A 115,343-nucleotide genomic window follows, 5' to 3' on the forward strand; every position below is an offset into this window, starting at 1 on the left:
GCGGGGGGGCGCGCGGGGGCCGCCCCCCGCCCGGGGCCGGGCCGCCCCCCCCGCCCGCCCCCCCCCTCTCCCCATGTCCGCTCGGGCTCCCCGCGCGCCTCGCGCCGGGGGCGGAGCACGCTCGGACCCGACGGCACTCCCACTCCAGGCCCGCTCCCCTGGCCGAAGCCGGGAGTCCGCGCCCGGCAGCTCCGACCGCGAACGCGCCGGTCGGTCTTTTCCGGTTTCGGACGGCCGCCTCAGCCGCCCAGGTACTCCCCCGCCGCGTCGAGGAGCCAGGCCGCGAGGTAGGCCGCGAAGGACGAGCGTACGAAGACGTGGAACTCGTCGCCTCCGCGCGCGGCGAGGACGACCTGGGCTCGGGCGAGCATGGTCTGGGCGCAGCGGCCGGGGCCGAACACGCGAGGGTGCAGGTCGAGGGCGCAGCCGTGGGAGAGCAGGTCACGGGCCCTGGGACCGGCCACGAGCAGTACGGTCCGCTGGGCGGAGACGTCGGTGACGGCGGCGTGACCGGTTCCGGCCGCGGCTCGCAGCCGGGTCTCCAGACCCGTGTCGCCCGCGGGCCCGACGACGAGCCACTCGTCGGGACCGAGCCACAACACCAGGGTGTCGCTCCCGGCCGTACCGGACGGCGGCACATCGTGGCCGGTGCTCGCGAAGGTGCCCGGCTCGACGGGGAGCGGGACGCCGAGGGCGGCGAGGGCGCCGGCGACGCCGGTCGCGGTGCCGCTCCCCGGCTCCACCCGCAGGTCGATCTGGGTGAGGAACGGCAGCTCCGCGATACGAAGGTCCTGGTTCGACACCGGTTCCAGCCGGGCGAGCGGGCTCAACCGCCCGGTCGGTGGCTCAGCCATCGCGGCGCGCTCCCTCGGGGTCGTAGAGGACGTGGTGGGTGACGGTGACGGGCAGCAGCTCCCCTGCGACGGGCACGTACAGCCGCTCGCCGACGCGTTCGCGCCCGCCGCTGACGAGGGCGAGGGCGAAGGTCCTGCCGAGCGCGGCGCTGCGGTAGCTGGAGGTGACGTGGCCGAGCGTGGGGACCGGCGGCTCGGGCAGCCGGTCGAAGGCCACCAGGTGGGAGCCCTCGGGCAGCAGGAGGTCCGGGTCGAGCGGCAGCAGGCCGACCAGGTGCTTGCGGTCGGGCCTGGCGGTGTCGGCGCGGGAGAAGGAACGCTTCCCGAGGAAGTCGGCCTTCTTCTTGGACACCACCCACTCCATGCCGAGGTCGGCGGGGGTGACCGTGCCGTCGGTGTCCTGCCCCACGATGGGGTAGCCCTTCTCGGCCCGCAGCACGTGCATCGTCTCGGTCCCGTACGGGGTGACCGCCCCGGTGGCCTGGAGCGCCTCCCACAGGGCGAGCCCGTCCCAGGCGCTGACATTGATCTCGTACGCCAGCTCACCGGAGAAGCTGATCCGGCACACCCGCGCGTCCAGGCCCGCCACCCGGCCGTCACGCCACGTCATGAACGGGAAGCTCGCGTTGTCCACGGCGAGGTCGGGGGCGAGTGCTGCGAGCACCTCGCGGGAGCGCGGCCCGGCGAGCGCGACCGTCGCCCACTGCTCGGTGACCGAGGTGCAGTAGACCCGCAGCGACGGCCATTCCGTCTGCAGCCACTCCTCCATCCAGTCGAGGACGGCCGCGGCGTTGCCGGTGGTGGTCGTCACCAGGAAACGGTTCTCTGCCAGGCGGATCACCGTGCCGTCGTCGAAGACCATCCCGTCGGGGCGGCACATCACGCCGTAGCGGATCGAACCGACCTTGAGGGTGCTCATCAGGTTGGTGTAGAGCCGGTCGAGCAGCTGCGCGGCGTCCGGCCCCTGAATGTCGATCTTGCCGAGTGTGGAGGCGTCCATCGCCCCGGCCGCCTCCCGCACGGCCCGGCACTCGCGCAGGACGGCGGCCTCCATGTCCTCGCCCTCGCGGGGGTAGTACCAGGGCCGCTTCCACTGGCCGACGTTCTCGAACGGCGCTCCGTGGGCCACGTGCCACTCGTGCAGCGCGGTGACCCGGACGGGATCGTGCAGCGCTCCCCTGTCGCGCCCGGCGAGGGTCGCGAAGGAGACGGGCACGTAGGGCGCGCGGAAGGTGGTGGTGCCCAGCTCCGAGACGTCCACGCCCAGGAGGTGGGCGACGACACCGCTGGTGAGCACCCCTGAGGTCTTTCCCTGGTCGTGCGCGGTCCCCGCGGTGGTGTAACGCTTGACGTGCTCGACCGAACGGAGCCCGGCCCCGGTGGCGCGCATGATGTCGGCGACGGTGACGTCGCGCTGCAGGTCGACGAAGTGGGTCCGGTAGTCGTCGGCGGGGACGAGCCACACGTGCTCGGAAGGGGCTCCGCCCAGTGTCCCGTCGGCTGTCTCGTCGGCCGTCTCCCGGAGGTTCGAGACCGCCTGCGTGTCCCGCGCTCCCCCGGCCCCCGCGGCCTCCGTCGCCTCCCGGGCGGACGTGTGGGGGGCGGTCGGGAGGGCACCGAAACCGGCCGCCTCGGCGGCCCGCGCTCCGGCGGCGGCGCCGTCCTCCAGGCAGGAGGCGAGGGTGCGGAGCCCTCGGGCGGCCCCGGCGACCTCGACGGCCTGACGGCAGGTTCCGGGGACGAAGGAGCCGAGCGCCTCGTCGTAGCGAAGTGTCCCCGACGCCTGGCTGAACAGGTGGACGGCGGGGTTCCATCCGCCCGAGACGAGCAACAGGTCGGCTTCGATCTCGCGTCCGCCGGAGGTTTCCGCCTCGGACGCGTTCGTCCCGGAAGCGTTCGTCCCGGAAGCGGGCGCCTGTGAGGCGACACCTCCGGGCGCGGCGGACCCGGACGCGGTGATCCCAGAGTCGACGGCCTCTGACGTGTTCGTCCCGGCAGCGGCTCCGGAAGGCGTGCCGGCCTCGGCGGGTCTTTTCGAGACGGTCACGGAGGTGACGCCGTGTTCGCCGTTCACGCGGGTGACGACGTGACCGGTGAGCACCTCGGCACCTCCGAGGCCCCCGGCGAGGTCCCCCGCGTCGTCCGTGCCGTCCACGTCGTCCGGACCGCTCAAGTCATCCGGGCCGCCCCGCCCCGCCGCCCCGCCGGGGCCGTTCCGGCTCGGGTCGGCGGCGAGGCGCGTGTCCACGACGGCGGCGATCTCGACGCCCGCGGCGGCCAGGTCGCGGGCCGCGGCGTAGGCGCTGTCCCCGGTGGTGAAGACCACCGCGCGGCGGCCGGGCAGGACCCCGTACCGGTTGACGTAGGCGCGCGCCGAGCCGGCGAGCATCACACCCGGCAGGTCGTTGCCCGCGAAGGCGATCGAACGCTCGTGCGCGCCCGTGGCGAGCACGACGCGGCGGGCCCTGACGCGCCAGACGCGCGTCCGGGAGGAGGCGTTCTCCCCCCTGCGTTCCACGGCGACCAGGTAGTTGTCGTCGTAGTAGCCGAACACGCTGGTACGGGTGAGCACCCGCACCTCGGGACGGGCCTCCAGCTCGGCCAGCGCGGTGGCGGCCCAGGTCGCGCCCGGGAGGCCGTCGACGTTCTCGCCGGTGTCGGGCAGGCTTCCACCCGGCGAGGGACGGTCGTCGGCGAGGATCACCCGGGCGCCCGAGGTGGCCGCCGCGGTCGCCGCCGCGAGACCCGCCGGTCCCGCGCCGACCACCAGGACGTCGCAGTGCGCGTACACGCCGTCGTGGCGCGCCGGGTCGGGTTCGGCGGCGAGCCTGCCCCTGCCCGGCAGGCCGGTGGCCACCAGTCCCGCGTACAGCTCGACGACGGTGGCCTGGAGCATCGGCTCGGGGAAGGGGTGCTCGATCTGGACGACGGCGTTGGGTTCCTCGGTCCAGGCGGCGAAGATCCCGCGAGGGCGGCCGAGTGCGACGCTCGTCGCGACCGTACGGACGCCGTTGGCGAGCAGCGCGGCGGCGAGCGTGTCGCCCCGGTACCCCTCGTAGTCGCGGCCGTCGAACCGGAACGGCAGTGTCTCCCCGCGATGGCCCGCCCGGCGGAACGGCTGCTCGCTCACCGGCTCACCGGCCCCGGCTCGCCCACCCGGTAGACGGCGTGGAACTCGTTGGTGGCGGTGTCGCGGACCGCGTTGAACCAGCGGCGGCATCCGGCCACGTGGTACCAGCGCTCCGCGAAGGGCCCCTTGGGGTTGTCGCGGAAGAACAGGTATCTCGCCCACTCCTCGTCGGAGAGCGCGGCGGGGTCGTCGGGGTAGACGACGTGGGCCTGCCCGCCGTAGTGGAACTCGGCCTCGTCCCGTGGCCCGCACCACGGACAGGGGATCAGCAGCATTGGTCGGGCTCCTTCAGTGGGCCACCGCGGCGGCGCCGTGCTCGTCCACGAGCGCGCCGGTGGTGAATCGTTCGAGCGTGAAGGCGGCGTTGAGGGGGTGCGGCTCGTCGTGGGCGATCGTGTGCGCGTAGCACCATCCGACGCCCGGGGTGGCCTTGAAGCCGCCGGTCCCCCATCCGCAGTTGACGTAGAGGCGGTCGACGGGGGTGAGCCCGACGACGGGCGAGGCGTCGGGGGTGACGTCGACGATCCCTCCCCAGGTGCGCAGCACGTGGGCCCGCGCGAAGACGGGGAACAGCTCGAGCGCCGCCGCCATCTGCCGCTCGATGATGTGGAACGCGCCGCGCTGCCGGTAGGAGTTGTAGGCGTCGATGCCCGCCCCCATGACCAGCTCGCCCTTGTGCGCCTGGCTGACGTAGACGTGCACCGCGTTGGACATGACCACCGTGGGGTGTACGGGCTCCAGCAGCTCCGAGACCAGGGCCTGCAGCGGGTGGCTCTGCACCGGCAGCTCCACCCCCGCCATCCGGCCGACGACCGAGGAGTGTCCCGCCGCGCACATCGCGACCCTGCCCGCGGCGATGCGGCCCCTGGTGGTGCGTACGGCCTGCACGCGGCCGTCCACGACGTCGATGCCGGTGACCTCGCAGTGCTCGATCAGGTCGACGCCCATCGCGGCGGCGGCGCGGGCGAACCCCCAGGCCACGTAGTCGTGCTTGGCGATTCCCGCGCGCGGCTGGTAGGTGGCGCCGAGGACCGGGTAGCGGGTGCCGGGCGAGACGTCGACGATCGGGCAGACCTCCTTCACCTCCTCGGGGCCGAGCCATTCGGCGTCGACACCGTTGAGGCGGTTGGCGTTGACCCGGCGGACGCCCTCCCTGACGTCCTGCAGGCTGTGCGCGAGGTTGAGCACGCCGCGCTGGCTGAACAGGAGGGGATAGCCGAGGTCCTCCTCCAGCCCCTCCCACAGCTTCAGCGAGTGCTCGTAGATGCCCGCGCTCTCGTCCCACAAGTAGTTGGACCGGATGATGGTGGTGTTGCGGGCCATGTTGCCGCCGGCCAGCCAGCCCTTCTCCAGCACGGCCACGTTCGTGATCCCGTGGTTCCTGGCCAGGTAGTAGGCGGTGGCCAGGCCGTGGCCTCCGCCGCCGACGATCACCACGTCGTAGGAGGGCTTCGGCTCGGGAGCACTCCACAGCCGGTCGGGGTGCTCGGGGAGCTCCTCGGTGCTCATCGTTCTCCTTTCGGCGTGGAGTCCTCCGCCTTCATGCACGGCAAGGAAGTCGACGTCGTCCCTTCTCGGTCCCTCGGGCGAGGCCGCACGCGGGCGGGTTCGGGCCTCGCGGAGTTCACGGGCATCCCCTTCGTTCCCGGTGCCCGGTCAGCCACGCAGGCGCTCCATCGCCGGGTCGTACAGCGGCTCCTCGGCGACGACGGCGGGCACCCGCTCGTCGAAGTAGCCGATGTGCAGCTCTCTCCCCGGCACGGACAGCTCGGCGGGCAGCCAGGCGTAGGCGATGTTCTTGCCGATCGTGTGGCCGTAGGCGGCGCTGGTGACGTATCCGGCGCGGGACGCGCCGTCGTACACCGGCTCCTTGCCCATCACGACGGCGGCGGGGTCGTCGACGGTGAGGCAGGTCAGCCTGCGCCGGGGGGTCGTGCCGCGCTCGGCGAGGGCCGCGCGGCCGATGAAGTCGCCCCGGTCGGCCTTGCGCACGGCGAAACCGAGGCCCGCCTCGTACGGGTCGTGCTCGTAGGTCATGTCGGTGCCGAAGGAGCGGTAGCCCTTCTCCAGCCGCAGGCTGTTGAAGGCGCCGCGGCCCGCGGCGATGATCCCGTGCTCCTGGCCCGCCTCCCAGAGGGTGTCCCACAGCTTCGCGCCCATGTCGGCCGTCGTGTAGAGCTCCCAGCCCAGCTCCCCGATGTAGGAGAGCCGCAACGCGGTGACGGGCACGGCGCCGACGTACGCCCGCGCCGCGCGGAAGTAGCGGAAACCGCCGGGGCCGAAGGCGGGCCCGGCGAGCGGGGCGACGACCTCGCGGGCCAGGGGACCCCAGACGCCGACGCAGCAGGTTCCCGGCGTGATGTCGGTGACGGTGACCGACCCGTCGGCGGGCAGGTGACGCTGCAGCCAGTCGAGGTCGAGGTTGCCGTTGGCGCCGACCTGGAACAGGTCGCGGCCCAGCCGGGCGACGGTGATGTCGCTGCGGATGCCGCCGTCGTGGTCGAGCAGCAGGCAGTAGGTGACCGAGCCGACGGACTTGTCGACGTCGCCCGTGGAGATCCGCTGCAGGAAGGCGGCGGCACCGCGGCCCGCGACCTCGATCCGCTTGAGCGCGCTCATGTCGTAGAGGGCGACGGCCTCGCGTGAGACCTGGGCCTCCGCGCCGACGATCGGCGACCAGTGGCGGGCGGCCCACTCGTTGGGGCGGGGGATGTCACGGCCGTCGAGCAGGTGCGCGTTGGCTCCGTACCACTGGGGGCGCTCCCAGCCGACTGCCTCAAGGAAGTAGGCGTCCAGCTCGCGCTGGCGGGTGTGAAAGGGGCTGGTGCGCAGCGGGCGCAGGTTCTCCGCCGGTTGGAGCGGGTGGATGATGTCGTAGACCTCGACGAAGTTCTGGCAGTCGCGGGTGCGGACGTACTCGGGGGCGAGCTGGTGGGCCTCGAACCGGTTGACATCGCACTCGTGCAGGTCGAAGGAGGAACAGTGTCCGTCGGCCAGCCACTCGGCCATGGCGCGGCCCACTCCCGCCGAGTGGGTGACCCACACGGCCTCGGCCACCCAGAAGCCCTCCACCTCGCGTGACCGTCCGAGCAGCGGCATGTTGTCGGTGGTGAAGGAGAACAGGCCGTTGATGCCCGCTTCGAGCTCGGCCTTCCCCGTGTCGGGCAGCAGTGCCTTCGTCTCGGCCCAGGCGGGGGCGAAGTCGTCGCCGGTGAACGCCAGCACCGAGGGCATGACCTCGGCGTCGGCGAGCGGGAGGATCTCCTCGGCGGTGATCGGCATCGGGCGGTGGCCGTAGTAGCCGACGCCGAGCCGGTCGAAGCGCTCCCGGTAGTACAGGTCGGCGTCCTGGTGGCGCAGGATCGGCCGGACGGCCTCGCTATCCTGTCCGGCGAGCGCGGGGACGGGACCTGTCCAGGCGAACTGGTGGGCGAGGGGGGTGAGCGGCAGCGTCATGCCGACCATGCCCGCGACCTTGGGCCCCCAGATCCCGGCACAGCAGACCACGAGGTCGGCGGGGATCTCGCCCCGGTCGGTGACGACGGCCGCGACCCGGTCGTCCTCGACGCGGATGTCCAGCACCTCGTGCCGGTCGAGGACGCGGACACCGCGTTCCCGTGCGCGCGCGAGCTGGACCTCGACGGCGCGCACGGCTTTGGCCAGGCCGTCGGTGGGGACGAACAGCCCTCCGAGGATCCTGTCCCGGTCCAGCAGGGAGTGGCGCTCCACGCACTCCTCGGGGGTGAGCACGCTCGCCTCGATCCCCCAGGAGGTCGCCCAGCCGTGGCGCCGGTGCAGCTCGGCGAGCCGCTCGGGTGTGGTCGCCACCTCCAGGCCGCCCACCTGGAGGAAGCAGCCGAGGTCGACGAGCTTCTCGACGGTGTAGCGGGCGAGTTCCGCCATGGTCTTGGAGGGGTTGGTCTGGAAGACCAGGCCCGGCGCGTGGGAGGACGATCCCCCGGTGGCGGGCACGGTGCCCTGGTCGACGACGGTGATGTCGTCCCGGCCCCTGGCCGAGAGCTCGTCGGCGAGGGCCGCCCCGACGACCCCGGCTCCGATGATGACGACGCGTCGGCCCGCCATACCCACCTCCGTCGTTGCGCAGTCCGAAACGAAGTGCGCTTCCCGCAACAGATTGTCCTCCCACCGACAACACTGTCAAGGACGGGTGGACGATCGTCCGCGAGGGGGACGGCGGAGCGGTGCTCAGTCCTGGGCGGGCACCGGGTGGATGCCTCCGGCTACCGCTACCTCACCGTCGCGATGAAGAGCCCGTCACCCGGGGCTCGGGTGTGGGTCGCGCTCAACCGCCGGCAGCGCCGGGCGGGCGTGACCTCGCCGGTACCCGCCTGAGAACCGGTGCGGCGGGCGAGTGCGCGGGTTTGACGCCGTTTCCGGGACGAATGATGATCAATGCATGTTCACCCGCGCGGTCCTCGTCACGACAGGGTCATTGGTGCTGACGCTGGTGGGAGGCTGCGGCAACGTCCCGGCCCGCGAACATGTCCCCGCCTTCCCATCTGACGCTGCGGCAACGCGGCCGGCGGTCCCGCCCTCGCTGCCGCCGTCACCACCGCCGACCGCGTTGTCGCCGCCCCCCTCACCGGTGGGTGAACTCGCGAGATCGTCGCTGGCTCCCGCGCCGTCGCGGCCGGACCTCGCCTCGTCCCTGGCGGTGGCGATGGCGACCGCCGCTCCCCTGGCCGCGAGCGGGCCGCCGCGCTTCTTCGTCTCCGCGTGGACGCCGATCGCCCGCTTCCCCGAGCGGTCGAAGACCGCGATCCTCACGCCGGTGCCGCCCTCCGTACACGACGCCGGGACCGGGAGGTTCATCGCGGCCGTCCCGCTGCCGCCGGGGGTCGAGTCCTCGTGGAAGCTCGCGGCGGCGGCGCCGGACAACCGGACCTTCCTGCTCTCCGGCACCAGCGGGCGAGAGGGCGATGTGCGGTTCTTTCGGGTGCGTCTCGACGAGGAAGGGCGGCCCGGCACACCCGAGCCGGTGCCGGAGTCCGGCCAGGGCGTGTCCGGGGGGCTGCCGGTGCTCGCCATGAGCCATGACGGGACCAGGTTCGCCTTCGCCGACATGGTGGCCGGGGGGACCATCGTCCGCGTGGTGGAGATCGCCACCGGGGCGCGACGCGACTGGTTCAGCGGGGACATGCGGGTGAGCGGCCTGTCCTGGGCCCCGGACGGCCGGCGAATCGCCGTGGCGGCGCCCAACCGGGGCCTGGGCGTCCTGGACCTCGCCGCCCCCGGGTCGGACCTGGTCGCCGCCACCCGTCTCGTCAGGCCGATGAGAGGCCTACCGCCCGTGGAGTCGGTGGCCTACACCCCCGACGGTGGCTCTTTGGTCTACTCGGTCGGCCACGACATCGAGCGCGTTCCCGTCGACGGCGGGGATGCGGTGGTACTCGCCCGGCTGTCGCTTCCGAAGAGCACGTCACTCACCGTCCGGTTCGCGCTCGACGGGACCGGCCGGCACCTGCTCCATACGCACGACCGGCGACTCCACCGCGTCGACCTGCGCGACGGCTCCACCGGCTCGGTGCCGATCGGGACAGGCGACCTGCCGCCCAGCGGCCAGACACCCGACGCCGCCTGGTAGGGGCCGACTCATCGCCGTGAGGGTGGAGGCGGCCTCAGGTGATGGTCGCGCGGGAGCGACGGGGATCGCCGGACGGGTTGTTCCTCGCCGCCGAGGCGTGGCCATCCTGCCGTTGGATGTCAACTGCGGTATCGGCTCCCACCAGGCCGAACCCCTCCCTGCGGAGGGCCGCCCCCGGCCCAGGTCAGGCAGTGGACGGGCAGCTCAGGTCGTACCCCCGCAACGAGAGAAGGGCCCGCGGGGGAGACCGCGGGCCCTTCTCCTCAACCAGTGGTCAGCCCTTGTAACGAGGGGCCAGGCGGTCGCCCGGCAGGCAGAACTCGCCCGTGAAGAAGGTGCTCTCCGGGACGCAACGCCACATGCTGGGGTTGGTGTAGCTGGGGGCGAGGCGGTCGTCGATCGCCTGCTCCAGCGCGTAGCCGCCGGCCAGCAGCTTCGCCTCCGAGAAGGCGCCGCCGATCAGCGTCACACCGATGGGGTTGCGGCCCGACGAGCTCTGCTGCGCGCCATACCCGGCGGGGATGGTGAGCGCGGGGTAGCCGGCGCGGTCGGCGTAGCCGATCACGTTGCTGCCGCTCGGGACCAGGATCAGGTCGTACCCGCTCAGGACGGTGTCCAGGACGGCCTTGTTGGCGGCCTTGCCGGCCTCCAGGTCGGCCGTGTACTTGGCGTTCGTCGCGGGGTCGGACAGGTCGATCGCCTGGGCGGCCAGCAGTTGACCCTGCTGGTACTTCAGGCCCTCGACCGGGTTGGCGTTGTTGTAGTCGATGATGCTCCGCAGCGTCGTGCCGGGCTTGGCCGCGCCGAGGTAGGCGTTCAGGTCACGCTTGAACTCGGTGGCGACGACGCTGTCGGTCGCGGCCGGTGTGGCGATCGAGACCTGGGTGACGGTCGCGCCGAGGCCCTGGAGCTTGGCGATCGCCTCCTGGTAGGGGGCGCTCGTGCTGGACACCACGGCGATCTTCTTGCCCGCGAGGGCGTCGGCTTTGAGGTCCTTCGTGTAGTCGACCGGGCTCGCCGGGTCGGCGATCACGTTGAGGATCGTCGCGGCATCGCCGACGCTGCGGGTGATCGGGCCGGGGGCGTCCTGCGACCTGGCCACAGGGAGCACACCGGTCGTGCTGACCAGGCCGACGGTCGGCTTGAGTCCCACCACACCGGCCGCGTCGGCCGGGGCGAGGAGCTGCGCCGAGTCGAGTGAGGTCTCCATGCCGATCGTGATCGCGGCCAGACCCGAGGCGGTGGCCGCCGCGGCGCCGGCCGACGAACCCGCCGGGGTCTTGTCGGTGTCGTTCGGGAGCAGGACCTGGCCGCCGAGCGAGGAGTAGCCCTTCGGCAGGTTGGCGTCGAAGACGCCGTTCAGCTCGGTGACGTTGGTCTTGCCGAGCACGATCGCGCCGGCGGCCTTCAGCTTCGCCACGAGGGCGGAGTCGTTGGCCGGCTTGAGACCCTGGAGGGCGATCGAGCCGCCCGTGGTCGACAGCGACTTGGCGTCGATGGTGTCGTTGACCAGAACCGGCAGGCCCCAGAGGGCGGGACGCGGCGGGCGCTTGTCGTTCGGGCCGGTGGGCTTGCCGGTGCGGTGCTTCCCCCGCTCCTGGTCGAGCTTGCGGGCCTCCTTGATCGCGTCGGTGTTGATCTCACGGACGGCCTGGGTGGCCGGGCCCTCGGCGTTGGTCAGCGCGATGCGGTCGAGGTAGGCGCGGGTGAGCTCCTCGGCCGAGACCTCGTCCTTGTTCAGCTTCTGGATCAGGCTCTGCGCCGTCTCGGTCTCCAGCGAGAAACCGAGCGGCCGGGAGTCGTAGTGGGTCACCTTGAGGACGGCGTCGTAGTCGGGGTTGCAGGCGCCGCGCTCGGCGAACGGCGGAGCCGGGGTCGTCTTCGCGCAGCGGTACATGCTCGGGTTCACGAGGCTGGCCGGCCGGCGCAGCTTGGTGGCCTGCTCGATGACGTAGGCGACGCCGAGCAGGTTGAACTCGCTGTAGGCGTTGCCGTGGACCAGCACGTTCTGGGCGCGCCGATGGGTCGCGGTGTAGCCCATCGGGATCGTGATCGACGGGTAACCGGCCTGCGGGGCGCTCGGCGCGCCGCCCAGGATGGCGATCACCGGGTCGGCCGGTTGCGCCGGGTCCGAGTTGGTGTACGTCACCATGTCGTCGATGGCCTTGTGCCAGGCGGCCTTACGGATCGCGAGGTTCGTCCGGTACGCCTGCTCGTTGGCCCCACCCGGGGTCACGTCCGCCTGCGACGAGTTCAGGTGGTTGACGTTGCCGAACTTGAGCGCCTGGTGAGCTTCGGCCTGGTTGACCTGCACCTCTTCGACCAGCGATTTGATCGGCGCCTGCGGGCCGAGCCGCTCGTAGTAGGAGTCGATGCTCTTGTGCTGCTCATAGCCGCTGGGCAGCGCGGGCAGTGCGGGGATCGTCGCCTGCGGGCGGGGCACCAGGATGGCGCCGGCGGCGGTCAGGGCGTCGTACGCGATCTTGAGCGGACTGCCCTCGGTGAGGGTGCCGTTGTACCCGATCTTCTTGCCGCGCACGAAGTCGGGATCGATGGCCTTGGTGTAGTCGGGCAGCGTCGCGGGGAGCGGCGGGATGATGCCCTTGGCGATGTAGTCGTCGCCGAACATGGCCTTGTACCCGGCGTCGGCCACCGGGTCGGGCCCGGCGATCGAGGCCAGTGTGAGCGCGGCGTCGGAGACCGTTCGGACCATCGGGCCGGCGATGTCCTGCGAGGCCGAGATGGGCGCGATGCCGTAACCGGGCACGAGACCCACGGTCGGCCGCAGACCCACGAGCGACTGCGCGTTCGACGGCGAGATGATGGAACCGGAGGTCTCGGTCCCGATGCCCAGCGTCGACAGCGCCGCGGCCATGGCCGCGCCGGTGCCCGACGACGACCCGGAGGGGTTCTGGTCGGCGTCGATGCCGTTGATGACCTGGCCGCCGTAGTTGCCGAACCCGGAGGGCTGCGAGCCGAAGCTGTTGGCGTACTCCGACAGCCCCACCTTGCCGAGGATCACGACGCCGCGTTCCTTCAGCTTCTTGGTGATGCCGGCGTCGGAGGCCGGGAAGGACCGGCGCAGCGACCAGTTGTTCGCCGTCGTGGGCATGCCCTCGACGTCGATCAGATCCTTGAGCAGGATCGGCAGCCCCATGGCGGGGCCGAGCGACTTGCCCTTCTTACGCAGGCGGTCGTACGCCTCGGCCTCCTTCAACGCGTTGGGGTTGAGGTCCGTGACGGCGTTAAGGCCGGGCCCGCGCTTGTTCAGCGCGGTGATCCGGTCGATGTACGCCTTGGTCAGGTCGACCGAGGTCAGCTTGCCGGCGGCCATGAGGGAGACGGCCTCGGCGCCGGTCAACGTCTCAAGATCGAGTTTGACCTTGGCGTTGGCCTGCTGGGGTTGCACGGCTACGAGGGTGAGGGTGAGGGAGAGGGAGATGAGGGAGGCGAGGACCTTGCGCACCATGTGCTCCTTGAGGAACCCGGTAATGCGCGTGACGCTATAGACCAGCCGTTACGGCGATATGTCGTACATATTCCCTAGGAGAAACGTGCCGTACTGACTGGTTTATTACGGTTGTCCGCTACCTGGAACCTTCCATTAGCTGCGGGGAGGATCGTGGTCGAGCAGATCTCCAGCCGGGTTGACTACACCAGCCCCTGGATGACCATCCGCGAGGACGAAGCCGGGACCGAACTCGCGGAGGAGGCCGGACTGCGGGCCAGGAGTATGCGCTTCCTCGCGCGACTGGACGACTCCCACGGTCTGAGCACCCAGTCGATGCGCGTCTTCGTCGCGACGGGGCTGACAGGGGGCGAGCCGACCCACGAGGTCACCGAACAGGACATGCGCCAGAAGTGGGTGTCACGCGCGAATTTCGAGCAGATGATCCTGCGCGTCAAGATCACCGACGCCTCGTCCGTCGCCTCCTAACCCTTACGCCCCGTTCCGAAGATCAGGAACGGGGCGTTTTTGCTGGTGGGCACTACTGGGTTCGAACCAGTGACATCTCGCTTGTAAGGCGATCGCGCTCAGGAGGTGGGGAGCCAGGCCTTCACCTTGTCGGGGTTGTCGCCGACCCACTTCTCCGCGGCCTCCTCGGCCGTCATCTTGTCCTCGGAGATGTACTTGGCCACGAGGTTCTGGTCCTCGTTCGTCCAGGTGAAGTTCTTGATCAGGTCGTACGCCGGACTGCCGGAGTCGGCGAACTTCTTGCTCACGATCTTGTCGAGGTCGTAGAGCGGGTAGTCGCAGGCCACCTTCTCGGCGTCGGCGTCGCAGCCCTCGGTGTACTCGGGCAGCTTGACCTTGACGAGCTTGACCTCCGACAGGAACCACTGCGGCTCGTAGAAGTAGCCGAGCATCGGGGTCTTCTGCTTCTCCGCCTGCCTGAACCCGGTGATGAGCGCCGCCTCGCTGCCCGCGTAGACGACCTTGTAGTCCAGCTTCAGGTTCTTCACCAGGGCCGCGTCGTTGGTCACGAAGGACGGGTCGCCGTCGAGCAGCTGTCCCTTGCCCCCCGACTCGGAGGTCTTGAACAGGTCGGCGTACTTGTTGAGGTTCTTCCAGTCGGTGATGTCGGGGTACTTCTCGGCCATCCACGGCGGCACGTACCAGCCGATCACCCCCTTGTTACCCGTCGACCCCGCCGAGACGGCGACCTTCTGGTCGTCGATGTACTTCTTCTTCAGGTCGTCGTGGGCCCAGTTCTCCACGATCGCGTCGACCTGGCCGGTGGCGAAGCCCTGCCAGGCGACCTCCTCCTTGAGGTCCTTCTTCGTGACCGAGCAGCCGAGATCCTTCTCCGCCACGTGGGCGATGACCGCCGCGGTCGCCTCGTAGCCGACCCACGGGTTGATCGCGATGTTGACCGCGCCGCACGCCTTCCTGCCGTCCGCGCCCGAGGCGGCCGGAGCGGCTCCCGTGTCGCTCTCGCCGACCTTCGCCCCGCCGCACGCGGAGACGAGGAGGCCGGCCGCGACCAGGAGCGCCATCGCCCGCGGTCGCCCGATCCTCGAAACTGTCACCAGGTCCTCCTGTATTGGGTGTCGTGTGCCGTGTTCGTTCCGCCCGGCGGGTGTCCGGCCGTGCCCTGTCTCTCGGCTGTCTCTCGGCTGTCTCGTCTCTTCCCGCTCCTCACCGGACGCCGTGCGCCTCGGCGTCGGCCCGCCGTGCCGCCGCCCTGGTGATGCGCTCCAGCATGATCCCGAGTACGACGATCGCCACGCCCGCCGCGAGCCCCTTGCCCCGCAGCTGAAGCTGGGAGAAGCCCGCCACCACGTCGTAGCCGAGCGCTCCGGCGCCGACGAGACCGCCCACGACGACCATGGCGAGCACGTAGATGAGCCCCTGGCCGGCGGCGAGGGTGAGCGCGGCGCGCGCCATCGGCAGCTGCACCTTGGTGATGAGCTGCCAGGTGCTGGAACCCGCGGCCGTGGCGGCCTCCACCGCGCTCGGCGCCACGCCGCGGATGCCGTCCGCGGTGAGCTTGACCGCCACCGGCGCCGCGTAGACGACCGCGGCGATGATCGCGGTGATCCGGGTGGCGCCGAACAGGCCGAGGATCGGCACCAGGTAGACGAACGGCGGCATGGTCTGCCCCGCGTCGAGGACCGGCCGCACCAGCTGGTCGACGCGGTCGCTGCGTCCCATCCAGACGCCGAAAACCACCCCCAGGCCCATCACCAGGACGGTGGCCACCAGCGTGGAGGCGAGTGTCACCATGCTGTCCTGCCACAGGCCGAGCACGACGAGCAGGGCGACGCAGACCGCGGTGACGAGCACGACCCTGACATTCGTCAGGATCGCGGCGAACGCGATCAGCACCGCGCCGACCAGCCACCACGGCGAGTCGGTGAGCAGCGCCTCGAACGGGTTGAGCAGGCCGTAGGAGACCGCGTTCCTGAACGCGCCGGTGTAGACGGCGAGATTGTCCTGCGCCCACAGGGTGGCCGCGTCGACGCCCTGGCGGACGTACCGTCCGACGTTCGCCTCGCCGGGGAACTCCGCGGCCCACACGTAGACATGGGAGAGGTAGACCAGCACGCCGGTGACCGCGAGGACCGCGCCGATCTCCGTGCGGCGGCGGCCCGCCCCACGCGAGAGTCCGGCCCGGTTCCTGGCCTCGACGCGGCGACCCGCGGCGGAGGTGACCCGGTCGAGCACGATGGCCATCACGACGATCGCCAAACCCGCGTTGAAGGCGCCGCCGACGTCGAGGGTCTCCAGCGCCTTGACGACGGTCTTGCCCAGGCCGGGGGCGTCGATCAGCGCGGCGATGGTGACCATGCACAGCGCGGCCATGATGGTCTGGTTGACGCCGACGACGATGGTCCGCTTGGCCAGCGGGAGCCGTACCTTCCTCAGGGACTGCCAGGCGGTCGCGCCCAGGGAGGTGCTCGCCTCCAGCGTCGCGGGCCGCACCTCGCGGATGCCGTGCGCGGTGATGCGGATCGCGGGCGGGACGGCGTAGACGACGGTCGCCACGGTCGCGCTCGCCGGGCCGATGAGGAAGAACAGGGTGAGCGGCGCGAGGTAGACGAACGTCGGCATCGTCTGCATGAAGTCGAGCAGCGGGGTGACCAGGCGGTCGAACCGGTCGCTCACCCCGGCCCAGACACCGAGCGGGATGCCGATGAGCAGCGAGATCGCGACGGCGGCCAGGGTGAGGGCGAGGGTGTCCATGCTCTCCTCCCACAGCCCCAGCAGGCCGAAGGAGGCGAAGCCGATCGCGGTCAGCAGGGCGACCCTGAGGTTGCCCCACAGCAGCGCGACCGCCGTGGCGACCGCGACCACGCCCAGCCAGCCGACGACCGGCAGCGGGCGCCCGAAGGACGGCCGGCTGATCAGCGCCTGGACGAACGTGACGAACTCATCGAGGAAGAGCCGGATGTAGTTGATGAAGTACAGGAAGAACGGGTTCTCGTTCCTGCTGTTGTCGATGACCTCGCTCGCCTCGTTGACCCGTACGTGCAGCGGGGTCAACTCCGCGCCGCCGAGCTGGAAGGTGTCGCGGCCCTGGAGGAAGACCCAGAGCAGCACCCAGGCCGCGACGACGGCGGCGATCAGATAGCGGCGGGGCCAGGCGGGCAGGAGCCGCAGGCCACCGGCCGGGGTGGCCCTGACGGCCATCAGCCCTGCTCCCCTGACCTGCCCGGCCCGGCGACGGGCTCTGCGGACTCGGTGGAGGCTCTGTCCGGAGACCGCCCGGCGGCTCCGACGGCTCCGACGGCTTCGGCGGCTTCGGCGGGTTCGGCGGAGGTTCTGGCCGAAGACGGCCCGGCGGCTCCAGCAGGTTCTGCGAGTGTGGCCGGTTTGGCGGTGGTCCCCTCGGGAGACGGCTCGGCGAGCACGCCGAGGACCTCCTCGGCGGTGACGACCCCCAACAGCTCACCGTCCTCGACGACCTTGACCGGGCGCGTCGCGCGCAGGACCGTGTGCACGACGTCGCGTACGACGACGTCCGGCCCGGCCTCCGGACCGTCCAGCGGTTCGTCCGGCCGGGGCGGGCGCATGATCCAGCGGGTGGTGAGCACGTTCGAGCGGGGCACGTCCCTGACGAACTCGCGCACGTAGTCGTCCACGGGCGCCCCGACGACCTCGTCCGGCGTGCCCATCTGGACGAGCTCGCCGTCACGCATGATGAGGATGCGGTCGCCGAGCTTGAGCGCCTCGCTCAGGTCGTGCGTGATGAAGATCATCGTTTTCCCGACCTCGCGGTGCAGGCGGATGACCTCGTTCTGCATGTCCCGCCTGATCATCGGGTCGAGCGCGGAGAACGGCTCGTCGAAGAAGAGCACGTCCGGGTCCACCGCGAGGGCCCTGGCCAGCCCGACGCGCTGCTGCATGCCGCCTGAAAGCTGGTCGGGGTAGGAGTCCTCCGAGCCCGACAGGCCGACGAGCTCGACCATCTCCCTGGCCCGCTCGTAGCGGGCCTCCTTCCGCATGCCGCGGATCTCCAGCCCGTAGGCCACGTTGTCCAGCACCCGCCGGTGCGGCAGCAACCCGAAGTTCTGGAAGACCATCGCGAAGCGGTGGCGCCGCAGCTCGCGCAGCCGCCGGTCGCCCGCCTCGCGGATGTCCTCGCCGTCGAACAGCACCTGTCCCGCTGTCGGCTCGACGAGCCGGGTCAGGCAGCGGACGAGGGTGGACTTGCCGGAGCCGGACAGTCCCATCACGACGAAGACCTCCTGGGACCGCACGGTGAAGGAGACGTCGCGGACGGCGGTCACGCAGCCCGTCCTCGCCCTCAGCTCGCTTCGCGAGAGCTCCGCGAGCGGGGTCCCGACGACCCGGTCCGGGCGCGGGCCGAAGACCTTCCAGAGACCTCGCACGTCGAGGACGGCCCGGTCCTCGCGTCGCGTGGCGGCTTCCGGCCGCACCTGCTGGGTCGGTGACGTCATGGTCGTGACCACCTCACGGGTCGTCTGGGGACGAGGGTCGGTCCGTCAGCCGCGGAACCACCGCTGCGGGCGGGGGCGGACGTTCCGCCGCACGTGCTTGGTCTCCCGATACTCGGCCGGACCCGCCTGGCCCGGCTCGCGGCCTATCCCCGACCGCCTGGAACCGTCCCACTCCGCCCGGGGGGCGTAAGGGCTGTGGTCGTCGATCCGGACGGTCCCGCGCCGGAGCCGCCCGTTCACCTTCCAGCAGGCCCGCAGCAGCACGAACGGCCGTCCTTCCGTTACCGCATGATCCGCTGCGCATAACGCAGTTGCGTATGACGCATCGGAATGCTTAACGAGGAACAGAATCGTCCTTTTTCGCTCACGCAGTCAAGGGTTTGCGGTCTTCATTCCCGTACCAGCCCAATCGTGAGGAGACCTCGGCCGCGGCCGCCATCACCTGCTCGGCCACCGCGGGGAGGCGCTCGGACGGCAGCCGGAAGGTCGGACCGGACACGCTCATCGAGGCGACGACCGCACCCTCGACGTTGAAGATCGGCGCCGCCACCGCGGTCAGGCCGAGCTCCAGCTCGTCGACGGCGGTGGCGTAGCCGCGCCTGCGGACGGTGTCGAGTTCCTCGCGCAGCAGCCCGGCATCGGTGACGGTCAGGTCGGTGAACGGGCGCAGCGACCCGGCGGCGAGTCGCTCGAACCGCTCTTCAGGGGCGTGGGCGAGCAGTACCTTGCCGTTGGACGTCGCGTGCAGCGCCACCCGCCGCCCCGCCCAGTTGTAGGCCTGCAGGGCCGAGGGCCCCGCCATCTGGTCGACGTACAGGGCCTCGTCGCGATCGAGGATCGCCACGTTGACGGTCTCGCCGACCGCCGCCGCGAGCCGCTCTCCGCTCGCACGGCTCTCCCGCACCACGTCGAGCCGCACGGTCGCGGCGCCCGCGAGCCGGACGATCCCCACCCCCAGCCGGTACTTCCCCCGGTCGGCGGTCTGCTCGACGAGCTCGTGCAGCTCCAGCGTCATGACGAGACGGAACGCCGTGGAACGGTGCACCCCCAGCTCCGCGGCGATATCGCTGACGCCGAGGTCACCGTGGCGGGCGAGCAGCCGCAGGACGGACAGCGCGCGGTCGACGGACTGCACCGCAGCGCCATCTCTCTCCAGATCGTTGCTCATGACACAACTGTAAGCGGATCGCGCACAAGCACGGCCTACGGAAAGCCCCTCACCACCGTCCACGGGAGAAGGCCCCGACGACGGAGGTGGCCTCCGCCCATGCCGGAGACCGCGCGAGACGCGGCGGACGGACGGGCACGGTCAGCGGACGGGCACGGTCGGCGGGGGCGGCCGGCGCACGGCCGACGGGCGCACGGTCAGCGGGTGAATGGTCAGCGGGTGAACGGTCAGCGGGTGAACGACCGGCGGGCGCGGTCAGCGAGGGGAACCGTCGCGGTGCCGGTAGAAGTCGGCGTGCTCGGCGGCGAGCGGAGTGTTACCCAGGATCAGGTCGGCCGCCTTCTCCGCCACCATCATGACCGGCGCGTAGATGTTGCCGTTGGTCACGTACGGCATCACCGAGGCGTCCACCACGCGCAATCCGTCGAGGCCGTGGACCCGCATGGACAGCGGGTCCACCACGGACATGGGGTCGACGCCCATCCGCGCGGTGCACGAGGGGTGCAGCGCGGTCTCGCCGTCCCTCGCCACCCAGTCGAGGATCTCCTCGTCGGTCTCGACCCCGGGGCCCGGCGACAGCTCACCGGCGTTGAACGCGTCCATCGCGGGCTGGTTCAGGATGTCGCGGGCGACCCGGACGGCCTCCACCCACTCGCGCCGGTCCTGCTCGGTGGACAGGTAGTTGAAGCGCAGCGCCGGGTGGACGCGGGGATCGGTGCTCTTGATCTTCACCGAGCCGCGCGAGTCGGAGTACATCGGCCCGATGTGCACCTGGTAGCCGTGCCCGCCGGCGGGCGCAGAGCCGTCGTAGCGGACCGCGATGGGCAGGAAGTGGAACATCAGGTTGGGGTAGTCGACGTCGTCGTTGCTCCGGGTGAAGCCGCCCGCCTCGAAGTGGTTGGTCGCGCCGGGGCCGCTGCGCAGGAAGAGCCACCGCGCGCCGATGAGCGGCCGGTTGCGCCACTTCATCGCGGGCTGCATCGACACCGGCTGCTTGCAGCCGTACTGGATGTAGACCTCCAGGTGGTCCTGGAGGTTCTCGCCGACGCCCGGCAGGTCGTGCACGACGTCGACGCCGAGGGCGTCCAGCTCGGCGGCGTTGCCCACCCCGGAGAGCTGGAGCAGCTGCGGGGAGTTGATCGCGCCGCCGCACAGGATCACCTCGCCCGCGTGGACCGTCCGGCCGTCGTACTCGACGCCGACCGCGCGCCCGCCCTCGAAGAGGATCCGGGTGACGTGCGCCCGCGTCCTGACCTCCAGGTTGGGGCGGTTCATCACGGGGTGCAGGTAGGCGCGGGCGGCCGACAGGCGGCGTCCCCTGCTGATGTTGCGGTCGAAGCGGGCGAAGCCCTCCTGACGGTAGCCGTTGACGTCGTCGGTCAACGGGTATCCGGCCTGCTGCACCGCCTCGAAGAAGGCGCCGAACAGCGGGTTGCGCACCGGCCCGCGCTCCAGCACCAGGGGACCGCCCCTCCCCCGCCAGGAGTCGGCGGGGTCGGCGGCCAGGCAGTTCTCCATGCGCTTGAAGTAGGGCAGGCAGTGGGCGAAGTCCCAGGTCTTCATGCCCTCGTCGGCGCCCCAGCGCTCGTAGTCCATGGGGTTGCCGCGCTGGAAGATCATCCCATTGATGCTGCTGGAGCCGCCGAGCACCTTGCCCCTGGCGTGGTAGATCCGGCGGCCGTTCATGTGCGGCTCGGGCTCGGAGGTGTACTTCCAGTCGTAGAAGCGGTTCCCGATGGGAAAGGGCAGCGCGGCGGGCATGTGGATGAAGACGTCCCACGGATAGTCCGGGCGGCCCGCCTCCAGCACCAGCACCCGGTTGGCGGGGTCGGCCGACAGCCGGTTCGCGAGGGCGCTTCCCGCAGAACCGCCCCCGACGATGACGAAGTCGTACATGTCTGCCTCGCCTCGCTCAAGCTGGAGGTAATGCCGGAAATTGTAGCGAATGGCGCAATGGGCTGCACTATTCGCAACGGCGATTGTTCCCGCGATGGCATTCGTTGTCCCCAGCGCCTACAGTCCCTGGCTATGGGCAACGATCCCCTCGGCGGCCGTACCGCCGACAGCAGTGGCGGAGTCCAGTCCGTCGACCGGGCCATCGCCATCCTGGAGATCCTCTCCGAGCGCCGCGAGGCCGGGGTGAGCGAGATAGCCCAGGAGATATCGGTCCACAAGTCGACGGCGTTCCGGCTGCTGGGGGCGCTGGAGTCGCGCGGCCTGGTCGAGCAGGCCGAGGAGCGGGGAAAGTACCGCCTCAGTTTCGGGATCATCCGCCTCGCGGGCGGGGTCGCCTCCCGGCTCGACCTCACCCAGCAGAGCCGCCCCGTCTGCCGCCGCCTCGCCGAGGAGATCGGCGAGACGGTCAACATCGCCGTCCTGCGCTCCCACTACGCGATCAACCTCGACCAGGTACGCGGCCCGGCGGCGGTCACCACCCACAACTGGGTCGGCGAGCTCACCCCGCTGCACGCCACCTCCAGCGGCAAGATCCTGCTCGCCCACCTCGACGACCTGCACCGGGTCCAGCTGGTCACCGCGAGCGGGCTGAGGACGTACACCCCGAACACGATCACCTCGGCCGACGCGCTGGAGAAACAGCTTCTCCAGGCCCGCGAGCGGGGCTACGCCGTCACCGTCGAGGAGTACGAGATCGGCCTGAACGCCGTCGCCGCGCCCATCCGCTCCCACGACGGCGAGATCGTCGCCGCCGTCAGCGCGTCCGGCCCGGCCTACCGCTTCGGCGAGGAGCGGCTGCACGAGCTGGCGCCGGTCGTGATCGCCGGAGCCCTGGACATCAGTCACCGCCTCGGCCACACCGAACGAGCCTGAGCGCCACGGTCCTCGCCGCAACGCCCCCGGCCTCGTACATGGCGACCGGCAGCCCCGCGCCGATCGCGGATCGTGCGCCGGAAGCGCCGGAAGCGCCGCCCTCCGGCCCAAAAGCGTTCGCCTCGCGCTCCGTGGGCGGACTAGCGTTGGCCTCCCTCACGCGCGGGAGGACGCGCCCGCCCCGCGCCCGCGAGCAGGCGAATTGGAGAAGCCATATGACCGCTCAGCTCGTAGCGCTCTGCTTCGACGCGAACGACCCGCTCCGTCTCGCGCGCTTCTGGGCCGGAGTCCTGGGCTGGGAGACGGCCGACGACGCCCGCGACGGCGTCACCCTCCTGCCGAGCGACGACACCGGATTCCGGATCCGGTGTCTGCCGACCCCGGAGAAGAAGACCCGCCAGAATCAGATGCACTTCGATCTGACGAGCACCTCCCTTGAGGACCAGCGGCGCACGGTGGCCAGATCGCTCGAACTCGGCGCGCGGCACATCGACATCGGGCAACGCCCCGAGGAGGGGCATGTGGTGCTCGCCGACCCCGAGGGCAACGAGTTCTGCGTCATCGGGCCGGGCAACAACTTTCTCGCCGACTGCGGATTCGTCGGAGCGCTCGCGTGCGACGGCTCGCAGGAGGTCGGATACTTCTGGAGCGAGGCGCTGGGCTGGCCGCTGGTCTGGGACCAGGACCAGGAGACCGCGATCCGCTCGCCGCACGGCGGACCGAAGATCACGTGGGGCGGCCCCCCGGTGGCACCGAAGACCGGGAAGAACAGATTGCACTTCGACCTCGCCCCACCCGCGCACGGTGATCATCAGGCGGAGGTCGAGCGTCTCGTCTCCCTCGGCGCGACCCTGATCGAGAGCGGTCCGCGCGGGACCGGCCGGGTGCTGATGGCCGACCCCGACGGCAACGAGTTCAGCGTGTCGCCCCCGCCGACAGCGTGACCGGCCCCGGCGGATCGACGCCGAGCCGGCTGGGAGACCCAGGTCACGTTCGCCCGATGTCACAGGGAGCCGGGCTGCCTCGTCTTAGGGGGTGTAGCCATCGACGAACACGAAGGGGCACACCATGGACGCACGACTCGACTACTTCACCGACCCGACCGCAGGGAAGATCATCAAGCGCTTCATGGCGGCGGGCAAGGCGATCAAGGAATCACCGCTGCCGGCCGCCACACAGGAGCTGGTGGCGCTTCGCGTGAGCCAGATCAACGCCTGCGCCGTCTGCGTCGACATGCACACCAAGGAGGCCGCCGCCGCCGGCGAGACCTCGGTCCGGCTGAACCTGGTCGCGGCGTGGCGGGAGGCCACGGTCTTCACCGAGGCCGAACGTGCCGCGCTGGAGCTGGCGGAGGAGGGGACCCGGATCGCGGACGCGGCCGGTGGGGTCGGCGACGAGGTGTGGGCGCACGCCGCCAAGCACTACGACAGTGAGCAGCTCACCGCCCTGGTGCTCCTGATCTCCTTCATGAACGCGGCGAACCGAATGAACGTCATCAGCCGGCAGCCGGCCGGCGACTACGAGCCCGGCCGGTTCCACTGAGAGGGCGGGGATCAGGTGTGAGCGAGGTCGAGGAGTTCGAGGAGCTGCGGCCGCTGCTGTTCTCGATCGCCTACCGGATCCTGGGCAGTGTCGGCGAAGCCGAGGACGCGGTGCAGGAGACGTGGCTGCGCTTCGACGGCTCGGCGACCCGGCCAACGTCGGTCAAGGCCTTTCTGTCGGCCACGGTCACCCGGATCTCCATCGACGTACTGCGCTCGGCGCGGGTGCGGCGGGAGGAGTACGTCGGCCCGTGGTTCCCCGAGCCGCTGCTGAGCGATCCGTACCAGGATCCGGCGCGGGCGGCGGAGCTGGCCGACTCGGTGTCGATGGCGGCGTTGCTGCTGCTGGAGCGGCTCAGCCCGCTGGAGCGGGCGGTCTTCGTGCTGCGACAGGTGTTCGGCTTCGGGTTCGACGAGGTCGCCACGGCGGTGGGGCGTTCGGAGGCGGCGTGCCGGCAACTGCTGGTGCGGGCGCGGCGTCACATGGAGGCCGGGCGTCCACGTTTCGAGACGGTACGCGCGGAGTGGGAGGAACTGGCGTCACGGTTCTTCGACGCCTTCCACGAAGGTGACGTCGCCGGTCTGCGAGAGCTGCTCGCCGCCGACGTCTCGATGGTCGGCGACGGCGGCGGCAAGGCCCCTCAGCTGGCCAGGGCGGTCATCGGCGCCGAGTCCGTGGCCCGGCTGCTCGCCTCCCTCTCCATCAAGCTGGTCCGCATCGACGTGACGTTCGAGCCGCACGAGGTCAACGGCGGGCCGGGCGCGATCTTCCACGACCGGGACGGCAAGGTACTCTACGCCCTGGTGCTCGATGTGCTCGACGGGCGGATCCAGACGATCCGCACGGTGATCAACCCCGACAAACTCGGGCACGTGGGCCCGGTAGCGGATGCCTGGGCGATCACCCGCGAGATAAAACAGGCACGCCGACCCGAGGAATGATCGCGCCGGGGGCGGGGTCCTTCGGTCTGAAGGCCCCCGCCCCTCGGCTTGGGTGATCGGTGGCGGGCGGTGCGAACCATCCGCCACCAGCGATGCGGGCCGGCGCTCCGGCCTTCAGGCCGGGGAGCGCGTCAAGAGGCGTAGGTCTCGAACTCCGCGACCTGTGGCGTGGCGGTCGCCCCGGTGATCCTGAAGGTGATCTTGCTCAGCGAGGTGGCGGTGAAGGTGATGGTGCCCGCCCCGCTGCCGGACTTCAGCACGGCGCCGTTGGCGGCGTTGAGTACCTGCCAGGACCCGATGGCGCCCGTGGCGCCCGACGCCTCACGGATGATGATCCTGGAGATCGTCTTGGCGGAACTCCACTTAATCGAGATGTCACCGGTCGCCCCGGACGGCGACCAGTAGGTGCTCAGGTTGCCGTCGCGCACGTTGCCGTAGCTGGTCCCGCCGCCCTTGCTGGAGCCGTCGGAATCGGCCCCGATGCTGAGGTTGGTCCCGCCGGACGGAGGGGTCGACGGTGTGGGGGTGGGAGTGGGGCTGGTGGTCGGCGGCGGCGTCTGCGGTGAGCAGCTGCCGTTCGACACCTTTATCCCCTTGTTGGCACCGGCCGTCTGGCTGACGATGTTCGGCACGCAGCTCGCCCCGTCGAGGGTGTAGGAGTACAGGACGCTGACGGTGGTGTTGGACTGCGGGTTGGGACCCGCCGGGTTGTTGTCGCCGCTGCGGCTTGACCAGGTCACGTTGTCGAAGATGTTGCCCGCGACCTGCCAGTAACCGGCCTCGCTGGTGTAGAAGGTGCCCAGGACGTCCTTGGAGTTCCTGAAGTAGTTGTTCTCCACCTTCGCGCGGGCCCCGGCCCGGGAGTTGATGCCGGACTCCCGGAGGTTCACGTAGGAGTTGTTGTAGATGTGGGCCACGCCGCCACGCAGCAGGGGCGTGCGGGAGTCGATGTTCTCGTACAGGTTGTGGTGGAAGGTGATGAAGCCGTTCGATCGGTCGCTCTCGCTGGAGCCGATGAGCCCGCCGCGGCCGGAGTTGCGCAGGGTGCTGTAGGACAGGGTGACGTACTGGGTGTCGTCCTTCATGTCGAAGAGGCCGTCGAAGCCCTCCGACTCCCCGCCCGAGGCCTCCAGGGTGACGTGATCGACCCAGACGTTGCGGACGCCGCTCTCCATGCCGATGGCGTCACCGCCGTTGGACGTGGGCGAGCCCGACTTCTTCACGTTCCGGATGGTGACGTTCTGGATGATGATGTTGCGGGCCTCGCGGATGTGGATGCCCAGCTGGTCGAAGACGGCACCGTTGCCGACCCCGATGATCGTGACGTTGCTGATCTGCTTGAGCTCGATCACACCGGCGGCGGTGTTGCAGCTCCCGCCCGACACCTTGGTGGTGTTGCCGTGGTTGATGGTCCCCTCGACCTGGATGGTGATCGGGGTACTGCTGCTGGCCCGGCCGCACAGGGCCGCGTGGATCGCGGTCCCCGTGGTGGCCCGCACCGTCTGCCCGCCCGCGCCGCCGGTGGTCCCGCCGTTGGCGGTCGCGTAACCGGTGGCGCTGCCGACCGCCGCCGACGCCTGGAACGTCGGCAGAACCACACCGACCGCGGCCACGGTGGCCGCCGCGGCCAGCGCCGCCTGGAGTCGCAACGCGACTGCTCGTCTCATCTTCGTCTCACTTTCGTCGCTGGGGAGGGGGCCCGCGAATCCATGCAGGTCGAATCCGTGCAGGTCGAATCCATGCAGGTCGAATCCGTGCAGGTCGAATCCGTGCAGGTCGAATCCGTGCAGGTCGAATCCGTGCAGGTCGAATCCGTGCAGGTCGATACGGAAAGCGCTTTCCCATCGCTTGCACGATAACGTCGGCCGTCAAAAGGCGTCAATGGCGACGGTGAAACCTGCAACAAAGCTGCACACGCACCTGTGAGCTCCACGTAACGCGCCACCTCCACCCAGCGGCCGAGGACGACCATGAGGTTCCGGGGGCCGGCCGGGGATCGCGGACCCACCCCTCGAACGCCGAAGACCTCTATCTTTCCGAGGTCGAATGATCGGCACTCCCCGACGAATCCAGAGCGGTGGTTGTACGACCGGAATCGAGACACGAATCCCCTGCCGCATCCGGCCGCGCAGCGGGAAAGGCCCCGACGCACACTCCAGAAGTTCGAGCCTGACGTAAATCCCGGTTTCGTTCAAGAAAGAAACGGAGACGTTCGGTTTGTTCGGGCAGGCATCGGCCCGGACGTCTCCACCGGGAAGGATTTCATCCCGGAAAGGGCCGCCCCCTCCCCCTTTCGGCTTCGGCGATTCGATGGCGGAATCACGACGAGAGACGGGACTTCCCGACGAGGCGTCAGCCCTTGGCAGGGTGGCCGCTATACCGCGATACCATCCCCAGGTCAACCCACCTCATGCGCGTTTCTCGCGAACCCCGGCCATTGGATTGACAGAGATTCGAAAAAAGTCGCCGCGTCTCGATTATCGGCGAGCTCACAACGCTTTTATGGTCGACGACAAACTCTTGGCCCGTCGGCCCGAATTTTACGTGCAATAAAAAGTGTCATTAATATTGAAAGTCCGGTCACAGCGGCACACACTCGGCATTGAGAAGGCCCACCCCCCAGCTTTTGGAGCCTCAATGGACCGAGCCGTAACCGGAATTCACGGACGCAGAAAAACGACGCTCCGGCGCCTCGTATCCGCCGTCGTCGCGACCCTCGCCGTGGCATTCCTCTGTGTGCCGTCCGCCAGCGCCGTCTCGCTGCCGACACCGAAGGATCTGACCGCCTTCCTCGATCTCGAATGCTTCAAGACCGACCCGTACCAGCCGCCCCCCACCACGCTCACGCTGCGGCACCTCAACCCGGTGCTCGGCAACCTGCCCATCGAGACCGTCACCCTCGGCCAGCGTGAGCAGTTGTGCGTCCCGGTCGCCAAGAACAACCAGGCGCCGCCGTCGCCCGCGCTCGACTTCATCAGGTTCATCGACCTGGCCTGCTACAAGATCTCCGGCGTCACCGTGAACACGGGTCTCGTGCTCAGCCACCTCAACCCGTTGCTCCAGGGCCTGCCACGCACCCAGATCTCCATGACCACCCCGCAGCAGCTGTGCGTGCCGGTCATCAAGAACGACGCGGTCCCACCCGCGGAGATCCTGGCGTTCGTCCGCCACATCGACCTCAAGTGCTACGCCATCACCCCCAACGTCTCGCTGAACCAGCAACTAGCCCTGCGTCAGCTCAACCCCGTGCTGACCCCGATCATCCCCACACACGGCGTGCAGGTGCTCAACGCCCGCCAGCTGTGCGTCCCGGTGCAGAAAGCCGGCGACAACATCCCGGGCGAAGTACTCAACATCGTCCGATGGATCGACCTGGAGAAGTTCGACCTCGCCGCCCCGGCCCTGCCCACGGTCTCGTTGACCCTGCGGCACATCAACCCCGTCCTCGCCGGCCTCCCCGCCGAGAAGGCCGTACTCAGCGGCGCCAGCCAGATCGCCCTGCCCGTCGCCAAGAACGGCAACCTCCCACCGGGCTGACCCCCCTGACCCGCAATCCCTGACACGGAGCCCTTCCGCCTGCACCGGCGGAAGGGCTCCCCCGTTACCCGGCCCCCGACAAGGCAGGGCGCGCCGAAGCCGTTCACCGATCACCGATCACCCGGCACTTCGGCGAACGTGGCGCCGATCTCCGTCATCCGCTCGACCGCGTAGCCGGGGTCGATCAACGCCTCGGGGGTGTGCAGGCCCGGCGCCACGGCTTCGCCGCGCAGGCCGAGCAGTCGTTCGACACCGAGGGCGACGGCGAGCGCGGTCAGGTCGCGCTGTCCTTCCGGGTGGCGGAGGTGGCGTCTCCTCCTGAGCGGTGCACCCCGGTGATCCTCTCCTTCGAGATCGATCCCGACCACGCTGGAGGCGGGCTCACCTCGGTGCCTGTCCTCGGCGGACACACCGGCTGCGAACGCGAAGCGGACGTTCGGCGCTCCCGTCGCGAGGGCGAGGCTCGGAACATCGAGGGTGGCCGTGATCTGGCCGGGCAGGACGGCGCCGTCGGCGCCGGAGACCTCCACCCGCGCGTCGGGGCCGTCGACCCAGCTGAAGACGCCGTCGCGGCGGACGAGACCCGCCGAGGTGGCGGCCGTCAGGCGTTCCATGTCCGCCGCCGCCGCGGGCCCGCCGATGTCCGGTTCGTCCAGTACGGCACCGACCCTGATTGTGTCGATCCGGCCGAACTCCCTGGCGAGGTCCAGTGTCGCGAGGACGACGAGACCGGCGTACCAGTGGCTGGCCAGCAGGACCGACGCGGCGCCGGCCCGCTGCCCGCCCGCGACGACCTCGGGGGCGATGTCCGTCAGTCCGCTGGAGAGGCTGACGTACGGCAGCCCTCGGTCCTGGGCGTAGCGCAGTCCGTTCAGGTGGCTGTCCCACAGTGCCGCGACGACCGCCGAGTGCTCATGGCCTGCGGGGAGGCCGAGGTCGTCGCGTCGCAGATCGACGGTCACCGCCGTCGCGTCGCCGAGGTCGTCGGCGACACGCCTCGCGCGCTCCAGGTCGCGGCCCGCGATCGTGAGCGGCAGCGTCGGGTACCACCGGCGCAGGATGGCCGCGATCCCCGCGCCCGTCTGGCCGGATCCTCCCATGATCAGTACTGATTTCGCGTGCTCCATCGTGCTCTCCTCTCCCGTCTCCATTAACCTACATTTTGTAACCTACACTTTGTAGCCTAGGCTGGGCGGCAACGCAAGGGAGGACGATGGCCCCGGTATCGACCCGCCTGTCCAAGCAGGCCAGGCGGGAGCAGCTGCTCGACACGGCCCTGAAGATCGTGCGCGACCAGGGCGCCGACGGCCTCACCCTGCTCACCCTCGCCGAAGCCGCCGGAGTGAGCAGGCCGATCGTCTACGACCACTTCGGCACCCGCCCCGGCCTGCTGCTCGCGCTCTACCAGCGGCTCGACGAACGCCACAGGACCGCGTCGGAACAGGCGTTACGGGAGGCCGAGCCCACCCTTCGCGAGACGGCGCGCGTCCTGAGCGACGCGTACTTCGTGTGCTCCACCGACATGCCGGAGTGGAACGCCGTCTCCGCCGCACTGAGGGGAAACCCGCGGATGGAGGCGGTCGAGCGCGAGATGTTCGACAGCTTCACCGACCTGATGGCCTCGGCGTTGCTGCCGTACTCCGGCCTCACACCGGAGGCCCTTCGGCTGCGCTGCGTCGGCGCGCTGGGCGCGGCCGAGGCGATCGCCGCGGAGCTGAACCGAGGGCGGACCACCGTCTCCGACGCGGTCGCCGCGCTCACCGACCTGATCGTCGGCGGCATCGACACCGGGACCGGCCGATCGGCGACCGACGGTTCATCGCGGTAGCCCACGGCGCGGACAGGCTGGAATTCCGTCCGCCCGTTGAACGGCGCGTACGAAACCGGCCGATTCGCTTCCGCCCTACGGCCAGGCGGCCAACTGAAACCAGACCGACTTGCCGTACGGGTTGAGGGTCCAGCCCCAGTTGTGGGAGAGGTCCTGGACGATGGCGAGACCACGACCCGAGACCTCCAGGTCGTCGGCCCTCCTCAGGCGCGGGATCGCGATGCAGGCATCGTAGACGTCCACGGTCAGCAACTCCTTCTCCTTACCGACCGTGACACGGACAGGACTCATGGGAGAAACGTCCGACGAGCCGTACGCCAGCGCGTTGGTGACGAGTTCCGAGGCGAGGAGTTCGGCGATTTCCGGGATTTCTCCGGTCGCCTTCCAGTCGGTCGCGACATCGCGCACGAACCGGCGGGCGGACGCGACACTCGCCGGTTCGCGCGGTATCCACTTCTCCCCCAGCGGAGAAAGTCCGGGATTCATCGCGTAGCGATATTCGGTCAGCGCCGCACTCGCCTTGAGGACCTCTTCCATGATTTTCTCTCTCCGTCTCGGATTTCGTATGTTCAGCCTGCCGAGACGTGGCTACGCTTGGTAGCCGAACGGTTACCAAGGCGGCGAGCTGGAGTTCGTCGGCCTTTTGTTGAACTCCGACAAGGAGGGCATCATCTCCAATCTCTATACGCCTCAGGCGATCTGGGGCAGAGAGCTGCGCCACCACCGCAAGGCCGCGGGCCTCACCCAGAGCCAGCTCGCCGAGCGGATCCACTACAGCGAGTCCCTGATCAGCGGGATCGAGACGGGCCAGATCCCGTCCGGACCGGATTTCGCCGAACGCTGCGACGAACTCCTCGAAACAGGCGGCCTCCTGTCCCGCCTCCTCGACTGGCGCAAGGGCCAGGTCTTCCCCTCCTGGTTCGGGAAGTGGCACGAAAAAGAACAGGTCGCGGTCACCCTCCGGACCTATCAACCTCTGGTGATCCCCGGCCTGCTTCAGACGGAGGCATACGCCCGCGTAGTGCTGCGCGGAGACGAGGCGGCGGTAGAGGCTCGCATGCACCGCCAAGCCATCCTTGTCCGCGAGGACCCACAACCTCCGACCTATCGATGTGTAATCGATGAAGGAGTTCTTCATCGACCAATCGGTGACGCCAAGACAATGAAAGGCCAGCTAGAACACCTGATTTCAGTGATCAATCCACGACTGAGCGTTCAGGTTATCCCCCATGGCATGCATTCGGGCTTGATGGGCGGGTTCGTAATCGCGACTCTGGAAGGAGGAGACGACGTACTCTATGCAGAGACAGCCGTTCGAGGTCTCACCACAAGCGATCACGAAGATATCGCAGCGGCCGTGGAACGTTTCGAGGCCATCCGCACCGAAGCGCTACCACTAAACATGTCCATCGAACTCATACAAAGGACGGTAGAGGAAAAATGGACCTGAGCAACGCCACGTGGGTCAAATCAAGCCTCTCAGGAGACAACGGCGGCGACTGTGTCGAGGTCGCGAGGCTCGAAGACACCACCAACCACCCCCACCTGATCGCCCTGCGCGACTCCAAAGACCCCGACGGCCCCAAACTCCTCCTCACCCCCACCACATGGACCACCTTCCTCAACCACATAAAAACCGACAAACTCACCATCGGCTGAGACCATGCATCAGCCAGCGTCCGCCTCGCGATGGCAGCTCTGGGGATCTCATCCAGAAAGCGGTATCGGAAAAATGGACCTGAGCAACGCCACGTGGGTCAAATCAAGCCTCTCAGGAGACAACGGCGGAAACTGCGTCGAGGTCGCGAAGCTCAAGGACACCACCAACCACCCCCACCTGATCGCCGTACGCGACTCCAAAGACCCCAACGGCCCCAAACTCCTCCTCACCCCCACCACATGGACCACCTTCCTCAACCACCTGAAAGCCGACAGGCTCACCATCGGCTGAGGTCTCGCGTCAGGAGCGGTCCGGGGACGGGGAGCGGCGGAGGAGTCTGATGACGACGCTCTTGGAGGTGGGGGTGTTGGAGGTCTCCGCGACCGAGTCCAGGGGCACCAGGACGTTGGTCTCGGGGAAGTAGGCGGCGCAGCAGCCTCGGGCGGTGGGGTAGGCGACAGCGCGGAAGCCCTCGGCCCTGCGCTCGCCGTCGGGCCACTCGCTGACCAGGTCCACCATGTCGCCGTCGGCCAGGCCCCGCTCGGCGAGGTCGTCGGCGTGGACGAAGACGACCCGGCGGCCGTTGCGGATGCCCCGGTAGCGGTCGTCCATGCCGTAGATCGTGGTGTTGTACTGGTCGTGGCTGCGGACCGTCTGCAGCAGCAGCCGCCCCGGTGGGACCCGCAGCACCTCCAGGGGGTTGACGGTGAAGTTCGCCTTTCCCGTCGCGGTCGGGAAGCGGCGCTCGTCGCGGGGCGCGTTGGGCAGGGCGAAGCCGTCCGGGAGGCGGGCGCGGGCGTTGAAGTCCTCGAATCCGGGGATCACCCGGGAGATGTGGTGGCGGATCACGTCGTAGTCGGCCGCGAACCGCTCCCAGGGCACCTGCGGGTCGGCGCCGAACAGTTCCTTCGCCAGGCGGCAGACGATGTCGACCTCGGAGATCAGGTCGCCGGAGGCGGGCGGCAGGTTGCCCCGCGAGGCGTGGACGAGGCCCATGGAGTCCTCGACCGTGACGAAGCGGCCCGCGCCGCCGTCGGGGGCGGCGTCGCGTTCGGTGCGTCCCAGGGTGGGCAGGATGAGCGCCTCGCGCCCGCACACCGCGTGGGAGCGGTTGAGCTTGGTCGACACCTGCACGGTGAGCCGGGCGCGGCGCATCGCCTCCTCGGTCACCGCGGTGTCGGGGGTCGCGGCCACGAAGTTTCCGCCCATCGCGACGAAGACCTTCGCCTGCTCGGAGCGCAGGGCACGGATCGCCTCCACGGTGTCGAAGCCGTGCTCGCGGGGCGGCTCGAAGCCGAACTCGTCGCGCAGGGCGTCGAGGAACCACGCCGGGGGTTTCTCGTTGATGCCCATGGTGCGGTCGCCCTGGACGTTGGAATGGCCCCGGACCGGGCACACGCCCGCTCCTGGGCGGCCCACGTTGCCGCGCAGCAGCAGGAAGTTGACGACCTCCCTGATGGTGGCGACGGAGTTCTTGTGCTGGGTGAGCCCCATCGCCCAGCAGACGATGACCGACTTCGCGCCGAGCACCTCCCGTACGGCGTCCTCGACGGCCGGGCGGTCCAGCCCGGTCGCCTCCTCGACCTCGGCCCAGTCCAGGGAGCGCAGGTCCTCGGCCCACTTGTCGAAGCCGTGGGTGTGGGCCTCGACGAAGTCGCGGTCGACCACGGTGCCGGGGGCGGCGTCCTCGGCTTCGAGCAGGAGCAGCGACATCGCCTGGAAGAGCGCGAGGTCGCCGTTGAGGCGGATCTGCAGGAACCGGTCGGCCAGCGTGGTGCCCTTGCCCACCAGCCCGGAGGCCCGCTGCGGGTTCTTGAAGCGGAGCAGCCCGGCCTCGGGCAGCGGGTTGACCGCGATGATCCTGGCGCCGCCGCGCTTGGCCCGCTCCAGCGCCGACAGCATGCGCGGGTGGTTGGTGCCGGGGTTCTGGCCGACCACGAAGACGAGGTCGGCCCGGTGCAGGTCCTCCAGCGAGACCGTGCCCTTGCCGATGCCGAGGGTCTCGTTGAGCGCCGAGCCGCTGGACTCGTGGCACATGTTGGAGCAGTCGGGCAGGTTGTTGGTGCCGAACCTGCGCACCAGGAGCTGGTAGGCGAACGCGGCCTCGTTCGAGGTGCGGCCCGAGGTGTAGAAGAGCGCCTCGTCGGGGCTGTCGAGGGCACGCAGCTCGCGGGCGATGATGGCGAACGCGTCGTCCCAGGTCACCGGCACGTAGTGGTCGGAGCCCTGGGGGCGGTGCATCGGCTCGGTGAGCCGTCCCTGCTGGCCGAGCCAGTAGTCGGTGTGCCTGGCCAGGTCGTCCACGGTGTGGCGGGCGAAGAAGTCGCGGGTGACCCTGCGGACGGTGGCCTCCTCGGCGACCGCCTTGGCGCCGTTCTCGCAGAACTCCGCGGGGCTGCGGTGCCCGCCCTCGGGCCAGGCGCAGCCGGGACAGTCGAAGCCGTCCTTCTGGTTGATCACGGCGAGGGTGCGCAGGGTGCGGCCGACGCCCATCTGGGCGTTCGCGGCCCGCAGTGACCGGGTCACCCCTGGGATGCCGGCGGCCCACTCCTTGGGCGGGCCGACCTCGATGGCGTCCTCGTTGACGTCGTCGCGCGGAGCCTTTTTGGCCATCCTCGCGCCTCCTTCCGGCCGGTCATCCCGTCAAAGCGCACTATAGGCGCTCGCCCGGCCCTTGGCCGGGCCGGGTCCCCAGCCTGTCGAGCACCCAGTCGTGGAAGGCCCCGATGTGGTGCTCGCTGGGCACCAGGACCCCGCCTTGAGCGTACGCCCGGGAGTTCATCGCGGGCTGGCACCTCTCGCAGGCCTCGAAGTCCTGCACGTTGACGCGGTGGAAGAGCTCGACGGACGGGCCCAGGTCCCTGCCCGAGTCCACGACGTCGCCCACGAAGAGCCAGTCGCACTCCACGATCGTCCGGTCGGCCGCCAGCGGGAACATCCGGTGCAGGATCACGTGGTCGGGCACGAGGTTGACGAAGACCTGCGGTTTGATGGTGATCGCGTAGTAGCGGCGGTCCTGGTCCTCACCGATCCCCGGGATGCGGTCGACGCCCTCGGAGCCGTCGACGGTGAACCCCCGGATCTCCTCGCCGAACTCGGCCCCGTGCCCGACGAAGGACTGCGCGGCGTACCCGTCGGCGAACTCCGGCAGCACCTCGGTGAGCTCGGGGTGGATGGTGGCGCAGTGGTAGCACTCCATGAAGTTCTCGACGATGAGCTTCCAGTTCGCCTTCACGTCGTAGACGATCCTGCGGCCCACCCGGAGGTTGGCGATGTCGTAGTTCTCGATGGACCTCTCGTCGCCCAGCCGGTGCGTCGCCTCGGCGATCACGTCCGCCTCGAACGACGGCGGCTCGTCGGCCAGGCACACCCACACGTACCCGATCCACTCGCGCACGTGCACGTTGATCAGTCCGTACTCCACCCGGTCGATGTCGGGCATCCTGGTGAGGTTCGGCGCCGCGATCAGCTTGCCGTCGAGGTCGTAGGTCCACGCGTGGTACGGGCACTGGAAGGACCGTTTGACCTCGCCGGACTCCTCGGTGCGTATCCGGGCGCCCCGGTGGCGGCACACGTTGAGGAAGGCCCGGATCGAGCCGTCTCTGGCCCGGGTGACGAGGACGCTCTCGCGGCCCACCTGGACGGTCCTGAAGGCTCCGGGTTTGCCGAGGTCGGACGCGCGGGCGACGCAGAACCACATCGTCTCGAAGACGCGGGCCTGCTCTGCGGCGAAGATGTTCTCGTCGGTGTAGTAGCCGCCCGGCAGGGTGGCGATCACGCTGGGGGGCAGGCTTCTCGCGGTCACGATCGCTCCTCTTCACGCGGTGCTCGCGTCTTCACGGTGCTCGCTTTTTCTGCATGGCCCTCGGGGCGGCACCCTCGCCTACGCGGTGCTCGCGTTCTCACGCGGCGCCCCGGCCTACGCGTTCTCGCGCGATCTTTTACGCGGTGCTCGTGCGGACGCCGGGCGGCAGGTTCGGCGGCTCGGAGGAGGGGATGACGTAGACGGTGTCGTCCTCGACCACCACCCGGTGGGTGCGCAGGGGCAGCTTGGCGGGAGGAGAGTTCGGCCGTCCCGTCCGCAGGTCGAAACTCGACGAGTGCAGGGGGCACTCGATCTCGCAGCCCTCCAGCCACCCGTCGGACAGGGAGGCGTCCTGGTGGGTGCAGGTGTCGTCCACGGCGTAGAGCTCGCCGTCCTCGGTGTGGAAGACGGCGATCGGCGGGTCGACGTCGAGTCGGTGGGCCTCACCCGGTGGAAGAGCCGCGAGGGGACAGGCAGGGATCATCGCAACAAACCCCGGTTTCGTAAGGCGGAACAGGCAGCGCTATACGCAACAGCGTGACCTCAGGGAATCCCGATGTCAAGGGTCGTCCCAGGGCTTCGGCGGCCGGGTTCACCCTGGTGACCGGCACGTCACATCACCGTCACACGAAGGGCTCACGCGTAGGCGTCGAGGCCGAGTTTGATCGCGACGATCAGGCCGCAGGTGGCGGTGCCGAGCCGGAGCGCGCGGCCTGGCAGGCGGCGGGCGAGCGGCGGCCCGAGCAGGCCGCCCAGGAAGAATCCCAGCGCGAGCGGCGCCACCGCCGACCACTGCACCGGGCCGAAGAGGGCGAAGCCGATCGTGGCCACCGCGTTCGCCAGCGAGGACACGACGGACTTGATCGCGTTGACCCTGACCGGCGCCTGGTCGAGCACGGCCGAGAGCACCGCGAACATGAGGATCCCGCCCGCGGCACCGAAGTAGCCGATGTAGACCGCGACGACGAAGAGCGCGGCGCGCGCCGTCCATCCGTTCTCGTCCCCGGAGCCTCCCTCCGCCCTGGGCGGGCGGACCAGCAGCAGCGAGGCGACCGCGATCAGCCACGGTGCGATCGCCTCGAACGTGTCGGAAGGGGTCATCAGCAGCAGCGCCGACCCCACCGCCCCGCCGATCAGGGTCATCACGCCGAGCCGCAGGACCCTGCCGCCCTGCCCGGCGAGCTCGGGTCTCGAACCGAGCGCCGCACCCACGCCGTGGAAGGTGAGCGCCACCGTGTTCGTGACGTTCGCGGCCAGCGGCGGCAGGCCGAACGCGAGCAGCGCCGGGTAGGAGACGATCGACGCCAGGCTCACCACCGTGCCGACCACCCCGGCCAGCGTCCCGGCGCCCAACAGTCCCAGCATCTCGGCCATGTCCACGGGGTCACAGCCAATCACACGCCCACGCGCGACGTTCCCGGACCCCCCAGCCCCACCTCCTTGTCGGTCGGTACGGGGTCCGCGGGGAGCAGGACGGTGAACACCGCCCCGGCTCCCGGGTGCCCGTCCGCGGTGACGGTCCCGCCGTGGCCGTCCACCACCTCGCGCACGAGGGCGAGACCGAGACCCAGGCCCCCGCTGCGGGACCCGCCGACGAACCGGGTGAAGAGACGTTCGGCGTCGCGGGGGTCGAGGCCCGCGCCGTCGTCGCGGACGTCGAGCCTGACCGTCTCCGGGTCGCCGGAGAGGACCACCCAGATGTGGCCGCCCGCCCGGGTGTGGGTGAGCGCGTTGTCCAGGAGCGCGGAGATCACCCTGCGTAGCGCGGACTGCGCCCCGCGCACGACGTGGCCGCCCGGCCCCTGGCACCGTACCTCGATCGTCACGCCGCGCGCCTGGGCACGAGCCGTCTCGGCCAGGACGAGCTCCTCGGCCAGCGCGGCGAGGTCGACCGGACCGAACGGCTTGCGCAGCTGCCCGAACTGGGCCGTCAGCAGCAGGTCCTCGACCACGTCGCCCAGCTGCCGGGTGCCGTTCACCAGCTGGTCGACCTCGGCCGCGGCGAGGAGCGGGTCGGTCTCCCGCCGCAACCCGCGGGCGACGATCTGGGCGCGGACGTGCAGGCGGGTGAGCGGGGTACGCAGCTCGTGGCTGACGTCCGCGGCAAATTGGCGCTGGCGGGCCAGGGCCTCGCCCAGCGGCGCGATCGCCCTTCGGGCGACGACCTGACCGATCATCAACGCGGCCAGCAGGCCGGTGAGCTCGGCGACGGCGAGTGTGCGCAGCAACCGGCGCCGCTCCGCGGCCTGGTAGCGAAGGTCCATCGCCGCCTGGACCGTCACGTCACCACGCCGCTGGGTGCGGATGAGATAGGACTGCCCGGCGAGCTCGACCTGGGCGACCTGGGGCTCGCCTCCGGCCGCGACCCGGTGCAGCGCGGTGCGCACCGGCAGCACCGTCGGTGCGCCGGGAGAGCTCAGCACGGCGCCGTCCCGCAGTTCGAACAGCCAGACGCAGGGCGGGGGCTGCGACAGGGGGGCGCGCTGGGCCGCGACGGTGAGGTCACGCCGCGCGGAGTCCTCCTGGTCGCTCACGATGACGCAGTACGCCAGCCATCCGACGAGCACCAGCATCACGGAGATCGCGCCCGCCACCTGCGCGGTGATCCGGCGGCGGGCCCGGGCCAGCAGGTGGCGCTCCGGCTCGTGGGGCGGACGCCTTCTCACAGCCCGCCCAGGCGGTATCCCACACCTCGCACGGTGCGTACGACGTCCGCCCCCAGCTTGGCGCGCAGATAGTAGACGTAGGTGTCCACGATCGACTCCGTCCGGGCGCCGTCGAAGACGCGATGGCGCAGCGAGGCGCGCGTGTGCACCTGCCGCGGCCGGGTCGCCAGCGCGCACAGCAGCCGGCACTCCTGCCCCGACAGCGTCACCTGCCCACCGGTCGGCAGCTCCACGACGTGGGACTCGGGGTCCAGCCAGCCCGCGCCGAGCGGCAGCAGCCTGGCGTGGTCGAGGTTCCTGCGATGCAGCGCCCGCACCCTCGCCAGCAGCTCCTCGATCTCGAATGGTTTGACCAGGTAGTCCTCGGCGCCCGCGTCGAGCCCGGTGACCCGGTCGGCGACCGTGCCGAAGGCGCTCAGCACGAGCACCGGCACGGTGACGGCCCGCCGTCGCAGCCGGGTCAGCAACTCGATGCCGTCGACCGCCGGCAGGCCCCGGTCGACGACCATCACGTCGTAGGGGCGGCTCAGGCCCAGGTGCAGGCCGCGCTGTCCCTCCAAGGCCAGGTCGACCCTGTATCCCTGCTCGGTGAACAATCCGAACAGCATGGACCCGAGCTCGCGGTCGTCCTCGACGAGGAGCAACCGGCCAGCGGACGGGCTGGATATCGCCGATGTCGCAGCCACGAAGCAACCGTAGACATTCCTCCCACCGAATTACCAGTTTTCCCGAAATTGTTGAAACTTACATGACAATGTCCGCAGCGTGTTCAGATGATCACAAAGCGATATTTATCATGCATTTGGGGCATTCAACGCATCTGAGCTATTCGGACGGTCACGAGGAAAGAGATTTCTCGACCTGTTCCTCCGAGGAGCGCGGATCCCGGTCGGCGGGCACGGATCCGTGGGCGCGTTCGTGGCGCTCCGGCAGTGCCAGTTTGTACAGCGGCATGGCTCCCGCGGTGGTGACGATGGCCACCAGCACGAGAATGGCGAAGAGCTCCTCGGTGATCATGCCCTGTGCCAGGCCGATGTTGATGAAAATGAGGATCATCAGCCCTCGCGCGTTCATGAGCGCCCCCACCGCGTAGGACTCGCGCCAACCGAATCCCAGTGCCCTCATCGACAATGAGCAGCCGAAGTACTTCCCGCAGAAACCCGCGGCGAGGATCGCGGCGAACGCCAGGAGCATGGGACCGCCGGCGATGCCGTCGAGATGGGTGTTCAGCCCGGAGAAGGCGAAGAAGACCGGCAGCAGCAGCGTCGAGACGACGTCCATCATGCGGCCGTGCAGCGCCTGGCGGAACGCCGGGTCGCGGGGCATCGCCAGCCCGGCGATGAAACCGCCGAAGACCGCGTAGACCCCGATCCAGTCGGTGAGCCAGCCCGCGGTGAGCGGGACGATGACGACGACGTACATCGCGCCGGGGCCGATCCTTCCGGTCCGCGCGACGCCCTCGCCCAGGGGCCGCAGCAGCGGCGCGACCACCTTCAGCATCACCACCGCGAACAGCGCCGCCAGGGCGATGGTGCGCGCCGCGTCGCCGGTCCCCGCGTTGAGGTGCATCGCCGACAGCACGGCGAGGATGCACCAGGCGAGGGCGTCGTCGATAGAGGCCGCCACCAGGGTGAGCCTTCCGAGGGGGGAGTTCTCCAGCCCTCGCTCGTACAGGATCCTGGCCAGCATGGGGAACGCGGTCAGCGAGAGCGCTCCCCCGACGAACAGGGCGAACTCCCACCGGCTGACGTCGGGGCGCGAGAGCATCTCCCACAGGAGCAGGCCGACGCAGGAGCCGAGAATGAGGGCGGGGACGATGCCGGCGAGCGCCAGCGTCGCCGCCCGGCGGCCCTGACCTGGCTCCTCCGCGCCGTGCCCGAGCCCGGCCCCCACCAGGAACATGTACAGCGTCAGCCCGATGGTGCTCAACACGTACAGGACCGGCCTGACCTCGGCGGGGAACACGGCCGCCTGCGCCTCGGGAAACAACTGGCCGAACAGCGTCGGGCCGAGGAGGACACCGGCGACCATCTCGCCGAGGACGCGCGGCTGCATCATCATGAGCGCCAGCCGGCCGCATATCGCCGCGGCCACCAGGATGACGACCAGCGCGGGCAGGACCTTGAGGATCAGTTCGAGGTTCGGGTCACCGGCGGCGACCTGTGCCAGGGTGGGCATACCGTTTCTCCGCTCGTGGTCCGGGTGATCATCTGCTCTCTGCGGCGGCCAGGCGGTCGGCCTCCGCGAAGTGGCGCTCACACAGCCGTTGCTCGCGCGCGTCCCAGACCATGTAGGTGCCGAGGACGAGTTGCACCAGGCTGCGCCAGACGTCCTCCCAGCGGTCGCGGAACCGCACGAACACCAGCGTCGCCCGATGGGCCGCCCCCCTTCGGGCGCCCCTCGGAACGAGCAGGCACGGTCCCCGGTTCGGCATCGAGCGGGTGTGGGAGGCGGAGGTGTCGAGGGCGTACGCGCGCAGGACCTCCCGCACCGCGACCCGCATGGTGATCGGCGCCAGCCGCCAGGCGGGGCAGGGACGGTTCGCGGCGATGCCGAACGGGATGTGGTTGAGCTCCCGGACCGCGGGCCGGTCCGGGCGGGCACGGCCCGAGACGGGACAGCCGGGGGCCGGGAGGTCCGGGGCGGGGCCGCTCCCGTCCGAGTGGCCCGGCCGGTCGCCCCGCCCCGAGCGGTCCGGCCGGCCGCCTCGGCCCGGGCGGTCCGGTTCCGGAGGGACCTGGCCTGAGCGGTCCAGGTGCGAGTAGTTCGCGTGCGAGCGGTCCGTGGCGAAACGGCCGGGGTCGAAACGATCGGGATCGGAGAAGCCCTCGCGGTGGAAGGCGGGATAGTCGAAGCACAGTACCGAGCCGGTCGGGATCGTCGTGCCCTCGTCGAGGGAGATGTCGCCGGTGGTGACACGGTGGGCGACGCCGAAGAGCGGGTAGCGCCGCAGCGTCTCGGAGATGACGCGGTCGAGGTGGCGATCGTCGCCCACGAGCACCTCGGCCTGGATCTCCGGGTGCTGGGCGAGGACCATCAGCAGGTGGGCCGTCGCCTCCGACATCTGGACGACCGCGGTGTTGAAGAAGGTCCCCTGCAGATAGAGGGCCTGCTCCCTGGCCGACAGCCCCGCGGGGAGCCGGTCTCGCACCCGGGGCAGCAGGCCGGTGAGATACCGGGTCAGCCGGTCGCGCCGGTCCATGTGCCGCAGCCCGCAGCACTTGAGCGCGGTGACGACGTCGTCCGCGTTGGCCACGATCAGGTCGCGCGCCGTCGGCGGGCACGGCTCGCCGAAGACGAGTTCGTAGTAGAACTCCGCCCAGACCGGCATCATCAGGTCGCGCAGCCGGACCAGTCCACCCGCGTCCCGCAGCGTCCGGGCGACGCAGCGTCGGGTGAGCTCCTCGGCCGCCACGCGCGGCACGGAGAGGAAGCCGCGCGTGGCACGGGCGACCGCGTCGTAGCGCTCTCCCTCCTCGAGGTGTTCCTGGTGCAGCTCGGCGCCGGGCGAGAGCCAGTACCAGAACAGGTCCGACAGCGCGGCTCCCCTGCTGCGGCCGTTCGCGGCCGGGTGGGAGTAGATCTCCCTGAACCTCTCGACGCCGACCAGGTCCCCGGGGACGGTGATCCCCTCCTCCCCGTTGATCCGGGCGAAGACCCGCGTCCGCAACGCCACCACCTTGGCCGGGAGCCATCGGGGCAGGCTCAGCACGGCGACGGCACCGGCCGCGATCACCGCCGCCCTGACCGGCGCGGTCACCGGCATGACCGTCGCACCATGCCCGGATCGAGGTCGTGGACCGACGCGCAGCCGCACAGGGTGAGCGCGTGCTCCACCTCCGAGCGGAGGAGGTCGAGCACGCGGGTCACGCCGCGCTCGCCGTCCGCGGCCAGACCCCAGATCACCGGACGGCCGACCGCGACCGCGCCGGCGCCCAGCGCCATCGCCTTCAGCACGTCGGTGCCGCGCCGTACGCCTCCGTCCATCAGCACCGGGACGGCCCCGCCGACGGTGGCCACGATCTCGGGCAGCAGGTCGACGGCGGCCGGGATCGTGTCGAGCTGGCGGCCGCCGTGGTTGGACACCATCAGCCCCGAGACCCCGTGGTCGAGCGCGAGGCGCGCGTCGGCGGGGTGCGCGACCCCTTTGAGGACGATCGGGAGCGCCGTCATCTCCCTGAGCCGGTCGATGTGCTCCCAGGAGATCTCCGGCGACATGACGATCGGCCGTACCCGCCCGCCGTCGCGCAGGTTCTCGCAGGCCATCCCCTCCGGCAGGTCGTGGAAGCCGTGCTGCCGCTCCCGGTCCCGCAGGCCACGGGCCGGTGAGTCCACCGTGACGACCAGCGCCCGGCACCCGGCCGCCTCGGCGCGCCGCACGAGCGTCTCGGTGAAGGCCATGTCCGGCTGGACGTAGAGCTGGAACCACAGGGTGGCCTCCGGCGCCGCCGCGGCCACCTCTCCGACGGCGACGGTGGAGGCCATGCTCACGATCATGATCGTCCCGGTGCGGGCCGCCGCCCGCGCGGTGGCCCGCTCGCCCTCGGGGTCGGCGAGCCGGTGGAACGCGGTCGGCGCCACCAGCACGGGCATCGCCGCCCGGCCGCCGGGCAGGGTGACGTCGGTCCTGGGCCTCCCCGCGCCGCGCAGCACCCGAGGCACCAGGGAGAGCCTGTCGAAGGCGGCCTCGTTCGCCCGTACGGTGACCTCGTCCCCCGCGCCGCCCGCGAAGTAGTCGTAGTGCTCGGGGGCGAGGCGCGCACGGGCCGCGGCCTCGAACTCGCGCGGGGTCCACGGGGCCGCCGGGTCCGCCGGGTCCGCCGGGTCCGTCGGGGTCGTCGGGGTCGTCGGGGTCGTCGGGGTCGTCGGGGTCACAGTCGACCGTGTGCTCCCGTCCGCCAGGGGCGGGAGGCGCTCATCCGCCACGTCCGGCGCCCTCGCGTCCGCCGCGTGCGGGACCACGTCCGGCACGTGCGGGAAGGGATCATCCGCCACGTCCCTCCTCCCCACGCCCATCAGGTGCATCAGGTGCGGGACCATGTCCGGCGTCCTCACGTTCGTCACGCCGGTACCGAGGCGGTCTGGCGGGCGAAGAACGCGCGGAGCGGTTCGACATGGACCTCCCTGGAGGTCCACTCGTTCTCCAGGTTCTCGGTGACGTGGTGGACGGCCGGCGGCGCGCCGGCCCGGTGGTGGCGCACGACCGGGTGCAGATAGTGCCCCTCGGCGGCGCGCTCGGCGTCGTTCTGCCGGATCCGGCCCACCGCGATGTCGAAAGGGTCGACCTTGTCGTGCTCGGGCCCGTACTCCAAGGTGATCGTGAAGTGGCCGCCGTCGCCGATCGGCGGACCTTCCAGGTCGACCGGCAGCTCCTCCATGTAGCGCGCCCCGCCCTGGCCGTCGAGGACGATGACGTCGCCCAGCAGCCCGAACTGCTGCCACAGCGCCGAACTGCGGTTGACCCGTTCGAGCACCGCCTCCGCGAGCGCCTCCGGCTCGGCCGGGAGCTCACGGCCGGGCCACGGGGCATCGTGGTACCTGTTCTCCAGGACGCGGTGCAGTGCCCGGGTGCCGTACCGGAAGCCGTGGATGAACCCGCTGGTGCCGCGCTTGAAGTCGCGGGACTGCGTCAGGGTCCCCGCGAAGTAGAGGTCGGGCACGTTGACCGACTCGTAGGAGGGGGTGAGCGCGGGAAACCTGTCGTTGATCATCAGGTCCGGGCGGCACTCGTCGGAGAAGATCGAGGCGTCGATCCGGAAGCCGGTGCAGACGATGACCCTGTCGTACGGGATGTCCTTGGTGACCTCGTCGGCGCGGACGAAACTCACCGTCACCAGGTACGAGCCGTCGGCCTGGCGCTCGATCCGCTTGACGTCACCGTCCAGCAGCGCGTTCTGGGACTTGAGCTGGTAGGTGTCGAGGAAGTTGTTGTTGACCGCGCGCAGGTTCCCGACGAAATGGGTGCGCCACGCCATCCGGACGGAGTTCGGCCCGGAGACGTGGATCACCGCGGCCGTCTCGACCAGGCTGTCGGCCGTCTCGAACGCCGAGTTGCCCTTGCCGATGACGAGCACCCGCTGGTTTATGTATTCGGACGGGTCGGTGGAGACGGTGCCGTAGGGTTCGGCCGTCTCGATGCCCGGTATCGGCGGGATGTTGGAACGGCTGACCCCGGTCGCGACGACCAGCCGTCTGGCCTCGTAGGTCCGGCCGCGCTCGTCGGTCACCAGGAAGTGGCCGTTGCCGGAGGCGCGGGTGACCTGGGTGACGCGGGCGTCGTAGGTGACGCGCAGGTCGCAGGCGGCGGCGAAGTCGGCGAGATAGCGGACCATGTCGTCGGCGTGCGGGAAGTAGCGGTCGCTGTAGCGGGTGAACAGCAGGCCGGGGTCGTCCGACAGCAGCGAGTTCCAGTCCATCCGGAGGTTGAGCTCTGGATCGTCGGAACCGGTGTACTTCTTGTTGATCGAGATGAGCTGGCGGTGGCGCGGGAAGGTCTGGAAGAACGTGCCCGGCGTGGGGCCCGCCTCCAGGATCAGATAGTTCCGTCCCGCCTTGGCGAGAAGGTATCCCAGCTGCAGCCCCGCGGGTCCTGCACCGATCACCACGTAGTCCAGGGCATTGTCCGGCACGTACAACCTCCGTCACAGCGATCTGGTCGAACGGACGCCATCAGTGTTGGCGGGCAATTCTCAGAGAAGGATCAGAGAGCCCGCCGGTCGAGCAGGTCCAGCAGCGCGCGCTTGTCGGGCTTGCCGCTCGCGGCGACCGGGACGGAGGACAGCGTCGTGATCGTCCAGGGGACGCTGTTCTCGCCGAGTTCGTCGCCCACCAGCGCGGCCAGCGCGTCGCAGTCGGGGACCCGGCCCTCGGCCGGCACGATGAACGCGTGGACCGCCTCTCCCGTCACCTCGTCCGGGGCCCCGGCCACGTACGCCTCGGCGACGTCGGGGTGGCCGGCCAGCACCCGCTCGATGGGCCCCGCGTACACCACCATCGCGTTGACCAGGATCACGTCGCGGGTGCGGCCGACGAGGTGCAGGAAACCCCTCTCGTCCAGGTTGCCGAGGTCCCGGGTGCGCACCCAACCGTCCCGCAGGGTGTCTTCGGTCTCCTTCGGATCCTCCCAGTAACCCGACATCAGGTACGGGGTGCGCACGTAGATCTCACCGGTGCGCCCCGCGGCCACCTCACGGTCTTCCTCGTCGCGCACGCTGATCTCGACACCCGAGTACGGTCGGCCGACCGAGGGCAGGGCGTAGGCCGGGAACGCGGCGATGTCCGCGGGAGTGAGCACCGAGATCAGGCCCACCTCGGTCTGCCCGTACCCCTGGTAGACCACGGGCCCGAGCCGGTCCACCGCCTCCGCCAGCCGCCCGGGGCCGATCGGCGATCCGGCCACCATCAGCGCGCGCAGGGAGCCGACGTCGACCGGCTCGTCCCTGAGCAGGTCGAGCATCTGGTACAGCCGGGGCACGGTGATGATGGAGCCGGTGATCCGGTGGCGTTCGATCGCGTACGGGAACAGGGGCTTGCCGTCGTCCTCGGGGATCACCGCGGTGCCCCCGCCCAGCAGGCACAGCCCCAGGAAGTCCAGGACCACCATGCTGGAAATGGTGCCGAACAGCAGGTAGCGCTCGAAGGCTCCCGCGAGCTCGTTCGTGAGCGGGGACCACACGCGGGGCTGCCACGACCAGTGCTCGCCGAGCGCGCGGTAGGTGATCGCGCAGCCTTTGGGGCGGCCGGTGCTGCCGCTGGTGAAGCTCAGGGCGGCCACGTCGTCCGGACGCGCCGCGGCGACGAGGGGTCGCTTCTCGTCGGCGCCGGTGTCGGCGAGCAGGTCGATCGCCGCAAGGGGAGAGCGCCCGCCCGGCGCGGGGCACGGCCCGAGCGAGAGCAGCGTGATGGGGCCCGCGGCCCCGAGCAGATCCGGCGTCACGGTGGACCGGTCGACGAGGAGGGCGTCGACTCCCATCCCGAGCACATGGGCGAGCTGGGCCGCCGGGTAACCGGGCCGGACTCCCACCACCCGGCAGCCCAGGGTGTAGGCGGCGATGTGGGCGGCGAACGCCTCGGGGGTGACGCCCGTGCTGACGGCGACGGCCTTGCCCGGGCCCAGCCCGGCATCGAGCATCGCCCCCGCCAGCCGCCGGATGATCTCCAGCAGCTCACCTCGCGAAACGATCCTGTCCCCCTGCTCGAAGGCCGGGGCGCCGGGCGAGTTCCGCAGCGCTTCGAGAAGGGGGTACGGGAACGGCGGCTCGGCGGGAACACTCATGCTCGGCTCCTCTGGTCTCACGCGGGTCACCGCGGCGTCTTCTCGATTCCGGATCTCTCCGGGATCTTCGCCGGGGTTCTTCCGGGGGCGTTTCCCGGACCCTCGTGGGTCCCTGCGGTGGCTTTCCGCCCCCTGAGGCGGCATGCCGTCGTACGGTCGGCATGCCGCCCATCACGAAGCTAGACAGCGCAGATCAGAGAATCATCAGAGCCCTCGCCCGCCGGTCTCCGGTCTCCGGTCTCCGGTCTCCGGGCGGGCCCCGGAAATCCGGCGTCACGGAAACCCGGTAGGAATCGTGACCTCAAAGTGAATCTGACCGCGCCCGACCGATCGAATGACCGTCCATGGGGCACAGCCATCAGATGAGCAGCGGACGATCCGGGCACGACGCGGTGCGGGAGCGGCCTTCGCCGGTGAGAGCGCGGGCAGGCGCGGCGAGCGCGATCGGCACGGCGCTGCTGGGCGCGATGCTCGTCGCGCAGGTCGCCACGGGACTGCAGACCCGGCCGATCCTGCTGACCAGCGTCGTCGTCCTGCTGCTCGCGGCGAGCGCGCTCGCCTTCGCCTGCGCGACCCACTCCCCCGCCAGGGTCTTCGCGGCGTTCGCGGCCGTGGTCGCGACCGGGTACGCCGCCGAGTGGATCGGGATCAGGACGGGCGTGCCGTTCGGCGCCTACCACTACACCGACGTTCTCCAGCCCGCGCTCGGCGGGGTGCCGGTGATCGTGGCGGTGGCGTGGGGTGGCATGGGGCTCGCGGCCCACGCCGTGGCCGCCGCCATCGCGCCGGGGAGCAGGGCCGCGCGGATCGTCACGGGGGCGCTCGCCCTCACCGCCTGGGACCTGTTCCTGGACCCGCAGATGATGCGGCTGGACCTGTGGGTCTGGCATGACCCCGGTCCCTACCGGGACGTCCCCATCAGCAACTTCGTGGGCTGGTTCGTCGTCTCCCTGCTGGTCATGGCCCTGCTGGAGGGCGTACTCACCGAACCGGCGACGTGGAACGCCGGGCTGGTGTCGGTCTACACGGTGATGGCGGTCATGGAGACGATCGGCTTCGCGTTCGTCTTCGACCCGACGGACCCGCTGGTGGCCACGGCCGGTGGCCTCTCGATGGGCCTGTTCACCCTGCTCGCCTGGAGGCGCGGACGCCGCGGAAGGCCTGATTCCGAGGCGGGCCGGGCATGACACCGCACCCATCGACCCCATCGGATTCATCGGACTCGCCGGAAGGGGGCACGAATGCCTGAGACAACGGTGATAGGCGGCGGCGTCGGCGGCATGGTCTCCGCGCTGCTACTGGCCGAACAGGGGCATCGGGTGCGTCTGTACGAGCGGCTCCCCCGGCTGGGCGGCAAGCTCGCCGAGCACACCAGGGACGGCTTCACCTTCTCCATCGGCCCCTCCCTGCTCACCCTGCCCGGCGTCTTCACCGACCTCGGGCTGGAGCTCGACCTGGTGGAGCTCGACGAGCTGTGCCGCTACCGCTTCGCCGACGGCTCGACGCTGGCGGCGTACCGCGACCCGGCGCGGATGGCCGCCGAGGTCGACCGGCTCGCGCCCGGCGAGGGTCGCGCCTGGCTCGCCTTCCACGACTGGGCGCGAGGCTGCTTCGACGCCTCGCGTCGCACCTTCTTCACCGGACCGCTCACCCAACCACCTACCGAGGCCCGCCTGTCCGACCTGCTCGCGGTGGCACCCGGCCGGACCCTCGACGGCCTGGCCCGTCGTTTCTTCACCGACCCGCGCCTGCGCCAGTACGTCGGCCGTTACGCGACCTACGCGGGCTCCGACCCGTACCGTGCCCCGGCCGCGCTGGGGTGCGTCCCGGCGATCGAGCACGGCGAGGGCGGCTGGTACGTTCCCGGAGGGCTGCCCCGCATCGCCGACGCCCTGGTCCCGCTGCTGGAGAAGGCCGGGGTGGAGGTCGTCCTGGGCGCGGAGGTGACCCGGGTGCTCACCGACGGCGAACGGGTCACGGGGGTGCGGCTCGCCTCGGGCGAGCGTGAGCGCGCCGACATCGTGGTCGCCAACACCGACGCCGCCGCGCTGTACGGGCAACTGCTGCCCGACCGGCGGCGGCTGCGGCGCATCGCCGCGCTCGGCACCTCCTCCTCGGCGTTCCTGTTGCTGGCCGGGGTGGAGGGCAGGACAGAAGGGCTCGGCCACCACTCGATCGTCTTCTCCGGCGACTACGAGCGGGAGTTCGGTGACATCTTCCGGCGGCGCAGGCCACCGGAGGACCCGACCGTCTACATCGGCTGCTCGGTCGTGGACGACCCCTCGCAGGCCCCGCCGGGCACGGAGAACTGGGTCATGCTGGTCAACGTCCCCGCCCGCGACCCCGGCCGGTGGCCGATGTCCCCCGAGTCGTACCGGGACCTGGTGCTCGAACGCCTGGCGAGCAGGGGCCACGACCTGTCGGGACGGCTGCGTTTCGTGGACCTGTTCACCCCCGCCGACCTGCGCGACCGGTACGGCTCGTGGGGCGGCTCGATCTACGGCGGCGCCTACTCGGGCAGGCTCGCGCCCTTCCGCCGCCCGGGCAACCGAGGTCCCCGGCGCGGCCTGTACCTGGTGGGCGGCTCGGCGCATCCCGGCGGCGGGCTGCCGCTGGTCGCGATGGGCGCCCGCATCGTCGCCTCGCTCGTACGAAAGGACTTCCCCTCCGCCTCTCCCGAACGTCCCGGCGTGGAGGCCCGGCGATGAGAGTCCTCACCGCTCTGCAGGCCGCCGCCGCACTCGTCGTGGCGGTACGGCTGGCCAGAGGGCGGAAGCGCCTGCCCCCGCTCACCGTCACGCGAGACCGCCTGTCCGCGCCGACTCACGCCCAGGCGGCACGAGACCGCCTGCCTGGGCAGGCTCCCGCCCGGACGGCGCCGCCGCGCGTCTCGGTGGTGATCCCCGCCCGCGACGAGGAGGCCCGCATCGGCCCGTGCCTGTCGGCGCTGCTCGCCGATCCGGACGTCGCGGAGATCGTCGTCGTCGACGACGAGTCACGCGACGGCACCGCGTGCCTCGCGGCCGAACTCGGCGCGAAGGTCATCGCGGGAGCGCCGCTGCCCGAGGGCTGGGTGGGCAAGCAGTGGGCGCTGAAGCAGGGGGTCGAGGCCGCCGGAGGCGACGTCGTGGTGACCCTGGACGCCGACGCCAGACCCGCGCCGGGGCTCGTCGGCGCGCTCACCGCGGCCCTGGGAGAGTACGACCTGGTGAGCGCGGGACCCAGGTTCGTGTGCGAGGGAGTGGCCGAGCAGGCGCTGCACGCGTCGTTCCTCGCGACGCTCGTCTACCGTTTCGGCCCGATCGGTCCTTCGGCTCCCCCGGCCCCGCACCGCACGGTGGCCAACGGCCAGTGCACGGCCTTCCGTCGCACGGCGATGCTGGACGCCCGGGGATTCGCGCGGGTACGCGGGCACATGGCCGACGACGTGGCACTGGCCAGGACCCTCGCGGCGGACGGATGGTCCGTGGGATTCCTGGACGCCGGAGGGCTGCTGGAGGTCGACATGCACGATTCGGCCGGCGAGGTGTGGCGGGAGTGGGGGCGGTCGCTGTCGCTGCGCGACGTCACCGCGCCCGGCTGGCAGGCCGCCGACCTGGCCGTGGTCTGGCTCACCGCCGCGCTGCCCGTGCTGCGGCTGGTGACCGGCCGTCCCACCCGGCTCGACCTGGCCCTGCTGACCGTACGGTCGCTGCTCGCCGGTGCGCTGCGCGGCAGCTACACGCGGCCGGGTCCGGGCGTGCTGCTCTCCCCACTGCTCGACCCGCTGGCGGCCCTGCGGCTGACGCAGGCCACGCTGCGCCCGGTGCGCAGCTGGCGGGGCCGTACCTACCCGGCGACCACCACGGTCTCCCGCCTCGGCCAGGTCACGACGGGTACGCCGCCGGAGCAGGCCACGACGGGCGAACGTCCCGGACCGGACGCGACGACCATGCCGCCGGAGCGGGTCACGACGGCCACGCGTTCCCGGCCGGGTCCGACGGCCACGTGGCCGGGCCGGGTCACGAAGGGCGGGAACTCCGCGCCGCCTGACCGAAGCGCAGCCCGATGAGGCACATGAGCAACCCCGTCCCGGCCACGTACCCGATCGGCGCGAAGAGCAGTTGCAGCAGCGGAAGGCCGAAGACACCGACGCGCGCCCCGATCGCGAACGACCGCGTCGCCAGGGCGACCACGATCAGGGCGGCCACGCCGAGCAGGAAGCCCGGCGGGCAGATGACGGCGAAGCCGCCCGCGAAGGTGAGGATCGAGCGGCCGCCCCTGAACCCGGCGAAGACCGGCCAGGCGTGCCCGGCCATGGCCGCGGCCACCGCGAGATACACCGGCACCGTGCTGTCGCCGTTCACCCCGCCGGGCCAGGTGAGGTGCGTGCCACTGACCAACAGGGCGAGCAGGCCCGCGAGCGTGCCCTTGAGCATGTCGCCCGCGAAGACCGGTACGGCGGCCCGCCAGCCGAGCCGCTCCCTGACGTTCCAGAAGCCGGGGTTGCGGTCGCCGACCTCCCGGGGGTCGAACCCGTACGCGCGGGCGACCAGCACGGCGACCGGTACGGACCCGAGAAGGTAGCCGCCGATGACCGAGACGAGCAGAGGAACCATCGCTTCCTTCCACCTCACGAAATATGCGGATCTTAGGGCTATGCGCTACATGGCGTTCGACCGCCCGGTGCTGAGAAGAACGCCGGGGCTGGTGTTCTGGCGGCTGCTCGGCTCGGGGCGCGGAGCGTCGACAGGCATCGGGGCGGACCTGCGCCGCTGGGCCCTGCTCGCGGTGTGGCGCGACGAGCGGGCCCTGGACCGCTTCCTGGACGCGTCTCCGGTGGTGGCGCGCTGGCGGCGCGAGGCACGGGAGTCCTGGCAGGTGCGGCTCGCTCCCGTCGCCTCACGTGGCAGCTGGAACGGGGTGGAGCCGTTCGGCCCGCTTCCCGCGAGTACGCCAGGGATCGCCCCCGGCGGTCCCGGCGGTCCCCTCGCCGTGCTGACCCGCGCGTCGATCCGGCCCTCCCGGCTGACGGCGTTCCACCGCTCGGTTCCCGAGGTGGACCGCCTGCTGGCGGAGCAGGACGGCTGCCTCGCCTCGGTCGGCGTCGGCGAGTGGCCGCTGGCCAGGCAGGGCACGTTCTCGCTGTGGCGCGACGCCGCGGCGGTGCGGGACTTCGCCCACAAGGGGGCCGCGCACCGGCGCGTGATCGGCAGGACACGTGAGGAGGACTGGTATTCGGAGGAGTTGTTCGCCCGGTTCTCCCCCTACGCCAGCGAAGGCACCTGGGACGGCGCCGACCCCCTGGCCTGACCCACCCCGGCCCGTCCTGCCCCGGGACCGGGGTCCCTCCCCCGCCCGACGCGCGGACATCACCGTGAGACGCGCGCACCGCGAGCACGGGAGCACCCCCGCTCAACAGGTGGACACCATGGTGGGACGCCCGCATCGCGTCCGGGAACTCGGGAGCACCCGCCCGCCCGCCCCCGTTCACCGAGCGGGGCCCGCGGTGAGATGGTCGCCGAAGCGGGTGACGACCCCGCCCTCGGCGAGGTCGTGGGCCACCGCGCAGGCACGCGCGATCGTCGCCGCCCGCGAGGAGCCGTGCGCGACGACGACGGTGCCGCTCAGCCCGAGCAGCGCCGCCCCGCCGTGGGTCTCGGGGTCGTAGCGGTCGGCCACCGTCTTCAGTTCCTCGGCCCCGGCGATCCCCGAGCGCGCCACCAGCGTCAGCGCGGCCCGTACCGAACCCTCGACGTTCTTGAGCACCACGTTGCCGGTGAAGCCGTCGGTGGCGATCACGTCGACGGTGCCCGCGAGCACGTCGTGGCCCTCCACGTTGCCGTGGAAGCGGAACGGCAGTGCGGGAAGCAGCTCACCGGCCCTGCGGGTCAGCCGGTTGCCCTTGCCGGGCTCCGAGCCGATCGACAGCAGTCCCACCGACGGGTCGGCGACGCCGAGCACGAGTTGCGCGTAGGAGACCCCGAGCAGCGCGAACTGGGCGATCATCTCCGGGGTGGGGTCGGAGGTGGCTCCCGCGTCGATCAGCACGGTGGCGCCGCCGGTGACCGAGGGCAGCGCGATCGCCAGGGCCGGCCGCAGGACGCCCGGGGCGCGGCCGATGCCACGGATGGCACATGAGACGACCGCGCCCGTGGACCCTGCCGACACGAAGGCCGATGCCGCTCCTCGCCGTACGAGATCGCAGCCGACCGTGAGGCTCGTCGTGGTGGAGGAGACCGCTCCCGCGCCCCGTTCGGTCATCGGGACGACGTCCTCTGCGTGCACCACGCCGATCTCGGAGACGGCGCCGTGCCGGTCGAGCTCGGCACGGATGGCCCCCGCCCTGCCCACCAGCAGCACGGGGACCCCCAGCTCGCGATGGGCGGCCACCGCCCCGGCGACCGTCTCGACCGGTCCGTGGTCCCCGCCCATCGCGTCAACGACCACAGGCTCTGACATCACACTCTCCCAACGACAACGACAACGACAACGACAACGACAACAGCGACAGCGACAACAGCGGCGGCGAGAGAGGACGGCGCCGAACGGCCTCTCACCGGACGCCCTCGCGACCGACGGCCCCGAACCCGCACCCACTCCCCTCGACGGCCTCTCGTCGAACGACCTCACGACCGGAAAACTCGCGACACGTCCGACCGCCGGTTCAAGGAATCTCGACGATCACGCGGCGTTCGGCGCGGTCGGCCGCGGACGCCGCGAGCAGGTGCCGCGCGAAGATCGACAGTCGCCGTCGCCGGGGTACGGCGATCCTCGCGCCGAGGACGTCGTAGCGGGCGGCCTCGATCCGGTCGAGGATGCCTCCGTACAGCTCGAACGCCGCTCGGATGCACGGCCGGGAGGAGGGGGTCAGCATGGCGAACCCCTCCTCGGCCCGCGCGTAGTGGTCCCTGGTCCGCCGGGCCTGGAAGGCGAGCAGCTCGCGCAGTTCGGGGGTGGTGACGCCGCCCTCCAGATCGGCGACCTTCACCCCGAACCTGTCCAGGTCCTCCATCGGAAGATAGACCCGGCCGCGTTCCAGGTCCTCGGCGACGTCACGCAGGAAGTTGGTCAGCTGGAAGGCCAGCCCCAGCTGGCGAGCCGGTTCGCGGGCCTTCTCCTCCATGCCGGGCAGCGGTTCGAGAACGGGCAGCATCATGGTGCCGATCACCGCGGCCGAGCCCTCCATGTAGCCGAGCAGGTCGTCGTAGGTCGGGTAGCGGGCGACGGTCAGATCGGCCCGCATCGAGCTCAGGAACGCCTCGATGTCGCGGTGGTCGATGCCGAAGGAGCGCACGGTCTGCGCGAACGCGGGAAGCACCGGATCGCCGGTGGCCTCGCCCGCCAGAGCCGCGGTGAGCCGGGCGGACAGGTCGTCGAGCGCCCGCGCCCGGTCGCCGGTCATCGTGAAGGAGTCCACGATCTCGTCGGCGTAGCGCGCGAAACCGTACAGGGCGTGCACGTGCGGGCGTTTCCAGCCGGGGAGCAGCAGGGTCGCCAGGTAGTAGGAGCGGCCGTGCCGGGCGTTGAGCCTGCGGCAGAGTTCGTAACTGGCGGTCAGGGTCATCGGGGGGTCTCCAGTACGCGTTCCGCGGCGAGCCGGCCGGAGATCAGCACCGGTGGCACCCCGACCCCCGGCGCGGTGTACATCCCGGCGAAGTGCAGTCCCGGGACGCGTCTGGCCGCCCCCGCCGGCCGGAACCAGGCCGTCTGCGCGAAGCGGTGGTCCAGCGCGAACGGGGTGCCCGCCGAATGGCCGAGCCGCGCCCAGGCGGGCGGGTCGATGGTGAGCCTCGGCGCGGCGGACAGATCGCCGTAACCGAGGTCGGCGAGCCTGCCGAACAGCCGGTCCTCCAGTTTCGGGGTGAGCCGCTCCCAGTCGGCGCCGCCGCGCAGGTTCGCGGTCGGTTCCAGCACGGTGAGGGTGGCGTGGCCCGACGGCGCGGCGCCGGTGTCGGACTCGGGGTAGGTGACCAGCAGGTTCGGGTCGGGCTGTGGCCTCCCGGCGCGCAGCGCGTCGAAGGTGGCCTCCCACTGTCTGCCGAAGTGCAGGGTGTGGTGCGCCTGCCCGGCCAGGCGGCGGTCCAGACCGAAGTGCATGACCAGGCAGGAGGGCGAGTAGCGGGGCCGGCGGAGCCGCCAGTCGCCCGCGCCCTTCGGGAGCAGCCCGGTGTGGGCACGGGACAGGTCGCAGGCGACCACGACGTTGCCGGCCGCGAGGCGCTCCCCGGTGTCGAGCCTCACCCCGGAGACTCCGGAGGATCCGGACTCGACCTTCACGGCGCGGACACCGTACCGGATGCGCGCGCCCGTCTTCTCGGCGAGCGCCGCCAGGGCGACCGGGATGGCGTGCATCCCGCCGTCGCGCGGGAAGAAGACGCCCCCGACGGTGTCCATGTGGGCGATGACCGCGTAGATCCCGAGCGCCTGGCGGGGCGGCAGGCCCACGTACAGGGCCTGGAAGGTGTGCGCCTTGATCAGCCGGTGGTCGGTGAGGTGGCTCCTGACAAGGGCGTCCATGCTGCGAAAGCCGCCCAGGGCCGCGAGGCGCGCCAGGACGCGGGGCTGGGCGAGGTCGCGCAGCCTCGTCATGTCGCGGTCGATGAACGCGGGCCACTCGATGTCGAAGAGTTCGCCGAGCCTGGCGCGGAAACGCCGGTATCTCGCGGCCTCCGCGGCGCCGCTCAGCGCGCGCACCCGCTCGGTCATCGCCTCCTCCCCGGCCACCACGTCCAGGTGGGAGCCGTCGTGGTAGCGCAGCCGGTAGTACGGGTCCAGGCGCCGCAGCGGAAGCATGCTCTCCATGTCCTGTCCGGCGGCGGCGAAGACGTCGGCCAGGACCTCCGGCATGGTCAGCACCGAGGGACCGGTGTCGAAGCGGTAGTCGCCGAGGGTGGCCGTACCGCAGCAGCCGCCCGGCACCTCGTTCGCCTCCACGATCGTGACGTCCCGTCCGGCGGCGGCGAGCCGGACCGCGGCGGCGAGACCTCCGAGACCGGCGCCGATCACCACGACCGGGCTCACGCGCCCCTCCTCGTCACCGGGTCTCCCGCACCGGCCGGCCCGTCCACACCCGCGACGAGTACGCCGGCCGCCCGTACGGCCGGATCCGTCACTCTCCCGCCGGTGACCTGCGGCGGCGCGTCGGCCTGGGTGCGGGCGGGCGGGGTCGCCTTCCGTCCCGGATGGGGGTCCATCCGCTCACGGGACCGGTCGGTCCCACGCGTGACGGCGGCCATGGGCATCACTCCTTCTCGTCCACAGAGGACTTCGCAAGCGACACCACGTCTGGATGCGTTTGTCCGACGGCAGGCGGATGGCCCGTGACCGGTGGCATCTGAAGATCCATCCCCGGGCCGGGCTGCGGGTAAGTCAACCCATGGCGCAAGAAGGCGTAAAAACGGCGAGGCCCGGCGTCCGCCACGCGGCGGACGCCGGGCCTCGCCGTTCGGGTCAGCGGACCGCCCGGAGGGCGTCGACGATCCCGTAGCCGTAGAAGCCGTTTCGCGACGCGTTTCCCTCACACGTCTGCGTCGAGGTCGCCGTGCTGCCGTCCGGCAGGTGCCGGGTGTAGGTGTGGGCGGGCGGGGTGGGGCAGGGCGTCCTGGTGGCGGTGCCCTTGAGGACCCTCTCCACGACGGTGGGACGGAGCGTCCTGCCTCCGTGCACCCGGTCGCGCCGGCCGTACTCGCTCACGATCAGCGCGGCGACCCCGGCCGCGCGGGGAGAGGCCATCGAGGTGCCCTGGAGATACACGTAGTAGCCGCAGACGTCGTCCTTGCAGCTGCGGACCACGTTGGTGACGTTGGGCGTGCCGTCGGGGTTGAGCTGGCCGCGCGCCTCGGCCAGCGACTTGGGATAGGCGGCCAGTGTCGCCCCGGTGACGTCGCGGTCGCCGTTCGCGGTGTCGTAGACGTCCCCGCCCGGGGAGGAGACGTCGATGTAGCCGTTGCCGTAGTCGGAGTAGTACGCCTTGCGCCCGCTGATGCCGGTCGAGGACACCGAGATCACATGCTTGGCCTCGCTCGGCATGGAGACGCAGCTCGGGGTGATCGTGCGCGAGTGGGGCGACTCGCCGGGCACACCGGCGAAGTCGGGGCTGGAGGTGTCGACGATCTCCTTGGTGTAGTCGAAGGCCCCGTTGCCCGCCGCGGACACCAGGGTCACCCCTTTGTTGTGCGCGTAGGTGAGCGCCCGCTGCATCGCCTTGATGATCGTGGCCTGTTCCTGCCGGTCGGCCGGAGAGTCCGCCGGGTTGTCGACGCAGTTGAACATCCACGGGTCGATGTAGTAACTCATGTTGACCACGTCGACGCCGATGTCACCGGCGTAGGTCAGCGCGTCGACGCTGGGCTGCAGGAAGAAGAATCCCGAGTCCTGGCCGGCCCGCAGGCTCACGATCGAGACCTTGGGCGCCACGCCCGATATGCCGATCCCGTTGATGGGGGAGGCGATCGACGACGCCACGTGGGTGCCGTGCTCGTTCTCGTCGACGTCCACCGGGTCCTCGCAGGAGCGGTCCGGCTCCTCCTCACACGGGCCGTCGACCTTTTTGCCGTCGGCGTCGACGGGAATGTCGACGGTGAAGTTACGGCTCAGTTCGCGGTTGAAGTTGGGGGCGATGTCGGGGTGGGAGCCGTCGACACCGGTGTCGATGACACCGACCAGCACGCCCGGGTCGCCCTGCTGGTGGTGGTAGGAGCCGTCGACGGTCGCGTGGATCTGCTTCATGTCCCACTGCAGCTCCGACAGCGGCTCCGCGGCGGGCGCGGGTGCGCCGAAGGTGGAGGCGGCCAGGGCTCCGTCACCGGCCTTCTCCACGGCGCTCGCCCGCACGGCCGCGTGGCCCGCCGCTCCCCTCCCGGCGGAGGGCACGCTGCCGATGGACCGGTTGTGGGCGAGGTCGTCGATCGAGGCGGCGTCGCGCACCGCCTCGGCGAAGTCGGTGTTCGCCGTCTTGACGGTGGCGACGCCGATCGCGGTGTTCTCCCTGAGGATGCTTCCGCCCGCCGCCCTGATGGCCTGCCGGGCGTCCGCCGGGCGCGCGCCCTCGGTGTAGAGGACGACGTACTCGGCCTCCACGACCGGTTCGGCGACCGCCCGCCGGGCCTGCGCCGGGGATACCAACGTGGCCGCCGCGAGGGGGACGACGGCCGCGGTGACGATGACGCGTTTCACATATACCTCCGCATATCCAAAGAGCTCCCCGCAAATGTGATTTCACGCGCACCAAGCAATTCATACGTGGACACATTTGCCGCCGATGCGCAATAAAACCAACAGGAGCCGGGGAACCCCGTCACCCCTGTGAACTGCACACATTGGCGAATCATGCCATCAGTGAACCGTTACGAGGGAATTCTCGCGCCGAAAACGACGACGGCATGGAGTCTCGCGCGTCAAACCTGTTGTGAAATAACAGGAATGAGACCGAAAAAGCGGCAAAAGACAGGGCGGGAGGTCAGCCGGGCGGGCCGATTCGCTCCTGCCGTCCCGGCAGTGAGGTCACGTACGAGATGAGCGCGCGGAGCGCGCCCGACAGGTCGCCCTCGCGTGCGCGTGCCGTGAGCACGTGGCCGCCGTCCTCGACGGTGAGCTCGTAGTCGAAACGGTCGGGCCGCCCCTCGGCGCCCACCTGCCGCTCCGGCACGCCGGACAGCCCGGCCCGTTCCACCCGGGTGCGCAGCTCGGTCTCGTCGTCCGGCGCCAGCGACGCGGAGTCGACCGTGGTGACCGTGACGAGGCCGGCGATGCCGCCTCCCCGGACGACCGAGACCTTCATGGACGCGATCCTAGACCGGCCCGCGCGGCCCGGCCGGTCCCGCGCGGGGTTTCCTGGGCGATGACGGCGCGCGGCGCCGATATGTCGCGCGCGACAAACCCGAACATCAGTCGCCTGACGTATCCATCAGGGCGTCGCGCAGTTGCGTGCGAGGTGATGCCGAGCTCGGGGAAGGCCCCCGTACAGACGGGTGCTCACGGTGCGGTGTGACAGGCAGGGAGGTCCTTGTCACCGGGGTTGGGGTCGTAGTCCGTCGAGGATGATTCGAGCGATGCGCGCGGAGCGTTCGCGGTCGGTGTCCGCGTCGGCGTGTCGGATCGCGGCGAAGGCACCGGCGACGATCGCCATCACCTCCTCGACCGTCACGTCGTGGCGTACGACGCCGGCGCGACGGGCGCGATCGAGCAGGTGCGCGACCTGGTGCGTGAGGTCGGCGGCGGCGTCCGGAGCGGCGTCGCGCAGGTCGAACTCGGCGGCCGTGAGCGCGCTCTTCACCGCCGCGTTCTCCGCGCCCGAGGCCATCATCCGGGACAACAGCGTGAACAGGGCGGCTGGATCGTCGGTACCGGTGAGTGCCTCTCCCTCGGCGACCAGTTGTCTGATCTGGTCGATCGCGACGGCGAGGTACAGCGCTTCCTTGTTGGGGAAGTGCCGGTGGACGGTGCCGGGACCGACACCCGCGCGGCGGGCGATCTCATCGAGCGAGACGCCGAGGCCTTGCGAGGCGAACAACCGCTGCGCGGTCCGCAGCACCTGTTCACGGTTGCGACGCGCGTCGGCCCGTAGCTCCCGGTCGTGCACGGGAGCCGTCTGCGACTCGGCTGGAATGTGTTCAGGCGTTCGGCTGGACATCTCACGCCTACCCTAACCGGGGCGACGCCCCGTATGCTGTCCACATCTAAACGGGGCGACGCCCCGCTTATGCGGTCGCGTCGTTTCGCCATGGGGCGGATCCCACCGAACACGAGGAGGTCCCTTCGATGACCACACGTGAGGAAGCCGGCGCCCTGGTGCTGCGGATGCAGGAATGCTTCAACACCCGGCAGTTCGACCAGGCCGCCGAACTGTTCACCCCCGACTTCCTCAACCACCCGCTTGGCGCCACCGGGTTCGAAGCGGGCAAGGAGGCCTGGGTCCAGGTCGTCGCCCGGTTTCCGGCCATGCGCGTTGTCGCCGACGACATCCTGATCGACGGTGACAAGGTCGCCGTCCGCTCGTCGGTTGAGGGGATGGCGGCCCCGGGTGGCGACGCCCGGCCCGTGCTCATCGAGATCTTCCGCATCGACGACGGCCGACTCGCGGAGACCTGGGGCGTCACCGAGGGCCCCGACCCACGTCACTGAGGCCCCGCGGCCTCACAGGTTCCTCCGGGTTTCGAACCTCGAACGGCTTCTAGAGGACTCCGACCTGCTGCCACGCGGCGCGTATCTTCCGTTGCTCGTCCCCGTCCGCGCCGAACAGCTCCCCGGCCACCTCCACGGTCGCCTCCGCCGCCTCCTGGAAATCGGAGCGCGGCCGGAGCCGCTCGGTGAGCGTGACGTACCAGACGCGTCCGGCGCGCTCCCAGGCGTTGCCGCCGATGGCGGTGGCGGCGAGGTAGAAGGCGTGGTTGGGGATGCCCGAGTTGAGGTGGACGCCTCCGTGGTCGTTGGAGGGGTCGCCGTCGTCGGGCAGGTCCACGTAGTCGCGCATGTGTCCCGGCTGGCGGTCGCCTCCCCCGGCCGGGGTCGACCAGGCGGTCCCCGGCGCCTTCATCGAGCGCAGGGCCGTTCCCCGCAGGGCGCTGCCCAGGATGCCGTCACCGATGAGCCAGTCGGCCTGCTCCGCGGTCTGTCCCCTGCCGTACTGCTTGACGAGCGACCCGAAGACGTCGGAGAACGACTCGTTCAGGGCGCCGGGCTGCTTGCTGTAGACCAGGTGCGCGGTGAACTGGGTGATGCCGTGGGTCAGCTCGTGCGCCACGACGTCGACGGCCCGGGTGAGGGAGCCCTTGGTGAAGATCTGCCCGCTGCCGTCACCATAGATCATCTGGAAGCCGATCCAGGCGGCGTTGTCGTAGTCGGTCCCGTAGTGGACCGAGGAGACGATCTCCAGCCCTCGCCCGTCGATGCTGTCGCGCCCGAAGACCCGCCGGTAGAAGTCGTAGGTGAGGCCCGCCCCTTCGTAGGCCTCGTCGACCGCCGCGTCACCGGACGGCTGCTCGCCCTCCCCGCGCCTCTTCCTGCCGGGAAGGTCGAAGTCGCCGCCGTTCTCGACGTCGTAGACCGTACGCACCATGCCGGGGGCGGGCTCGACGTCGGAGAGGGTGAGACTGAGCTGACGCAGCGCGCCACCGAACGAGGCGCGCTGCGCGCGGGCGCTTTCCGAGGTGGCGAGGGTCCTGAGTGCGGCCTCCCGCTCGGCGGGGGTTCCGTGTTCGGCGACCGCCGCAAGCAGGTCGGGAGGTGCGATACAGCACTGGGGCATGCTGTCGAATGTCGTCATGTGTTAAGGATCGTCACCGCCTGCTCAAACTGTATGAGTATTGCCATACTTGATGCCTTCGGGGGTGGACTGGGGTGTGCCCACGGGAGCGGTCGTGAGAGGGTTCTTCTGCTCGACGATCACGGGGTCGTGACCGCGCCCGGGGAAGAGGGCGAGACGGAGGCGGCGGTGCTGGGAAACGTGGAAGAGAACGAGGGGACGGTGCGGGCGCTCACGGTGACGACGCACGGCGATCGGCTCGGCTCACCGATGACGGGTACACCGGTGACGGGCCTCGCGCGGGGAGAGACCGGCTCGCGAAGCACGCGACTCGCGCCGCGAGACACCGCTTCTCGGAGGACGGGCCGCGCATGACGTCACTGCTGGCCATCAGCGACCTGCACATCGGCTACCAGGAGAACCGCGACATCGTCGAGAAGCTGCGGCCCACCTCCGCCTCCGACTGGCTGCTGGTCGCCGGGGACGTCTCGGAGAAGGTCTCCGACGTCGAGTGGACCCTGGGACTGCTCGCCGAACGGTTCGAGAAGGTGGTGTGGGCGCCCGGCAACCACGAGCTGTGGACCCACCCCAGCGACCCCGTCCAGTTGCGCGGCGAGGAGCGCTACCGGCACCTGGTCGAGGTGTGCCGGAACCTGGGGGTGGCGACGCCCGAGGACCCCTACCTCACCTGGACCGGCCCCGGCGGCCCGGTCACCGTCGCCCCGCTGTTCGTGCTGTACGACTACACCTTCCGCATGCCCGGTGTGGCCACGAAGGAGGCGGCGCTCGCCCGCGCGTACGACAAGGGGGTGGTCTGCACCGACGAGATGCTGCTGCACCCCGACCCGTACCCCACCAGGGACGCCTGGTGCGACGCCAGGATCGCCGAGACCGAACGGCGCCTGGAGGCCAGGCCGCCCGGGGTGCCCACGGTGCTGGTCAACCACTACCCGCTGGTGCGCGAACCCACCCTGATCCTGTACCACCCGGAGTTCGCGATCTGGTGCGGCACCGAGCGCACCGCCGACTGGCACCTGCGTTTCGACGCCGCCGCGGTCGTCTACGGTCACCTGCACATCCCCAGGACCACCTGGCACGACGGTATCCGCTTCGAGGAGGTCTCCTTGGGCTATCCCCGCGAGTGGCGTCCCAGGTCCACCGCGCCCGGTCAGCTGAGGCGCATCCTGCCCAGCCCGAAGGCCGCCTCGTGATCGAGAAGATCCTGCCGCCGTGGGTGGCGAGTTCGGAACGCTTCGAGGACCCGCCGGACGTCGTGCTGTTCCCCGAGGAGGAGGAGGCCGTCGCCCGCGCGGTGGAGAAGCGGCGGCGCGAGTTCGGCACCGCGCGCCACTGCGCGCGTCAGGCCCTGGCCGAGCTCGGACTGCCGCCCGCGCCGATCCTGCCCGGTGAGCGCGGCGCCCCCGTGTGGCCGGACGGGGTGGTGGGCGCCATCACCCACTGCGCCGGATACCGTGCGGCGGCCGTCTCCCGCGACGCGCTCACCATCGGCATCGACGCCGAGCCTCACGAGCCGCTCCCCGACGGCATCCTGCCGGCGGTCTCGCTGCCCGAGGAGCGGGCCGCGCTGGAGCGGCTGAACGACGACGTGCACTGGGGCCGGCTGCTGTTCAGCGCCAAGGAGAGCGTCTACAAGGCGTGGTTCCCGCTGGCCAGGCGTTGGCTCGGCTTCGAGGAGGCCCACCTCGTCTTCTCCCCCTCCGGTACGTTCACCGCCCGCCTCCTCGTCCCCGGCCCCGTCGTGGACGGCCGGGAGCTGACCGGTTTCACCGGCCGCTGGCTGGTCTCCGACGGCCTGGTCGTGACCTCCATCGCGGTGCCGGGAAAGTCCGCGCCGAGACAGGCCGCGACGGGATAGTCCGCGACGTCCCCTGCGGGAGGTCGGGACTCCCGTTGACCTCCGCTTCGTCTTGAAGAGCGGAGGTTCCCGCCCGCTACGCGTGCGGTTTCCAGGCGTCGTCGGCCCGCCGCCTTTCGGCGGCGGGCCGACGTGTGCCCGCTCGGCGGGAGAGGGTCAGGTCGCCGTGCAGGTGAGGGTTGGGGTGTTACCGGAGCCGGAGCCGATGAATCCGAAGGTGGTGGAGGCGCCGGCGCCCAGCGAGCCGTTGTAGGCGGCGTTGCGGGCGGTGATCGCGGATCCGTTCGCGGTCACGGTCGCGCTCCAGGACGAGCTGATCCTCTCGCCGTTGGCGAAGGTCCAGTTCACCGTCCAGCCGGTGATCGCCCTGGAGCCGGCGGTCACGCTCACGTCGGCCTGGAAGCCACCGGACCACTGGGAGGTGACGCGGTAGGTGGCCGAGCAGCCGCCGGGACCCGGGGTCGGGGTCACGGTCGGAGTGGGCGTGGGAGTCGGAGTGGGGGTCGGAGTGGGCGTGGGAGTCGGGGTGGGGTTCGTGCCGCCGGTGAAGTTGACGTCACTGCAGAAGTAGTACGACTGGTCGAGGTGGCTCGCCTGCCAGACGGTGTAGACGATGTGGTGGCCGGTACGGCCGGGCGCGTTCACCGGGATGGCCGTGCTGGTGCCCGTCGGCCTCCTGTCCAGCTCGTTGACGAGTTCCAGGTCACTCCACTTCAGCGCCTGGGTCTTGGGGTTGAAGCCCTGTTTGGTGACGTAGACGCGGATGTAGTCCGCGCCGTGCGAGGCCTGGTCCAGCAGGTTCATCGTGAACGAGGAGGGACGGTCCACGGTCTTCCACGCGCCCACCGTGTCCATGGTCCGGTAACGGCCGTTCTCGGTCCGGCCGCCGCTGCACAGCTGCCCGTCGGGGATCGCGCCCTGGTGGTTGCCGCCGACGTTCTCGCGGAACAGCCCGTTCCAGTTCCACATCGCGTTGGGGTTGTCCTGCCAGGCCTGCCAGCACATCGGGTCCTGCTGGGCCATGGCCGGGTTCTGGAAGTCACCTCCCCAGCGCTCCCAGCAGCCGTAGTTGCGCGAAGGCGGGTCGCTGATCGAGCCGTGCGCCGAGGCGGGGCCCGCCAGCACGGTGGTGAACATGAGCGCGGTCGCGAGCGCGACGGCGGCCGCGACGACCATCCGCCAGACCGAGACTCGGTGGACGGTGACGCCGTCGGACACGTGCACTTGATCGCGCAGAAGTCGGAGCGTACGTGACCTCATCGTGTGAAGGTCTCCTTTTGAAGGCCGGGATTTCGAATGCCGGGATGACGAGACCTGGCGCGCCGAATGAGGGCGGAGTCCTCACGCCAGAGGGTCACCACCGTCGCCCACCCCCCGGCCCCGGAGCAACCATGGCGCACGCTCCCCGGACGGCGACCGCCCGGGAACTGGCCATACGCTACAAAACGGATGAAAGGTTCATTTCCCACGATTTTCCTAGAGGCACCCCGGCATCCGTTCCCGACATCCCCCCGGAGATGACGCTCTCACCCCGTCCGCCGAAAATGATCGGCAACCGCGACGAGCGACAACCACGCCGAGCGCGGACACCGTCATGACTCGCCCGAAGGCACCGGCCCGGGGCGCGGCTGTCGACGTAGCCGGCGATGTCACCAGAAAGCGGCAGCACTGTCGGGCTTGCGGTCGGAGGCGATCCATGCCGAGGCCGACTCGGTGGTCACATCCGACGCCGCTTGGGGCGGATCTTGATCTCGCGCATGTCGGTCACCGCGAGCTGCAGGATCTCGTGCGAATGCCCGTGCGCTTCCAGCGCGGCCATCGCACCGAGCGCCGCCTCGTCCTGGCCGTCGTCCGGACCTGCCGGAACCTGGCAGCGGAAGGTGAAGGCCGTCATGCTTTGATCGTGGGTGAACGTCCCGGCCTCGGTGTAGGCGATGTCGCCCGCGGCCAGGACGGCCGCCCGCCCCGCGTCGTCGAGCCCGGTGAACTTCCCTCTGATCGTCACTCTGAACAACTGCTCATCCCTCTCGTACGGCATAGCCGAGCAGGCGCTCCCCCATGAGGCCCTCCGCGGCGTCGATCAGCTTCAGCACGTCCGCGGCGATGACGTCCGGCCGCTCGCCGGCCGCGGTCCGCCTGCCGATCTCCGACAGGACCATGCTGTGCAGGCTCCCCAGCTGCCAGGCGACAACCTGCGGCACCGGGTCGCCGGGCTCGGCGCCGGTCTCCTGGACCAACTGCGCGGCCAGTTCGGCGGTCATCTGGTGGGCAAGCCGCTCAAGCCGGGCGGTCAGCGTGGGCGCGGCTCGCATCATCTCCAGCACACGGCCGAATCCCTCGCTCAGCCCGACCCTGCGCTCCTGCCCGCTCACCTCCTGCCGCAGCCGCGCCAGGACCGCATCGGCCGCCGACTGGCCGGGCTCACGCCCGCGCACCATGTCGGCCAGTCGCTGCGGGGATGCCTCCTCCGGTGGCAGGACGAGGTCCTCTTTGGTGTGGAAGTAGTTGTAGACGGTGTTGACCGACACCTCGGCAGCCGCAGCGATCTCGGCGATCGTGACGTTGTCGAAGCCACGCGCGACGAACAGACCGAGGGCCACATCGGAGACACGCTGCCGGGTCTGTCGCTTCTTGCGCTCGCGCAGGCCCTCAGACATGTATGGAGCCTACTGAAAATTTGGAGTCGATTGCAATCTTACGTCTTCCGCACCATCTTGGCGCCCTGGCCGTCAAGCCGTGTCTCACGCACCTCGGCGTGACGCGCGCCTGGGATCGAGCGCGAGCAGTCGGACACCGTCAAACAAACCGTCGAACAAACCCGCAACCGGCCGCCAAGACCCCCGGCGGCCCCTCGGAGGGAGCCGCCCGTGATGCCGATGACCCCGGATGCCCGCTCCGGGAAGCTCGCTCACCGGCCTGGGAGTCCTCACTCACCTCACCCGGCTCCGGCCTGACCACAGACGCGCGAACTCGCCGGAACGGGACGAGGTCTAGCTGAACGACACCGACCGCAGGGTGCAGTTGGTCATCCACGGGCCAGGGTTGACCGGTGCCGTGGAGCACCTCCAACTCGCGGTGATGCTGGTTGTCCCGGCGGGAATGCTGGTGTACTCGGACGTTCCGTCGAAGTCGCCGTACGGGGAGTGGCCGCTGCTGCACAGGGCCCTGACCCCCATGCCCGTGGCCCCGGCGGGCAGTGCCTGGGTGAACTGGAACGCGTACGTGCCGGGAACGGTGACCAGGCCGGGGACTATCTGGGACGATCCGGTGGAGAGCCTCACGTTCAAGGGATACCAGTTGCTGACATTTCCATAGTGGTTGGAATTGGTGCACTCCACCCTGCCGTACAGTACGGCGCTGGTCGCGGCGGCGGGTTGCGCCAGGCTCACGACACCCAACGCGCAGGTGACGATGAGCGCGGATCCGAGCGCCAGCCCTCGACGAAGCAGTTTCGCGGCGAGCATCTCCGTTCCTCCTTAATACTTCTGACATCGGCCACCGCGAATTCAGCATTCTCACCCGGCGCGGTCAACGGTCGAGCGATTTCAACAGAGCCGCAACCGTTACGGCGAGGGGATCTCGAAGTCCGAATCCATCGCCGGTCGATTCGTCGTCTTGCAGGGAAACGACCGCGCGGAAGAACGTGCAACCAGCGACGTTGATGAAATTTCCATGGACGCCGACGCTGAAGGCGTATGTCTGATGTTTCGGTCCGCCGATCGCGAGTCGCGTCCGGCACCCTTGAAAGATTCAAGGGCGCCGGGACGCCGCGTCGGCTCAGACGAGGATCTGGACGTACCCGTCGGTTCCGTGCACGCGGATCCGCTGCCCGTCCCGGATCAGCCGGGTGGCCTGCTCCACCCCCACGACGGCCGGCAGGCCGTACTCCCGCGCGATCACCGCCCCGTGCGTCATCAGGCCGCCCACCTCCGTCACCAGTCCCGCGACGGTGACGAACAGAGGGGTCCAGCCGGGGTCGGTGTAGGCGGTGACCAGGATGTCGCCCGCCTCCAGGTCGGCCCGCGCCATGTCCGTGACGACCCGGGCACGGCCTTCGACGGTCCCGGCCGAGACCGGGAGGCCGGCCAGCGCGCCGGGCGGGGCGTCCTCACGCCGATACCGGCCGGTGATGACCTCGCCGTCCGAGGTGAGGACCCGGGGCGGCGTGAGCGCCTCGTACGACCGGAACGCCTCCCGCCTTCGCAGGATGAGCTCGGCGTCCGCGTCGTTGGTGCGCACGACTTCCCGCAACTCAGGGAAACGAAGGAAGAAGATGTCCTCTTTCTCGCGCAGGACGCCGGAGCGGACGAGGCGATCGGCCTCCCTCAGCAACGCCTGCTTGTAGACGAAGTAGCGGCTGACCTTGCCGTACTTGGGATACTCCCGGTATCCGGCGAAGGTGCGGACGCGGTCGATCATCCGCTTGGTCTCCTCGGCCTTCCGCTCCCCGTCGGGCAGGGCGCGCAGTCGCGTCAGGAGTTCCTGCTCTTTCCTTCGTGACTGCAGGAGTCCCTGTTCGAAGTGTCGTTTGCCGGCGCCCGGCTCGAAGTTCCTGATGTTGCCGAGGATGGCGGGCACGAGCGTGGCGGGCTGCTCGCTCCAGCGCGTCCTGGTGATGTCGATCTCGCCCGTGCAGCGCATGCCGTACTCGTCGAGGTAGCCCCGGATGGCGTCACGTGCCTCCTGCCCGCCGGCGAGCCCGGCCAGCTCGTTCAGGAAGCCGTCGCCCTCCCGGCCTTCGTCCACGACACGGTGCAGGAACGTCACGACGTCCGCGTGCGGTCGGATCGTGTCCGCGACGTCGAGGAGCGCCAGCCCCATCTCGGAGGTGACGTTGTGCGGGACGGACTGCGTGAGCGCGTCGGCCGCGTTCCTCTCCCCCAGCCACGCCTCGAGGTGGTCGTTGAGCCACCAGGCCGCCTCCATCCCCGCCATGATCACCTGAAGGCTCCGCGGATCGAACAGGATGCGCTGCAGCTCCGCGATGTCGGTCTGGATGAAGTCGAGCAGCGCCGTCCCCGACAAGAGCTGGATCTCGCTCCGCAGGGTGGCGACGGACTCCTGACTGTGCCGGATCAGCTCGGTGACGACGGCCGGATCGGTCTCGATCGGAGCGGGTGCCGCACCGGCCGGTGCGGCGACGGAGTCCTCGTCGGGAACCGAGCGGATGAAGTCGCCGCGGTCGAGGACGGTCTGCAGCGCGTCCCGGATCAGCGGGTCGGACTTCCCCAGGTTCCCGAGGATGCTCGCGCGCCCCGCGGGCGTCGCCAGGGCGGGAGCCACGTCGACGAACAACCGTCCGCCCGCCTCGGGCATCGGCCTCGGGGTCGTCATCTGCCACACGGAGAGTCCCAGCGGCTTCATCGCATCGGTCATCATCTGCTGGTGGCCGACGGAGACGTAGAGGTGGTTGTCCTGGTCGTCGGTCTCCGGGACGGGGAACAGGGTGGTGATCGCCCGGCTCTGGACGATGTGGAAGTCTTCGCCGACCAGGCACCACTCGATGTCCTGTGGCCTGCCGAAGTGCGCTTCGATGCGCCGGCCCAGCCGCACCAGACGCACGACCTGTGCGTCCGTCAGAGCCGGCTGCGTCTGGCGCCCCGGCTCGACGGGTACCTCCCGGGTACCGCCTGCCTGCGACGCCTGGACGAACCGCGATTTGGTCGCGACCGTCGTGGTGACGATCTGGTCGTCGCGCACCGCGTAGACGTCCCCGGCGACCAGACCGGAGACCAGCGCCTCACCGAGCCCCCAGCCGGCCTCCACGGCGGCGATCTTCCGGTTCGAGGTCACGGGATCGGCGGTGAAGAGGATCCCGGCCGCGTCGGGGAACACCATCCGCTGTACGACCACGGCCATCCGCACCCTGCGGTCGTCGAAGCCGTTACGGCGCCGGTAGGTCACCGCCCGCTCGGTGAACAGCGAGGCCCAGCACATTCGGATGTGCGAAAGGATCGCCGGCAGGCCCACGATGTTCAGGTACGAGTCCTGCTGGCCGGCGAAGGACGCGGTCGGCAGGTCCTCGGCCGTCGCGCTGGAACGCACCGCGTAGGATTCCTGCTCCCCGAGCCGGGCGAGCGACTCACCGATCGCCGCCACGAGATCGGCGGGAATCGTCACGCCTTCGACGACGCGGCGGATCTCGGCGCTCAGGGTGCGGATCGCCGCGTGGTCGTCCGGTTTCACGCGCGACAGCAGATCAAGTTGAGCATTGATCGACGGTGCTTCGGCGACGACCCGCTGGAAGGCCTCCGTCGTGACGCAGAAGCCGTCCGGCACGCGAACGCCTTCGATCCGCGAGAGCTCTCCCAGGTGCGCTCCCTTTCCCCCGACGTCTGCGATATCCGTCGAGTGGATCTCCTCGAAACCCAGTACGTAACCCAATTCCGTTGCCCCCATCGTTCGTCGGGTCGGTTCGCAACGGGCAGTATGAAGTACTTTTTGATGTCTCATGAGGCGCGCGAATCTGGTACAAAATGAAAAGGGCGAGGTGCGGCGCGTTCCCAGTCCTCGGAACGCGAAAAGCCCGGCCCCCTCGCGACGCGAGAAGACCGGGCCGTGCGAACCTCGCTACCTGAGCGCGATCCATCGATCCGCCGCCACCACCGCGATCCACGCCATCCCGGTGAGCGCGCCGATCGCCAGGGTCAGCGATCCGGCCGTCCCGCCCGCCATCGCCCACCCGTCGCCGAGGGCGAAGACCAGACCGCTGAGCCGCGAGGCGACGGCGAAGCCTGGGCGGCCCGCCCGGGAGAAGTGGCGGCCCAGCACGAAGCAGGCCACGATGTACGCGGTGAACGCGATGGACCCGGCGACCATGTGCATGAGGCCGCTCGCGCTCAACGTACCCGTCTGACCCAGCGGAGTGCCCGCCGGGAAGCCGTCGCCCGGATCCATGACGAACACCCCGGCCGCGGCCATCGCGACCCCCGCGACCAGGACCAGCCGGGGCGCCCAGGTGCCACCGGGCGCACCTCGCAGCGCACGGCGCAGGCCGATTGCGCCGGCCACCGTCAGAGCCCCGCTGAGCAGGAAGTTGGCGATCTGCAACCAGCCCAGGTCGCCGGTGCTCAGCATGCTCAACGGGTGGCGCGTCAGATCGAAGCCCTCGCGGGTGAACACCTGCGCCAGCGACACGGCCGCGAAGAGCGGCGCGGCGGCGACGGCGCAGGCGAGCAGCACACGCGTCGCCGGGGTGACGGAACGGGTGACGGTGGCTCCGGGGTGCAAGGCGGTCATGACGGTTTCCTCTCTGCCGCGACGGATCCCCGTCGCCGTACTCGTTCCGCCGGTCTCACCCGGCCTCGCTGACGCGTCGAACGAGGAGGACGGGATTCGACGCCGCCACGCCATCACACCCCTGAACTGCGCCGATGCCGATCCGGGACGCATTCCCTGTCACATCGAACCGCACTCTTGGGCGACGGGCGGTTCACCGCACGCTCCGGGTAGTGGCGGCGCAGAACCTGGAACGCCTCAGATGCCACCCACCGGGTGGTGCCCGCTCAGATCTGGTTCGTGCCGCCGTCGACGTAGATGTTCGTGCCGACGACGTAGCTGCTCTGTTCCGAGGCCAGGAAGGCCACGACCGCGGCGGCCTCCTCAGGCTGACCCATGCGGCCCTTGGCCACGGTCGCGGCGACGTTCTCCTTGACGGCCCTGGCGGTCTCCTCGTCGCCGAAAACGGCGGTGCCCCCGGGAGTCTCGATCCATGCCGGCGAGACCACGTTGACCCGGATGCCCCGGCCCTTGAGCTCGTTGGACCACGTCCGCGCGAAGGACCGGACGGCCGCCTTCGACGCCGCGTACGCGCCGAACGCCTCCACTCCACGGTCGCCGGCCGTCGAACCGACCAGGACGATCGAGGCTCCGTCGTTGAGCAGCGGCAACGCCTTCTGCACGGTGAACAGCGTGCCTCGGACGTTGACCGCGAAGGTCTGGTCGAAGTGCTCCTCGGTGGTCTGCTCCAGCGTCACGAACGAACCGATCGCCGCGTTCGCCACGAGCACGTCCAAACCCCTGCCCCGCGCCCGGACCGCCGCGTAGAGCCGGTCCAGGTCCTCCGGCTTCGAGATGTCGCCGACGACCGCGGTGGCCCGGTCCGCTCCGATGGTCTTGACGGCGGCCTCCAGTTCTGCCTCGCGCCGGCCGGTGACGAACACGTACGCGCCCTCGTCCGCCAGCCGGACGGCGGTGGCCAGACCGATACCGGTGCTGCCCCCGGTGACCACCGACGTCTTGCCTTCCAGCTGTCCCATGTGGGTATCTCCATCACTCTCTCGATGCCGATCCGTTCGCCATCGATACTGCGGGAGATCGGGGATACCATCCATAATGCAGAATCCGGCATTCTTTACGTATCGTCCAGGAGGTGTCGTCAGTGCTCGGATTTCGGGATCCGGTGGCCGACGCGATCGGCCTGCTCCGGCCCCACACGGTGATCGGGCCCGGTCTCCGGGCCACGGGAGAGTGGGCCTTGCGCTTCGACACGTTCCTGCACGTGCGGATCGGCGGCCTCGTACGCGGCACGTGCTGGTTGATCCTCGAAGGGCACGAGCCGGTGCTCCTGCGGGAGGGTGACACCTTCATGCTGGGCAACCCGCCGCCCTACGTGCTGGCCGGCGCGCTCGACGCGAGCCCGCGCCCCGCGGAGCCGGTGTTGGCGGGCGCCGAAGACGGGTTCGTGCGGATCGGCCCGGAGTCCGAGGAGGACTTCTACCTCTGCGTCGGGCACATCGCGTTCGACGACGGGAACGCGGCCCTGCTGACCGATCTTCTGCCGCCGCTCGTGATCGTCCGCAGGGCCGATCCTCACGGCAGGCGGCTCGCGCAGCTGATCGATCTCCTCGCCACCGAGATCGGGATCGCCGCCGCCGGCGGCCCGCTGGTGCAGAACCACCTCGCACAGATCCTGCTCGTACACATGCTGCGTGCTCACGCCGGTCAGACAGACCGGCCAACCGGCTGGCTGGGTGCCCTGAACGAGGACGGCATCGGTGCCGCCCTGCGTGCCGTGCACGCGGACGTGGCCCACTCCTGGAGCCTCAAGGAACTCGCCGAGATCAGCCACATGTCGCGTTCCGCGTTCGCCCAGGCCTTCAAGAACCACGTCGGGATCCCGCCGTTGGAGTACCTGATCCAATGGCGCATGAGCCTCGCGCGCGACGCCCTCGCCCGCGACACCCTGTCGATCTCCGAGCTCGCACGGGCCACGGGCTACCTGTCCGAGAGCGCCTTCAGCACCGCGTTCCGCCGCGTGGTCGGCTTGTCGCCCGCACAGTTCCGGAACCAGGCCCGGCAGCCACCGTACTCGGCCGCGAACGAAAGCTGAAGCAGTCGTCCCGTGCTCAGCCGCGCCGCTCACATCGGCGACGAAGACACCGGCACACCGCCCGCCTGCCGCTGTCGAACGCCCTCTTGAACCATCTCGCCGACCTGATGCGCGGCCACTCGAAGAAAATCGGCTCGCGGTGGCAGTGCCTGCAGTGCTGCGCTGTGACCGGCGGCCAGGCGACCTGGGTCACGTCCATCGGGGATGATGGCACGCGAACGCGGACCCTGTTCCTGATCGACTGGCTTAGACACCGACGATCATCAGGGTCGCGTTTGCCATCTACGCATCGGGGCGCTCTCGATCACCAGCCCGGTACAGGGCAGCGACCATCTCACCAGCCGAGAACGCCTCCGCCTTGCCCGCGGTGGAAATCGGCGGCAACCTGGCCGGATCATCGACGGCAGATACGAGCGTGTCGTCGTCCTCGGCAGAGCGACGTAAGGAACGGGTGTCGCCGACGTCCAGGGCACGCTCCACTACCGCTTTCATAGGCCCTGCCGCTATCAACTCCAACGAGGTTTTGCAATCTCGCCCGAGGATGTCCGCGAGGTCCAGAGCTTGGACCTTGAGGTGCCCTGCATATTCCGGACAGTCGGCTACATGAGATGACAGAAGTCCGAAAGAGGTAGGTACGCGTCTTGTGCTGCTATCGCGTGGAGGCGAGAGGAGTCCGATAAGAGCGCCGTGAGAGCGAAGAAGGACCGGCGCCCTCCATGGTCGGATGTGTAAGCCAGGTGGCCGAAAGGGTCGGCTTTCGATTCATGATTACAAGGAGGGTCGAATCTCGTCGCGAGCGTCTCTGTCCGGGTCGTTAACGGCATCCAGGGAAGGCCGGCCGCCGGACTTACGGTTAGCCTCAGTCGAGAGGTCGATGGTGGATTTGTGCAGCGATGGACCGGGCGAGCAGACGAAAGTGGGCAGGTCTTGAGCTTGTAGGAACTTTCACTACCGCCTGGAGCGTACAGGCTTGAATTCGATCTTGTTGACTACTTCTGCGCGCCGGCACGCGCCCTATAATTCGGCGATTGGGGTGTACTTCTTCATGGCCAACCGTGGCCATGTTCATAGGATCACGCTGCTGGCGACTCCCGCTAACTGCACCATATTCAGGGAGGATGGGTAATGAAAGCTAAGCCAGGAGTGCCTTCGCAGTTCCTGCCCCTGCCCGCAGGTCATATCACAGCCGGTGTCGCCGTTCTGCCCTCAACAGGACTGCGCCTTGACAGTGGGATACCATTTGATAATTGGCTTGGAATTGGCCAGGGGTTGGCCGAGGCCGTGAGCAGCTCGGCATGGTGCCTAGGCGACTGGCTGATTTACGGTGAAACTCGCTTCACCGGGCGTTACCGCAGTGCTATCGAGCAAACCTCGCTTGATTACAAGACGCTTCGCAATTATGCGTGGGTCGCCAGGAAGTTCGCGCACGCAAGGCGAAGAGCGGGATTGAGCTTCGAGCATCACGCCGCAGTCGCCAGTCTCCCCGAACCGGAGCAGGACTATTGGCTTCGGAAGGCAGAGTTGTTTGGTTGGTCGAGGAACGACCTGCGGCGCGAGGTGCGCGCCAGCCTCGCCGCGCGCGGCGAGGACCTGGCTGACCGAGGTATCGCGGCTGGGGCAACCGCTGATGATCACGCCAGGGGTCACGATCATGCCAGGCATGAAGGTGCCGGTATCGGCGACAGCGCCATGGCCTTGAAACTGCACCTGGATGTCACCGACGATCAGCTTGCCATGATCACGGAGGCGGCCAGCAAGTCTCAGCTCTCCGTTGGAACGTGGGCGCAGCTGATGCTTGAGCAGGCCGCTCGCGCGGCTCTGGCATTCGCTTCGCGGGACCCGAACCCGGTGACGCGAGCCATTGGCTGACGCTTGGCGGCGGACAGCGACACGGTGCCTGCCGGCAGCTCGGCCTGGTGAATAACAAGTGAGGTCGCCCTGCTCTCCCTCATCAATCAAGCTGGGCGAACCGCTGAACGGCGTCGCGGTACGCCGCAGTCGCATCGGCGCGCGTATGTGAGGAGCCCTCGGAGTAGAGCAGAATGCGGATTTGCTCGCCTGTCTCTTCGCTTCGATTGAAGCTGGCCTCGAACGGGAAGTCCGTGTGGGACCAGTCTTCGACCGCCTCCAGCGTGTCCAGACCGAGCCGTAGCGCGGCGCCGGCGATGCTATGGAAGCTGTTGAAGCCAAACAGGGAAGCTGGCACTACTGCCCTGCCAACAGTGCGGGCCAACTGGGCCAGCGGAGTCCGGCCGCGCATGGTGACCTTCATCAGCTCCCGATGCGCCCGGGCAATGGCCTCCTTACCAGGTGCTGCGACGTCGATTCGCAGCGGGGCGACGTTGAGGAACATCCCCCGCGCATCCACGCCGTTCGGTACCGCGAGCCGGGTATTGACAGGGACGCCGGTCAGGATGCTCCGCCCGCCGACCAATCGCGCCTGCGCTTCAAGGTGGATCGCGAGAAGCACGGACTTCAACCCGGAGGAGGAACTCGCCGCAAGTCGGCTCAGCATCCGATTCTCCTGGCCTGCGATCTCCACCGAGTCCTGCCAGGTGTGGCAGTCGCGAGTGGTCTCGGCACTCGACCGCGTTTCCAGTCCGTCCAGGTACCGGCTCCACCACTGTGAGTCGGCGAGCGTGAGCGACTGGAAGAGCTGCTGCGCGCTATGCTCGCGGAGTCTGAAGCGGGGCGAGGCGTTCGAGGCAGATGACGCCGGCTGCTCGGGGGGCCGCCCGGTAAGTTCCGCGACGTAGCGCTCCAGGAATTCCACCAGGTTCAGATGGGTGCTCCACCCGTCAGCAATCGCATGCGGCTCGGTAAGGGTCAAGGTGATCGCCGTCTCGCTCAGGAGGTGGACCGTGATCGTGACGAGGGGCGGATCCTTCAGATCGATGGTCCGCGTGTTCTCGGCGTCAGCGAACTCGGCCAACCGTTGTTGCTGTTCACGGTCGTGGAGCCCTCGCAAGTCGCAAACTTTCACCAATGGCCGGTCGACATGGCTCAGTACGATCTGCATCGGGCGCGAGTAGCGGTCCAAGTCCAGCAGCGAGCGGAACATTTCATGCTCCCGCACCAAGCCAAGCCCGGCCGCCTCAAAGGCTGCGGGCTCCACGCGAGGTACGGTCAGACGCGAGGTTGCGACGTTGTGATAGGCCGGGACACCGATGGCGCCGCGGTCTCGGAGGGCAGCGGCCATGAGCATCCGAGTGGCCATCACGGCCTGTTGCTCGCTCATCGGGAAGGCATCCACGGCACCGGCCGGCAGCCGTCGGCGATCATCCGGCGAGACCAGACCCAGCGCGGGTATCTGCACCCATCGGTCGTCTGGAACCTCGAATGCCTCCACCTCGCTGCCTCCGGCTGCCGCGTAGAGCGTCGCGCGGACAGACTCGGAGATGGTGTCGCGGCCCCGACCTGTCACGATCGCTCCCCCGTTGGACGTGCTCGGGCCGCGAGGGACTCGATCTCGTCATCTTCTAGTACGTCGCGAATGGTGAGTTCGACACCCCGTGTGCGCGCGATGGCGACAAAGCGCACACACAAGATTGAGTCGCCGCCAACGGCGAAGAAGCGCGCCGAGCGGTCAGGCGGTGCATCAAGGCCGAGAAGCTCAACCCAGATGCTCCCGATCAGCTCTTGAGTTTCATCGATGGTTCTCACGGCTGCCTCCTGAGGTCCGAGAGCCTGCCTTGGCTACGGGGATCCACGGATCCGCTGGCCCTTCTATCGCGACACCAGATGGTCTCCCATGACCATCGCGTCGATGTCTATCCGAGAGAACGTCGCCACCGCGTCCTCGGGTGAGCAGACGATCGGCTCTCCGCGCGAGTTGAACGAGGTGTTGAGCAGGACCGGAATGCCGGTGATTGCCCGGAAGGCATCGATCAACCGCCAGTAGAGCTCGTTGTCCTCGCGTCGCACCACCTGGATCCGGGCAGTGCCGTCGACGTGCGTCACCGCCCCAAGTCTCGGACGCCAAGCCTCACGGACATCGACGGTTTCGATCATCCACAGATACTCGTCAGGATCGTCGATCTCGAAGCACTGCTCTGCGTACTCGTGCAAGACCGCCGGCGCGAGCGGCCGGAATTCCTCCCGTTGCTTGACCATTGAGTTGATCCGGTCCCTCATCTCGACGGTTCGTGGATCGGCGAGAATGCTGCGGTTCCCCAGCGCTCGCGGGCCGTATTCCATCCGGCCCTGGAAGAGCGCGACGACCTTTCCGTCACTCAGAAGCCCAGCAACCTCGGCGACGAGGTCGTTGAGTTCGCATCGCCGCCATCGCAGGTCGGTGCGCTCCAGCGTGGCCTGGATGCGCTCGGAGGTGAATGCCGGACCGAGGTAGGGCAGCCCGATGCGCGGGCGAACCCGCTTCCTGGGCACCTCGGCGCCCTCCTCCTCCATCACCACCAGCGCCGCACCCAGCGCCGTTCCGTCGTCGCCGGCCGCCGGCTGGGCGAACTGTCGCCGGTACATCCCGCTCTTGCGGATGGCCTGGTTGACGACGCAGTTCAGGGCCACGCCGCCGGCCAGGCATAGATTCTCGCTGGACTGCTCATCCCGGTGCGCCGCCAGGAAGCCGACGACGGTCTCCTCGGTCACGGCCTGCAGCGCCGCGGCGATGTCGAGGTGACGCTGCTCGAGGTTCGCACCCGGTTCCCGGGGCGGGCCGAGAACCGAGGCGAGATGTTCCAGTGACCTCTGGTAAGTAGCGCGTTCCTGTGCTGTTTCGTTCAAGTATGTCAGAGGCGTGGTGTAACGGCCGTCGTTTTGGCGGACGATAAGGGTGTCGAACGCCGGACGAAGTCGCTGCGGGTCCCCGTAGGGCGCCAGTCCCATGACCTTGTACTCGTCGAAGTTCATCCAAAATCCCAAATGCATGGTAACCAGCCCGTAGACGAGTCCCACGGAGTGCAGTCCGCGCACCTGGCCGCGCAACCGCAGTCCCTGCGATCCGCCTGTGTAAAGCGACGTGCTCTCGAACTCCCCAATCCCGTCGGCGACCAGGACATCGGCAGAGCCGAAGCCGGAACAGTGCAACGCGCTAGCGGCGTGGGCCTGGTGGTGCAATATCGGGATGACCTTCAGGTCATCGCTCCAGAGTTCCCTTGGAAATGCTGCGAATAGATCGCGGTGTATGACCTCTGGCGCGTACACGTGCTTGTATTCCTCGATCGCCCCTTCGGATTCGAAGTATGTCTGGTACCGGCCGAAGTCAAAGTTGTGCGCGACCGCACTCACGTCACGCGGAGTGATGCCGGCCGCTCCGAGCACATACTCGATCGCGGCCTGCGGGAATTCTCCGGTGCCCTTGCGTCGCACGAAACGCTCCTCGGCCGCGGCGGCCACGATGCCATCCTCGGTGACGAGGGCCGCTGCCGAGTCCGCCCCCTGGGCGAGCCGATATACGCGCTCGCCCAGCCCCGGAAACGACCGCCGCATGTATGGCTGGCTCTGGCCCAGCCCGCTAATTCCCAGGACATAACGCACGATTGCTGATCCTCTCTTGTCGACACTGCCGGTTCGCATCGGTTTCTTCGATCTCGATGAACCTTGGGCAGGTGTTTCGTCGGCGGCTCCAGCCCGGCCGGGCCTGGCCTGGTCAGGTCAGGTCAGGTCAGGTCAGGTCATCGCCACCGCGATCCGTCGCTCCCCTTCGTACGGTTCGCGTCCGTGGGCCGTCAGCATGTTGTCGATCATCAGCAGGTCGCCTTGCCGGTAGTCGAACCGTGTCGCTGCCTCACGATATTTCTCGCGGATGTGTGCGCATACCTCCGCTGGAATTTCCGCCCCGTCACCGTAGACGGTGTTATTGGGAAGGCCGGACCTTCCGAAAAGCTCCTCAAGGACTCCGATGACACGCTCGGGAAGGGTTGTCCAGTGGAAGAAGGCTATGTGGTTGAACCATAGTTCATCGCCGTTTTCTGGATGGCGATGAAGAGCCACTCGATCGGCTACGGTGCGGAGAGTCCCGTCGCTGTTCCAGTGCGTTTGTATGCCGTTGTTTCCGCAGTAGAGATCCACGGCTTCGCGGCTTGTGGTTCCAAATACCTCGCTCCACGGCAGGCCGATCTGTGGATGGTAATTTCGGATGTGCCGCCAGCCGCGCCTGCGGAACTCTTCGACGAGGTCGACGTCAAGCGACGCGGTGACCTGACGCACGTCGGCTAGTGGCGTTGCCCCGCCTGAAGTGGGCGGCCGCTGGCAGAAGAAGAAGAGCCTGCCCGGCCAGGTCGCCTGGTAAGAGTTTTCATTGTGGAAGAATATTTCCTCCTCCCGGGTGTACTCGGTCGACGTGTAGATTCCGGACTCGAGTTGCTTTCGCGGTGTGGAGCGCTCCGTATATGGCAACGGGTCGCCGCCCAGTGCCTGAACCGCCTTCGCGAAGTCGGCTGTGCTTTCGAGGGGAAATCCTCGGAACAGGACACGGCCCGCTGACATCAGCCGCTCGTTGATATACCGGGACTGCTCGTCATTCAGCCTGGCGGTCAGGTCACCGTTCAGGTCGGCTGGCGTGATCGGGGTGTCCGGCATCTTTCCTGTCACTCCCATGACGCGCTCGACTTTCCACGTTCTGTGACGTTGATCTGTGTGTTGATCCGAATGAAACGCGGCAGCGCATAGGACGGAAATGTCTGGCGCAGGTGCGCGAGAAGATCGCTTTGGGTCGTCCCGCCGTCCCGAGTCACCACGGCCGAGTGGAGGCCGTGCACCTCGTCCGCCTGGACGGCGGCGCTCACCACCCCTGGAAAGGCATTGAGGCAAGACTCAAGAGCGGCCAGGTTGATCCGAAAGCCGGCGACCTTCGCCTCCCGTCCCAGCCGGCCGACGTAGGTGTAGGTTCCGTCGTGGTCGCGCCGCACGCGATCTCCGCTGTGGTAGCTGCGCTTGCCGGCGGAACCGGGGAAAGGTCGCAACTGCCCGCGGCCATCCGCGGCGTCGTCCGAGTTCGAGGCGGTGAGGTAACCAGTCGCCACCTGCACCCCGGCGATTACCAGCTCACCCTCCTCAAGCTCGTCTCCGGCCTGGGGCGGCTGTCCCTCGATACTCAACTCCACACCTGGCGGGGCGGTCCCGATCGGAATCTCGTGACCGGTGAAGCCGGCCGGCACGGTGTAGCGGCAGCAGCCCACAGTCGCCTCGGAAGGGCCGTACTCGTTGACCACCAGCGTGTCGGGGAGGCTGTGCCGCCAGCGGGCAATACTTTGCCCGTAGAGGGCCTCACCTCCGACAACCAGGAGTGGCATCGAGCACCGGGCTCCACTCGCCTCCAGCAGCTCACACAGCATGTTGACCTGGCTTGGCGTCATCTTGACGAAACTGGAGCCCTGGAGGATGCCGGGGTCGGTGGCGACCTGAAGCGGCCAACGCAAGGGATCGAGAACCTGTACCCGTCTGCCGTTCAGGAGCGGTCCGAGGAGGCTGGTGATCGTCAGGTCGAAGCCCAGCGAGGTAAACAGCGGTGCCCCCCATCCTCGGGTGCAGTCGTACTCGCGCATCGACCAGTCGAGGTAGGCCCGCACGGCCGGCTCGGGTACGACGACTCCCTTTGGATCGCCGCTGGTGCCTGAGGTGAAGATCACGTACACGGTGTCCTGCGGGACGGTTGGTATGAGGCGGTTGGCGCCTGGATCATTGGCCACGTCCCCGGGGCTGAGCCAGACGACGCCGTCGGTCGTCCCGCCGGCGTCCCCGAGGATGAAGGCGGCACCGCACAGACGGGCGATCCTGGCGGCAGTGCGTGGCGGCACGCGGAGATCGATCGGAGCAAAGGCGGCTCCGGTCATCAGGATGGCCACGATCTGGACGAGGGCGGTCGTGCTCGGGGCCGCCTGGATAGGCACGATCGCCCCGGGTCCGGCCCCGCGGCGGCGCAAATGGATGGCGACCTCGCGTGCGTGCGAGAGTAGCTGCGCATGGGTGGTGACCGCGCCCTGCTCGATGACCGCGGCGGCGGTGGAACCGGTCAGTTCGCCGACAAGGCTGTGCGCGCGCGTGGTCACGGCCTTGCCAATTCTGCGCAGTCGACGAGGTCGCCGACGGCGACCAGCAAACGACGCACGCCCGTATAGGGGTTACGAGCGTGGCTGCGGCGCAGGTTGTCGACGACTATCGTGCGGTCCGCCTTCCAGGGCACGACTTCCTCCAGGTCGGAGCAGATTTCTACAAGTTCGTCGATGACGGCGTCGGGGATCGGCCTGCCGTCCCCGCGTCGGCACCCTTTGGGAAACTCGTGAGGCTCGTAAAGCAGACTGAGCGAATCGTGAATATCCTCGTCCAGTGCCCGAGGATGCCAATGCAGGATTTGCGCTGTCAGCGAGGGTCGGCCGGTGGCCGGGTCGAGGATGACAGCCGGCCGCCGCTGCTCGGTGGTAAGGATGCCGCCGCGCTCATCCCACCTCCAGGTGGCGCCCTCCCGTTCGCAGGCGCGCTCGACAACGGTTGGATCAGTGGTGCGGTAGACCTTGCGCCAGTCGAGCCCGAGGTCCATCCCCAGTCGGCGAACGTAGGTGACGCCGGTGGCGAGGACGTCCTTGGCCGAGCTGCTAAGCCGCTCGTAGACGGCCGTCATGTCCGCAGTCGGTGTCTGCCCACCGTCCCCGATCTCCTGGCAGCCGAAGATGATTCGCCTGGGCCACATGCGCGCAAACGTGTTCTCGTTGTGCCACAGCAGCTTCCTGGTCCGTGAGTAGGGGGTCGGACTGTTGATCGTGCCCGTGGGGTCATCGTCGATGCTGTTGTGCTCCGGGTTGTCTTTGGCGAGCGGCCCGCAAGCCGCGGCGGCGAGTCGCTGGAAAGTCGCTACGTCCTGGCACAACCCATCGCCGTCGATGACGACCGCACCGTTACGGCGAAGGTGCTCCGCAACCGCCGTGGAGTTGGCGAGCCACCACACTTCCGGTGGGCCGTCGAGCCTAAGGTGCTGCATCGGGGGCCGCCCTTTCACCGTATGCCGCTGCCGAGATCAGGTGCCGGCGTGCCAGCTGCGCCAAACGAGCGATACCGGTGCTGTCAGCGGTGCCGCGTCGTGCGGTCACCGTCACTTCAAGGCTGGTATCGGTGACCGTCACGCCTACTGACAGCTGGTTACGTGCCACCGGCAAGCGGATGTCGACGGGCCGCAGGTGACGCAGACGACGCCGATGCCGGCTGTCACGGAAATAGAACTTGCAGGGGTGACCGCCGTGGCCGGCGGCTTCGCTGACCGGGCGGATCTCCTGCCGCATGGCGGCGGCCAGCCGGCGCATCACAGCCGTGTGGACGGCGTCGGCCGCGGCCGGACCGGACGTGCCGCGGTCGACGGTGGCGATTTCCAGTTGAGACAGGTGGAATCCCATCGTGTCCTGGGACGTACCGGCCAGCGGGCGGAGGTCCACGTCGATGTACGCCATGACCGTCGCCGGCTCCGACCAAGCCGCTGCGGCAGCCGCCAGGTGCCCGACGGTCCAGGCGAACGGGGTGACTCCGGCCCTCCGCGCCGCGGCCGCAAGTTGCTCCCAGACACGGTCGCCATTCGAGATCGCCAGGTGCCGCTGCAGGTCGGTCACGAGCGGGGCATGGTCTCGCGTGGCAATGCGGTGCACGGAAGGACCGCAGCCGGGATGGTGATGTCCCGCGTCGCCTGCCCCGGGTCCGGTAAGCCGGCGGTCGACCTCGGTCCAGAAGATCTCCTCGGAATGTGCGTCCCAGACGATGTGGTGGGCCAGAACGAACAGCCGCGTGGCGTTTCCCCTGCGATCGGCCTGTGCGGCCAGGTGGATCAGCGGCCCGGTCGCGAGGGGGGTCGGCAGCCCTGCCAGGTGGGAGACGACGTCCGTGCGCCGCCATTCCGCCGGGAACACAAGGACCTCCGCGGGCAGCGAAGCCGCAGGCGACTCGAGAAACTTGTGAAGTATGCCTTGCTCGTCGACCGCGAACCGTGCCAGCGCCTCGGGATGGCAGGCCAGGGCGGCGGTCATGGCGCCGGCCGCGTCGCGAAGGCTCACCTGCGACCCGGGGCATGGCTCCGCGGCCGCCAGGCACAGGTAACGCCCTCGCAGTTCGGCCGCCTGCTCCTGATACCACAGGCCGAACTCGGCCGCGGTGGCAGGCAGAACCATCGCCATCTCAGCGTCGCCTGGCTGCGATAACGCAACGCGTTATGGTAGCCAGCTGCGGAGCCTCAAAGACCTCGAGCATCGGCAGCGTGACATCGCACGCGGCTTCAACCGATCGCACCAGCCGGATGAAGGTGAAGGAGTCGGCGCCGCTTTCGAAGAGGTCGTCGTGCGGGGCCGGCTTCATCGCGGACTCCGGCGCGATATCACGCCAGCAGGCTTCAACCTCTTCCAGGACCCGCGGGTAATCCATTGGCCTCATCGACCCGCCTCTTCTCGAGCACCGGCTACGGCGGTCTGTTCCGCGACAAGGTCGCCGGCCAGGTCGTGCCGGAGGAATTGGCGGGTTTGCTCGATGTCGCCGGCCAAGACGCGGTCGTCCTTGAGCCGGGGCACTCGTGTGCGGTAACGCTCGTGTGCGCCGCGGACCGCGGGGGAAAGGACCAGCCCGGCTTTGAGATCGGCGGCCTGGCATGCGGTCATCAACTCGATGGCCAGCACGTTCTCCAGGTTGTCCACGATCTGCCGCAGCTTCAGCACGGAGGTGCCACCCATGCTCACGTGATCTTCCTGCAGTTGGCAGGTTGGAATCGAGTCGACGCTGCCGGGGTGCGCCAGGGTCTTGGCTTCGCTTACCAGCGCCGCAGCGGAGTACTGGCTGATCATGAGCCCGGAGTTGACGCCGGGATCCTCGGTGAGGAAGTCCGGGAGACCGCGGCGTCCGGACAGTAGCTGGTAGGTCCGGCGCTCGGAGATGGCGGCAAGCTCGGTGGCGACGATGCCGAGCATGTCCGCGGCCATGGCGACCGACTCGCCGTGCAGGTTGCCGCCCATGAGCACCAGGTCGTCATCCACGAAGAACAGCGGGTTGTCGGCGGTCGTGTTGATCTCGTTGAGGATCGAGTTCTGGGCGTATGCGATGTGCTCGCGCACGGCCCCGTGGACCTGAGGAGTGCATCGGAACGAGTAGGGGTCTTGCATCGACGGTGCAGCGGAGTCCAAGGCTGCGTGGTTTCCGCCGCGGGTGTAGTGGGAGAGGTTCTTGGCGACCACCGCCCGCCACCGGTTCCCCGAATCGCGGTGGTATCGCTCGTGGAAGAACCTGTCGGCGCAACTGAATGCCTGGGTGCTGATCGCCGCGATCAGGTCGGCCGAGCGCGCGAGCTCAAGGAGGCGCCGCAGTTCGATCACCGCGACGGCCGAGATGTACTGGGTCCCGTTGGTCAGCGCGAGACCGTCCTTGGGACCGAGCTCTACCCGGCCGAGGCCCAGCTGCTCCTCGACGTCCCTGGTGTCGCACACCTGGCCGTCCAGGATGATCTGGCCGAGGCCCAGGAGGGGAAGCGCCAGGTGGGACAGAGGTGCGAGGTCTCCGCTCGCACCGACGGTGCCGCGCTCGGGTACCACGGGGTGGATGCCGTTGTTGAGCATCCGCAGCAGGCTTTCCGCGACCTCCAGCGACACGCCGGTGTAGCCGCCGCGGAAGGTCAGCAGCTTGATCAGAAGCATCATCCGGACGACTTCAACGGGAGCACCGAGCCCGATGCCGCATGCGTGGGAAAGGATGTGGCGACGCTGGAGTTCCGCCTCTTCACCGGGCCGGACGCGGACGTTGGCCAGCGCGCCGAAGCCGGAGTTGACGCCGTACAGCAACTCGGGTCTCGCGGCGAGCGAATCGACCCACTTGGACGAACGCCTGATCGCCTCGGTGACCTCATCCGCCAGGACCACTGTGTTGCCGGGATCGATCCCGGCCATCAGCTGCTCGAGTTCCCAGCGTTCATCGGGTCGAATCACGACGTTGGCCATCGCCGAACCTCCTCATTGAGAACTGTTTTGTCATGGTGGTGAGAGTGGCGTCGGCCTCAGCACACAGTGCACGTGCCATTTCACCGTCGGAGCGGCCCGTGACGACGCAGGTGATGTCCTCGGCCAGTGCGTCGGCCCGGAAGTAGCACGCGAGGGCATGGCGCGGGGGCGAGCCGATGAGCTGCGTAGCCGAACTCGCCACGCCGTCGATCTCGACAGCCGGCGCAGGCACGTGATCCTCCAGGACGACGACGACGTCGCCGACGGGTGCCCACCCTTGTCCCGGCCGTACGCTGCCGAATCCCGGGACCAGCGCGGCGAAGTCGACAGCCGCCAACAGGTCGCGGTTAACCGCTTCGATGACGCGGGTGGTGTCCTGACCGGCGGCATCGACCAGCAGGGGCACGTCGACCACGTAATTGCCGATCGAGCGGACCTCATCCGGAGTCCGCGTTGAGACCGGTGTCTCGACAACAACCTGGTCCCGGTCCAGCACCCGGCCGACCGCCCTGGCGATCAACGTGATGAGGACAGCCGCCCGGCTCACTGACAGGCGGTCCGCGAGTTCCCTGATCGGCTGCGTCGGCAGCCGCCAATCGACCACCGACGCTCCCGCGGCGGCATCGTTCGGGCGCAGCCGCTCGTCGTAAGGCTGAGCCTTCAGCCCACGCCTGACCGTGGACCAGTGCCCTGCCGCAGACTGGACGAGACGGGCATCCGGTCTTGCCGGGGGCAGCACGCACAGCGAAGACAGCGATGTCCGGCGTTCCGGTGTGCCAAGGCGGTGCTGCAGCTCCGCTACGAGCAGTCCCATGCTCACTCCGTCGCATACCAGGTGGTGGGCGATCAGATAGACGCCCACCGGTGCGGGCTCCGTGCTCGAGCGGACCAATATGGCCCGGACCAGCTGATCCGCCCCGACGTCAAACGGCTGGTACGCACTGCTGTCCACCTCCGGTTGGGGGAAGGTGTCGGCGGATGCGGAGATCTGGAGTACGTCGACCCGCGCAACACCTGCTGCGTGCAAAACCCGTCGCGGGCGATCGCGGCCCAGGACGTACCGGACTCTCAGCTGGGCTACGTCCTTGAGCAAGTCCGACAGCGCTTGCCGGAGGCGCTGCTCGGTGATGGCCGCATGCGTGGTGAATCCCCCGACGACGTTCAGTGCACCGTCGCCGGGAAACATCTGACTCCACACCCAGATCGGCCGTTCAGTGGAGGTCAGCTCCTCACCGAGGGTTACTGGGGCAGCGGTCGATACGGATCGCGGAGTCTGACGGCGGTTGCGGTCCACCACGCCGGCGAGCCCGGCGACCGTGGGGTGGGCCAGGTAGTCACGAATCGTCAGCCTGACTCCCAGGTCGCGCTCCAGGTGAGCGCTCAGCTCGAGCGCCAGGAGGGAGTGTCCGCCGCTGGCGAAAAAGTCAGTCGAGCCGGTTATGGCCACATCGGGCAGTACCCGCTCGAACGCTGCGGCGACCGCCTTCAGCGTCGTCTCATCCGCCGTCACCTCCACCTGTTCGTCGCCCGAGTCGGCTACCTTGAGCGACCGGTAGTCGACCTTCCCGGAATGCAGGCGCGGCAGGTATGTACAGATCACCACCCGGTCGGGCAGAAGGCGGACCTCCACCGTCTCGGTGATCTGCGTCAGGACCGCGGCACGATCGAGGCGGCTGTCGGACGGCACGATCCAGACGTGGATCATCACCTGCCCGTCTGCCTCGTCGGCTCGAGCGGCCGCCTGCCCCACGGCCGGAAGCGCGTGGAGCACCGCCTCCACCTGGTCGAGATTGATCCGTACACCGCGTCGTTTCACGGTTCGATCGCGCCGTCCCGACAACCGCAGACGACCACGGTGGTCCAGATAGCCGAGATCCCCTGTCCGGAAGACCGGGACGCCATTGGGTGCCGGGAAAGCCACAAGCGAGCCGGCCTGCTCCGATCCGTATCCGCGACATAGGTGCTCGGACTCCACCACGATCTCGCCGGGGTGTTGCGCTGAGGATCCGGATCGGCCGTCCAACGGCTCGATGGACAGTGTCCGTCCTGCGATCGCTTTACCAACCGGAATGTCGCCCGAGTCGGCGTCCTCCGGGGTGATCTGGTGCCAGGTCAGCAGAATGCACTCCGAAGGGCCGTATTCATTGTGCAGTCCGACCTTGGCCCCGCAGCGCTCCGCGGCGTCGAAGACCTGCCTTGCCACTTGCGGGTCGAACCACTCGCCGCTGCACATCACCTCCGTCAGGTGCGGCGGCCACGACGCCCCGGGCCGCACCGCAGCGGACGCCACCCGCCTCAGAATCGACGGGGTGGTCTCAAAATGGGTGATGCGCGCCTCCCTCAGCCACTGAAGCACCGCGTCCCCGTCATTGCGTATGGACATCGGCGCGACAACGCCCGCCGCGCCACTGGCCAGGGCCGAGATCAGTTGGCAGTAGAGGGCGTCGTAGGTGGGGGCCGCCCACAGCGCCAGGCGGTGGCCCGGCGCGAGGCCATATCTGGCGTTGAACTCCGCGCAGTAGGACTCGATCGCCGCACGACTCATCTCGATCAGCTTCGGGTCCGCTGTCGTGCCAGAAGTCCGAACACAGTATGCCGCTGCCTGCGGTGTCCGCACCGCCATGCGTTCGCTGTGCTTGAGCACAGCCTGGTCATCCCATTGCCGGGCGGCTTTGCTCAGGTCCCGCCCGGTAACGGTGACCGGTTCATCCATCAGGTTCGCAGGCGTGGTTTCGGCGGATGGGCCGGTCAGGAGGACCACGTCGGCGGCGAACTGATCGATGAGCCGCCGCCGCACGGCGTTGCTTTCCTGGTCGTCGACGACCATGAAGGTCCGCCCCGCCCAGAGACATGCCGTGATCGACGCGCTGACCTCGATCGACGCCGTACCGACGATGGCGACCCGTTCCGCGTGCCGTTGACCGAAGAACTCATCGCATGCGCAGGCAAGGGCACCGAGGTCGGCGTAAGACAAGACATCGCCCGTGCTGTCCACCAAGGCTGTCTCGGCAGCTCCACGACGGATCCGCTCATCCAAGACCGCGGCTAGCGCTGCCCGTCTGTCCGGACCAGAGCTGATCATGATGGCTTCCCCCCGGTCACTCGGCGTTCGCCATCGTCGCCACGAATTCATTCATGCTGGCCGCAGACATCAGGTCGTTCAGTGAAACGTTGTATCCCGCCTCCCGCAGCCCTCCCAGCAGGGAAAGAATTCCCAGCGAGTCGAGACCGAGCCCGAATACGTCTACCGTCATGTCCGTCAGCTCGCGACCAGTCACTTCGCGGAACTCTTGTTCAAGAACCTTGCGCGCCCGCATCGTCAGCGTCCTTTGTCGAGTAACGCGAATTAGTCATGTCGCCGCGATCACGGCTCATCGGTTCTTCCCTGCGCTCCGCGTGCCTGAAGCCGGCGTGTCGACAGTCCAGTGCATCCGTCACCGTACTTGTCTGTTGCCTGATGATCTCGGGAAAGCCGGCCATCAGTCGATGCAGTGCCGAACGGTCGTTGTTCTGCTTTGCACCGAATACCGCCACGGGCAGAGCAGAATAAAATCGAAGTACCGCACTGTATCGCTCGCTGATATGACGTTGCCACAGATCGTCCCCGAGCAGCAACTGCAACCGCTCGGACATCAATTTGCTGTGCTCGAACAGCGCCCGCGGGGCATGGAGATCGAGCCCCGCATCTTCTTCGGGCGGCGTGTCCAGGAGCTCGTCCCGGTACGCTTCAAGCGCCGCCACGCCGTACAGGCGACCATCCGGCATGACCAGGCCCTGGGTAGCCCGCCCCGGATTCCCAGAAGCGAGAAAAAGCTCGAGCTCGGCAACCACAAACCGCGGGTCGAATCGGTAGGATGCCATTGCGTTGAATTTGAAGAGAATGAATGATCGCGTCCACGGCTGGTCCGCGTTCGCGCAGGATTCGTAAGCGGCGTCAAGCTCCGCCCATGAAACACGGGTGGTTTCAAATCGAATCAACTCGTCGTAACCCAGTAGATGCGCGATCCCTGCATCACTGTCTGATCCATGGACAAGAACGTCGTGATGAAAAGAACTCTCCCCGTACGTCGGTCGTCTCGGGATGAAGAACTCATCGACAAACGCGTAGACATACCAGCCGTCGAGAAGCTGTGCATGCACGAACTCGGCGAAGCTGTGGCCGATCCACCTTCGCATCCACTCACGGTCTGCCTTGATAGTGTGCAGATACGGATTGGCCGCGAAATCATAAGAATAGAAGCACAGCGACGGGGACTCTATCGGGTGTTCGTCATAGGCCAGGTGTATGAAGTTCGAGAGAATCCAGTCACGGTTCTTGGGGGCATGCGCCTCGATGATGGAGACCGGGTACGCATACGGCTGGTACGCCCGGACGCTGGGATTCGTCGTCACCGGCAAAATTGTGCGGTGACGCCGCAAATCCTCGACGTGTTCCGCCTCTACCCTGTTCACCGATACTGTCCGACTACCCATGCGCGCTCGGCCGGCCCTTGAATTCGGCTGACGGCAAGCGCGTCGGACACGTACTCGAGCGGGGTGACGATTTCATCTCGGACCGCCTCTTCCCATGCGGTCGTCGGGCCGATTCCCCACTTGAACCAGGGAATCATGTCATCGACCACGAGCGTGGCGCCTGGCTTGGCCAGCCGTCGAGCGTTCGCGATGTCCGCCTTCGCACACGAGTACTCGTGGCCTCCGTCGATGAAGACGAGATCGAAACCATCCATCGGGTCGGCTACCTGGAAGGCCGGAACCGTTTGCGTGGAATCTCCGTAGATCAGGCGATGGCGACCCGGGTAACGAGAGTCGATGAACTCCTTTGCCGACTTGACGTGGGTCTCGGTGTTGATTTCAAAGGATGTGACCTTCGCCTGGGGAGAGCTTTCGAGGAAGGCGATGCTCGAGAAGCCGATATTGAAACCTATCTCGGCTATGGAAATGGCCTTCCGGGCACGCGCCAGATACATGAGATACAGGACCTGGGACAGGCAGCTAATTCCTTCGCCCAATGCGCTTCCGTGCCCTTGTGCATGCCGGAATATGTCCTCCATGAGCGAGTTAATACGTGATCGATCGCTGATTCCCGAGTCAGGGAATAGGGCAGACTTGAGTCCCGTTGGAGGCATCGACATGTCCATACGGCAATGTTGGCTTTTTAAAGCTTCCGCTGTCAACACCTCGGTGCTGCCGGCGCTGAGGAAACTTCAGAAGAGCCGTCATAGCAAGAATCCCTACCGAGGTACCCCCGGTAGGGATGGAGTGATTTATTTGCGCAGCGTCACTCGGAAATCGATCATCCGGAAGCGGACATATTACTACCGTCGCCGATCTTGGCGGTCCTTCGCTTACCGGTATTGTCCAACTGCCCACGCGCGCTCGGTCGGTCCCTGAAGCCGACTGACGGCAAGCGCGTCGGACACGTACTCGAGCGGGGTGACGATTTCATCTCGGACCGCCTCTTCCCATGCGGTCGTCGGGCCGATTCCCCACTTGAACCAGGGAGTCATGCCATCGACCACGAGCGTGGCGCCTGGCTTGGCCAGCCGTCGAGCGTTCGCGATGTCCGCCTTCACGCACGAGTACTCGTCGCCTCCGTCGAAGAAGACGAGATCGAAACCATCCATCGGGTCGGCTATCTGGAAGGCCGGAACCGTTTGCGTGGAATCTCCGTAGATCAGGCGATGGCGACCCGGGTAACGAGAGTCGATGAACTCCTTTGCCGAGCCGGCGTAGGTCTCGGTGTTGATTTCAAAGGATGTGACCTTCGCCTGGGGAGAGCTTTCGAGGAAGGCGATGCTCGAGAAGCCGATGCTAAAACCTATCTCGGCTATGGAAATGGCCTTCCGGGCACGCGCCAGATACATGAGATACAGGACCTGGGACAGGCAGCTAACCCGGTCGTCCAATACATTTGCGCGCCCTTGCACATGCCGGAACATGTCCTCCATGAGCGATTGAATACGTGATTGATCGCTGATTCCCGAGTCGGAGAACAGGGCAGACTTGAGTCCCGTTGGAGGCATCGACATGTCCATGTCGAAATGTTGGCCTCCGGAATCTACCGCTGTCAACGCTTTGGTGATGCCAGCGCCGAGGCAGCCTCAGAAGAGCCTTCCCTCGTGACAGCAGGTCGGCTTCCGAGGTAGCGGAACGTCGCGGCATGTTTGTTGTCCTGCCCGGCAGGACAACAAATTCGCAGTTTCCGGTTGACAGCTCCCTGGCTGACTCTCGGGCAGAGGCGGGGGCGTCTTGGTCACTTCGCGGGTGTGGCCTATGCCGCCTGGCTGGTGCTGGTCGGCTGCCGGCGTTCGTCGAGCAGTGCGGTGACGGCGATCAGGCCTGCCAGCGCGATGAAGGATCCCAGGCCGATGACCCAGCGCGGGCCGAACCATTCCGCCAGCACGCCGCTTGCGAGCATGGTGACGAGCGACACCCCGGCGTAGATGGCGCCGGTCGTACCCACGATCCGGCCGCGCAGCGAGCGCGGCGTGCTGAGCAGCAGCCAGGTCTGCCCGCCCACCCAGGAGATGGTGAAGGGCAGCCCGGACACGACGAAGGCGATCAGCGCCAGCGGCAGCGACGGCCAGATCGCCAGCACCAGGATCGCGCCATTGGAGATCGCGGCGCCGAGCAGGACAGGAAGCCGGTACCCCAGTCGGCGGACCACCGTGCCGATCACCGGGCCCGCGATCACGGCCGAGACCGCGAACGCGCTGTTGACCAGGCCCATCTGCCCGGACGTGGCGCCGATCACGCCCAGCATCAGCACTGGAAACAGGGAAGACAGCGGCCCCTCCTTGATCGCGTCAAGGACTTGCAGGAGTACCAGGCCCCGGACGCGACGGCTGCGTCGAAGCATCGCCAGATACCCGTCGCCGCAGCCTTCTTCGCCTTCCTCCACCGTGCCGCCGGCGGTCGGCGTCTTCCGCCCGGAGCCCCGCAGGAGCAGGCTGAGCAGTGCGGACAGCAGCATCAGCGTCGTCACCCCGATGGCCGTCCAGCGGAATCCGGCCCATCCCATGACGAACCCACCGAGCGCCGGCCCAACCAGCCTGGTGGCATTGGAGGCGAACGAATTCAGGCCGTTGGCCTCGGCCAGGTCCTCGGCGGTGACGTAGTCGGCAATGAGCACCTGCTCGGCGGGAATGTAGAGCTGCTGCAGGACCGCTTGGGCGAACACCGCGGAGACGAGGCCAAGCGGCGAGTCGGCGAGTGCGAAGACGGCCACCAGCACCAGCACCCGCAGGAAGAGCGCGATCCGTATGATCCGCAGGGGGTTGCCCCAGCGGTCCGCGACACTCCCGGCCAGGTGCCCGAAGGCCAACCCGGCCACGGTCGGGACCGCCGCGAGCACGGCTGTCCAGATCGGCGATTGGGTGAGCTGGTAGATATGGACGCTCAAGGCGATGCCCACGCCCGATCCCACCAGCGACGAGACCAGGTTGACGACCAGCAACGTCCCGAGGTTCGGATTCCTCATCAAGAACCCGATCGGTTTGACCCCCTTGTTGACGCTCACCTGGCCGCTCCTTTCGGAAGCATGACCACATCAGCCATACGCGAAGACATAATCGTACGTCAGTTCATGATGTCAAGGTGTGTCTCTAGCTTATTGACGATTACAGATGCCTGCGCTAGAAATAGCCAAAGGCGATGGTCGAACCATCAATTCTTGCACGCCGTGAGCGTGTGTGGAGAAGTGGTATGTCAGTCATCAAACTTACACCGCGATCTTCAGTACCCGTACATTTCTCGGCCGAGACCACCCGGCAAGGACCACTGACTATAGGTCAGCTCAACATTCTGAAGTGGATTGATGATTCCAGTTCGGTAGAGGGGCGTCCGTATCCTGTCGTAACGTGTGCTATCAGCCTGAGTGGAACGGCGAGTGTGGAGGATGTCACTGAAAGCCTTGCCATCCTGATCGCCCGCCATGAAGTGCTACGGACGTCCTTCGCCACCGGACCGCAGCCATGTCAGCGTGTTTCCTCCGTTGGCACATTGATGGTTGACATCTATTCGCTGGAAGGCGGCCGAGCCAATCGGGTTGACGTTGAAGCCGAGCTCGCCAGGCACCTGGAGATCACAGCCCCAAGACAGCCTGATGGGCAGCGGCTGGCCGGCCAACAGTTGCGAGTCGCCCTGGCCATGAGCGCTGAAGTGGTGTACGCAGGCTTCCTTGAGTTATCTCACATGGCTGTGGACAGGGCAGCCTTGCGAATCCTTGAGCATGAGCTGGCTGAACTGATAAGCGATTCTGCCGCTCGAGTCATAGGACCGCCCCGTCATCAGCCTTTGGATCAGGCGGAACTCGAGCGCTCGGAGCGTGAATGTCAGAAACGTCGCAGAGCGCTGGAATACTGGAGCAGCAATCTTGCCGTAATGCCCTCGCCTCTCTACCTGACGCCTTCCGCGGGGTCCGAGCTCACGGAGGCGGACGCTGACGACACGGTGGGCGTCTACATGTCATCACCAGCCGCTGCACTAGCCGTGCAGTGCGTGAGCGCACGCACGCGAACCAGCCGGTCCAGCTGCCTGCTCGCCGCGTTGTGCGCCGTGCTCTCAGTGCGTACCGGCTATCGCGAGATAGTCTTTCCCGTGATGCCCTCAAACCGCTTTGAGCGCCACCTTTACGACTACGTCGGTACGCTTGCTCAAACAGGCATCGCCGCTATCGATGTCGGCTCTGCGAGCTTCGATGAATTGGTAAGGCAGGCATGGCGTGGCATGCTGGAAGGTTGCATGCACAGCGTTTACGATGTCTATGAGCTCGAAAAAATCCATAACCGGATATCGCATGACCGCGGCGTCTATTTCTATTTCGAGGCCATCTACAACTGTAGTGTCATCGAAAGCGGTATACCAATGAATGAACGCGCACCATCGCCCGAGCACATGACCGCCATGCTGAGCCGGACTCAACTGCGCCATTACCCTATGCCGTACCGTCTGGGAACACCCGTCCGATTCGATGTTTCCAGGCTGGAAGGCGAGGTGGAACTCTGTGGCTGGAGTTCCGACATTGGCCGAGTGCCGGTGGAACACCTGATATCGTTGCTGCAGGCCATTGAGCGCCTCCTGGTAGCGGCAGCCGGCGGTAACCTCGATCACGAGGATATAATCGATGTCCTTCAGATGGAGCCAGTCCGCCGGGACTCGAACTGGGTAAAGGCCGATGTCCAGTGGGTTGAGCTGACTGAAATCCAGAGACTTCTCGATGACGCGTTCGCACCGGCCAAGGCGCGGATTTTTTCACAGGTAGCCGGCGAACCGCTTGTGGCGTATGTCGAGGCTTCCGATTCCGTCCGTACGCCGGAACAAGCTCACGCACGGTGCATGGCCATGCTGTCCGCACACCCGTCAGCGATGACGCCGCGCTATTACGTTATATGCGAGGCGGTTTCGGTTGACGTTGACGACCCCATCGGTTGGCCGGCAGGGACAAGTGCAGGGACGGGAAGGGGCGCGGGCATCTCCCCGCTGAGCACAGCGAGCAGGGCTGACGCCGGCAGCGGGCCGAGCCTGTAGCGGCGTCCCCGGTGGCTGCGTGGGTCGGGCATGGAATCGGGGACCTCGGCCGGCGTATGCAGGTCAGCGGCTGGGTCGGTGAGGGCGACGTGCTCCAGGTGGCGGGAGGGCACATCGATCGGGGATGATGGCACGCGAACGCGGCCCCTGTTCTTGATCGACTGGCTTAGACAGCCGACGATCATCAGGGGTCGCGTTTGTCATCTCCGCACTGGGGCGCCCTTACTGGGTCACCCGCCCCAGGGACGCAGCGGTCTCACCGGCCGAGAACGTAACGGCCTTGGGAAGCTGTCGGGGGATAATGGCGCCAACCTTGCCTGTAGATTCCGATCCGAGACCATTCCAGGGCGCGATTGTAAGCGAATTTTCCCGTTTCAGGATGGACTTGTGTATCCTATCAAGCTGGTCGGATGGCTCCAGACCAAGTTCCTCTCCGAGGATGGCCCGGATTTCCTGGAATGATTCAAGGGCGTCTGCTTGCCGGGCTGACCTGTACAGAGCGAGCATGTGCAACGCTCTCAGCGGCTCGCGCAGTGGGTAAGATCTGACGAGCTCACTCAGCTCGGCTACGAGTTCGTGATGCCGATCGAGTTTGAGCTCAAGCTCGATACACTCTTCGGTGGCCCTGATTCGCTCCTCTTCAAGCCGAATCGCCATCGTTCTGACCACCCCGCTCTCGACGTCTGAGGCGACCGCCGTGCCGCGCCAAAGCGCGAGCGCGGCACGAAGCTCGGCTGCCGCATCCCTGATCTTCCCGGCAGCAGCCAGCTCCCGGCCGGAGTTGATCATCCGGCGGAATACAGCAGAGTCGAGCGACTCGGTGGGAATATGGATGGTATAGCCTACCAGGCTGGTGACGATCACATGATCGTCACCGAATTTCCGCAGCTGACGCCGCAAGGCAGATATGCAGGTCTGGATCTGGCCCTTGGCGGTGACGGGTGGATCCTCTCCCCATATCCCCTCAGTGATCCGGTTGAGCGATACGAGATTTCCTACCTGCATGAGCAGCATCGCTAATATGGTTCGCTGGCGGCCGTGCGGAAATTGTAGAGCAATTCGATCAAGTGAAACATCGAGCGAACCAAGGATCCTGAAATGCATAGCATGAAGCCTTTTCGACTTGATGGACACGAGGTGGAAAATTCCGCGTTTTGGCAGACAGTCCCGTGGTCGCCCGGCAGATCCGACGGTCCTCCCCATCGTCGCGGTCCGTCAAAGGGGCGGTGGGGCCTGCAGCAGCCGGGTCGTGTAGCCGGCCCACGCTCCGGTGTACGGATGGGCGAGCACCAGATCGAGGGTGCGGCGGGAAACCTGCTCCACCCGGTCGGGTAGCTCCCAGGCGCGGTCCGGATGCGGCAGGGGACCCATGAGGTCCGGCCGCTTCTTGACTTTCTCGTCAACCGCACGAAGCAGGAGCAGGCGCCGGCTGTGTTCGGCCTGCCGGATCCCGCGGACCGCGCGAGGCGTCGCCTGCCCGTGCGTCAGTTGATCGAAGTCGCGCCGGGGAACCTTGTGCGTTCGGAAGTCCAGGTCATCAAAAGGATCTTCTGCCTGCATGGCAAGCCTTCCTACGTGATCGACTGCGGCGAGCCGAGGGTCGGCCAACTCCGGTTGCGTTCGAGCAGGAGGTCTTGCTTCTGGTTGGGTCCTCGGCTTCCTCAACGACATGTGGCAGGGCCGGTCCGAGTGCGGCAAGGGGCATTCCTCGCAGTACCGTCAGTGAAACTCTATCGAGATCAAATAGCTCGGATTCGAAGGCGGGTTGGGCGTTATCAAGCGGGTTCATGTGACGGATCCCCTTTACTGGTCCCCTTTACTGGCCCGACTGTTCGAGCGCGCCATTGACATCATGGCTCATGGTTTGCCGTTCAGGAAGGGCGCTTTTTCCCTTACGTGGTCCGCGGTGCCCGTCAAACCCAATGAGACATCAGTTCACTTTTGTGGTTCGTGGTGAGGTATTGGCCTGAAGGGGCGTGAGTGACCTATTGATCCACACCCTGGCGGGCAGCGACGGCGGGTAGGGGCGTCGACCACGGAACCGTTCGGGGCGGGCCAGGAAGGCCGCGTTCAGCGTGGCGATCCGCTTGGCGCGGATCTTGACGGCGGTGCCGTCGTGCACGGACGCCGGGTCATGCATCGCGATGCCCGAATGACGATGCTCATTGCTGTAATAATCAAAGAACTGTTCGCAGAAGACACGGGCGTCTTCGATCGAGCCGAACCTCCCGGGGAACGCCGGTACTACATTCGCAGATCTTGAGGTAGGGGGTCGCCTCGGCTGCGGTAGTGGCTGATCAATGCCCGGCTCTGATGAACGAGTCTGAAACGCAACCAGGACAGCACATGGTCGACAGCGGTGGTGGCGGGAATGAGTAGACGAGCCAGGACGCAACCTTTTCGGCGCCGCTGAGGGCCAGGCTTGGCCCCGCCCACCGGTCGGTCTTTCGCCACCGCTTTAAGTAGAAGTCCCGGGGATCAACTGCTCCAAGCAAGGTAGGGGGCCTCCGGAAGAGGATCAGGACCGGCGTGGAGATCGGAGATCACTTGCTCGACCACCGACGGTAACTGCTCAAGGCCGGAGACCACGTGCACTCCGGGTTTCTTCGCGTACTCCCGAGCCCAGTCGTGTTCCACCCGGAGGCGGCGATCGCCTCGACCTCCCGGGGGCGCTGCATCTGCCTGGCATCGTTGGTCAGGATGACGTGGAATCCTTCGGCCACCTCTCGGGGGTAGAGGGTTTCGTCCCGAGTCCCGGACCAGCGGTCGAGATCCAGCAGATGGACGATCTCATGCCCCAGAACGAAGGCGTTGATGGCCTGGTGGAGCGGCCGGGACACGTTCTCATCCAGCAGCAGCCTCACGTGATTCCTGGGGGGATCGTAGCTGTTGACGTAGTCGGCGAAGTCGGCGGCGTCCAGAGCCGCCGTAGGGGTGACGCTCGGGTAGTACTCGGAGATCCGCTCCGGAGGGAGCCCATCTCGAAGGAGAGCGGCGACCTCGTCATAGGGAACGCGAGTGCCCTCGATCACCGGCACCCCGCCGCGAACCGCCGGATTCACCGTCACATACGCGCGGGGCCGCAGCAGCGGCGGGATATGCCTGCCGTCGCGGTAGAACGGCCGCAGGACATCGACCATCTCGTGGATGACCACGTTGGCTTTCCTGCGTACCAGGTCGACCGCCTGGTCGGACTCGGCCAGGTAGATGCTGCTGCCGTCGGCGACCAGCGTGTATGACGAAAGGTGATCGTGCTCCTGCAAGTCGCCGCGGAGGGTGTCGAGCGCCCGCCTGATCTTCTGCAGCGAGGCGTCATTGCACAGCTTGACGCAGGTCCGTAACGCCACCACATCGCGGAAGGAATAGAGAACGGGCCGGGTGCCGGAAATCTCCGGGATCAACACCGCGCCACGGTTGACGCCGGCCTTACGCCAGTGGGCGAGCTGACGGAGCGTGGCCCCCGACAGCGCCGCCGCCAGTCTCGGGTCGAACGCCATCACCCCTCCCCCACTCCGTGATCCGAGCCCTGCCCGAGACATCATCGCAAATCTCGCCTGGCAGGTCAGGAACTATGCTGCTTCGCCTCCGTCGTTTCAGAAACTTCCAGCGGAGCACGGATGTCATCCTGAGGACACCGACGCGCACCCGAGACTGCCAGTCGATAACGCACGCCCCGAAGCCTGTCACAGGCATGTTGCCGTCCCCTCTCAGGAACGGCACTCTTCACAACGGCGCGGCCGACAGACAGCACTTCGACAGCCCAATCCGCGACCGTGGCTGGTGCCTCGGATAGACCTTCAAGCGGCCGGATCCGCAAGGGAGCCGTCCTTGATGCCGCTGATGAAGGTTTGCCACTCAGTGGAGGCGAAAATCAGCGCCGGCCCGCTCCGGTCCTTGCTGTCACGAACACCTACACGCCCTCCGTTCAAAGAGGCCACTTCGATGCAACTGCCACCATTCCCACCACTAAGGCTGCTCTTTCGCCAGACTGCCCCAGCTATTTCTTCGTGGAACACTTTGCCCCTTTCAGTGGTTATAGGTCTTCTTTTGCAAGCTTCGCGATCATATCGATTGAATCCCGGGGATCGAGAGCCGAAGCACGCAGGTGGTCATATGCCAACGTATATGCCCGAATCTCTTCCATCTTCTCCAGATAGAGGCTTCCGGTCACGTACTCCAGGTAGGTGACTTCACTCGCTCCATCGGAGAAGGACAGGATGGCGAACGATCCGAGCATCGCCGCATGAGCGCCAATGACGTAGGGCAAGACCTGGATGGTCACATTCGGCTGAGCCGAAATGTCCGCGAGGTGCTGGAGCTGCTCTTTCATGACACGGGTGCCACCGACGCGGCGACGCAGAGCGGCCTCGTTCACGATCGCCCAGAAGTTCATGGGCTGCTCGGATCGGGTGATGACACTCTGTCGGGCCATGCGCAGGCTGACGTGCCGCTCTATCTCGTCGGGTGCGTCGGTCACCCGTGCCGCCCGGTAGATCGCGCGAGCGTAGTCTTCGGTCTGGAAGAGTCCGTGAACGAGTTCGGGTTCGTAGTTACGAAGTGACGACGCCTCCGCTTCCAGCCCTACGTAGACCTGGAACCACTGCGGGATCACATCGCTGTAGGCATGCCACCACCCTCGCTCCTTCGCCTGTTTCGCCAGCTGGACGAGCGCGTCGTACTCAGCGCCCTCACGGAGTCCGTAGAGCTGCAACATGGCCCGGACGTCGTTGACGGAGATCCGCAGCGTCCCGCCTTCCACTTTGGTCATCCTCGACGTCGACCAGTTCAGATGATCAGCCACTTCCTCCTGCTTGAGGTCGGCCGCGGTGCGGAGTTGTCGCAACTCCTGCAGCAGTCGTCGATGGCGGACGGTCGGCGAGAAGCTGGCCATGGGTCTCCCTCCCAAGACACCTGTTTGATCACACATCGTAATGAATCTTTAACTGGTTGTGCGAAAGTGCTTGCAGGTTCAGATTTGCAGGTGCAGATTTAGCACATGCTCGCTCACCGAGAGTGATGGTACGTCGCAATCGCAGGCTTTGTAGCCCGTTCCGCGTAAGCCGCAGACCCATCACGCCCAACGCCGAGCGGCTTCAGGATCGACGGAGGGATGACAGGAAGATGAAGATTCGTGATCTTCAAGGGTGGGGTGGTGAGTTGCTGGAGTTGGCCTGGGAGTTGAACGATCTCGGGTTCGACTCCGTGGTCCGGCTCTCGCCCGGCCGTCGGCCGAGTGTGGAGATCTTCATGCCGCCAGGGCGGTCGAGGGTCGTCGCCGCGCAGCGGGGCCGTACCTCGGTGTTCACCTGGGAGCGGATCTCCGCCCGCGCGAACCGTGACCGGCAGGGCCGGAGCAGAATGCGGATGGCGGCGGAGCGACTCCTGGAGGTGGCGCGATGAGGATGCCGGAGCCGCTGGGCCGGGCCGACCTCCCTGCCGAGGTGGAGTCCGTTCCCCTGGCCCGCCGCTACGTCCGCGACCTGCTCGACCGCATCGACCATAAGCAGACCGACGACGCGCTACTGCTGGTCAGCGAACTCTTCACCAACGCGGTACGCCATTCCGACTCCGGCCGCCACCCCGACGGCAGGGTCTCCGTCGCCGTCACCAACCAGGATGGAACGCTCCATATCGACGTCAATGACGCCGGATCACCTGGACAGACGCCCCGCATCTGCTCCGACGTTGACCCAGACAGCAGCGGCGGACGCGGCCTCTGGCTGGTTCAGGAACTGTCCGCCTCCTGGGGTTGGTACGAGACCCCGACCGGCCGGGTGGTCTGGTTCCAACTCTCCGAGACCTGACCACTGCGAAGGTCGGACCTCCGGTTCATCGTGGCCCGCAACCAACCCAGGCAGGCGGATGACCACGACGTCCCAGACGCTCTCGATGGCGAGCGAGACACCTGGAAGGGCAACCAGAAAATCCCCTCCCCTCGCCCGATACCCCCTGCTCCAGCAGCCGCCGGGACACCTTGATCCCTGCCGAAGCCTGTCCCCCGTGCACTGGACTCCGCTCCACCCAGGAACCGTCCCGGCGAGCCGCCCTGGCTTTAGAGGTGAATCCTGTCGGCCGGGGCCGTAAACGCCCCACGACACCGGCCGACGGATCAGATCACTCGGGGGCGTAGGCCAGGTTGGGCCGCAGCCAACGCTCCACCTCGGCGAGATCCAAGCCACGCCGCACGGCGTAGTCCTCGACCTGATCCTTGCCAAGCCGCCCCACGGTGAAGTACCGCGACGACTCGTGGGCGAAGATCAACCCGCTCACGCTCGCGGCCGGGGTCATCGCGAAGGACTCGGTCAGGCCCATGCCGAGGCGGTCGGCGTCCAGCAGGTCGAACAGCTCCCGCTTCTCGCTGTGGTCCGGGCTCGCGGGGTAGCCGAGCGCGGGGCGGATGCCGCGGAAGCGTTCGGCGTGCAGGTCCTCGATGAGGGGGTCGGCGTCCGGCTCGAACCAGCCACGCCGTGCCTGCAGGTGGATGTGCTCGGCGAACGCCTCGGCGAGGCGGTCGGCGAGGGCCTTCACCATGATCGAACGATAGTCGTCGTTCTGGGCCTCGTAGCGGGCCGCGAGCTCCTCGGCGCCGTGAATCGCCACGGCGAACCCGCCGAGGTGGTCTCCGGCCGGGGCGATGTAGTCGGCCAGGCACCGGTTGGGCCGGCCTTCGGGCTTGGCCGTCTGCTGGCGCAGCATCGGCAGGCGAAGGCCGTGTTCGAGCACGATGTCGTCGCCCTCGGAGTGGGCGGGCCAGTAGCCGTAGGCACCCTTGGCCTGGAAGCTCCCCTCGGCGATGATCTGGTCGAGCATGGTGTTGGCGTCGTCGAAGAGCTCGCGGGCCACCGGCTGGTCGAGGATCGCCGGATACTTGCCCTTCAGCTCCCAGGCGAGGAAGAGGAACTGCCAGTCGATCATCTCCCGCAGCACGGCCAGGTCCGGCTCCACGACGCGGATGCCGGTGAAGTCGGGGACGGGCAGGTCCTCGAAGGAGACCTTCTCGGGGTTGGCGCGGGCCCGCTCGACGCTCAGCAGCGGGGTGCGCTGCTTGTTCGCGTACTGCTCGCGCAGGCGTTCCTGGTCGGCGCGGTTGCTCGCGTCCAGTGCCTCGGCGCGGTCGGCGTCCAGCAGGTCGGAGACGACGCCGACGACGCGGGAGGCGTCGAGCACGTGGACCGTGGGGTTGTCGTAGGCGGGGGCGATGCGGACCGCGGTGTGCTGGCGCGAGGTCGTGGCGCCGCCGACCAGCAGGGGCAGCTTCAGCCCTCGGCGGCGCATCTCCTCGGCGACGGTGACCATCTCGTCCAGCGACGGGGTGATGAGGCCGGAGAGCCCGACGACGTCGGCTCCCTCGGCGACGGCGGTGTCCAGGATGACCGAGGCGGGGACCATCACCCCGAGGTCGACGACCTCGTAGTTGTTGCAGCCGAGCACGACGCCGACGATGTTCTTGCCGATGTCGTGGACGTCGCCCTTGACGGTGGCGAGCACCACCTTGCCCTGACCCCGGCTGGTGTCGAGGCGCCCTTCCAGCCGCGCCTGCTCCTTCTCCGCCTCCATGAAGGGTTCGAGGTAGGCGACCGAGCGCTTCATCACCCGCGCGCTCTTGACCACCTGCGGCAGGAACATCTTGCCCGACCCGAACAGGTCGCCCACGATCTTCATTCCGTCCATGAGCGGCCCCTCGATCACCTCCAGGGGACGCTTCCGCTGCTGCCTGGCCTCCTCGGTGTCGGCCTCGATGAAGTCGACGATGCCGTGTACGAGGGCGTACGACAGGCGTTCTTCCACCGGTGCCTCGCGCCAGGCGAGGTCCACGACGCGGCGGGTGCCGGACCCGCTCACCGTGTCGGCGAAGGCGACGAGCCGGTCGGTGGCGTCCTCACGCCGGTCGAAGATCACGTCTTCGACGAGTTCGAGCAGGTCGGCGGGGATGTCCTGGTAGACCGCGAGCTGCCCGGCGTTCACGATGCCCATGTCGAGGCCGGCGCGCACCGCGTGCAGCAGGAACGCCGAGTGCATCGCCTCACGCACGATGTCGTTGCCTCGGAAGGAGAACGAGAGGTTGGAGATGCCGCCGCTGGTCAGCGCTCCGGGGCAGCGCTCCTTGATCAGTGGCAGGGCCTCGATGAACGCCTTGGCGTACCCGTTGTGCTCGCTGATGCCGGTGGCGACGGCGAGCACGTTGGGGTCGAACACGATGTCCTCGGCGGCGAACCCGGCCTCACTCGTCAGCAGGTCGTAGGCGCGGGCGCAGATCGACACCTTGCGCTCGACGGTGTCGGCCTGTCCCTGCTCGTCGAAGGCCATGACCACCACGCCGGCGCCGTAGTCGCGGATGATCCGCGCCTGCTGCAGGAACGCCTCCTCGCCCTCCTTGAGGCTGATCGAGTTGACGACGCCCTTGCCCTGCACGCACTTGAGACCGGCCTCCAGCACGCTCCACCGCGAGCTGTCGATCATGACCGGGATGCGGGCGACCTCGGGCTCGGTCGCGATCAGGTTCAGGAAGGTGGTCATCGCCTGCTCGCTGTCGAGCAGGTCGGCGTCCATGTTGACGTCGAGCAGGTTGGCGCCGCCGCGTACCTGTTCCAGCGCGACGTCGACGGCGCCCTGGTGGTCGTCGGCCTCGATGAGGCGCCGGAAGCGCGCCGAGCCGGTGACGTTGGTGCGCTCGCCGATCATGACGAACCCGGTGTCCGGGCCGATCTCGAAGGGCTCCAGGCCGCTGAAGCGGGTGCGGGCCGCGGGTTCGGCCACCTGGCGGGGCGGCAGGCCGGACACGGCGGACGCGATCTTCGCGATGTGCGCGGGTGAGGTCCCGCAGCAGCCGCCGACGACGTTGACCATTCCCGCCCTGGCGAACTCGTCGAGCAGCGCCGCGGTCTCGTCCGGGGTCTGGTCGTAGCCGCCGAACGCGTTGGGCAGGCCCGCGTTGGGGTGGCAGGCGACATAAGTGTCGGCGAGGCGCGCGAGCTCGGCGACGTGCGGGCGCATCTCCTCGGCGCCCAGCGAGCAGTTCACGCCGACCAGGAGCGGTTCGGCGTGCCGGATCGAACTCCAGAACGCCTCGACGGTCTGTCCCGACAGCGTGCGCCCGCTCAGGTCGACGATCGTCACCGAGATCCACAGCGGCAGGTGCGGGGCGACCTCGCGAGCGGCGGTGATCGCGGCCTTCACGTTGAGCGTGTCGAAGATCGTCTCGATCAGGAGCAGGTCGACCCCTCCCTCGGCGAGCGCGCTGATCTGCTCGGCGTAGGCGGCGCGGACCTCGTCGAACGAGACCGCCCGGTAGGCGGGGTCCTCGACGCGCGGGGAGAGCGACAGCGTGACGTTCAGCGGGCCGATAGAGCCGGCCACGAAGCGCCCGCCCGCCTCGTCGGCGGCCTGGCGGGCCAGCTGGGCGCCGCGCAGGTTCATCTCCCGCACCAGCGACTCCAGCCCGTAGTCGGCCTGGCCGATGCTGGTGGCGGTGAAGGTGTTGGTGGTGGTGATGTCCGCGCCGGCCGCGAGGTACTGGCGGTGGATGTCCAGGATGACGTCGGGGCGCGTCAGGTTCAGCAGGTCCGGGTCGCCGGTCACGTCGCGCGGATGGTCGAGTAAGCGATCGTCGCGGTAGTCGGCCGGGGTGAGCGAGGCCCCCTGCAGCATCGTGCCCCAGGCTCCGTCGAGCACCAGGATTCTTTGCCCGAGAAGCTCGCGCAGTGCCCGCGCGCGGGCCTCGGCTCCCTGGGTGCCGTCCGCGGAACGCGCACCGTCACCGGATGTGTGCGAGGCGGAGTCATTCTCGTGCTCGCCGGCGTGCTTCAAGGATCCGTTCATCGGTCCACCTCCCTGTTGTGGGAGGCGCCCTTACCGGAAGATCAGGGCCGAGCGTGGCGGACCCGAGCCCGTTGCAGCGCCTCTCGACCTTGAGATCAAGGGTACCGAGGGTTGAGACGAGACGCCAAACAACAGTCCACTATTTGAAAAGCCCCTGCCCACATACCCTCATGAAACGCCCCGAGCGAGCGAGGACGGCCGTCAGGGGCCGTCCTCGGCCGCGATCAGCCACGGTCGTCGACGGCCCACCGCGAAGAGACAGGTGCGGCCGGTGAGCCTCCCACCTCCGCGAACGACCGATCAGGCCGATCACGATCGGGTGGAGCACTCACCGGCCGCGGGCACTACTTGGTGATCGTGATGGTGTCGACGTCGAACAGCGAGCCTGAGCCGCCGCTGAAGGTGAGGAACAGCGGCCCCGAACCCGTCGCGGTGAGGGTGGTGGAGATGGTCCTGAAGGTGTCCCAGCTGCCGGTGTTCGGCACGGTCACCGTGCCGAGCACCGTCCCGGTCTGCGAGCCCGCGCGCACCCGGATGGTCCCACCGGCACCCGCCGAGGAGACGCGGGCGCTGAAGGTCTTCGCCCCGGAGACGTTGACCGACGAGTATCCGACCCAGTCACCGTTTTCGATGTAGCCCACCGTCCTGCCGCCGCTCGCCGTGCCGTGGTTCGCCGGCTGCACGCCGAAGTTGGAGGTGTAGGACTCCCCCTCGACCGTGATGCTGGTGCCCGAGGTCCTCGGGCTGCAGTCGGCCGTCACCTGCCCGGCCACGTACCTGATGCCGCCGAGCAGCAGGCTGCGGAAGGCCGATTCCGCGTAGGACTGGATGGTGTGCCCCAGGCCCGTGTAGAACGAGCGGCCCGAGCCCTGCGTGCGGCACCAGGTGATGGGGTGGTCGCCGCCCATGCTGCCGCCGCTGTAGCTGCCCTCGTCGAGGTTCTGCAGGACGCGCACGTTGGAACGGGGGTTGGTGCCGTAGTTGTACCACTCGTCGCTGCGGCTCCAGGTGGCGCCGAGGTGGGAGGTGGCCGGGTGCGTGTTGTCCTCGGTCCGCACGGTGGCCTGCTGGATCGCGGGGTGGCTGCTGAACCAGGCGCCCACCAGCTGGCCGTAGTAGGCCCAGCCGTACTCGGTGTCGGCCGCCGCGTGGATGCCGAGGTAGCCGCCACCGCCGTTGATGTAGCTCTCGAACGCGCTCTGCTGGGTGTTGTTGAGGACGTCACCGGTGGTGCTGAGGAAGATCACGGCCTCGTACGTGGCCAGGTTGGCCGTGGTGAAGGCTCCCGCGTCCTCGGTCGCGGTGACGGTGAAGCCGTTGGCCGTGCCCAGATCCCTGATGGTCTGGATGCCGGTCGGGATGGAGTCGTGCCGGAATCCGGCCGTCTTGGAGAAGACCAGCACGTCGAACGGGGCGGCGGCCTGGGCCGCGCCGGGGACGAGCACGGTCGCTGCCGCCGTGAGGGCCGCCGCGGCTACCGCGAGCCCGCGTGCGATGAGACTACGCATCGCTGTCCTTTCGGGTACGTGAGAATTCCCGGCGCGGCGAAGTGCCGCGCCGGGGATCCGTCACTTGGTGATCGTGATGGTGTCGACGTCGAACAGTGAGCCGGAGCCACCGGTGAAGGTGAGGAAGATCGCCCCTGAGCCCGTCCCGGTGAGGGTGGTGGTGACGTTCTGGTAGGTCTCCCAGCCGCCGGTGACCGGTACCGCCACCGAGCCGAGGATCGTCCCGGTCTGCGAACCGGCACGGATCTGGATGGTGCCGCCCGAACCCGCCGAGGAGATGCGCGCGGTGAAGGTCTTCGCCCCGGACGCGCTCAGCGTGCTGTAGCCGGCCCAGTCGCCGTTCTCGATGTGGCCCATCGTGTTTCCGCCACTGGCTCCGGCGTGGGCGACCGACTGCACACCGGAGCTGGAGGTGTAGGCCTCCCCCTCCACCGTGGTGCTGGTACCGCTGCTACCGGTGTTCAGGGTGAAGGCGTCCAGGTCGAAGAGGTTGCCCTGGCCCGTCGCGCCCTTGAAGACGAGGAACAGCGTGGTGGTGCCCGAGGGAACGTTGCTCAGGTTGGCCGAGACGTCCCTGAAGGTGTCCCAGCCGCCGGTGACCGGCACGGTGACCGTGCCCAGGAGCGTGCCGGTGGCCGATCCCGCCCTCACCTCGAGCGTTCCGCCGGCACCGCCGGAGGAGACGCGGGCGGTGATGGAGGTCGCGTTGCCGAGCGCGTACGGCGTGAAGGAGATCCAGTCGCCGTTGTCGATGAACCCCGCGGTCTTGCCGCCCTCGGCCGTGGCGTGGTCGGCGAGCTGGACGCCGGACTGGGCGCCGAAGTGCTCGGCCTGACGGTGGCGGGGCTGCAGGGTGCGTGTGCTCTCGGTGGTCAGGCCGGCCTTGTCGGTGTAGCTGGCGACGAAGACGCCGTAGATGTTCGCGGCGCTGTCGTGCTCACCGTCGGTGGGGACCGCGATGCTTCCCGAGCAGCCGGTCCTGCTGGTGATCTGGTGGGCGTGGCTGTCGTGGCCGAGCAGGTAGGTGACCGTGACCTTGCTGCAGTCGATGGTCCCGTCCTCGGGGTCGCTCACGTTGACCTGGAAGGGCACCGTGTCACCGAAGGAGAACAGCTGCCCGTTGACGGGCTGGGCGAAGTTCACCGTGGGCGCGGTGTTGCCGACCGTGATGGTGACGTTGGCGGTGCCGGTCAGCCCGCCGGGGTCCCGCACGGTCAGTGTGGCGGTGTAGGTGCCGTTGGTCGTGTAGGTGTAGGTGGGGTTGGCCGCGGTGGAGGTGGCCCCGTTGCCGAAGTTCCACGAGTAGGTGAGCGCGCCGCCCTCAGGGTCGGAGCTGCCGGCCGAGGAGAAGGTGACGGCGAGCGGCGCGGCCCCTGAGGTCTTGTTCGCGGCGGCCCTCGCGATCGGGTTGCGGTTGCCGCCCCCGATGTACTCGATGCGGTAGAGGGCCTGGTTGCCCGAGCCGGTGCCGTAGTCGAGCACGTACAGGGCGCCGTCGGGGCCGAAGGACATATCCATGACCTGGGTGCCGGTCCACGGGAAGGCGGAGATCTCGCCGGGCGCCCCCGAGGAGGTGACCTCGATCGCCTTGATCCAGCGGCGGCCGTACTCGCCGGCGAAGAACCGTCCGTTGAGCGTCTGGGGGAACTTGACGCTTGAGTTCAGGTTCGCGTCGTAGCGGTAGACCGGGCCGCCCATCGGCGACTCGGAGCCGCTGCCGAACTCCGGCGGCGATCCGGCGTCGCCGCCGTAGCGGATCCAGCTGGGCTTGGCCGCGGGCAGGGTGGTCAGACCGGTGTTGCGGAACGAGTTGTTCGTCGGGCCTCCGGTGCAGTTGTACTTCGCCTGGGAGGGGCCGGACGGGAAGGTGTACTCGTTGTAGGTCTCGGCGGTGGTGTTGGTGCCGGTGCAGTACGGCCAGCCGTAGTTGCCCGGGGCGGTGATGCGGTTGAACTCCACCTGGCCGGACGGGCCGCGGCTGGAGTTGCTGCTGCCGGCGTCCGGCCCGTAGTCGCCCAGGTAGACGATGCCGGTGGCCTTGTCGACCGACATGCGGAACGGGTTGCGCAGGCCCATCGCGTAGATCTCAGGACGGGTCTTGGCCGTGCCCGGAGGGAACAGGTTTCCGCTGGGGATGGTGTAGGTCCCGTCGGCCTGCGGCTTGATGCGGAGCACCTTGCCGCGCAGGTCGTTGGTGTTGGCCGAGGAGCGCTGGGCGTCGAACTGCGGGTTGCGGTCGGTGCGCTCGTCGATGGGGGCGTAGGAGTTCGACTCGAACGGGTTGGTGTCGTCGCCCGTGGTCAGGTACAGGTTGCCCGCCGCGTCGAAGTCGATGTCACCGCCCACGTGGCAGCACTGGCCACGGTCGTTCGCCACCTGCAGGACGACCTTCTCGCTCGCCATGTCCAGGGTGTTGTCGGTTTTGAGGGTGAACCTGGAGAGATTCAGGTGCCCCTTCCACTGGTCGAAGGTCGCCGCGCTGCCGGTAGTGGGCGCGTCACCGCTCGGGGTGCTCAGCCTGGGCGAGTAGTACACGTACACGTAGCGGTTGGTGGCGAAGGCGGGGTCGGCCGCGATGCCCTGCAGCCCCTCCTCGTCGTGCGTGTAGACATTGAGCTTGCCGGCCGTCGCGGTGCTCCCGGCCGCGGTCGTACGGCGGATCGTGCCGTCACGGGCCGTGTGCAGGACCGACCTGTCGGGCAGCACCGTCAGCGACATCGCCTCGCCGAGTGAGCCGGAGCCCCTGGCCAGGGCGACCTGCTGATAGTCGGAGGCCGGGATGTCGATCATCGCGCGGGCCGCCGCGCCGGTGGCCGATCCGGTGACCGCCTGGGCCGTCGATCCGGTGGCCGCGACGCCGGTGGTGATGAGCAGGACTGCGGTCAGCAGCCTGGCCCACGGCCGAGGGCGTGGGGACATGGAGGGTCCTTTCCTGACTTGGGGGGACAGTCAGGCAAGGCGCGCGCCGCCGCGCTTATGCCGCCGGCGGCGTTGTCAGGCGCTGCCGGTGATACCAGGGTTCGTGCGGTGGTGCGGTGATACCGGATTCGTGCGGTGGTGCGCGCGTTCTCGGAGGGTGCCGTCTCCGAGAACGGAACCGTGAAAACCAACGATGCCGCGACAACCAACAATCTGGTTTTTCGCGACCCGCTGCACGAGTTACAGATTTTTAACACGCCGGAAATTGCCTGTAAACCCCCTGTCAAGGCTTCCCAGGTCAGGCCCACCGACGCGGAAACGTCCGAACCACCCCCCTTCCATGCGGCGGATCCTTCGATGAGATCGGGGCTGCGAGCCGACGCGACGATCATCCGGCGCTCAGGATGAAAACATATTCGTGCCCGTTTTTCTTGCGCTCCGCATCGCCGCGGGTCAGCGGCCTTGTCCGATCCGGTCCGGCGGTTAATCATCACTCCGCGTCAACCGAAGTCACCCGCGGAAAGCGGGTCAACGCAGGCCGTTTCTGTTTCTGTAGTCGTTCCATACCTGTACGCAGTAGGCGTGGCGCCAGTCCGTGGAGGACAGATGACGGCAGGCGTAGCCGGCGCTGATGCCGCCCCCGGACGACGGCCTGCTCCTGGAGGCCGAGGGCGGCGGCGACCCGGTGGCCGGTGCCCCCGTCCTGCCCGCCCGGGGCTGTGCCCCGTCCTCCCGCGCCTCGGAGCGCGACCGTCCCGCCGTCCCACCGGCGTCCCTCGCTCGGCGCCCGGCGCTTCCGTCCCCTCGCCCGCCGCTCGCGTTCCCCCGTCCCGCACCGGCCTTCGACGCGGCCCCGCGCCCGCTCTCCTGCCCCGCGCCTTCTTTCGCCCGCCCCGTCTCCGCCCCGGCGGCGGCCCGCGCGGAATCGCCCTCGCGGTGCCGTGCGTGCCGCTCGGCCGGCTTCTTGGCGGCTCCTGCCCGCTCCACCCGCTCGACCCACTCGTTTCTGGCGTCCCTGGCGGAGGAGGGGGCGCGGTCCGCCGGGAGCACCCCCACCGGGGCGGGGGCGGAGACCTTCCCGTTCCCACCGCCTGCCGCACCGGCCCTCTCATGGCCCGGCCTCTTCCCTTCCCCGCGATCCCCACCCCGCGGGGCCTTCGCGTCCGGTCCCGCCCCTCCCTCGGAGGCTCTCCCTCTCCGGACCTTCGCGTCCCCTCCCTCGTCGCCCTCGCGAACCCCCGGCGGGGTCTTCGCGTCCACTCCGGGGGCTCGCGAGGCGGTGATCACCATGTCGTGCCCCAGGAGAACGCCCTCCCCGGAAGACGCGGGCGACGTGCCCGCGGTGGGAACGCCGTCCCACGGGGACCATCCCGACGACCAGACGCCGACCCCCGCCGCGGCGAGGAACCCCGCGATCAGCGCGGGCCTCAGGAGTTGGTCGCGCGACAGACGCGACCACGGCCGCCGCCACGGACCGGGAGGCGGGGGCATCGAGAACGGCCTGCTGTCGAGGTATGACCGGGAGTCGCGGACCGGCGAACGGGGGGCGACGCCACCGCTCGCCCCGTCCCACTCGTCCTTGCGGTGCCGCGCGGGTCCGCGCGGCACCGTCGCCTCTTCCCACTCCGGCCACTCCGACGGCTCAGGAGGAGAGGGCGGCCCTACGGGCGCCCGGGACCCTGGAGGCCGCACGGGGCGCGGAGGCTGGGCCGGCTCCGGCGGCTCAGGGGGATCCGGGACTCCGATGGCACTCGGCGCCTCTGGGGCGTGCGACGGCTCGGAAGGCGGCTGCCCGGCGGACGGCGACGGCTGCCGGGGCGGCGGATCGCCGTACGGCATGCGCCCTCGCGGTCTCGCCGTGAGGCCGTGACCGTGAGTCCGATCATGCTCATCGTGCATCTCGCCTCCCGTCCCGCGGTTCGCCCTCCCACCCTGGCAAAATCACACACTGTATGCGGCCCATGACAGTACGGTCTTACCGATCCGTTATCAGCAGCAGGCCGCAAAGACAAAGAAAAGCGATGAAAGACCGACCCTCCACGGTCACCGGTCGCGCCGGTCGACCACGTTCGTCGGTTCCTCTCGGCCGGTGCGGAAAAGGTTCGCCGGGTGCTCCTCGTCGGCGTAGCCGAAGGAGACACCGCAGACGATCATCCGGTCGTCGGGAATCCGGAAGTGCGCGCGCACGGTGTCGGAGTGCATCGCGATCGCGCCCTGCGCGACCGCCGCGATCCCCAGGCTCTCGGCGGCCAGCAGGAGCACGGATACGTACGCGCCGCAGTCGATGTAGCCGTAGGGACCGAGTGACCGCTCCGATGTGATCACTGCGACATGGGGCGCGCCGAAGAAGCGGAAGTTCTCCATGCCCTGGCGCCTTCGCGCCTCGAAGTCCTTCCGGTCGATCCCCAGGCTCTCGTAGAGCCCGTGGCCCGCCTCCCGCCGTCGTATCCGGTAAACGCCCCGGTACTCCTGCGGTTGTGGAATGTCCGAACTGCCGTCACGAGTCGAGGCCGCCTCGTACAGCACGGTACGGAACCGCTCGGTCGCCTCACCACTGGTGAGGATCACCTGCCATGGCTGGGAGTTGCACCAGGAGGCGGTGCGCTGGGCGAGGGCGAACATCCGCTCGATCAGCTCCGGCGGCACCTGCTCGGAACGGAAGGCCCGGTGGCTGTGGCGTCCGGCCAGGATCCGCTCCAGCACATCGTCGAGTCGAGCGGGCTCCCCGCCCTCCGCCGACACACCACGCTCCCCCTCGTTGACATTCATGGCCCGCAACTCGACCCGACTCCTATCCGGCCTGCTTCGCCAGTTCCTTGCCGACAACCATGCGCTGGACCTGCCCGGTGCCCTCGAAGATGTCCAGGATCTTCAAGTCCCGGTACCACTTCTCCAGCAGCAGGTCCGTACTGGCCCCGTCCGGGCCGAGGATCTGCATGCAGCGGCGGACGACGCGTTCGGCGGTGCCCGGCGAGAACGCCTTCGCCGCGGAGGCCTCCAGCCTGTTCGGCAGGCCCTGCCCGCGCATCCACTGGGCGCGGCGGCACATCCGGCGGCCCCGTTCCAGCGCCGCCGACATGGCGTCGAGATCGTCCTGGATCGCCGACCAGCGGTGCGGCCTGTAGCCGTGCCGCTGATCGGCCAGCACCTCGACGGTGACGTCCAGGGCGGCCTGGGCGATGCCGATGGCCATGCTGCCGACGTTGGGGCGGTTGTTGTTGAGCACGCTGAGCGCGCCCAGCCGCCCACCGCCCGCGGTGCCGTCGGCACCGGGGACGTAACCGAGCCGGTTCTCCAGCGGGATCCGGCAGTCGTCGAAGCCGAGCTGCGAGGTCTCCCAGGAACGCAGGCCGAGCTTGTCCTCGTTGGCCCGGATGATCTCGAAGCCGGGGGTGCCTCGCTCGACGACGAACGCCTCCGACGCGGCGGCGCCGCGCGCCGGGTCCGTCGTGGCGAACGCGACGACGAAGTCGGCGGAGGCACCGTGACTGCAGAAGATCTTCTGGCCCTTGAGCACCCAGGTGTCACCGTCACGAACGGCCCGTGTCTGGATCATGCTGGTGTCCGAGCCGAACTGCGGCTCGGTGAGCGCGAAACCGGTCGTGCCACCACCGCTGATGATCGGTTCGTACCAGCGCTTCGACTGTTCCTCGGTGCCGAGCATCCGCACCACGATGTGGGCGATGCCGCCGCCCATGCAGTGCATGGCCCAGATGTCGCCGTAGTTCAGCATCTCGTACTGCACGAGGCCACGCATCAGCTCCCCGTCGGGGAAGGTAGGCAGATCCTCGGGGTGATCGGCGGCACCGGCCGGAGCGGTGTTCTTCGACAGTGGCACCGGGCAGGAGTCGATGATCTCCTTCCAGTTCGCGGGTGGCTCGTGGTCGGTGTCGGCCTTGCGGGCGTGCGGGCGCACCATCCCCACCGACCACTCGCGCAGTTCTCGCTCGTAGCGCCGCAGCTCCGGGCTGAGCTCCAGATTCACCATGTGTGGCTCCCTCAGACGGCCGGCGCGAACCGGGTGAAGCGTGGATCACAGTCGATCGTCGACAGCAGGGCGGTGCAGCGGTACCAGAGCTCGACCGGGTGGTCGGTGAGGAACCCGTGCCCGCCGAGCATCTGGATCGCGTCGCGGGTCGCCGTCGTCGCCGCCGCGTGGCATTCGGCGACGGTGCGGCCGACCTCGTCGGCGAGCCGGTCGTCGTCGAGCCCGTCGAGTACCGTCGCGATGCTCCACAGACCCAGCCGGGCCGCGTCGAGCTGCATGTGGTTGTCGGCGAGGGTGAACGACACCCCCTGGAAGGAGATGATCGGCCGGCCGAACGCGACGCGTTCGGTGGCGTAACGGGTGGCGTACTCGCGAGCCCGGGTCGCCCCGCCCAGCGCGACGGCGGCCGGGAGCAGCCTGGTCCGCGCGACCGCCTGGGCGAGGGTGACACCGTCGGCCTCGTCGCGCAGCAGCGTGTCGGCGTCGACGGTGACGTCGAATCGGATTCGGGTCAGCCCGGCACTGGACATCGCCAGATGGCCCTGGGCCGGCGCGTTCGCCACCTCGATGTCGGCGAGTGCGACGACGGCGGCCCGCAACACGTTCTGTTCAGGGTCACGGCCCACCACGATCACATGATCGGCCCCGCCGCCCAGGGCGACGGCGACCTTCTCGCCGCGTACCAGGTAGCGGCCGTCGGGCATCCGGGTGATCTCTGTGTCATAGGCGCGCGGAGAGGGCTCGAAGCGTTCGTAGAGCGCCACCGCCGGCGCGGCGGCCGAGCCGGCGGCGGCCCCTGGCAGGAAGCGCCGCCGTTGCCCGGCGGTGCCGAGCAGGCTGAGCAGCAGCGCTCCGCCGCCGGTGAACACCTCCGCGCCGACGATCGACGGATCGCCGTGAGCCAGTGCCTCGACGCCGATCAGCTGGGCGTGGGTGTCGGGGACACCGCCGCCACCGAACTCGCTGTCGACGACGCAGGTGAAGCCCATGTCGCGCAGGTGCCCGGCCACATCGGCGGGCACCTGCCCGGTCGTGTCGACCTCGCGGGCGACCGCGTCGAGCCGGCCGAGCGCGAGGCCGCGCGCGGCCTGCCGCATGGCGACGACCTCGTCGGGCAGGGTCAGATCGAACGACGCGCTCACCGGCCCGCTCCCCCGCGCAGCAGCATCTGCGCCACGCTGCGACGCTGGACCTGACCGGGGCCGAGCATGGCGTCGGTCATCTTGATGTCGCGGTACCACTTCTCCAGCAGGTGCCGCTCGGAGGCGCCTTCCGCGCCGACGAGCTGAAGGCAGCGCAGGACGATCGACTCGGCGAGTTTCGGTGTGACGGCCTTGGCCTCACAGGCCGTCGCGGCGGCGTTCTCGCCCCTGTCCTTGAGCCAGGCGGACTTCAGCGCCAGGCGCACGACGTCGTCGAGGGTGTCGTGCATCTCGGCGAAGTCGGCGCGGATGCGCGTGAGCCGCGCCGGGGAGTACTCCTCGGCTCGTTCGTCGATCCACTGCTCGGTGAAGCCCAGGCAGCCTCGGGCGATGCTGGTGCCCCAGACGGCGCAGGTAGCCCGGTTCTTCGAGAAGACACCGAGGGCGGCGGCGACGCCGGGGGCCTCAGGACCGCCGACGCAACGGTCGAACGGGATGCGGATGTCGTGCAGTTCGAACGTCGCGTTCCGGATGAACCGGAACCCGATCTTGTCTTCCTTGTCGGTGGTGACGTCGAACTTCGCTATGTCGTCCCTGTCGAGGATGAACGCGCGGACCCCGGCACTGCCGGCCTCCGGGTCGATCGTGGCGAGCAGCACGATCCACTCGCATTCGAGCAGGTTGGAGATGAAGACCTTCTTGCCGTTGAGCACCCACTCGTCGCCGTCGCGCACGGCGGTGGTCTGGATGCCGGCCAGGTCGGTGCCGCTCTGGTCCTCGGTCATGGCGATGGCGGTGAGCACGTGCTCGCCGGTGCACCACTTCTCGACCTGCTCGGGCGTGCCGATGAGGTTGATGAAGTCCTCGGAGACGGTGCCGCCGTGCAGCATCTGCCAGGCCCACGAGTCGCCCTGTGACAGCGGTTCGGTCATGAAGACCGACAGCACGTTGGGGCCGAACTCGATGTCGGTCTTCAGGGTGTGGGCCCGGTCGACGTACTCGTCGTCTCGCAGGGTGGCGAACCCGACGGGGGCCACGTCGAGCGGACAGGCCTCGATGACCTCGGGCACGTCGGGGTAGATCTCGTTGGTGTCGGCTTCGCGCGCGTACGGGCGGACGACGTCGAGCGACCAGCGGCGGGTCAGCTCGACGAGTTCGACGGTCTTCTGAGAGGGTTTGAGGGAGATCGCCATCGCTGAATTCCTTTGCTCCGCAGGGATCGGTGGTCGCTTCGCCGGTCGAGAGGAGGAACCTCAGGCCGCTTCGATGACGGGGACGTTGTGGTGGAGCACGTCGAAGTCGACGGCCGAGAGCACACCGGCGTCCCGGTAGCGGGCCTCGGCGAGAAACTGCTGGCTCAGGCCGCGCCAGCCCATCGTGTTGCAGGCGATTCGGGCGGCCTGGGTGCCGGCGGCGCAGGCGGCGGCGACGGCACGGCCGACGCGGCGTTCCAGTACGGCTCCGGTGTCGAACTCGGCGAGCCGGGAGGCGAGGTCCCAGATCTGCAGCCGGGCCCGGCTGAGCGCGATGCCCGCGTCGACCAGCGGGAACATGACTCCCTGGTTGCGGCCGAGGGCGGCACCGCGCACCTTGCGTCCGGACACCCACTCGGCGGTGGTGTCGACGGCGGCCTGGCCCAGTCCGATGGAGACGGCGGGGACGAGCAGGCGCTGCGTGTTGAACGCGCGCAGCACGGTGAACTCCTCGGCGCTCGCACCGATCCGAGCGGTGGCGGGCACCGTCGCGCCGTCGACGCGCACGGCCGCGGAGGCGACCAGGCCGAGGGCGAGCTTGCCCTCCTTGCGGTCGTCGCGTTCGACCTGCACACCGGCTGCCTCGACGAGGAAGGCGGCGGAGGCGTCGTCGTCGGTGCGGCCCGCGAGCAGGACGGCGGAGGCGTCGGCGCCGTGCGACACCGGGTCCTTGCGGCCGGTCAGCGACCACCGGTCGCCCTGCCGTTCCGCGCGCAGCCGGTACTCGGACGGGGCCCGGCCGTAGCCCTCGTACAGACCGAGGGCCACGTCACCGAAGGCCCGCAGGGCGCCGACGCGCTCGACGGCGGCGCTGTCGCCGAGGGCCGCGGCGAGCAGTTGCGCCTGGGCGGCACCGATGATCTCCAGTGCGGTTCCGGCGTCGGCGATGGCGAGTTCCTCGGCGACGAGAACGAGGCCGACCGGGTCCAGCAGCACGGAGCTGCCGTCGGCGACGGCCTCCGGCGTCGCCCCGGCGGCACGGCTCAGGTCGGTCCTCAGATCGGCGGGGAGCCTCCCGGTGCGGTTGACCTCTCGGGCGATCTCTCTGATCCGGGGGCGGAAGCTGCGTAGTTCCTCCACCGCGCTCTGCTGGGCGGCGGTGGGTGAAAGATCGAACATCGGCGTTTCACATCCTTCGATGACGCGGGGGGATAGTTCGGAGGTCGGGCGGGTGTCCTCGGGATCGAGGTCAGGAGGTGGGGCTGGCCTCCAGATCCGCGCGCAGGATGGATCGGCCCGAGTAGTGTGGCGCCAGCGGGGCGTGCTCCTCCGGAGGGAGTCGCTCACCGGTGACGAGCCGGTTCCACTGCCGCCACCAGGTGCGCATCTGCAGTTCGTCGGAGCCGGACGGGTCGGGCTTCGCCATGCCGCGGGAGATGTCCGACCAGGACAGTTCCTGGAAGGCGGCGAAACCTCGCTGGCAGGCTTCCAGGGCTTCGACGTCGTCAGGGGTGGCGAGGCCGCCCGGCCCCCAGAACGTCAGATAGTTGTCGAGCCGCTGACGCCTGAGGTCGTCGCCCTCCTCCGGCGGGACCAGCTCCCAGCCGGTGACCTCCATGTGGTCCGGTGCCAGCGGGTCGATCTTGCGGATCACGACGCC

General features: G+C 68.7%; 98 protein-coding genes and 1 pseudogene (1 of these 99 cut by a window edge). 25 read left to right on the forward strand and 74 right to left on the reverse strand.

Annotated features, from left to right (window positions below; genetic code table 11):
- Positions 1-239: 239 nt before the first annotated feature.
- From AB0B90_RS08245 to AB0B90_RS08265, 5 genes are all read right to left on the reverse strand, one after another.
- Positions 240-854 carry a sarcosine oxidase subunit gamma family protein gene (locus tag AB0B90_RS08245; protein WP_362921588.1) on the reverse strand — a complete coding sequence of 205 codons (615 nt, stop codon included), beginning with the start codon at positions 852-854 and terminating at the stop codon, positions 240-242.
- Positions 847-3,984: a 2Fe-2S iron-sulfur cluster-binding protein gene (locus tag AB0B90_RS08250; protein WP_362921590.1), complete on the reverse strand. Its 3,138-nt coding sequence runs from the start codon at positions 3,982-3,984 to the stop codon at positions 847-849. Before AB0B90_RS08250 ends, AB0B90_RS08245 begins: the two co-directional genes overlap by 8 nt.
- The gene (locus tag AB0B90_RS08255) at positions 3,981-4,259 is read right to left on the reverse strand and encodes a sarcosine oxidase subunit delta (RefSeq protein WP_350946323.1); all 279 of its coding nucleotides are present in this window, start codon (positions 4,257-4,259) and stop codon (positions 3,981-3,983) included. The genes AB0B90_RS08250 and AB0B90_RS08255 overlap by 4 nt, the downstream gene beginning before the upstream one ends.
- 13 nt (positions 4,260-4,272) lie before the next feature.
- The gene (locus AB0B90_RS08260) at positions 4,273-5,493 is read right to left on the reverse strand and encodes a sarcosine oxidase subunit beta family protein (RefSeq protein ID WP_350946324.1); all 1,221 of its coding nucleotides are present in this window, start codon (positions 5,491-5,493) and stop codon (positions 4,273-4,275) included.
- Between the two features lie 147 nt (positions 5,494-5,640).
- Positions 5,641-8,067, reverse strand: coding sequence for an FAD-dependent oxidoreductase (locus AB0B90_RS08265; protein ID WP_362921592.1), 2,427 nt, complete (start codon positions 8,065-8,067; stop codon positions 5,641-5,643).
- Between the two features lie 523 nt (positions 8,068-8,590).
- Here AB0B90_RS08265 and AB0B90_RS08270 point away from each other — a divergent pair.
- Positions 8,591-9,589, forward strand: coding sequence for a hypothetical protein (locus tag AB0B90_RS08270; protein WP_362921594.1), 999 nt, complete (start codon positions 8,591-8,593; stop codon positions 9,587-9,589).
- Between the two features lie 274 nt (positions 9,590-9,863).
- On the opposite strand, the gene AB0B90_RS08275 is transcribed toward AB0B90_RS08270, so the two are convergent.
- Positions 9,864-13,058: an amidase family protein gene (locus AB0B90_RS08275; protein ID WP_362921596.1), complete on the reverse strand. Its 3,195-nt coding sequence runs from the start codon at positions 13,056-13,058 to the stop codon at positions 9,864-9,866.
- A gap of 153 nt (positions 13,059-13,211) precedes the next feature.
- On the opposite strand from AB0B90_RS08275, the gene AB0B90_RS08280 reads away from it, so the two are divergent.
- Positions 13,212-13,526 carry a hypothetical protein gene (locus AB0B90_RS08280; protein ID WP_362921598.1) on the forward strand — a complete coding sequence of 105 codons (315 nt, stop codon included), beginning with the start codon at positions 13,212-13,214 and terminating at the stop codon, positions 13,524-13,526.
- Between the two features lie 98 nt (positions 13,527-13,624).
- Here AB0B90_RS08280 and AB0B90_RS08285 read toward each other — a convergent pair whose 3' ends face one another.
- From AB0B90_RS08285 to betA, 6 genes and pseudogenes are all read right to left on the reverse strand, one after another.
- Complete coding sequence (locus AB0B90_RS08285; RefSeq protein ID WP_362921600.1) at positions 13,625-14,620, reverse strand: ABC transporter substrate-binding protein; 996 nt, start codon at positions 14,618-14,620, stop codon at positions 13,625-13,627.
- Positions 14,621-14,729: 109 nt separating this feature from the next.
- Positions 14,730-16,724 carry an ABC transporter permease subunit gene (locus AB0B90_RS08290; protein ID WP_362921602.1) on the reverse strand — a complete coding sequence of 665 codons (1,995 nt, stop codon included), beginning with the start codon at positions 16,722-16,724 and terminating at the stop codon, positions 14,730-14,732.
- Complete coding sequence (locus AB0B90_RS08295; protein ID WP_362921604.1) at positions 16,724-17,995, reverse strand: glycine betaine/L-proline ABC transporter ATP-binding protein; 1,272 nt, start codon at positions 17,993-17,995, stop codon at positions 16,724-16,726. Before AB0B90_RS08295 ends, AB0B90_RS08290 begins: the two co-directional genes overlap by 1 nt.
- A 45-nt stretch (positions 17,996-18,040) precedes the next feature.
- Positions 18,041-18,223, reverse strand: a pseudogene (locus tag AB0B90_RS08300) (betaine-aldehyde dehydrogenase); the annotation flags it as partial.
- 136 nt (positions 18,224-18,359) lie between these two features.
- Positions 18,360-19,163, reverse strand: a complete 804-nt coding sequence (locus AB0B90_RS08305) for an IclR family transcriptional regulator (RefSeq protein ID WP_362921606.1) — start codon at positions 19,161-19,163, stop codon at positions 18,360-18,362.
- A 255-nt stretch (positions 19,164-19,418) separates the two neighbouring features.
- A complete protein-coding gene (gene betA / locus AB0B90_RS08310) occupies positions 19,419-21,059 on the reverse strand; it encodes a choline dehydrogenase (RefSeq protein ID WP_362921608.1) in 1,641 nt (546 codons plus the stop codon).
- Between the two features lie 132 nt (positions 21,060-21,191).
- Between betA and AB0B90_RS08315 the strand changes: the two genes are divergently transcribed.
- From AB0B90_RS08315 to AB0B90_RS08330, 4 genes are all read left to right on the forward strand, one after another.
- Positions 21,192-21,992: an IclR family transcriptional regulator gene (locus tag AB0B90_RS08315; protein ID WP_362921610.1), complete on the forward strand. Its 801-nt coding sequence runs from the start codon at positions 21,192-21,194 to the stop codon at positions 21,990-21,992.
- A 215-nt stretch (positions 21,993-22,207) separates the two neighbouring features.
- Positions 22,208-22,936 (forward strand): VOC family protein, encoded by a 729-nt coding sequence (locus AB0B90_RS08320; RefSeq protein ID WP_362921612.1) that lies wholly within the window; start codon positions 22,208-22,210, stop codon positions 22,934-22,936.
- 124 nt (positions 22,937-23,060) lie between these two features.
- Complete coding sequence (locus tag AB0B90_RS08325) at positions 23,061-23,534, forward strand: carboxymuconolactone decarboxylase family protein (RefSeq protein ID WP_350946340.1); 474 nt, start codon at positions 23,061-23,063, stop codon at positions 23,532-23,534.
- A 17-nt stretch (positions 23,535-23,551) separates the two neighbouring features.
- Positions 23,552-24,475: an RNA polymerase sigma-70 factor gene (locus AB0B90_RS08330; RefSeq protein ID WP_362921615.1), complete on the forward strand. Its 924-nt coding sequence runs from the start codon at positions 23,552-23,554 to the stop codon at positions 24,473-24,475.
- A gap of 131 nt (positions 24,476-24,606) precedes the next feature.
- Here the strand turns inward: AB0B90_RS08330 and AB0B90_RS08335 are convergent, their stop codons facing one another.
- Positions 24,607-26,142 carry a pectate lyase gene (locus AB0B90_RS08335; RefSeq protein WP_362921617.1) on the reverse strand — a complete coding sequence of 512 codons (1,536 nt, stop codon included), beginning with the start codon at positions 26,140-26,142 and terminating at the stop codon, positions 24,607-24,609.
- A gap of 42 nt (positions 26,143-26,184) precedes the next feature.
- Between AB0B90_RS08335 and AB0B90_RS08340 the strand changes: the two genes are divergently transcribed.
- Together AB0B90_RS08340 and AB0B90_RS08345 are read left to right on the forward strand one after the other, a co-directional pair.
- Entirely contained in the window at positions 26,185-26,334 is a 150-nt protein-coding gene (locus AB0B90_RS08340; RefSeq protein ID WP_362921619.1) for a hypothetical protein, read from the forward strand.
- Positions 26,335-27,211: 877 nt separating this feature from the next.
- Positions 27,212-28,012, forward strand: a complete 801-nt coding sequence (locus AB0B90_RS08345) for a hypothetical protein (protein WP_350946343.1) — start codon at positions 27,212-27,214, stop codon at positions 28,010-28,012.
- Positions 28,013-28,122: 110 nt separating this feature from the next.
- On the opposite strand, the gene AB0B90_RS08350 is transcribed toward AB0B90_RS08345, so the two are convergent.
- Positions 28,123-29,163: a hypothetical protein gene (locus AB0B90_RS08350; RefSeq protein WP_362921621.1), complete on the reverse strand. Its 1,041-nt coding sequence runs from the start codon at positions 29,161-29,163 to the stop codon at positions 28,123-28,125.
- Between the two features lie 62 nt (positions 29,164-29,225).
- Here AB0B90_RS08350 and AB0B90_RS08355 point away from each other — a divergent pair, with 62 nt between their 5' ends.
- Complete coding sequence (locus tag AB0B90_RS08355) at positions 29,226-29,840, forward strand: TetR/AcrR family transcriptional regulator (protein ID WP_362921623.1); 615 nt, start codon at positions 29,226-29,228, stop codon at positions 29,838-29,840.
- A gap of 75 nt (positions 29,841-29,915) precedes the next feature.
- Here the strand turns inward: AB0B90_RS08355 and AB0B90_RS08360 are convergent, their stop codons facing one another.
- The gene (locus tag AB0B90_RS08360; RefSeq protein WP_362921625.1) at positions 29,916-30,377 is read right to left on the reverse strand and encodes an ATP-binding protein; all 462 of its coding nucleotides are present in this window, start codon (positions 30,375-30,377) and stop codon (positions 29,916-29,918) included.
- A gap of 106 nt (positions 30,378-30,483) precedes the next feature.
- Here AB0B90_RS08360 and AB0B90_RS08365 point away from each other — a divergent pair, with 106 nt between their 5' ends.
- The 3 genes from AB0B90_RS08365 (at position 30,484) to AB0B90_RS08375 (ending at position 31,791) form a co-directional block, all read left to right on the forward strand.
- Entirely contained in the window at positions 30,484-31,290 is an 807-nt protein-coding gene (locus AB0B90_RS08365) for a helix-turn-helix transcriptional regulator (RefSeq protein WP_362921627.1), read from the forward strand.
- On the forward strand, positions 31,281-31,499 hold the full coding sequence (locus AB0B90_RS08370; protein WP_350946348.1) for a DUF397 domain-containing protein: 219 nt from the start codon (positions 31,281-31,283) through the stop codon (positions 31,497-31,499). Before AB0B90_RS08365 ends, AB0B90_RS08370 begins: the two co-directional genes overlap by 10 nt.
- A gap of 73 nt (positions 31,500-31,572) precedes the next feature.
- Positions 31,573-31,791, forward strand: coding sequence for a DUF397 domain-containing protein (locus AB0B90_RS08375; protein WP_362921629.1), 219 nt, complete (start codon positions 31,573-31,575; stop codon positions 31,789-31,791).
- A 9-nt stretch (positions 31,792-31,800) separates the two neighbouring features.
- On the opposite strand, the gene AB0B90_RS08380 is transcribed toward AB0B90_RS08375, so the two are convergent.
- From AB0B90_RS08380 to AB0B90_RS08430, 11 genes are all read right to left on the reverse strand, one after another.
- Positions 31,801-34,113, reverse strand: a complete 2,313-nt coding sequence (locus tag AB0B90_RS08380; protein WP_362921631.1) for an FdhF/YdeP family oxidoreductase — start codon at positions 34,111-34,113, stop codon at positions 31,801-31,803.
- A 40-nt stretch (positions 34,114-34,153) separates the two neighbouring features.
- Complete coding sequence (locus AB0B90_RS08385) at positions 34,154-35,305, reverse strand: aromatic ring-hydroxylating dioxygenase subunit alpha (protein ID WP_350946350.1); 1,152 nt, start codon at positions 35,303-35,305, stop codon at positions 34,154-34,156.
- A 136-nt stretch (positions 35,306-35,441) separates the two neighbouring features.
- Positions 35,442-35,789 carry a bifunctional 3-phenylpropionate/cinnamic acid dioxygenase ferredoxin subunit gene (locus tag AB0B90_RS08390; protein ID WP_350946351.1) on the reverse strand — a complete coding sequence of 116 codons (348 nt, stop codon included), beginning with the start codon at positions 35,787-35,789 and terminating at the stop codon, positions 35,442-35,444.
- A 152-nt stretch (positions 35,790-35,941) separates the two neighbouring features.
- Positions 35,942-36,679, reverse strand: coding sequence for a sulfite exporter TauE/SafE family protein (locus AB0B90_RS08395; protein WP_350946352.1), 738 nt, complete (start codon positions 36,677-36,679; stop codon positions 35,942-35,944).
- 20 nt (positions 36,680-36,699) lie between these two features.
- Entirely contained in the window at positions 36,700-37,971 is a 1,272-nt protein-coding gene (locus AB0B90_RS08400; protein WP_350946353.1) for a HAMP domain-containing sensor histidine kinase, read from the reverse strand.
- Positions 37,968-38,657, reverse strand: coding sequence for a response regulator transcription factor (locus tag AB0B90_RS08405; RefSeq protein WP_350946354.1), 690 nt, complete (start codon positions 38,655-38,657; stop codon positions 37,968-37,970). Before AB0B90_RS08405 ends, AB0B90_RS08400 begins: the two co-directional genes overlap by 4 nt.
- A 151-nt stretch (positions 38,658-38,808) precedes the next feature.
- Positions 38,809-40,149: a cation:proton antiporter gene (locus tag AB0B90_RS08410; RefSeq protein ID WP_362921634.1), complete on the reverse strand. Its 1,341-nt coding sequence runs from the start codon at positions 40,147-40,149 to the stop codon at positions 38,809-38,811.
- 28 nt (positions 40,150-40,177) lie between these two features.
- Positions 40,178-41,737, reverse strand: coding sequence for a cytochrome P450 (locus AB0B90_RS08415; RefSeq protein WP_362921636.1), 1,560 nt, complete (start codon positions 41,735-41,737; stop codon positions 40,178-40,180).
- Entirely contained in the window at positions 41,728-42,966 is a 1,239-nt protein-coding gene (locus AB0B90_RS08420) for an alpha-hydroxy acid oxidase (RefSeq protein ID WP_362921638.1), read from the reverse strand. Before AB0B90_RS08420 ends, AB0B90_RS08415 begins: the two co-directional genes overlap by 10 nt.
- A gap of 65 nt (positions 42,967-43,031) precedes the next feature.
- Positions 43,032-44,600 carry an NAD(P)-binding domain-containing protein gene (locus AB0B90_RS08425; RefSeq protein WP_362921640.1) on the reverse strand — a complete coding sequence of 523 codons (1,569 nt, stop codon included), beginning with the start codon at positions 44,598-44,600 and terminating at the stop codon, positions 43,032-43,034.
- 71 nt (positions 44,601-44,671) lie between these two features.
- Positions 44,672-46,246, reverse strand: a complete 1,575-nt coding sequence (locus AB0B90_RS08430; protein ID WP_362921642.1) for an AMP-binding protein — start codon at positions 46,244-46,246, stop codon at positions 44,672-44,674.
- 362 nt (positions 46,247-46,608) lie between these two features.
- On the opposite strand from AB0B90_RS08430, the gene AB0B90_RS08435 reads away from it, so the two are divergent.
- The 3 genes from AB0B90_RS08435 to AB0B90_RS08445 are packed head-to-tail and all read left to right on the forward strand — an operon-like array spanning position 46,609 to position 50,297.
- On the forward strand, positions 46,609-47,433 hold the full coding sequence (locus AB0B90_RS08435) for a carotenoid biosynthesis protein (RefSeq protein ID WP_362921644.1): 825 nt from the start codon (positions 46,609-46,611) through the stop codon (positions 47,431-47,433).
- 54 nt (positions 47,434-47,487) lie between these two features.
- Positions 47,488-48,954, forward strand: coding sequence for a phytoene desaturase family protein (crtI, locus tag AB0B90_RS08440; protein WP_362921646.1), 1,467 nt, complete (start codon positions 47,488-47,490; stop codon positions 48,952-48,954).
- Positions 48,951-50,297: a glycosyltransferase family 2 protein gene (locus AB0B90_RS08445; protein ID WP_362921648.1), complete on the forward strand. Its 1,347-nt coding sequence runs from the start codon at positions 48,951-48,953 to the stop codon at positions 50,295-50,297. The genes crtI (AB0B90_RS08440) and AB0B90_RS08445 overlap by 4 nt, the downstream gene beginning before the upstream one ends.
- Here the strand turns inward: AB0B90_RS08445 and AB0B90_RS08450 are convergent.
- Positions 50,248-50,844, reverse strand: a complete 597-nt coding sequence (locus tag AB0B90_RS08450; RefSeq protein WP_362921650.1) for a glycerol-3-phosphate acyltransferase — start codon at positions 50,842-50,844, stop codon at positions 50,248-50,250. The genes AB0B90_RS08445 and AB0B90_RS08450 overlap by 50 nt on opposite strands.
- A 40-nt stretch (positions 50,845-50,884) precedes the next feature.
- On the opposite strand from AB0B90_RS08450, the gene AB0B90_RS08455 reads away from it, so the two are divergent.
- Entirely contained in the window at positions 50,885-51,538 is a 654-nt protein-coding gene (locus AB0B90_RS08455; protein ID WP_362921652.1) for a spheroidene monooxygenase, read from the forward strand.
- 177 nt (positions 51,539-51,715) lie between these two features.
- On the opposite strand, the gene plsX is transcribed toward AB0B90_RS08455, so the two are convergent.
- From plsX to AB0B90_RS08490, 7 genes are all read right to left on the reverse strand, one after another.
- On the reverse strand, positions 51,716-52,687 hold the full coding sequence (gene plsX / locus AB0B90_RS08460; RefSeq protein WP_350946365.1) for a phosphate acyltransferase PlsX: 972 nt from the start codon (positions 52,685-52,687) through the stop codon (positions 51,716-51,718).
- Positions 52,688-52,892: 205 nt separating this feature from the next.
- The gene (locus AB0B90_RS08465) at positions 52,893-53,792 is read right to left on the reverse strand and encodes a phytoene/squalene synthase family protein (RefSeq protein ID WP_350946366.1); all 900 of its coding nucleotides are present in this window, start codon (positions 53,790-53,792) and stop codon (positions 52,893-52,895) included.
- A complete protein-coding gene (gene crtI, locus AB0B90_RS08470) occupies positions 53,789-55,249 on the reverse strand; it encodes a phytoene desaturase family protein (RefSeq protein WP_362921655.1) in 1,461 nt (486 codons plus the stop codon). The genes AB0B90_RS08465 and crtI (AB0B90_RS08470) overlap by 4 nt, the downstream gene beginning before the upstream one ends.
- Positions 55,246-55,464, reverse strand: a complete 219-nt coding sequence (locus tag AB0B90_RS08475; RefSeq protein WP_362921657.1) for a hypothetical protein — start codon at positions 55,462-55,464, stop codon at positions 55,246-55,248. The genes crtI (AB0B90_RS08470) and AB0B90_RS08475 overlap by 4 nt, the downstream gene beginning before the upstream one ends.
- A gap of 214 nt (positions 55,465-55,678) precedes the next feature.
- The gene (locus AB0B90_RS08480) at positions 55,679-57,403 is read right to left on the reverse strand and encodes a S8 family serine peptidase (protein WP_350946369.1); all 1,725 of its coding nucleotides are present in this window, start codon (positions 57,401-57,403) and stop codon (positions 55,679-55,681) included.
- Positions 57,404-57,686: 283 nt separating this feature from the next.
- Complete coding sequence (locus tag AB0B90_RS08485) at positions 57,687-58,007, reverse strand: protealysin inhibitor emfourin (RefSeq protein WP_350946370.1); 321 nt, start codon at positions 58,005-58,007, stop codon at positions 57,687-57,689.
- A gap of 228 nt (positions 58,008-58,235) precedes the next feature.
- Positions 58,236-58,859 carry a helix-turn-helix domain-containing protein gene (locus AB0B90_RS08490; RefSeq protein ID WP_362921660.1) on the reverse strand — a complete coding sequence of 208 codons (624 nt, stop codon included), beginning with the start codon at positions 58,857-58,859 and terminating at the stop codon, positions 58,236-58,238.
- Between the two features lie 128 nt (positions 58,860-58,987).
- Between AB0B90_RS08490 and AB0B90_RS08495 the strand changes: the two genes are divergently transcribed.
- Positions 58,988-59,350 (forward strand): nuclear transport factor 2 family protein, encoded by a 363-nt coding sequence (locus AB0B90_RS08495; RefSeq protein WP_350946372.1) that lies wholly within the window; start codon positions 58,988-58,990, stop codon positions 59,348-59,350.
- A 49-nt stretch (positions 59,351-59,399) separates the two neighbouring features.
- Here the strand turns inward: AB0B90_RS08495 and AB0B90_RS08500 are convergent, their stop codons facing one another.
- On the reverse strand, positions 59,400-60,491 hold the full coding sequence (locus tag AB0B90_RS08500) for a M4 family metallopeptidase (protein ID WP_362921662.1): 1,092 nt from the start codon (positions 60,489-60,491) through the stop codon (positions 59,400-59,402).
- A 350-nt stretch (positions 60,492-60,841) separates the two neighbouring features.
- Here AB0B90_RS08500 and AB0B90_RS08505 point away from each other — a divergent pair, with 350 nt between their 5' ends.
- A complete protein-coding gene (locus AB0B90_RS08505) occupies positions 60,842-61,681 on the forward strand; it encodes a metallophosphoesterase (RefSeq protein ID WP_350946374.1) in 840 nt (279 codons plus the stop codon).
- A complete protein-coding gene (locus AB0B90_RS08510; RefSeq protein WP_362906426.1) occupies positions 61,678-62,346 on the forward strand; it encodes a 4'-phosphopantetheinyl transferase superfamily protein in 669 nt (222 codons plus the stop codon). Before AB0B90_RS08505 ends, AB0B90_RS08510 begins: the two co-directional genes overlap by 4 nt.
- A gap of 156 nt (positions 62,347-62,502) precedes the next feature.
- On the opposite strand, the gene AB0B90_RS08515 is transcribed toward AB0B90_RS08510, so the two are convergent.
- From AB0B90_RS08515 to AB0B90_RS08545, 7 genes are all read right to left on the reverse strand, one after another.
- On the reverse strand, positions 62,503-63,606 hold the full coding sequence (locus AB0B90_RS08515; protein ID WP_362921664.1) for a lytic polysaccharide monooxygenase: 1,104 nt from the start codon (positions 63,604-63,606) through the stop codon (positions 62,503-62,505).
- Positions 63,607-64,063: 457 nt separating this feature from the next.
- Entirely contained in the window at positions 64,064-64,360 is a 297-nt protein-coding gene (locus AB0B90_RS08520; protein WP_362921666.1) for a DUF6204 family protein, read from the reverse strand.
- Positions 64,361-64,364: 4 nt separating this feature from the next.
- On the reverse strand, positions 64,365-65,003 hold the full coding sequence (locus AB0B90_RS08525) for a TetR/AcrR family transcriptional regulator (protein ID WP_362921669.1): 639 nt from the start codon (positions 65,001-65,003) through the stop codon (positions 64,365-64,367).
- 333 nt (positions 65,004-65,336) lie between these two features.
- The gene (locus AB0B90_RS08530) at positions 65,337-65,810 is read right to left on the reverse strand and encodes a hypothetical protein (RefSeq protein ID WP_362921671.1); all 474 of its coding nucleotides are present in this window, start codon (positions 65,808-65,810) and stop codon (positions 65,337-65,339) included.
- A 313-nt stretch (positions 65,811-66,123) separates the two neighbouring features.
- Positions 66,124-68,799: a rifamycin-inactivating phosphotransferase gene (gene rph, locus AB0B90_RS08535; protein WP_362921673.1), complete on the reverse strand. Its 2,676-nt coding sequence runs from the start codon at positions 68,797-68,799 to the stop codon at positions 66,124-66,126.
- Between the two features lie 117 nt (positions 68,800-68,916).
- Positions 68,917-69,585 (reverse strand): DUF998 domain-containing protein, encoded by a 669-nt coding sequence (locus tag AB0B90_RS08540; protein WP_350948735.1) that lies wholly within the window; start codon positions 69,583-69,585, stop codon positions 68,917-68,919.
- Between the two features lie 266 nt (positions 69,586-69,851).
- On the reverse strand, positions 69,852-70,604 hold the full coding sequence (locus tag AB0B90_RS08545) for an SDR family oxidoreductase (protein WP_350948736.1): 753 nt from the start codon (positions 70,602-70,604) through the stop codon (positions 69,852-69,854).
- A gap of 113 nt (positions 70,605-70,717) precedes the next feature.
- On the opposite strand from AB0B90_RS08545, the gene AB0B90_RS08550 reads away from it, so the two are divergent.
- A complete protein-coding gene (locus AB0B90_RS08550; RefSeq protein WP_362921676.1) occupies positions 70,718-71,677 on the forward strand; it encodes an AraC family transcriptional regulator in 960 nt (319 codons plus the stop codon).
- A 282-nt stretch (positions 71,678-71,959) separates the two neighbouring features.
- On the opposite strand, the gene AB0B90_RS08555 is transcribed toward AB0B90_RS08550, so the two are convergent.
- On the reverse strand, positions 71,960-72,157 hold the full coding sequence (locus tag AB0B90_RS08555; RefSeq protein WP_350948738.1) for a hypothetical protein: 198 nt from the start codon (positions 72,155-72,157) through the stop codon (positions 71,960-71,962).
- Positions 72,158-72,802: 645 nt separating this feature from the next.
- Between AB0B90_RS08555 and AB0B90_RS08560 the strand changes: the two genes are divergently transcribed.
- Entirely contained in the window at positions 72,803-73,546 is a 744-nt protein-coding gene (locus AB0B90_RS08560; RefSeq protein WP_350948739.1) for an LmbU family transcriptional regulator, read from the forward strand.
- Positions 73,547-73,628: 82 nt separating this feature from the next.
- Here AB0B90_RS08560 and AB0B90_RS08565 read toward each other — a convergent pair whose 3' ends face one another.
- The 15 genes from AB0B90_RS08565 to AB0B90_RS08635 form a co-directional block, all read right to left on the reverse strand.
- Positions 73,629-75,101, reverse strand: a complete 1,473-nt coding sequence (locus AB0B90_RS08565) for a condensation domain-containing protein (RefSeq protein WP_350948740.1) — start codon at positions 75,099-75,101, stop codon at positions 73,629-73,631.
- Entirely contained in the window at positions 75,098-75,340 is a 243-nt protein-coding gene (locus tag AB0B90_RS08570; protein ID WP_350948741.1) for a phosphopantetheine-binding protein, read from the reverse strand. The genes AB0B90_RS08565 and AB0B90_RS08570 overlap by 4 nt, the downstream gene beginning before the upstream one ends.
- A gap of 63 nt (positions 75,341-75,403) precedes the next feature.
- A complete protein-coding gene (locus tag AB0B90_RS08575) occupies positions 75,404-77,170 on the reverse strand; it encodes a carbamoyltransferase C-terminal domain-containing protein (protein WP_350948742.1) in 1,767 nt (588 codons plus the stop codon).
- Positions 77,171-77,302: 132 nt separating this feature from the next.
- On the reverse strand, positions 77,303-78,214 hold the full coding sequence (locus AB0B90_RS08580; protein WP_350948744.1) for a TauD/TfdA family dioxygenase: 912 nt from the start codon (positions 78,212-78,214) through the stop codon (positions 77,303-77,305).
- An 8-nt stretch (positions 78,215-78,222) separates the two neighbouring features.
- Entirely contained in the window at positions 78,223-79,683 is a 1,461-nt protein-coding gene (locus AB0B90_RS08585; RefSeq protein WP_350948745.1) for an AMP-binding protein, read from the reverse strand.
- Complete coding sequence (locus AB0B90_RS08590) at positions 79,680-80,609, reverse strand: TauD/TfdA family dioxygenase (protein ID WP_362921681.1); 930 nt, start codon at positions 80,607-80,609, stop codon at positions 79,680-79,682. Before AB0B90_RS08590 ends, AB0B90_RS08585 begins: the two co-directional genes overlap by 4 nt.
- Positions 80,596-81,786: a hypothetical protein gene (locus AB0B90_RS08595; RefSeq protein ID WP_362921683.1), complete on the reverse strand. Its 1,191-nt coding sequence runs from the start codon at positions 81,784-81,786 to the stop codon at positions 80,596-80,598. The genes AB0B90_RS08590 and AB0B90_RS08595 overlap by 14 nt, the downstream gene beginning before the upstream one ends.
- Before the next feature lies 1 nt (position 81,787).
- Positions 81,788-82,030, reverse strand: coding sequence for an acyl carrier protein (locus AB0B90_RS08600; RefSeq protein ID WP_350948748.1), 243 nt, complete (start codon positions 82,028-82,030; stop codon positions 81,788-81,790).
- Positions 82,031-82,035: 5 nt separating this feature from the next.
- The gene (locus AB0B90_RS08605; RefSeq protein WP_362921685.1) at positions 82,036-83,586 is read right to left on the reverse strand and encodes a histidine ammonia-lyase; all 1,551 of its coding nucleotides are present in this window, start codon (positions 83,584-83,586) and stop codon (positions 82,036-82,038) included.
- On the reverse strand, positions 83,558-86,719 hold the full coding sequence (locus AB0B90_RS08610) for an AMP-binding protein (RefSeq protein ID WP_362921687.1): 3,162 nt from the start codon (positions 86,717-86,719) through the stop codon (positions 83,558-83,560). Before AB0B90_RS08610 ends, AB0B90_RS08605 begins: the two co-directional genes overlap by 29 nt.
- Positions 86,685-86,903 carry a phosphopantetheine-binding protein gene (locus AB0B90_RS08615; protein WP_350948751.1) on the reverse strand — a complete coding sequence of 73 codons (219 nt, stop codon included), beginning with the start codon at positions 86,901-86,903 and terminating at the stop codon, positions 86,685-86,687. Before AB0B90_RS08615 ends, AB0B90_RS08610 begins: the two co-directional genes overlap by 35 nt.
- Positions 86,881-87,978 carry a hypothetical protein gene (locus AB0B90_RS08620; protein WP_362921689.1) on the reverse strand — a complete coding sequence of 366 codons (1,098 nt, stop codon included), beginning with the start codon at positions 87,976-87,978 and terminating at the stop codon, positions 86,881-86,883. The genes AB0B90_RS08615 and AB0B90_RS08620 overlap by 23 nt, the downstream gene beginning before the upstream one ends.
- 56 nt (positions 87,979-88,034) lie before the next feature.
- Positions 88,035-88,637 (reverse strand): class I SAM-dependent methyltransferase, encoded by a 603-nt coding sequence (locus tag AB0B90_RS08625; RefSeq protein WP_350948753.1) that lies wholly within the window; start codon positions 88,635-88,637, stop codon positions 88,035-88,037.
- 294 nt (positions 88,638-88,931) lie between these two features.
- The gene (locus tag AB0B90_RS08630; protein ID WP_362921691.1) at positions 88,932-89,621 is read right to left on the reverse strand and encodes a class I SAM-dependent methyltransferase; all 690 of its coding nucleotides are present in this window, start codon (positions 89,619-89,621) and stop codon (positions 88,932-88,934) included.
- Positions 89,622-89,857: 236 nt separating this feature from the next.
- On the reverse strand, positions 89,858-91,105 hold the full coding sequence (locus AB0B90_RS08635; protein WP_350948755.1) for an MFS transporter: 1,248 nt from the start codon (positions 91,103-91,105) through the stop codon (positions 89,858-89,860).
- 185 nt (positions 91,106-91,290) lie between these two features.
- On the opposite strand from AB0B90_RS08635, the gene AB0B90_RS08640 reads away from it, so the two are divergent.
- On the forward strand, positions 91,291-93,114 hold the full coding sequence (locus tag AB0B90_RS08640; RefSeq protein ID WP_350948756.1) for a condensation domain-containing protein: 1,824 nt from the start codon (positions 91,291-91,293) through the stop codon (positions 93,112-93,114).
- Between the two features lie 222 nt (positions 93,115-93,336).
- On the opposite strand, the gene AB0B90_RS08645 is transcribed toward AB0B90_RS08640, so the two are convergent.
- The 6 genes from AB0B90_RS08645 to AB0B90_RS08670 all read right to left on the reverse strand — a co-directional run bounded on the left by AB0B90_RS08645 (position 93,337) and on the right by AB0B90_RS08670 (position 98,005).
- Positions 93,337-94,248 (reverse strand): AfsR/SARP family transcriptional regulator, encoded by a 912-nt coding sequence (locus tag AB0B90_RS08645; RefSeq protein WP_362921693.1) that lies wholly within the window; start codon positions 94,246-94,248, stop codon positions 93,337-93,339.
- Between the two features lie 81 nt (positions 94,249-94,329).
- A complete protein-coding gene (locus AB0B90_RS08650) occupies positions 94,330-94,674 on the reverse strand; it encodes a hypothetical protein (RefSeq protein ID WP_362902845.1) in 345 nt (114 codons plus the stop codon).
- Positions 94,675-95,044: 370 nt separating this feature from the next.
- Positions 95,045-95,236 carry a hypothetical protein gene (locus AB0B90_RS08655; RefSeq protein ID WP_350948759.1) on the reverse strand — a complete coding sequence of 64 codons (192 nt, stop codon included), beginning with the start codon at positions 95,234-95,236 and terminating at the stop codon, positions 95,045-95,047.
- 421 nt (positions 95,237-95,657) lie between these two features.
- A complete protein-coding gene (locus AB0B90_RS08660) occupies positions 95,658-96,611 on the reverse strand; it encodes a DUF433 domain-containing protein (protein ID WP_362921695.1) in 954 nt (317 codons plus the stop codon).
- Positions 96,612-96,911: 300 nt separating this feature from the next.
- Positions 96,912-97,130, reverse strand: a complete 219-nt coding sequence (locus AB0B90_RS08665; protein ID WP_350948762.1) for a DUF397 domain-containing protein — start codon at positions 97,128-97,130, stop codon at positions 96,912-96,914.
- Positions 97,131-97,147: 17 nt separating this feature from the next.
- Positions 97,148-98,005, reverse strand: a complete 858-nt coding sequence (locus AB0B90_RS08670) for a helix-turn-helix transcriptional regulator (protein ID WP_362921698.1) — start codon at positions 98,003-98,005, stop codon at positions 97,148-97,150.
- A gap of 230 nt (positions 98,006-98,235) precedes the next feature.
- On the opposite strand from AB0B90_RS08670, the gene AB0B90_RS08675 reads away from it, so the two are divergent.
- On the forward strand, positions 98,236-98,514 hold the full coding sequence (locus AB0B90_RS08675) for a hypothetical protein (RefSeq protein ID WP_362921700.1): 279 nt from the start codon (positions 98,236-98,238) through the stop codon (positions 98,512-98,514).
- Positions 98,511-98,918 carry an ATP-binding protein gene (locus AB0B90_RS08680; protein ID WP_362921702.1) on the forward strand — a complete coding sequence of 136 codons (408 nt, stop codon included), beginning with the start codon at positions 98,511-98,513 and terminating at the stop codon, positions 98,916-98,918. The genes AB0B90_RS08675 and AB0B90_RS08680 overlap by 4 nt, the downstream gene beginning before the upstream one ends.
- Before the next feature lie 310 nt (positions 98,919-99,228).
- Here AB0B90_RS08680 and metH read toward each other — a convergent pair whose 3' ends face one another.
- The 3 genes from metH to AB0B90_RS08695 form a co-directional block, all read right to left on the reverse strand.
- Positions 99,229-102,933, reverse strand: coding sequence for a methionine synthase (gene metH / locus AB0B90_RS08685; protein ID WP_362921704.1), 3,705 nt, complete (start codon positions 102,931-102,933; stop codon positions 99,229-99,231).
- Positions 102,934-103,277: 344 nt separating this feature from the next.
- Positions 103,278-104,441, reverse strand: a complete 1,164-nt coding sequence (locus AB0B90_RS08690) for a ThuA domain-containing protein (RefSeq protein ID WP_362921707.1) — start codon at positions 104,439-104,441, stop codon at positions 103,278-103,280.
- Positions 104,442-104,501: 60 nt separating this feature from the next.
- On the reverse strand, positions 104,502-107,360 hold the full coding sequence (locus AB0B90_RS08695; RefSeq protein WP_362921709.1) for a carbohydrate-binding protein: 2,859 nt from the start codon (positions 107,358-107,360) through the stop codon (positions 104,502-104,504).
- A gap of 135 nt (positions 107,361-107,495) precedes the next feature.
- On the opposite strand from AB0B90_RS08695, the gene AB0B90_RS08700 reads away from it, so the two are divergent.
- Positions 107,496-107,768, forward strand: a complete 273-nt coding sequence (locus AB0B90_RS08700) for a hypothetical protein (protein ID WP_350948769.1) — start codon at positions 107,496-107,498, stop codon at positions 107,766-107,768.
- A gap of 120 nt (positions 107,769-107,888) precedes the next feature.
- Here AB0B90_RS08700 and AB0B90_RS08705 read toward each other — a convergent pair whose 3' ends face one another.
- The 7 genes from AB0B90_RS08705 to AB0B90_RS08735 all read right to left on the reverse strand — a co-directional run.
- Positions 107,889-108,968: a hypothetical protein gene (locus AB0B90_RS08705; protein WP_362921712.1), complete on the reverse strand. Its 1,080-nt coding sequence runs from the start codon at positions 108,966-108,968 to the stop codon at positions 107,889-107,891.
- A gap of 435 nt (positions 108,969-109,403) precedes the next feature.
- Positions 109,404-110,129, reverse strand: a complete 726-nt coding sequence (locus tag AB0B90_RS08710) for a nitroreductase (protein ID WP_362921714.1) — start codon at positions 110,127-110,129, stop codon at positions 109,404-109,406.
- Between the two features lie 22 nt (positions 110,130-110,151).
- Positions 110,152-111,348, reverse strand: a complete 1,197-nt coding sequence (locus AB0B90_RS08715; RefSeq protein WP_362921716.1) for an acyl-CoA dehydrogenase family protein — start codon at positions 111,346-111,348, stop codon at positions 110,152-110,154.
- An 11-nt stretch (positions 111,349-111,359) separates the two neighbouring features.
- Positions 111,360-112,490: an acyl-CoA dehydrogenase family protein gene (locus AB0B90_RS08720; RefSeq protein WP_362921718.1), complete on the reverse strand. Its 1,131-nt coding sequence runs from the start codon at positions 112,488-112,490 to the stop codon at positions 111,360-111,362.
- The gene (locus AB0B90_RS08725; RefSeq protein WP_350948774.1) at positions 112,487-113,683 is read right to left on the reverse strand and encodes an acyl-CoA dehydrogenase; all 1,197 of its coding nucleotides are present in this window, start codon (positions 113,681-113,683) and stop codon (positions 112,487-112,489) included. Before AB0B90_RS08725 ends, AB0B90_RS08720 begins: the two co-directional genes overlap by 4 nt.
- Positions 113,684-113,743: 60 nt before the next feature.
- Positions 113,744-114,862 (reverse strand): acyl-CoA dehydrogenase, encoded by a 1,119-nt coding sequence (locus AB0B90_RS08730; protein WP_362921720.1) that lies wholly within the window; start codon positions 114,860-114,862, stop codon positions 113,744-113,746.
- Between the two features lie 70 nt (positions 114,863-114,932).
- Positions 114,933-115,343, reverse strand: partial view of an aromatic ring-hydroxylating dioxygenase subunit alpha gene (locus tag AB0B90_RS08735; RefSeq protein ID WP_350948776.1) — the 3' end only. Its footprint extends 906 nt past the window's final position; 411 of the gene's 1,317 nt are visible here — the last part of the coding sequence; the start codon falls outside the window, past its right edge; the stop codon is at positions 114,933-114,935.

Origin of the sequence: Streptosporangium sp. NPDC049078 (assembly GCF_040648855.1) — a bacterium.
Classification (GTDB): domain Bacteria; phylum Actinomycetota; class Actinomycetes; order Streptosporangiales; family Streptosporangiaceae; genus Streptosporangium.

Bases quoted from the DNA above. Each gene is read 5' to 3' on its own strand.
- plsX (WP_350946365.1), bottom strand. From the start codon at position 52,687: ATGTCAGAGCCTGTGGTCGTTGACGCGATGGGCGGGGACCACGGACCG.
- AB0B90_RS08715 (WP_362921716.1), bottom strand. From the start codon at position 111,348: ATGGTGAATCTGGAGCTCAGCCCGGAGCTGCGGCGCTACGAGCGAGAA.
- AB0B90_RS08515 (WP_362921664.1), bottom strand. From the start codon at position 63,606: ATGAGGTCACGTACGCTCCGACTTCTGCGCGATCAAGTGCACGTGTCC.
- AB0B90_RS08245 (WP_362921588.1), bottom strand. From the start codon at position 854: ATGGCTGAGCCACCGACCGGGCGGTTGAGCCCGCTCGCCCGGCTGGAA.
- AB0B90_RS08320 (WP_362921612.1), top strand. From the start codon at position 22,208: ATGACCGCTCAGCTCGTAGCGCTCTGCTTCGACGCGAACGACCCGCTC.
- AB0B90_RS08650 (WP_362902845.1), bottom strand. From the start codon at position 94,674: ATGCAGGCAGAAGATCCTTTTGATGACCTGGACTTCCGAACGCACAAG.
- AB0B90_RS08465 (WP_350946366.1), bottom strand. From the start codon at position 53,792: ATGACCCTGACCGCCAGTTACGAACTCTGCCGCAGGCTCAACGCCCGG.
- AB0B90_RS08395 (WP_350946352.1), bottom strand. From the start codon at position 36,679: ATGGCCGAGATGCTGGGACTGTTGGGCGCCGGGACGCTGGCCGGGGTG.
- AB0B90_RS08505 (WP_350946374.1), top strand. From the start codon at position 60,842: ATGACGTCACTGCTGGCCATCAGCGACCTGCACATCGGCTACCAGGAG.
- AB0B90_RS08595 (WP_362921683.1), bottom strand. From the start codon at position 81,786: ATGGCGATGGTTCTGCCTGCCACCGCGGCCGAGTTCGGCCTGTGGTAT.
- AB0B90_RS08260 (WP_350946324.1), bottom strand. From the start codon at position 5,493: ATGAGCACCGAGGAGCTCCCCGAGCACCCCGACCGGCTGTGGAGTGCT.
- AB0B90_RS08690 (WP_362921707.1), bottom strand. From the start codon at position 104,441: ATGCGTAGTCTCATCGCACGCGGGCTCGCGGTAGCCGCGGCGGCCCTC.
- AB0B90_RS08390 (WP_350946351.1), bottom strand. From the start codon at position 35,789: ATGATCCCTGCCTGTCCCCTCGCGGCTCTTCCACCGGGTGAGGCCCAC.
- AB0B90_RS08450 (WP_362921650.1), bottom strand. From the start codon at position 50,844: ATGGTTCCTCTGCTCGTCTCGGTCATCGGCGGCTACCTTCTCGGGTCC.
- AB0B90_RS08370 (WP_350946348.1), top strand. From the start codon at position 31,281: ATGGACCTGAGCAACGCCACGTGGGTCAAATCAAGCCTCTCAGGAGAC.
- AB0B90_RS08695 (WP_362921709.1), bottom strand. From the start codon at position 107,360: ATGTCCCCACGCCCTCGGCCGTGGGCCAGGCTGCTGACCGCAGTCCTG.
- AB0B90_RS08710 (WP_362921714.1), bottom strand. From the start codon at position 110,129: ATGAATGTCAACGAGGGGGAGCGTGGTGTGTCGGCGGAGGGCGGGGAG.
- AB0B90_RS08415 (WP_362921636.1), bottom strand. From the start codon at position 41,737: ATGCCGGTGACCGCGCCGGTCAGGGCGGCGGTGATCGCGGCCGGTGCC.
- AB0B90_RS08525 (WP_362921669.1), bottom strand. From the start codon at position 65,003: ATGTCTGAGGGCCTGCGCGAGCGCAAGAAGCGACAGACCCGGCAGCGT.
- AB0B90_RS08355 (WP_362921623.1), top strand. From the start codon at position 29,226: ATGGCCCCGGTATCGACCCGCCTGTCCAAGCAGGCCAGGCGGGAGCAG.
- AB0B90_RS08560 (WP_350948739.1), top strand. From the start codon at position 72,803: ATGAAAGCTAAGCCAGGAGTGCCTTCGCAGTTCCTGCCCCTGCCCGCA.
- rph (WP_362921673.1), bottom strand. From the start codon at position 68,799: ATGAGACATCAAAAAGTACTTCATACTGCCCGTTGCGAACCGACCCGA.
- AB0B90_RS08545 (WP_350948736.1), bottom strand. From the start codon at position 70,604: ATGGGACAGCTGGAAGGCAAGACGTCGGTGGTCACCGGGGGCAGCACC.
- AB0B90_RS08490 (WP_362921660.1), bottom strand. From the start codon at position 58,859: ATGTCCAGCCGAACGCCTGAACACATTCCAGCCGAGTCGCAGACGGCT.
- AB0B90_RS08455 (WP_362921652.1), top strand. From the start codon at position 50,885: ATGCGCTACATGGCGTTCGACCGCCCGGTGCTGAGAAGAACGCCGGGG.
- AB0B90_RS08340 (WP_362921619.1), top strand. From the start codon at position 26,185: ATGCAGGTCGAATCCGTGCAGGTCGAATCCATGCAGGTCGAATCCGTG.
- AB0B90_RS08305 (WP_362921606.1), bottom strand. From the start codon at position 19,163: ATGAGCAACGATCTGGAGAGAGATGGCGCTGCGGTGCAGTCCGTCGAC.
- betA (WP_362921608.1), bottom strand. From the start codon at position 21,059: ATGTACGACTTCGTCATCGTCGGGGGCGGTTCTGCGGGAAGCGCCCTC.
- AB0B90_RS08275 (WP_362921596.1), bottom strand. From the start codon at position 13,058: ATGGTGCGCAAGGTCCTCGCCTCCCTCATCTCCCTCTCCCTCACCCTC.
- AB0B90_RS08445 (WP_362921648.1), top strand. From the start codon at position 48,951: ATGAGAGTCCTCACCGCTCTGCAGGCCGCCGCCGCACTCGTCGTGGCG.
- AB0B90_RS08640 (WP_350948756.1), top strand. From the start codon at position 91,291: ATGTCAGTCATCAAACTTACACCGCGATCTTCAGTACCCGTACATTTC.
- AB0B90_RS08410 (WP_362921634.1), bottom strand. From the start codon at position 40,149: ATGCCCACCCTGGCACAGGTCGCCGCCGGTGACCCGAACCTCGAACTG.
- AB0B90_RS08675 (WP_362921700.1), top strand. From the start codon at position 98,236: ATGAAGATTCGTGATCTTCAAGGGTGGGGTGGTGAGTTGCTGGAGTTG.
- AB0B90_RS08605 (WP_362921685.1), bottom strand. From the start codon at position 83,586: ATGGCCAACGTCGTGATTCGACCCGATGAACGCTGGGAACTCGAGCAG.
- AB0B90_RS08485 (WP_350946370.1), bottom strand. From the start codon at position 58,007: ATGAAGGTCTCGGTCGTCCGGGGAGGCGGCATCGCCGGCCTCGTCACG.
- AB0B90_RS08615 (WP_350948751.1), bottom strand. From the start codon at position 86,903: ATGCGGGCGCGCAAGGTTCTTGAACAAGAGTTCCGCGAAGTGACTGGT.
- AB0B90_RS08660 (WP_362921695.1), bottom strand. From the start codon at position 96,611: ATGGCGTTCGACCCGAGACTGGCGGCGGCGCTGTCGGGGGCCACGCTC.
- AB0B90_RS08295 (WP_362921604.1), bottom strand. From the start codon at position 17,995: ATGACGTCACCGACCCAGCAGGTGCGGCCGGAAGCCGCCACGCGACGC.
- AB0B90_RS08475 (WP_362921657.1), bottom strand. From the start codon at position 55,464: ATGGCCGCCGTCACGCGTGGGACCGACCGGTCCCGTGAGCGGATGGAC.
- crtI (WP_362921646.1), top strand. From the start codon at position 47,488: ATGCCTGAGACAACGGTGATAGGCGGCGGCGTCGGCGGCATGGTCTCC.
- AB0B90_RS08265 (WP_362921592.1), bottom strand. From the start codon at position 8,067: ATGGCGGGCCGACGCGTCGTCATCATCGGAGCCGGGGTCGTCGGGGCG.
- AB0B90_RS08625 (WP_350948753.1), bottom strand. From the start codon at position 88,637: ATGGAGGACATATTCCGGCATGCACAAGGGCACGGAAGCGCATTGGGC.
- AB0B90_RS08600 (WP_350948748.1), bottom strand. From the start codon at position 82,030: ATGGATTACCCGCGGGTCCTGGAAGAGGTTGAAGCCTGCTGGCGTGAT.
- AB0B90_RS08630 (WP_362921691.1), bottom strand. From the start codon at position 89,621: ATGGACATGTCGATGCCTCCAACGGGACTCAAGTCTGCCCTGTTCTCC.
- AB0B90_RS08495 (WP_350946372.1), top strand. From the start codon at position 58,988: ATGACCACACGTGAGGAAGCCGGCGCCCTGGTGCTGCGGATGCAGGAA.
- AB0B90_RS08430 (WP_362921642.1), bottom strand. From the start codon at position 46,246: ATGAGTGTTCCCGCCGAGCCGCCGTTCCCGTACCCCCTTCTCGAAGCG.
- AB0B90_RS08540 (WP_350948735.1), bottom strand. From the start codon at position 69,585: ATGACCGCCTTGCACCCCGGAGCCACCGTCACCCGTTCCGTCACCCCG.
- AB0B90_RS08360 (WP_362921625.1), bottom strand. From the start codon at position 30,377: ATGGAAGAGGTCCTCAAGGCGAGTGCGGCGCTGACCGAATATCGCTAC.
- AB0B90_RS08290 (WP_362921602.1), bottom strand. From the start codon at position 16,724: ATGGCCGTCAGGGCCACCCCGGCCGGTGGCCTGCGGCTCCTGCCCGCC.
- AB0B90_RS08610 (WP_362921687.1), bottom strand. From the start codon at position 86,719: ATGAATTCGTGGCGACGATGGCGAACGCCGAGTGACCGGGGGGAAGCC.
- AB0B90_RS08725 (WP_350948774.1), bottom strand. From the start codon at position 113,683: ATGGCGATCTCCCTCAAACCCTCTCAGAAGACCGTCGAACTCGTCGAG.
- AB0B90_RS08580 (WP_350948744.1), bottom strand. From the start codon at position 78,214: ATGCCGGACACCCCGATCACGCCAGCCGACCTGAACGGTGACCTGACC.
- AB0B90_RS08350 (WP_362921621.1), bottom strand. From the start codon at position 29,163: ATGGAGACGGGAGAGGAGAGCACGATGGAGCACGCGAAATCAGTACTG.
- AB0B90_RS08500 (WP_362921662.1), bottom strand. From the start codon at position 60,491: ATGACGACATTCGACAGCATGCCCCAGTGCTGTATCGCACCTCCCGAC.
- AB0B90_RS08325 (WP_350946340.1), top strand. From the start codon at position 23,061: ATGGACGCACGACTCGACTACTTCACCGACCCGACCGCAGGGAAGATC.
- metH (WP_362921704.1), bottom strand. From the start codon at position 102,933: ATGAACGGATCCTTGAAGCACGCCGGCGAGCACGAGAATGACTCCGCC.
- AB0B90_RS08335 (WP_362921617.1), bottom strand. From the start codon at position 26,142: ATGAGACGAGCAGTCGCGTTGCGACTCCAGGCGGCGCTGGCCGCGGCG.
- AB0B90_RS08670 (WP_362921698.1), bottom strand. From the start codon at position 98,005: ATGGCCAGCTTCTCGCCGACCGTCCGCCATCGACGACTGCTGCAGGAG.
- AB0B90_RS08255 (WP_350946323.1), bottom strand. From the start codon at position 4,259: ATGCTGCTGATCCCCTGTCCGTGGTGCGGGCCACGGGACGAGGCCGAG.
- AB0B90_RS08590 (WP_362921681.1), bottom strand. From the start codon at position 80,609: ATGCAGCACCTTAGGCTCGACGGCCCACCGGAAGTGTGGTGGCTCGCC.
- AB0B90_RS08380 (WP_362921631.1), bottom strand. From the start codon at position 34,113: ATGGCCAAAAAGGCTCCGCGCGACGACGTCAACGAGGACGCCATCGAG.
- AB0B90_RS08530 (WP_362921671.1), bottom strand. From the start codon at position 65,810: ATGCTCGCCGCGAAACTGCTTCGTCGAGGGCTGGCGCTCGGATCCGCG.
- AB0B90_RS08730 (WP_362921720.1), bottom strand. From the start codon at position 114,862: ATGTTCGATCTTTCACCCACCGCCGCCCAGCAGAGCGCGGTGGAGGAA.
- AB0B90_RS08435 (WP_362921644.1), top strand. From the start codon at position 46,609: ATGAGCAGCGGACGATCCGGGCACGACGCGGTGCGGGAGCGGCCTTCG.
- AB0B90_RS08680 (WP_362921702.1), top strand. From the start codon at position 98,511: ATGAGGATGCCGGAGCCGCTGGGCCGGGCCGACCTCCCTGCCGAGGTG.
- AB0B90_RS08315 (WP_362921610.1), top strand. From the start codon at position 21,192: ATGGGCAACGATCCCCTCGGCGGCCGTACCGCCGACAGCAGTGGCGGA.
- AB0B90_RS08375 (WP_362921629.1), top strand. From the start codon at position 31,573: ATGGACCTGAGCAACGCCACGTGGGTCAAATCAAGCCTCTCAGGAGAC.